Origin of the sequence: Amycolatopsis sp. cmx-11-51, from assembly GCF_047608665.1 — a bacterium.
Lineage (GTDB): Bacteria > Actinomycetota > Actinomycetes > Mycobacteriales > Pseudonocardiaceae > Amycolatopsis.
Genome location: NZ_JADNQO010000019.1, coordinates 1 through 115343 on the forward strand (window position 1 = coordinate 1; position 115343 = coordinate 115343).

Here is a 115343-nt window from a genome sequence, read left to right on the forward strand (position 1 = left end):
CGTTTCGCCGGCACCTCCGACTCGGTCAGTTCACCGTCCAAACGTCCCGCGTCACGCGCTCGTGTCCATTCGATGATGTGAGACGAGTAGAGACCTTCCCTGCGCAGGATCGCGCCTTTCTCCCCATCAGGTGCGTTCTCGTACTCGGTGACCGTAGCGAGCTTGTATTCCGCGCTGAACACCCGCCGTGACGGACGCGGTGCGGGATCGGCCTCCTGCTCGCCGAAGGAACGCCGGGACTGCTTGTCAGAAGGTGTGGACACATGCATAAGGATCTCCAATCCCGCCCTCGGTCAGGAACCCCCACTCACACGGGGTGTCTCACACCAGTCTGACCAAGAGGGCAATGAGCCAGGATGCGCCTTGGCGGAGGGATCGTTGCGGGTCTTGAGCAGGCTCGCCACCGTCACCACGACGAGAATGCCGATGATCACCGCGAGGCTGATCGGCGTCGAGATCTCCGGCACGCTCTCGTCGATGTCGACGTGGGCCCAGTGCAGGATCAGCTTGATCCCGATGAATCCGAGGATCACCGCGAGCCCCGCCGACAGGTACACCAGGCGATCGAGCAGGCCCTTCACGAGGAAGTACAGCGCGCGCAGGCCCAGCAGAGCGAAGGCGTTGGCGGCGAAGACCAGGTAGGGCTCGTCGGTGACACCGAAGACCGCCGGGATCGAGTCCAGCGCGAACAGCAGGTCGATCCCGCCGATCGCGAGCAGCACGACCACCAGCGGCGTGCCCACCCGCTTCCCTTCCAGACGGGTGAACAGCTTGCCGCCGTCGTACTCCTTCGACAGCGGCAGCAGGCGGCGCGCGGTCCGCACCACCACGTTGTTCTCGACATCCGGATCCTCGTCGCGATGCCGGAACAGCTGGATCCCGGTATAGATCAGCAGCAAGCCGAAAAGCAGGAACATGAAGGAGAACAACGAAAGAAGCGTGGCACCGAGCGCGATGAAGATCGCACGCATGATCAACGCGACGACGATGCCGAACGTGAGCACCTTGTGCTGGTGTTCCTCGGGTACCGCGAAGGTGCTCATGATGATCACGAAGACGAACAGGTTGTCGACCGACAGGCTCTTCTCCACGATGTAACCCGCGAAGTACTGCTGCCCGAAGTCTCCGCCGTGCGCCAGCGTCAGCCAGACACCGAACGCCACCGCGACCAGGATGTAGCCGATCGACCAGGCCACCGCTTCCCCGAAGCCGACCTTGTGCGGCCGCGCGGCCGCGATGATGAGGTCGAGTGCCAGTAGCGCGAGCACCAGTCCGATCGTGACGGTCCAGGTGAGGCCATCGATCTGGAGCATCCTTGCCCTGTCTTTCTTTCGACGGCAGGTGCCCAGATCCTAAGGGCGGTTCTCCTCGCCCGCATGCGCGTGATCCGGCGACGCTTCGACCAGTTCCGCGAGGACGGCCTTGAGCAACGGGTGATCCGCGCTCCCCCGCCGGACCGCGGCGAACACGCGGCGCAGCGGCGGCTCGCCGCGCAGCGGGACGGCGACCGCGCCGGGCACGGCGGTGAAAGCGTTGCGCGGCACCAAGGCCACGCCCTCACCCGCGGCGACCAGCGTGGTGATCGCGTGGAAATCGTCGGAGACGTGCCGGATCCCCGGATTGGCGCAGACGATCATCAGCACGTCGCGACACGGGTTTCCCGGTTTCGGCGCGATCCAGTCGTCGGCGAGTTCGTCGATATCCACTTCGGACGATTTGGCCAGCCGGTGCGCGGTGGGCAGCACGACGTCGAACGGCTCCACGTACAACGGGAACCGGGTGAGCCTGCTTTCATCCGTTCGTGGCGAGAGCCGATACTCCTCGGTGATCGCCAGGTCGACCTCGCCGTCGAGCAGCAGCGTGATGCTCGCGTGCCCCTCGACGTCCTGCACCAGCACCGAAACGCCGGGCGAACCGGCACGCAGTGCGGCGATCGCCGGCGCGACCACCATGGTGATCGCCGAAGCGAAGCTCGCCAGCCGCACCTGCCCCTGGACGCCGGAATCGAGGGCGGCCAGCGTTGCCTGCGCCCGTTCCAGTTCGGCGGCGACGGCGTTCGCGTGCACCACCATCAATTCACCCGCGGGGGTCAGCGAAACCCGCCTGCCCCACCGCCTCAACAGCTGCTGGCCGCACTCGGCTTCGAGGGCGGCCAGCTGCTGGGAGACGGCGGACGGCGTCAGGTGCAGCGCCAGGCCCGCCGCCGTCACGGTGCCGTGGTCGGCGAGAGCGCGCAGTACCCGCAGCCGTCGCGGATCGATCATTCGTCCATCATGGACCTCGCTGTCACGAACGCGTCCACCGCACGGTTGACGTCGTCGGCCGAATGCGCCGCCGACATCTGCGTCCGGATCCGGGCCTTACCGTGCGGAACCACCGGGTACGAGAAACCGACCACGTAGATACCCTGGTCGAGCAGTAGATCGGCCAGCTTGCCCGCCTTGGCGGCGTCGCCGATCATCACCGGGATGATCGGGTGCTCACCAGGGAGCAGGTCGAACCCCGCCTCGGTCATCCGCCGCCGGAACAGCTCGGTGTTGGCGCGCAGCTTGCCCAGCAGCTCGCTCGACTGGTCCAGCAGCTCCAGCGTGGCGAGCGCGGCGGCGGTGATCGATGGCGCGAGCGAGTTCGAGAACAGGTACGGCCGGGAACGCTGCCGCAGTATCTCGACGATCTCCGCGCGACCCGAGGTGTAGCCGCCGCTCGCCCCGCCGAGTGCCTTGCCGAGGGTGCCGGTCAGCACGTCGACCTTGTCCTGCACGCCGAACAGTTCCGGCGTGCCGCGACCGGTCGGGCCGGTGAAGCCGACGGCGTGCGAGTCGTCGACCATCACCAGCGCGTCGTACCGTTCGGCCAGCGCGCAAATCTCGTCGAGCGGCGCGAGGTAGCCGTCCATCGAGAACACGCCGTCGGTGGCGATCATCCGGTAACGCGCGCCGGACGCCTCCTTGAGCCGCGCCTCCAGGTCCGCGACGTCGCGGTTGCGGTAGCGCATCCGCTTCGCCTTGCACAGCCGGACGCCGTCGATGATCGACGCGTGGTTGAGCTCGTCGGAGATGATGACGTCCTGGTCGGTCAACAGCGTCTCGAACAGCCCGGCGTTGGCGTCGAAGCAGGAGCTGTAGAGGATCGTGTCCTCGGTGCCGAGGAACTCCGAGAGCTTCGCCTCGAGTTCCTTGTGCGGCTGCTGGGTCCCGCAGATGAACCGCACCGACGCCATGCCGAAGCCCCAGCGGTCCAGCGCCTCTTGCGCGGCCTTGACCAGCGTGGGGTGATCGGCGAGGCCGAGGTAGTTGTTGGCGCAGAAGTTCAGGACTTCGCCGTCGGCGACGCTGACCGAAGCCCGCTGCGGCCCCTGGATCACCCGCTCACCCTTGTACAGCCCGGCTTCCCGGATCTCGGCGAGCCCGGCCTTGAGGTCGTCGCGCATCGCGCCGTACATCAGTTCTCCGTCCAATCCAGAATGACCTTGCCGCAACGACCTTCCCTGGCCGTCGCGAACGCCTTCGCGTGCTCCTGGTACCCGAACCGGTGCGTGATCACCGGCGAGATGTCCAGCCCGGCCTGCAGCAGCACCGACATCGAATACCAGGTCTCGAACATCTCGCGGCCGTAGATTCCCTTGAGCTGGATCATCTTCAGCACGACGGCGGCGATGTCCACCGAGACCTCGGAGGCGGGCAGGCCGAGCAGCGCGACGCGGCCGCCGTGGGACATGTTCGCGATCATGTCGCGCAGCGCCTCGGGCCGTCCGCTCATCTCCATGCCGACATCGAAGCCCTCGGCCATGCCGAGCAGTTCCTGCGCGTCGGCGATGGTCGCCGACGCGACGTCCAGCGCGAGGTCGACGCCGACCTTGCGGGCCAGTTCCAGTCGGTGCTCGCTGACGTCGGTGACGACGACGTTGCGCGCGCCGGCGTGGCGCGCGATCGCGGCGGCCATGATGCCGATCGGCCCGGCGCCGGTGACCAGCACGTCCTCGCCGATGACGGGGAACGACAGCGCGGTGTGCACGGCGTTGCCGAGCGGGTCGAAGATCGCCGCGATGTCGAGGTCGACCTTGGTGCGGTGCACCCAGGCGTTCATCTCCGGCAGCACGGCGTACTGCGCGAACGCGCCGTCGGTGTGCACCCCGAGGCCCTTGGTCCTGGCGCACAGGTGCCGTCGCCCGGCCTTGCAGTTGCGGCAGCTTCCGCAGACCAGGTGCCCCTCGCCGCTGACCAGGTCACCCACCTTGACGGTGGTCACCGACTTGCCGATCTCGACCACTTCACCGACGAACTCGTGCCCGATGACCAGCGGCGCGGCGATGGTGCGCGCCGCCCAGTCGTCCCACGTGTCGATGTGCAGATCGGTGCCGCAGATACCCGCGCGCAGCACGCGGACGGCGACGTCACCGGGTCCGACGGCCGGGTCCGGCACGTCGGTGAGTTCAAGCCCTGGTGCTCGGTCGGCTTTGACCAATGCCTTCATGGCGCGAAGTCTGGTCCCCGGGGCCTGTGCGGTCCATCGCGAGTTTCTGAAATCCCTCGTTAGCGTGTCTTCACAAGCGCGGCCACGCCTTCGAGTAAGCGCGCCAGGCCGAAGTCGTAGGCGTGCTCGGGATTGTGGGCCCCGCGGTTCTCCTCACCCGCCGACTGGCCGACGCGCGCCGCGAGCGGGAAGCGGGCCGGATCGAAGACCTCCTCCAGCAACGGCCCGACCTTCGCCCACCACTGTTCGTCGTCCATTCCGGTGCGGCGGACCGCGCGGTCGGCTTCGATCCGACGGCGGGCCACCCCCTCGACGTGGTCGTGCACCAGCGTGATCACCGAGTCCATCTCGACGTCGGTGAGCCCGAGGCCGTCGATGACGGCGAGTTCGCGTTCGTATCTGGCGATCGTCTGCGGCCCGAGCGACGGTCGCCCGGTGAACACTTGAAGGACCCACGGATGCCTCAAACAGAGGTTCCAATCGACCCGCGCGACCTCACGCAGGCCGTCCGCCCAGCCCTGGTCGCCGCGCTCGCCGAGTTCTCGCACCGCTTCGCCGTAGACGCGGTCGAGCATCGCTTCGACGAGTTCCTCACGCGAGGCGATGTAGGTGTAGAGCGACATCGTGCCGACGCCCAGCGATTCGGCGACCCGGCGCATCGACAACGTGGCGAGATCCTGGTCGCCGTCGGCGAGTCCGACCGCCGCGACGACGACCTGCTCGGTGGTCAAGGTGTGTTTCGGCCCGCGCCGCGGGAGCTTCCGGGTGCCCCACAACGTGGCGATCGTGCGCGCCGGATCGCCGCCGTTGATCTCCGTCATGGCGCCATCATAGAAGACCTACTCCGTAACCCGTACGAAGTACGTGCTACTCTATTCCGTATGCCATACGAAGAAGCGGCGCTTGAAGCCGTCGACCTGCGGAAACGGTACCGGGATAAGGTGGCGCTGGACGGGTTCAGCCTTCGCGTCGAAGCGGGCACGGTCTGCGGTCTGCTCGGCCCCAACGGGGCGGGGAAGACCACCGCCGTCCGAATACTGAGCACCCTGCTCCTCCCCGACGGTGGCCGGGCGTGGGTGGCGGGCCACGACGTGCTCGCGGACCCCAAGGCGGTGCGCTACCGGATCGGCCTCGTCGGGCAGAACGCCTCGGTGGACGAGATACTGACCGGCCGGCAGAACCTCGTGCTGTTCGGCAGACTCCACCACCTGAAGGGCGCCGCGGCGAAACGCCGGGCGGACGAACTCCTCGAACGGTTCGACCTCACCGAAGCGGCGGGCAAACCCGTCGCCGCGTACTCGGGCGGGATGCGACGACGGCTGGACCTGGCCGCCGGCCTGATCCTCTCGCCACCGGTACTGTTCCTCGACGAGCCGACCACCGGGCTGGATCCGCGCGCCCGCATCGAGGTCTGGGCCTCGATCAAGGATCTGGTCGGCTCCGGCACGACGGTGCTGCTGACCACCCAGTACCTCGAGGAAGCCGATCAACTGGCCGACCGGATCGCCGTCATCGACGCGGGCCGCGTCGTCGCCGCCGGGACACCCGACGAACTCAAGGCGAAGGTGGGCCCGGATCGGATCGAGACCGTCACCCGCAAACCCACACTCGACGAGGTCTTCCTGCACCTCACCGGGCACGCCACCACCGAGGAGCCGTCTTGACCGCGATTTCCGACGCCACCGCGCTCACCGGCCGGATCCTGCTGCACTGGCGGCAGCGGCCCGGCTCGATACTGGTCGGGTTGCTCTTCCCCGTCCTGATGGTGCTGATGTTCGGCTATCTCTTCGGCGGCGCGATGGCCGTCCCCGACGGGGATTACCTGGACTTCCTCATCCCCGGCATGCTCGCGATGACCATGCTGTTCGGACTGGAGGCCATGGTCGTGGCCGTCACGACGGACGCCGCGAAGGGCGTCACCGAACGGATCCGCGCCATGCCGGTCGCCACGACGGGGATCCTCGCCGGACGCAGCGCGGCCGATCTGCTCAACGCCGTCGCCGGTCTCGCCGTCATGGTCTTGACCGGGCTGCTGGTGGGCTGGGCGCCGGAACGCGGCCCGCTCCCGTCGCTCGCCGCGTTCGGCCTGCTGCTCTGGCTGCGGTTCGCCTTCACCTGGGTGGGCATCTACCTCGGCCTGCTACTGAAGACGCCGGAGTCGGCGGTCGCCGTGCAGATCCTGGTCTGGCCGGTGGGTTTCCTCTCGAGCGCGTTCGTCTCGCCGGTGACGATGCCGGGCTGGCTCGGCGCGATCGGCACGTGGAACCCCCTGTCCGCCACCGCGACCGCGATCCGGGATCTGTTCGGCAACCCCACTTGGGGCGCGACCGACTGGGCGAGCACACATTCGGTCACGTTGGCGTTGCTATGGCCAGCCGTACTCACCGCGATCTTCCTGCCGCTGGCGGCCAGGCGGTACCGCGCGTTGGGCCGGTGAGCGTGAGCACGGCGGACCACCAGCGCTCCGCCACCCGCTGGGTTACGGTGACCGGTGATGAGGGAAGACGTCGAGCAGGGCGCAGCGGACGCGACGCTGCTCGACGCCTTCCGTGCCGGTGACATCGCCGCCGGCGAAGCGCTGTTCCGGCGGCACGCCGAACCGCTACGCCGTCTCGCGGCGGGCTGGGTCACCGAGCCCGCCGAACGGGACGACCTCGTGGCCGAGGCCTTCGTGCGCGTCCTGGGCGTCATCCGCGCCGGGGGCGGCCCCCGGGAGAACCTCCGCCCTTATCTCGCGGTCACCATGCGGAACCTGGTGGCCAGATGGAGTCACCACCGCAAGCGGGTCGAGCTGTACGGCACGGCTCCGGCGACCGAAGTGGCCGCCGGAGCCGCGGGCGCGGAGGAACTCCTCATCCTCCGCTCGAACGCCCGCCTGGCCTGGACCGCCTACTGCGCGCTGCCCGGCCGATGGCGGACCGTGTTGTGGCGGACCGAGGCCGAAGGTGACTCGCCGAAGGTGGTGGCCCCGCTGCTGGGGGTGTCCCCCAACGGCGCCTCCGTCCTCGCCCTGCGGGCCCGCGAAGGGCTGCGTCAAGCCTTCCTGCAGGCGCAGGTCCCCGAAACGGGAACGCCGTGCTGCCAGGAAGCGCGGCGCCGGATGGGCGCGTGGCTCCGCGGCGGGGTGCCCGGCCGCCAGGCGAACCTGATCACCGCGCATCTGGCGGGCTGCGAACCCTGCCGGACCGTCGCCTCCCGGCTCGACGAGGTCAACCGCGAGATGCCGCCGGGAGTACGCGCCATCCCCGCTTGACCGGATCAGCCGGGGACCGGGGCACCCTCCCCCGCGATCCGCAGCGCCTCCACCAGTTCCCGGTACAGCGTGTCGGTGGCGAGCAGCTGCTCGTGGCTGCCACTGGCCCGGACCCGGCCGTCCTCCATCACCACGATGGTGTCCGCGTCGATGACGGTCGACAGCCGGTGCGCCACGGTGACCACGGCGCCCTCACGGGCCCGCCGCCGGATGCAGTCGTGGATCGCGCTCTCGGTCCGGCCGTCCACCTGCGCGGTCGCCTCGTCCAGCAGCACCACGTCCGGCGTACGCAGGATCGCCCTCGCCAGCGCGATCCGCTGGCGTTCCCCGCCGGACACCGACGTCGACGACAGCGGCGTGTCCAGGCCGTCTTCGAGCGCGGCGATCTTGTCGCTCAGCCGGACTTCGCCGAGTGCTCGCAGCACCTCCTCCTCGGTCGCCTCCGGATGGGTGAACAGCAGGTTCTCCCGGATCGTGCCGGGCACGATCGGCGTCTCCTGCTCGACGTAGGCCAGCCGCGTCCGCACCGAGGCATACGGCAGGTCCGCGTACTCCCGCCCGTCCAGCAGCAGTGAACCCGACTGCGGCTGAACGAACCGCATGATCAGCGACAGCATCGTGGTCTTGCCCGCGCCGGACGGCCCGACGATCGCGGTGTGCCCGCGTCTCGGGATCTTCAGCGAAACGTCACGCAGTGCCGGATCGCCGCCGTAGCCCGCGGTCACCCCGCGCAGTTCGAGCACCGGCCCGTCCTGATCACCCGCCGGTTCCGGTGTCGCGGACGCCTTGTCCTCTTCGACCTCCAGCGCGTCCATCTCCCGGATCCGCCCGGCGGCGGCGATCCCCGCCTGCAACGCGGTCATGTTCTGGCTCAGTTCGGTGATCGGCTCCATCAACGCGAACGCGTACAGGAGGAACGCGATCATGCTCGACACCTCGAGCAGGCCGGCGTCGACCCGCCAGGCGCCGAGACCGAGGATGACCAGGATCGCGCCCTGGATGCCCGACCACGCCACCACCCACGCGATGGCCTGCCGCCGTACCGCGCGGACGCCGTGGACGGCGGCCGCCTCCGCGTCGACCAGGATCCGGTCGGATTGACGGCCTTCCGCACGGCTGGCCTTCACCGTGCGGATCGCCCGCAGCGCGCCTTCCAGCACGCCGCCGAGCTTGCCGACCCGGTCCTGCGCCTTCTCCTGCTCCTTCGCGATGGCTGGCATGAGCCACGCGAACAGCGCGACCACCACGACCACGGCCGCGACCGTGGTCGCCAGCAGCACCGGATCGAGCACGCTCATCAGCACCAAGGTGCCGATGAGCATCACCACACCGTTGATCAGGCCGATCACGCTGGACGACGCCGCCTCACGCAGCAGCACCGTGTCCGAGGTGACGCGAGTGACCAGTTCCCCCGTCGGTCGTTTCGTGATGGCCGGGATCGTCGCGCGGAAGAACCGCCGCACCATCGATTCCCGCGCCTTCAGCACCACCCGCTCGCCGACCGTGCCGAGCAGAATCCACTGCGTCAGCCAGATCACCGAGCCCACCAGCATCAGGCCGAGCAGCGCCAGCACGGGTCCGGCCAGCGACGCCGACGACCCGAGCGAGTCGAGCACCCATTTCGTGACCATGGGCGTGGCGAGACCGGTCGCGGAGCCGAGCAGGGCGAGTACCAGGCCGATCGCGAGTGCCCCCTTGTGTGGACGCGCGAACGACCACAGCACCTTCAATCGTGGAGTATCCATGGTTCCCAATGGAACACGCGTGTTCTAAAATCGTCAAGCGAGTTCCATATCGGAGGGCGAGGTACGGTACCGACCATGAGTGAGGGTGTGGCCACCGAGACGGGTGTCCGGGCGAGGACCCGGCGCGCGATCCTGGACGCGGCCATCGAGAAGCTGACTAAGCAACCGAGCGCGACACTGGCCGACATCGCGGCGGCCGCGAACGTCGGGCGCACCACGGTCCACCGCTACTTCCCGGAGCGCTCGGACCTCATCGACGCCATCAGCCTCGACGCCCTCGACAAGATCTCCCAGAGCACCGACCGGGCCCGGATCGCCGACGGACCGGTCCCGGCGGCACTGGCGAGGCTGTGTCAGGAGTACTTCGAGCACGCCGACGTCTTCCAGCTGCTGTTCACGATGCCGGACCTGATGACCCGCCCCGAGTGGAAAGAAGAGAGCGAAGACGACCGCGTCCTGCTCGGGCTCATCGAACGCGGGCATCGCGAAGGGTCGGTCGACCCGGCGATGACGAAGGAATGGGTGCAGCAACTGCTGTGGAGCCTGCTCTACACCGCCTGGGAGATGGTCCAGGAGAAAACCCCGAAGCACGAAGCCCTCACGTTGTGCATGCGCAGCCTGGAAAAGGTCATCGCGGTCGGCTGAAATCCGGCAGGCCCAAGAGCTCCGGCCGTAGGCCCACCGATCACCGTTCGAACAAGCGACGAAGACGTGGAAGTCCTCTCCTGAGCGGGAAATCGCGTAACCCGATTCGGAAAGACGCGCTCGCCCCGACCACCGCAACCTGTTCGGGACAAGAGCCGGAAGGGCTGTGCGGAAGGGAAGACCCAGGCCGGCTGATCTCGTCCGAAAGGATGACGCGGGCACGCGCCGCTTCGATGATCCTTTCCCTGTGATGGAAAAAACCGGCTCCCGCTCCGGTGCCGCCCGGGGAATTTTTGTCGTCGGGGTCGCGGTGTTCGCCGCCGCCCCCGCACTGCTGCTGGCGACCGGGCACGACACGATCAAGCCGTCCGCGGATTCGGACAAGGGGCTTTCCCTCGCGGGTGCCCTGATTCCCGCACTGGCCGGGATCCTGCTGATCCGCGGGATCCCGCTCCACGCACCCCGGCTGCTCCCCCACGTGACCGACCGGCGCGGACTGAGCAGACAGGCGATGGCCTTGGCGCTCATCGCCTTCTTGTGGCCCCTTGCGCTGTTCCTGGTGTCCACGGCGGGACAGCACTCGCTGGTACGCGACATCTGGGCGCTCGCCAAACCGCTCGTGTTCCTGGTGCTGCCACTGGTTCTCTTGCGAATCCTGCGGCCCTCCGGGGAACCGGATCCGTTCCGGCTCACGTGGCGACCTCGCCGAACTTGGCAATGGCTCGCACCGATTCCGGCGGTGCTCGTTTTCGGCTGGCTGTCCGTGCTGGGACCGCTCGCGCCGCCGCTGCCCACCGCCGAGGACTATCCCGACCCGGTAATTCTCGCGGTGGGCGCGACACTGACCTTCTTCACCGCGAATGTGCTCGAAGAGGTCTTCTTCCGCGGCATGCTGCAGACCCGTCTGGAGGCGCTTTTCGGTCGCTGGCCCGGAATTCTGCTGGCTTCGCTGCTGTTCGCGTGGCTGCACCTGCCGACACACGGCCAGGGAGCGCTCCCCCTGACCTTGGGCGCGATCGTCGCCTTCCAAGGGTTCTTCGGCCTGTTCACCGGCTACCTGTGGTCCCGCTACCGCAACCTGTGGGCCCCGATCGCCGCGCACACCGCGATGAACACGGTGCCGCTACTACTGATGTGACGCGGCAAGAGTCGGGCTCGTGAGTTGCAGGACTGTTTAATCGAGGGGAAGGGCAAAGTGTCGTATCCAGGGGTCGCCGCTCCCAATGCCACATTGGAGACGCTCAGTGTCCCCAATGCCGCAGTGGGGACATCAGTCCCGCGGTGTCGTGCCGCGTGGAGCAACACCCTTTTGCCCTGCCCCTCCGAGAGGACAACGGTGGCGTGGTCACCTCGCACGCGTTCCCCTGGTCGTGAAGGCCTCCTTGCCTAAAGTCAGGTCCCGACAAAGTCGAGGTCTTGCAGGTCAGGCGGCTATCCGTCGCTGCGCGAGGCTGACGATGCAGGGATGGGGACGTTGAGTGTCCCCACTCCTGCATCGTCGCGGGTTCACACCGGTTGGGAAAGTAGATCGACAAAGGTTCAGCGACATGCCCCCTCCGGCACACCCGAGTGTGGAGGTTCAAGACGTTCAACGCCCAGCAGCGCTGCGACTTTGCCGGGACCCTGACCCTGAAAGTAGCGAAGAAGGCTTCTATTACGCGCCGATGGTCGCCGCGTCGATGACGAACCGGTAGCGCACGTCGCTGTTTTCGACCCGGTCGTAGGCCACGTTCACCTGGTCGGCCGAGATCGTCTCGATCTCCGCGCCGATCCCGTGCTCGGCGCAGAAGTCGAGCATCTCCTGGGTCTCGGCGATACCGCCGATCATCGAACCGGCGAGTACCTTGTTCCCGCCGAGCAGCGAGAAAGCGTTGTAGGACAGCGGGTCGCCGGGCGCGCCGACGTTCACCATCGCCCCGCCGACGCGCAGCATGCCGAGGTAGGAGTCGATGGGCAGCGTCGCCGAAACGGTGTTGAGGATCAGGTCGAAGCGGCCGCGAAGCGTCTGGAACGTCGACTCGTCACCGGTCGCGTAGTAGTCCTTCGCGCCCAGCTTCAGGCCGTCCTCTCGCTTCTTCAAGCTCTGACTGAGCACGGTGACGTCGGCGCCCATGGCGACCGCGATCTTGACCGCCATGTGCCCGAGTCCGCCGAGGCCGACGACGGCGACCTTCTTGCCAGGTCCGGCACCCCAGCGGTTCAGCGGGGAGTAGGTGGTGATGCCCGCGCACAGCAGCGGGGCGGCGACGTCGAGGCCGATCCCTTCCGGGATCCCGCAGACGAAGGCGTCCTTCACGACGACCTGACGACTGTAGCCGCCATAGGTGTTCTCGCCGTCGAAACCGACGCCGTTGTAAGTTTGGACGTTGCCCTTGACGCAGAACTGCTCGGTGCCCGCGAGGCAGTACTCGCACTCACCACAGGAGTCGACCATGCAGCCGACCCCGACGCGGTCGCCGACCTGGTACTTCGTGACACCGGACCCGACCGCGGCGACGACGCCGGCGATCTCGTGTCCTGGCACCATCGGGAAGATCGCGCTGCCCCAGTCCTCCTTGACCTGATGGATGTCGCTGTGGCAGATCCCCGCGTACGCGATGTCGATCAGCACGTCGTCCGGACGCAGGTCGCGGCGCTCGATCGTCGTCGGCGACAGAGCGGCGCCCGGGGACGGCGCGGCGATGGCGTGCGTGGTCGTCGTCATTAAACCCTCCGAGATACTGTGAACCATGTAAGAGGTCACTTACGACTAGCGTAAGAGGCCTCTTACCTATTCCGCGACCGGGAGGTGTGATCCACGACATGGGCGGCAAGTACCACCACGGCGACCTCCGCGCCGAACTCGTGCGGGTCTCGCTCGACCTGATCGCCGAACGGGGACTCGCCGGGTTCTCCGTCGCCGAGGTCGCCCGCCGGGCGAAGGTCAGCCCCGGCGCGCCCTACCGGCACTTCGCGGACAAAGAGAGCCTGATGGCGGCCATCGCCGCCACCGTGGCCTGCCAGTTGGCGGACCGGGTGCGCGACGCCATCGAAGCGGAGAGCGACCCGGTCGCCGCGCTCGCCGCGGCCTCCGGCGCGTACACGGAATACCTGATCGAACGCCGCGCCGGGATGAACATCATCTACGCCGACGGCCTGCAAGGCCCGGAGTACGCGGCCCTGCACGAACAGACCCGCCGCCTGACCGACCAGTTCGTCATGCTCTGCCTGACCGTGGCCGACCGGCCACAGGACGGGCTCGAACTGATGGAACAGTTGTTCACCCAGGCACACGGTTACGGCACGTTCTATCTCGACGGCGTCTTCACCAAACAAGGCTATTCCAAGGAAGTCGTCGTCCGGAAGTCGACGGAGGCCGCCCACACCGCCATTGAGGGCCGCACCAGAATGTGACGTGATCCACGTCTGATTTATCCGATTACCGGGCCTCCCCGCGCCGACAGGATGCGAAGCGCAATCCCATCGACAGCGAGGAGAAGCGCGTGAGCGTCGAGCAAGACATCGGAATGTGGCGGGAACTGGGCCGCCGCACGAGTACCGCCTCGCCGCGGGGTTCGCCCTGCTCGGTGTGCCGCAGAGCGAACATCCGCCGCCGCTGGTCGTTCTCCTTTGGCTGCCCGTGCTTTTCTTCGGTGGCACGGGAATCGGCATCGCGATGCCGCATCTGGCCGTGGCGGCGATGACCTCCGCCCCGGACGGTGATGGCGGGAAGGCCGCCGTCGCGATCGCCACGATCCTGACGATGTCGACCGCTTTCGGTGCGGCGGTCGCCGGGCTCCTGGTCAACCTGGGCGCATGGTCGGTGGTCTCTTCGGCGAGGTGGTTGTTGCTCGGCTTCGCGGCCATCGCCGCCCTCGGTGTCTTTACGGCGCGACGACGGTGAACTCGATCTCGCCGGGGATCGGCGTACCCTTGCACTTCAGGGTGGCCGTATAGGTTCCGGGCGTGGTGACGACGGTGGTCGTACCGCTGAACCGGCCGAAGTTGCCACCCACGGTCCATGCCAAGGGCGCGGCGAACCCCGGCGAGGTCGCGGGCCCTTCAGGTCCGCCAGGGCAGCCGTAAAGCACATCCGAACCACCGGAGATTTCGCCGCCGGGCGCCACTTCGCTCGGGCCGAGCCCCCAAGACGGCGCCACGTAGTCGAGCACGGTGAACTGTGTGGTCAGGGTCTCCCCGTCACACGTGGCGGTCGCGGTGTAAGTCCCCGGCACGCCGGAGGCATACCCATTGCCCCACAGGTTTTCCCGGTCGCCGCCGACCGCGACCAGCTCGACAGGCCCGGTGAAGCCGGGCGAAGTCACCGCGGAATAGCTGTCACAGCCTCCACCGATGCCCGTGCCGAAGAGTTCGTTGGGCCGGACCTCGAGGGGGTAAACCCGCAGCGACGGTTCGGTTTGCGCTGAAGCCGCCGGTGCGACGGCCGCCCCCAGCGCCGCCACCGCCAACGCCACCAAAGTCTTCGTTCCCCGCATTTTCGGGCCCTCCCCTGGATTTCCCTGCCTGGTCGAGGACCACCTTGGCAGCATCGGGTGAGGGCTGTCTGCGTCATCTGACACAGTTACCCGGTTCGGTGCCGCCGACGAGCACGCGGGGCCCGGACGGCGATCGGGCAACCGCCGTCGCAACGGATGTGCGCCCAGACAGTCTTCCCGCCGCGCACCGGCTCACGACGGACACCCCACTGCACCGCCACCCCGTCGACGACGAGCAGTCCGCGTCCCCGCGGATCCTCGATCTGGGAAAGACGTGCCCGGGGTTGTTCGACGCTGACGTCCGCGACCTCGATACGGACCGCGCACGGCGAGACGCCGCGCCACAGCTGGATGTGGCGTGCGCCCCCACCGTGCACGTAGGCGTTGGCGACGAGTTCCGTCGCCGCCAGCAGGACGTCGTCACGATGGCCTCCCCCGAGGTCGGGTAGGCATCTGACTACCCAGGCGCGCATGTCAGGCAACGCTCGTGGCGTCGTGGCTCGCAGGTCGAACACCCAGGTTCCCGGCACCGGATGCTCCGCGATACTGATCATGGAGCCACCCTTCCCGTCACGCGGCCTCGCTGCTGAAGTCGCACGATCGGGTTACCCAGAACGTCCGCCGATCAACCCGGGGCGTACGGGACACCCGGGTCAGCGGGCCGCACCTGTAAGTCCGTGAAGGACTCCTTGAGGGACTCTGGGTCCCTCAAGGAGTCCTTCACGGACTTGTGGCGCCGCGCGCGGGACGATGCAGTTTCGAGGCACCGTAAGCGTTTCATCTGGATTTCATGGCGTCGCCCTACGGTTCCGGGCACGGATCCGCATCGGCGGACCGGTGGTCCACGAGGAGACGTTCATGAGCCCGGCGAGCCGGACCCCGTACAACATGGTGCTGCCCCGGGACGACCGGCCGAGTCCCGGGGAACGGGACGGGGTCGTCGGACCGGGCTGGAGCTGGGCGGCGTTCTTCATGCCGTGGGCCGACGGCCGCCCGTCGCCCCGGTACCGGTGGACGCTGTTCGAGACCGCGGGCCAGGCCGTCGACGACCTCCGTCGCTGCCTCGACGACGGCAACGTCAGCAAACGCGGTGCCCTGTGCTCGTCCGTACTCCGGAAGCGCGGGGCCCCGCGGGAGCTGGTGCTGTGCGACGCCGCGGACTGGGCGTGCGTCGTCCACGAGGTCCGTGCCGGGGTGCACCTGACCGACGCCGGTGACGCCTACTTCGCGCGCTGGCGGGCGAGTATGGACGGGCACCGCTTCACGATTGTCAACGCCGGTGTACCGACTGTCTGGTGAGGTCCAGGCCTTCCAGGGCGAGGGCGCGCTGCTGGGAATCGCCGTCGGGTCCGATGGTGGTGAGCACCCATTCGAAGTGCTCCCTGGCGGCCGCCGGGTCGCCCGCGGCGAGATGGGTGCGGCCGAGCCGGTTGCGGATCTCGGACTCCATCCCGATGATGGTCTCCTCGGTGACCGCCGTCAGCGCCCGGCGCTGCAGTTCGAACGCCTCGCCGAGATTCCCGAGTTCCAGTTCCGCCGCGCCGAGCCGGGCGAGGCTGGTCGCGATCAGCAGGCCGTCCGTGGTCTCCTCCGCGAGCTGGACGGAACGCCGGAGGTCCAGAGCGGCCTCGGCGAAGCTGCCGATTTCGAGCCGGACGGTGCCGCTGTGGCACAGCACCCTCGCCAGCATCCCGGGACTGCCGATCTCCTCGCTCAGGTCTCGGGCGCGGCCGAGGTGGACGAGCGCCTCCTCGTGCTCGCCGTTCAGGTAGGCGAGATAGCCGAGCGCGGACAGCGCCCGTTCGGCGAGCCACCGGTCCCCCACCTCGTCGGCCATGATCATCACCCGCCGCATCCCGGGGATCGCGAGGTCGTGCCGCCCCGCGATCAGGTCCGCCATGGTGAGCCCGCCCAGCGCCCGCGCCTCCACCCCGCGGTCGCCGCAGGCCTGGCCAGCCCGCAGCGCGTCGTCGAACCAGCCGCGCGCCCGGTCCAGCTGACCCTGCATGGCGTAGGCGTAGCCGAGGCAGAACCGGAGCGACGAGACCAAACGCTCGTCTTCGGCCCGTTCGGCCAGTGGCAGCGCGACCTGCAACGCCGTCCGGGATTCGTGGTATCGCTGCTGGCGCGCGAGGTAGTCGACCAGCCCCTCGGCGATCGAGCACGCGATGTCGTCCAGCCCTGCTTCGGCCGCTTGGGTGACCACTTCCGGCAGGTCGCCGACGGCGTCCAGCCAGGCGGAAGCGTCCCGTTGCCCGGTGAACGGTCCGCCGCCGGACTCCAGCGGGAAGCGCGCGACGCCCCATTCGCTCGCCCGGCGGGCGGCGCCGAGGTACAGCCCGTACACCCGTTTCCGCGCCGCCTCGACGACGTCGCCGGGCATATGCCCGGCCAGCCGTCGCGCGTAGACCGCCACCAGGTCGTGCAGCCGATAGCGGCCGCTCGCCGGTTCCTGCACGAGGCTCGCGTCGACCAGGCTTTCCAGCTGACGCTCGGCCTCGGCTGGCGAGCAGTCCAGCAGCGCGGCGAGCGAGAGCCGGTCGAATTCGGGGGTCGGTGACAGGCCGAGCGCACCGAACGCGCGTTGCCCGGCGGGCCGCAGCTGCTTGTACGAAAGGCGCAACGCCACCTCGACACTGCGGTCCTCGGCGGTCAGTTCGCCGAGCCGCCGCTCGTCGTCCGACATCCGGTCCACCAGGTCCTTGAACGTCCACATAGGACGATTCTGCAACCGGGCACCCGCGATCCGCAGCGCGAGCGGCAGGCGTCCGCACAAGCCGGCCAACGCGCGTACGGCGAACCGCTCGCCTTCGGCCCTCGGCACCCCCACGATGTGGCTGAGCAGCCGTTCCGCGGCTTCAAGACCTAGCGCGCCAAGGGAAACACGGCGGTCGGCGTCCAAACCGGACAGACGGCGACGGCTGGTCACCAGCACCCGGCTGCCCGGCCCGGACGGCAGCAGGGGACGCACCTGCCCGGCGGACTCGGCGTTGTCGAGCACCAGCAGCAACTTCAGGTGCGCGGTCGCCGCCCGCCACGACGCGGCCAGTTCGTCGAGATCGTCCGGCATCGTCCCGTCTTCGACGCCGACCGCGCGCAGCAACCGCCGCAGTGCGCGTTCCGGTGTCACCGGCTCGCGGCCTTCGGTGTACCCGTGCAGGTCCACGAACAACGCACCGTCCGGATAGGACTCACGGAGCCGGTGGGCCGCGCGCACCGCGAGGGTGGTCTTCCCCGCACCGGGAACGCCGTCGACGGCGTCGACCGTGACCGCCTCCGGATCGCCGTCCTCGACGAGCAACGCGAGTTCCCGGTCCCGGCCGACGAGTTCGCCGTTCGTGGCGGGCAGTTCGTTGCGGACCCGGCGCGGCGCCTCCCGGCGCTGAGCGACGCCGAGCAGCGCGTCGTCCCCGCGCAGCACCGCTTCCTGCACCTGCCGCAGTTCCTCACCCGGCTCGACACCGAGTTGCTCCACCAGCCTCTCGCGGACGTCGGTGAACACCTCCAGCGCCTCCGCCTGCCGCCCGCCGCCGTAGAGCGCCCGCATCAGCAGCGCGGCCAGCGGCTCGCTCGGCGGGTCGGCGGACACCAGCGCCGACAGCTCGCCGATCACCTCGTCGAACCGGCCGAGTTTCAGCTGTGCTCGCAGTTTCCGGCCCAGCAGCAGGAGTTTGCGTTCCTCCAGCCGTCGCCGCTCGCCATGGACGAACGCGCCGGGCAGCCCCGTCAACGGCTCACCGTGGAACAGCCGGAGCGCGTCGGCGAAGGTGTCCACCGCGGTGATGAGATCCCCGGCCTCCTCGGCGGCGGCCGCGGCGACCGCGACCTCCTCCAGCCGCGCCACGTCCAGCCGCACGCCGCCGCTGGCGAACCGGTAGCCGCCCCGGTCGGACACGATCACCGAGTCCTTCGGCTTCCGCCCCGACGTGTCCAGGCATTGCCGCAGCCGCCGGACGTATACCGGCAGCACGTTCGATTCCGGTGGCCGTTCCCAGAGCCCGTCGGTGAGTTCGTAGTGGCTGACGGTCACGTCCGGGCGGAGCAGCAGCGCGGCCAGCACGGCCTGTTGCCGGACCGGACCGAGGTCCAGTCGTGTCTCCCCCCGCCAGGCCCGCAACGGGCCGAGCACCTCGAAGCGAAGCCGCGAGTCCGCGGACACCCCATCCCCCTTCATCATCCCCCCTTCGTTTCGCATGACTAACCCGGCACCACGATCCCGTGGTCGAACGCGTAGACGATCGCCGCCGCACGATCCCGCAGCTGGAGTTTCGTGAAGATCCGGCCGATGTGGCTTTTCACGGTCACCTCCGAAATCACGAGGGCGGTGGCGATCTCCGCGTTGGTCAGCCCGCGGCCGATCGCCCGGAGGACGTCTTGTTCCCTAGGTGTCAGCAGGTCGGGCGAACGCCCGCCACTGCCGTTCCCGGCTGCCTGCCGGTACGCGGCGAGCACGCGGCCGGTGACCCCTGGGTCGAGCCAGGCGTCGCCGTCGGCGACCGCGCGCACGGCGCGGATCAGGTCTTCGGCGGGGGAATCCTTGAGGACGTAGCCCGCGGCACCCGCCCGCAGCGCGTCGGCCAGCAGGCTGTCGTCGTCGAAGGTGGTCAGCGCGAGCACCGCCGGATGACCGCCGGTCCGCCGCAGCCGCCTGGTCGCCTCGACCCCGCCGACGTTCTTCATCCGCAGGTCCATCACGATGACGTCGACCTCATGCGCGGCCAGTGCGGCGGGCACTTCCGAACCGTCGCCGCATTCTCCCGCGATGACGAACCCGTCGCGGCGCCGCAGGATGCGCCGCAGCCCGGACCTGGCCAGCTCCTGGTCGTCGACCAGGAGCACCCGGATCTCCACGGCGGCGGTCACGGCTTGACTCCCGGCACGGTGACTTCCACGACCCACTGCTTTCCGCTGGGCCCGGCGCTGAGGTCGGCGCCGAGCTGAGCCGCGCGAACGGCCATCCCCGCCAGTCCCGATCCGTCCTCGGACGAACGCCGGACGGTCGCGGGGAGGGTGTTGCTGACGATGAGCTTCGCGCCCGACCGGCCGGCGTTCAGCCGGACCTCCGCGGTCGCGCCGGGGGCGTGCTTGACGACGTTGACAAGTGATTCCTGCACGATCCGGTAGAGACCCAATCCGTCCGAGGCGCCTACCCGGCCGAGGTCGCCTTCCTGTGTATAGCGCACCGCCAGTCCGGCGACCCTGGTGCGTTCCACCAGCGTCGCGATGTCCTCCACGCCCGGCAGCGGGGTGCTGCCCGACGGGGTGTCGGCGAGCAAGCCGACCGTGCGGCGGATGTCGGCCATCGCGGCACGCCCCACCTGCTCGGCTTCGGTGAGCGCTTCGATCGCCTCATCGACGTCGCGGTCCTGCTGCAGGGCACGCCTGGCACCGGTCAAGTGCAGCAGCGTGATGCTGAGCGAATGGCCGACGACGTCGTGCACCTCACGCGCGATCCGCTGGCGCTCGGCCAGCAGCGCCTTGTCACGGGACGCGTCACGGTTGACTCGTTCGGCGTCCAGCACCCGGGTGTACCAGCGGACCATGAGACCGCCGCTGAGGCCGAGCAGGATCGCGACCATGTACACCGGGCCGCCGACCAGTCCGCCCCAGATCCCCGCCACGACCAGTACCAGCTCACCCGCGACGGTGACGATGGTGATCCCCGTCTTCGTCCGCAGGACACTGGCCGCTTCGGTGGCCGCGACCAGCAGCAGCAACGGCGCGAAATCCGGGAGCACCGGCTCGAGGAGCAGGACCGAGGCCGCGACGATCAGTGCGGTCATCCGCACCCACGGCATGATCCAGTGGGTGATCGTCCAGATCACCGAAGGCGCGATCACCAGCAGCCCGGCCAGCGCGATCGGCTCCGGCGGCAGCAGGGCGTCCCGTTGCACCAGCGCGACCGCGGTGAACACGAAGCTCACCGCGCTCGCGCACAACGCCCCCCACCACGGCAGGGTCAGTCCGGCCCGGGTGAGACTGACCTGTACCCGTGCCCGGAATCGGTCCCGCAAGATCACCAGCACGGGCATCAGCCTAGGAAGTGCCGGGAGGCGCGTCATCGTGCGGCGGGCGGCACCCGTCTCCGCCCACGGTAGGAGGCGGGGCGAGCACGAGCCGATGAAATCCGGATGAAACGCGGGGCGCTCACTCCTGGCCGAAGCCGACCCACCGCAGCTTCTCCCGCTCCCGTTTCGGCAAGCCCGCGACAACGAGGTCGTAGGAGTCCTCGAGCATCTCCCGGACGAAGTCGTCGGTCAGCGAACCGTCCAGTTCGACGGTGTTCCAGTGCTGCTTGTTCAGGTGGTAGCCGGGAATGATCGCCGGATGCTCGGCTCGCAACCGGACCGCCAGATCAGGCTCGCATTTGAGGCTGATCCGCAGGGGCTTCGCCTTGAGCGCGCTGAGCGCGAACATCTTTCCCGCGACCTTGAACACACTGGAATGCTCGTCGAACGGGAACTCGGCGCGGGCACCGGGGAAGCCGAGGCAGAGCTTCTCGAGAGCGGCAGGCGTCATACGGTCACCTTAGGTCGTGCCCCCGACAGAAACCTGTCCTGTCCTGCGCATTGACCGGCCGTCGGTGATTCCCCGACGATGAAGGGAGCCAACTGGGTGGAGCGTGACCGACATGCGACCGAACCGCGGAAAACGCTTGCTGGTGGCGGCGATCCTGCTGCTGGGTGTCGTACCGGGAGCCGCCGCGGCGGCTCCCGCGAGTCCAGCGGAGAGCGCCACCACGAGCGAGTGGGTGGGCACCTGGGCGGCCGCGCCCGCGGCCGGGGTCGCCGGGACCGACAACGGCTACCCGAACTTCTCGATCCGCAACATCGTGCACACCAGCGCCGGCGGGCGCGAGGCACGCGTGCGGCTGTCCAACGCCTTCGGCCGGACGCCGGTGCTGTTCGGCAAGGTGACCGTCGCGGTCGCCGCGGGCCCGGACACCGCGCAGGCGGTCCCCGGCACGATGCGCACGCTGACCTTCGGCGGCGATCGCGAGATCACCGTGCCGCCGGGCGCCGACGTCCTCAGCGACGGCGCGGCACTGACCGTGCCGAGGGACGGCGACCTCCTGGTGACCACGTACACCCCGACGCCGTCCGGGCCGGTCACCTACCACCCGCTCACGATGCAGAACTCGTACTTCACCCGTGACGGCGACAAAGCCGCCGACGAGTCCGCGGCGGCGTTCCCGGAGAAGACCACGGTGTGGCACTACGTGTCCGGAGTGGACGTCCGGGGGCCGGGGCTGCGGGGCAGCGTCGTCGCGATCGGCGACTCGATCACCGACGGCGCCGTCTCGACCTGGGGCGCCAACCTGCGCTGGCCCGACCAGCTCGCCGACAAGATCAACGCGCGCATGGGGGTGCTCAACGCCGGGATCAGCGGGAACCGGCTCCTGCTCGACGGCGGCAACTACGGCGTCAACGCGCTGGCACGGCTCGACCGGGACGTGCTGAGCCAGTCCGGCGCGCGGACGGCGATCGTGTTCGAGGGCATCAACGACATCCAGCAGACGCCGCACCAGGCCGACCCTGGCAAGATCATCTCGGCACTGAAACAGATCGCGACGAGGGCGCACGACCGCGGCCTGCGGGTGCTCGGTGCGACGATCACACCGTGGAAAGGCTGGGGTTCGTACACGCCTCAGCTCGAGGAGACCCGGCAGGCGGTCAACCGGTTCATCCGGACCAGCAGGCTGTTCGACTCCTACATCGACTTCGACGCGGTGATCCGCGATCCCGCCGATCCGCGGCGGATCGAACCCGAGTACGACTCCGGCGATCACCTCCACCCCGGAGACAAGGGCTTCACCGCCATGGCGGACGCTGTCCCACTGCAGCGGCTGAGGTAGGGAATAAAGGCTGCGCGCGGCGGTTTCGTCGGGCACGATGTGCTGATGGCGATCAGAAATGACTAGCGGCGAGGGCGGTATCCGAGCGACGGCGCGGCTGGTGCGGTTCGCCGAACACGAAGCACGCGCGGAAGCGCTCCGGGCGCAGCTGGCCGGGCTGCACGGCACGATCCGGCTCGCGAAACGGACGTCGAACCTCTTCCGGGCGCGGACGGCGACCAGCACGCCGGGGTTGGACGTCTCGGGGTTCACGCACGTGCTCGACGTCGATCCGCTGGCGCGCACGGCCGACGTCGAAGGCATGGTCACCTACGAGCAACTCGTGGACGCGACCCTTCCCCACGGACTGATGCCGCTGGTCGTACCGCAGCTCAAGACGATCACGCTCGGCGGCGCGGTCACCGGCCTCGGCATCGAGTCGTCGTCGTTCCGCAACGGCCTCGTGCACGAGTCGGTGCTGGAGATGGAGTTGCTCACCGGCGACGGCCGGATCGTGGTCGCCCGGCCGGACAACGAGCACAGCGACCTGTTCCACGGCTTCCCGAACTCGTACGGGACGCTCGGCTACGCGCTGCGGCTGAAGATCGAACTGGAGCCGGTGAAGCCGTACGTGCGGCTCGACCACGTCCGTTACGACGACACCGAGGAGTACTTCGCGGCGCTCGGCGAGGCCTGTCGCGACGGGTCGGCCGACTTCGTCGACGGAACGGTCTTCGGTCCGGGTGAGCAGTACCTGACACTGGGCACGTTCACCACCTCCGCGCCCGCGACCAGTGACTACACCTGGCTCGACATCTACTACAAGTCGATCCGCGAACGCGAGACCGACCACCTGAGCGTCCGGGACTACCTGTGGCGCTGGGACACGGACTGGTTCTGGTGCTCGCGCGCGTTCGGCGTCCAGAGCAGGCTCCCCCGGCTGCTGCTGGGCAGGAAACTGCTGCGGTCCTCGGTCTACTGGAAGCTGGTGGCGCTCGACCGCCGCTTCGGGGTCGCCGCGAAACTCCTCAAGCTGCGCCGGCTCCCACCGGAAGAGACCATCGTCCAGGACATCGAGGTGCCGCTGTCGCGCGCCGCGGAGTTCCTGGACTTCTTCCGCCGCGAGATCCCGATCAGCCCGGTGTGGATCTGCCCGCTGAAGCAGCGGCCGGGTGGCGTGAACTCGCCGCTGTACGAAATGGACCCCGAAACGCTGTACGTCAACTTCGGGTTCTGGTCCGCGGTCCCGCTGGACCCCGGCGAGGGACCGGACACCCACAATCGGCTGATCGAGGCCGAAGTCACCCGACTCGGCGGGCGGAAATCGCTGTACTCCGACAGTTTCTATGCCGAAGATGAGTTCTGGCGGCTGTACAACGGTGATGCCTACCGGAAACTGAAGACGACCTACGACCCGGACGGCCGCTTGCTCGACCTGTACGCGAAATGCGTGCGGCGGCGGTGACCCGGGCTGGGAAGAAGAGAGACGAACATGGCTGAGACGACGACCGTCGGGAAGATCTTCGAGCGTTTGCTCGGCCCGAGCGCCGACGTGTCCATCACCGCCTACGACGGCAGTACGAGCGGCCCGGCCGACGCACCGGTGTCGATCCAGGTGCGGTCGCCGCTGGCGCTGACGTACCTGATGTCGTCCCCGGGCGACCTCGGGCTCGCGCGTGCCTACGTCGCCGGCGCGCTCGACGTGGACGGCGACCTCTACTCGGCGCTGCGCGCGCTGGTGGCCCAGGTCGACCAGCTCAGCTCCGCGGACCGCTTGTGGCTGCTGCGCAAACTCGGCCGCACCCACCTGCGTCGCGTCCCGCCGCCCACCGAAGAACTGCCGAGCCGTCTCAAGCGCGGCCTCGACGGATTGCGGCACTCCAAGGCGCGGGACAGCAACGCGATCGCGAACCACTACGACGTCTCGAACCGGTTCTACGAACTGGTGCTGGGTCCTTCGATGGCCTACACCTGCGCCGCCTATCTGTCCGCCGAATCGTCACTGGAAGAGGCACAGGCGCACAAGTTCGACCTGGTGTGCCGGAAACTGGACCTCAAACCGGGGATGCGGCTGCTGGACGTCGGCTGTGGCTGGGGCGGGATGGTCGAGCACGCCGTCGCGCACTACGGCGTCGAGGCGCTGGGCGTCACCCTCTCCCGCGAGCAGGCGCAATGGGCGCAGAAGGACATCGTCACCAAGGGGCTCGCGGACCGCGCCGAGGTGCGGCACCTCGACTACCGCGACGTCACCGAAACGGACTTCGACGCGGTGTCGTCGATCGGGCTCACCGAACACATCGGCGCACGGAACCTGCCGTCGTACTTCCGTTTCCTCGCCGGGAAGCTGAAGCCGCACGGACGCCTGCTGAACCACTGCATCACCAACCCGGACACCTCCGTGCCGCACCGTTCGCGCGGGTTCATCGACCGGTACGTGTTCCCCGACGGCGAACTGGAGTCCGTCGGGGAGATCGCCACCGCGATGCACGACAGCGGGCTCGAGGTGCGGCACTCGGAGAACCTCCGCGAGCACTACGCCACCACCCTCGGCGCGTGGTGCGCCAACCTCGACGCGAACTGGGACGAGGCCGTCGCCGAAGCGGGCGCCGGGCGGAGCCGGGTCTGGGCACTGTACATGGCCGCGTGCCGCCTCGCGTTCGAGCGGCGGGAGATCGAACTGCACCAGGTGCTCGGGGTGAAGGTCGGTCCGGACGGGGACTCGGGGATGCCGTTGCGGCCGGACTGGGGCGTCTAGCTCCGGGGTGCAGGACACTCAGTGGCGGAAGGCTTCGGCGAGCCACCACGAGCCGCCGTCGTCGGCGATCTTGGCGTCGATGACGAGCGGCGCGTCCCGTGGCCCGCCGAGCCATTCCGTGACTCCGGCGAGGTCCTCGACCGACCGCACGGTGACGCCGTCGCAGCCGAAACCGCGTCCGATCGCCGCGATGTCGGTATCGGGGAACCTGACCGTGGTCATGTCCGCGTTGCCGAAGTGGTGGATTTCCGCGCCGTACGCGGCGTCGTTGTAAACAATGACCACGAGCGGGACCCCCAGCCGTACGGCGGTTTCCAGTTCGGAGATGGCCATGAGGAACCCGCCGTCGCCGACGCCGAGCACCGGTAACCTGTCCGGCCTGGCGAGCGCCGCGCCGATCGCCGTCCCGAGGCCGAGCCCGACGCATTGGAACGCTTGGGTGAAACAGAAGCCGTTCTCATCGGGGACGGACAGGTACGCGCTCGGGTAGCCCATGAAGTTGCCGGAGTCGATCGAGAGCACGCGTTCGGCGGGCAGGATCTCGTCGAGGCGGCGGCTGAGTGTGCGCGGGTCGATCCGTCCGTCGCCGGATAGGTCGTCATACGGCACGTCGTTCCATCGTATTCCCGCGGGGACTCGCTGTCTCCCGGCGCTGTGGCCACGCTTTTCGAGTTCCGCGTGGACGTCGGTGGCGGTGCTGCCGACGTCACCGACGACACCGAGGTCGATCCGCCGGTGGGCGCCGAGCGCGGCCTGCTCGACGTCGACCTGGACCAGGCGGGCTTTCGGGCCGAGGAGCGTGCCGTGCCGGGTGGTCCACATGTTCAGCGCGCAGCCCCAGCCGATCACGAGATCGGCGTCACCGATGAGGTCCGCCGCCTGCGGTGACGAAAAGCCGCCCGCGATCCCGATCGAGAAGGGATCGTCAGGGAAAAGGCCGTGTGCCACCGCCGAAGTCGCCAGCAGCGCACCGGAGACCTCCGCGAGCTGCCGGAGCGGTGCCGCGCCCGCCCGCGCACCACGACCGGCGATGAACACCGGTCGCCGCGCTTCGGCGAGAAGGTCGGCCAGTTTCGCGACCGCCTCGAAGTTCGGCCGGATCGGCGCCGGGCCGGCGATTCCCGGTACCGGGAGGACCGCTTCGGGTGCTTCCTGGGCCTGGACGTCGAGCGGGAGGTTGAGCAGGACGGTCCGGCGTTGCTGCCAGGCCGTCCGGTAAGCGCGGACGGTGTCGGCGACCGCGGTCGCCGCGCTGTGAACGCGTTCCGATACGGCGCCGACGGCGGTTCCGAGCGCGTCCTGGTCGATCCGGAAGTTCGACAGCACCGCCGACGCCGCGGTGTCGGCGGTCAGGACGATCATCGGTGTCCGGCTCTTGGCCGCCTCGGTGATCCCGGTGAGCGCGTTGGTCAGCCCGACACCCTGGTGGAGACTCAGCACCGGCATCCGGCCGCTCATCCGCGCGTAGGCGTCGGCCATACTCGCCGCGCCGCCCTCGTGCCGCGCGGCGACGAACCGCACTCCGCCGGACCGCAACCCGTTGGTGGCCTCGAAGTTACCGCTGCCCACGACCCCGAACGCGGCTCCCACCCCGAGTTCCGCGAGGGTGCGGCCGACCAGTTCCGCGACGTTCACGCCCGTTCCACCAGCGCGTAGACCCTGGCAGGACTCCCAGAACCGCCGACGATCGGCAGCGGACTGACGACCAGCAAGGACCCGGTGGGCGGCAGGCTCGCCAGGTTCCGCAGCTGGGTCAAGCCGTGTTTTCCCGCGCCCAGAAGGAGTTCATGGCAAGGAAAGGCCGGTTCGAGTGCCAGCGACTGCCCCGCGTCGGTGCCCACCGTCTCCACGCCGAACCCGGTGATCGGCGCCTCTTCCGCGAGCCAGCGGGCACACTCCGCCGAGACGCCCGGCGAATGCGGGCCGTTCTCGTCGTTGTTGAGGAAGGCCTCCTGATCGTGCGATCGGGCGTCCCACCCCGTGCGGTAAAGCAGCCAGCCGCCGTCGGGAAGCGGCCCGTTCTCGCGCTCCCACGCGAGGATGTCGTCGACGGACAACAGGTAGTCCGGATCTTCGGCCGCACGCGCCGACGCGTCGAGCACCACCGCCGGGGCGACCAGCGTCCGCAACGGCACCTCGGAGACGTCGTGGCCGTCCTTTCCCGACACCCAGTGCACCGGGACGTCGAGATGGGTTCCGGTGTGCTCGCCGGTGTGGATGTTGTTCCAGTACCAGCGCGGCCCGCGTTCGTCGTACCGGCTGATCTCCTCCAGGCCGAACGGGATCGTGTTCGCGAACGGCTCCGGCAACCGGAGGATCGGCGTGCTCGCGCTCAACGGGGCGGTGAGGTCGACGACCTCGATCGCGCCCGTGGTGATCGAGGTGCTCAGCTGGGCCAACAACGACATGCGTGCCTCCCGGGTGACTGCGGTGTCCGGATCACCTTAGGCCTTTTCGAAGGCTAAGTCGTTAGTGATTCGGGGTCGAGTTCGCGGGACTTCAAGAAGTACTTCCGAACCCCTGAGATCTCGACGTCGTGAAGGCCTCCTTCCCTACCCTGAGAGTAGCGAAGGAGGCCTTCACCAACTCTCGCCCGAGAGCCGCGCAGCAGAATAGAAAAGATCCAGTCCACCATCGACACAGCTTTCGTTGGTCGAATATATGTTCGACAAATGGTATTCTTGAGGGGTGTCCAGCAGACGAACCCTCGAACCGCCACAGGAGTTGTGGCGTGCCGGTGCGCAGGAACTCGCGCACGGTGTGGTCGAGCGGATGTCGTTGGCACGGCAGGCCTTCGCGGAGGTCGGGCAGTTCCTGGTGGAGATCGAAGCCCGGGGCCCGATGGAGTTGTTCGGGTACGGCTCCACCGCGGGCTGGTTCGCCGAAACCGCCCGCATCACGCCCGAGGAAGCGCGGAAGACGGTGGCGCGGGCGATCGCGGTGAACGACGGCCGGAACCTGGATGGCACCCCCGCGCCCGCGTTCGCGCCGATCGCGGGCGCCGCCGCGGCCGAGGGCGACCTCGGCCACCAGCAACTGGACCCACTCCTCGCAGTCCTGAAAAAGATCCCCGCCGAGATCCCGGCGAAGGGTCGCTCCGGCGCGGAACAGATCTTGGTAGACCTTGCCCGGAGAGCCGGACCACAGGAAATCACCAGCGCCGGCGCGGATCTTTTGGCCCACCTCGACCCCGACGGGAACGAACCGAAAGACGAAGACCTCAAACCACCCTCGCGCGAAGTGTTCCTCCGCAAACGTGACGACGGCTGGTGGCGATTGAATGGCCTGCTGGACCCCGAGTTCGGGGCGCGAGCGAACGCCCTGTTCGAAACCTGGGGACAGCGAAGACCCGTCGACGACGACGGCAACCGCGACCCGCGCACCCCCGCCGAACGCCACGGCGACGCCCTTTTCGACGCCATCCACTACGCCATGACCAACGACAAAGCCCCCACCCTCTCCGGGGACCGCACCACCGCCGTCGTCACCATCCCACTGGAGACGCTGTCATCATTGCTCGGAGCAGCCTGCGTGGACGGAGTCACCCGGATCACCGCCCGCCACGCCCGCATGCTCGCCTGCGACGCCAAAATCATCCCCGCCGTCCTCGGCTCCGAAAGCGAACCCCTCGACATCGGCCGCGCCACCCGCACCGTCACTCCCGGACAACGCCGAGCACTCAACCTCCGCGACCACGGCTGCATTTTCCCTGGATGTCGGCGACAACCGAAACACTGCGAAGCCCACCACATCTTGCCGTGGGGCCAACTCGGCGACACCGACCTGAACAACCTGTGCCTGCTCTGCCGCTACCACCACATGGTCATCCACGGACAATCCGGCTGGAAAGTCCGCATGGCAGCCAATGGCCGACCGGAGTTCGTTCCGCCGCAGTACCTGGATCCACTACAGAAGCCCAGGCGCAACACGCATCACAGCTGAACCCGAGGAGCCCGCCACCACACCGGCGACGGGCCCTTCGGCGTGCCCGGAGGGCGGCACCGACAGCGCGATGCCTGAACCAGGTACCGAACATCGAACTCTGCGACCGCCCCGCCAGCCGCTTCCCGAGATCGACGGCCTGCGCCTCGGCGAGCAGGCAGACGTAGTCGGTGACGGCCCGAGCGCATCGGGCCTCTTTGTTCTTCTCGAAGCTGAAGGGAGGTCTCCGGGCTGTTTGGCGACTTCCCCAGGCACGTGATCAACCGATCGAAGTCTGAGCCGATGATCCCGGCGGTGGCCTTTCGATCACGTAGAACCACGTGAGCTCTTTCAGCGCCGCGACCCGGCATTGACTTTCCAGATCAATTTTCACGTAGGGGCTTCGTCGATGACCCGGGCCGCCTGCACGAACCTGGCGAGATGATCACTGGTGATCATGTTCATCCGAACACGATTTCTGCGGTGCCCCAGCACTGCGACTGAAGACGGTCACCGAACTCGTCGAAACCGTTGTGATTCTTCAATCTGCGGATCCCGTGCTTGACTATGCGCTTCCGATCGACAGACAAGCCACGCAACGGGGCCAACCCTGCCCGGAAGCAGTCTTCGGGGTCATCCCGCCCCCACTTGTCGCCGTAACCACGGTCGGTCCACAAGGCCGTGGTCTTGCACGAGTCGCAGGGCTTGAGACGCGGAAGCTCGAGGACCGCGTTCAACGCGATGTGACCAAACGGCGGATGCCCGATATCGCGCAAGTGCTGCACGAGTCCTCGGCCCATCTGCGCGACACCGGCGAGCCGCCGGAACGCGGAAGAACAAAGGACCCGGTCCCGCTGATAAGCCTCCCGATAAGACGGCGGCTCCTTCACAGCATGGCGCCGGACATTTCCGAACGTCCCCTCGGGCAAGTAACCGTCAACACCTCACCGGAGCGACAGATTCGTCGATACCCGTCGCGATCGAACCGCAACCGGGGCCGAGGTCAGCTTTCCAGGATCACCAAATCCAGCCCCTGCAACCGTTCCCGGTCCGCGATGACGTCGATCTCGGTGATCTTCCCGTCCATGAACGAGAACGCGAGCACCACCGAAGGACGTCCCTCGTCGGCCATCACGAGGCCGACGCCACCGTTCACCAGCGCGAGTTGCGTGGTCCGCGCCCGCACCGAGGCGGCCGCGGCGCCGCGGGCCACGACAGAAGCGCCTTGCAGGAAGACCGGTGTGCGCGAGGGGCCTGCCGCTCTGTCGGCGCGGAGGACGACGTCGGGGTGGAGCAGTTCGAGGAGCGCTTCGAAGTCCCCGCCCCGGGCGGCGGCCAGGTAGGCGTCGACGACCTGGCGCCGTCGCGCGAGGTCTGGTTCCGCGGCGGTGGAGCGGCCCTGGACGCGGCGCCGGGCGCGGCTCGCGAGTTGCCGGGCGGCGGCCGGGGTGCGGTCGATCAGCGGGGCGATCTCGTCGAACGGGACCGCGAACATGTCGTGCAGCACGAACGCGAGCCGTTCGGCGGGGGCCAAGGTGTCCAGGACCACGAGCATCGCCAGTCCGATCGAGTCGGCGAGCACGGCGTCGGCGGCGGGATCGACCGAAGGGTCGACGGGCTCGGACGACGCGGCGTCGAGCGGCTCTTCCCGCCGGTGGTCGCGTGAGCGCAACACGTTCAAGCACACCCGCGCCACCACCGTGGTCAGCCAGCCGCCGAGGTTCTCGATCTCCCCGGCGTCAGTGCGGTTGAGCCGCAGCCAGGTGTCCTGGACGGCGTCTTCGGCCTCACTGGCCGAGCCCAGCATCCGGTAGGCCACCGCACGCAGCCTCGTCCGGTGCTCCTCGAACCGTTCCGCCAGCCGATTCTGCTCGTCCACCGCACTCCTCGCTCCCGCAGCACCCCGGCTCACATCTAACAGCCACTGAGATCGTCGGCGAACCGCACACCCGAAGATCGGTACGACGCGGCGCGTTCGGCGGCCGACTGAGGCGTGAGGACCTCGTTTTTCGCGTAGTAGACCCAGTCCACCTGCTCGAGATAGGTGCTCGTGCCGCCGCTGTGCCGGGTGAGGTCGATGAACCACTGGTTGAAGTTCAGGGACATGTCCTGCCGCGGGTACACGTCGAACGGCCCACCGCGATCGTGGTCGGCGACCAGCGTGCCGTCGATGTAGTACCGGACGTGCCCGTCGGACACGGTCGCGGCGACGGAATGCCAGCCGTCGATGCTGCGTCGCTGAGCGCTGCTCTTGTTCTCGGCGTACCAGGGGTCCGGCGTGTAGGTGTGCCAGCTGGTCTGGAAGTTGACCGGCCCCGCCTCGCCCCATCCGCCGTTCGGCAGGTATTCCGAGAAGTCCAGCTCGCTGTAGATCGGGTCGTTGTCGTAGCGCAGCGGGCTGATCGTGAAGAAGGTCTGGTTGATCCGGTCGCCGTCGGGGCCGGACGCCGGCGCGTCCGAGAACCGGATCCGTGCCGCGTAGGTTCCTTCGAAGAACCGTCGGCCGGGCTGCAGGATCTCGGTCTGCGTGGTGCCAGCGGGCGTGCCGTCGGTGGCCGAGGCCAGCTGCAGGACCTTGTCCCCGCCGGACGTCGGGAAGGTGATGCCTTCGGGAGCCCACCGCGCACCCGCGACGCCGGGGCCGCCACCACCGGAGCGCACCTGCCAGCCGTGCTGCGAGAGGAGCCCGTCGGTGTGCGACGCGTAGTGGAAGTCGTCGAACAGGGCCCCACACGCGGCCGCCCCGCTCGCGGTACCCGGTGCGAGCCCGAGTGCGGCGACCGACAACGCGGCGACGGCGGCGAAACGGAACTTCCCTGAGTTCGACATCGCGCTCTCCTTTACCAGTGGTCAGCTTCTCTCAAGGTCCCGCCGGTCAGCGGTAAAGTCAATAGGTCTAGACAACTTGTCCACCAGCCAATTCGTGACGACCACTGGGTAGGCTGTGGTCATGCGGCGGACAGAGGTCAAGGAGCGGCTGCGCAAGCTCATCGAGCGGTGGCAACCGGGCGAAGTCCTGCCTTCGGAACGCACGCTGAGCACCCAGATCGGTGTCTCGCGCCCCACCCTGCGAGCCGCGATCGACGAACTCGCGCGAGACGGCCTCGTCGTCCGCGAGCACGGCCGCGGCACGTTCACCGCGCCACGCAAGATCTCCCAGGATCTCTTGCCCACCACCGGCGGCGACCAGTTCGCCCCGCCGGCCGAGGGCCACTGGACGAGCAAGGTCGTCGACTTCCAGATCACGCCCGCGGGGGCGCGGCTCGGCAAACGGCTCGAGGTCTCCCCCAGCCGCCCGCTGGTGGCCGTCACCCGCCTCCGGATCGTCGAAGAGGCGCCGATGGCGATCGAGCGGATCCTCGTGCCGCGCGAGATCGTGCCGGACATCACGCGCGCCGACTTCGAGTCGGGCTCGTTCTACGAACTGCTCCGGACGCGGTACGAGGTCCGGCCGTCGACGGCCGTGCAGATCACCGAACCGACCGTCACCGACGCCGACGAATCCGGCCTGCTCGGCGTTCCGCAGCACTCCCCCGCACTGCTGTTCGAACGCACCACCCGCGACCCCGGTGGCCGCGTGATCGAGTACACCCGCTCGATCTACCGGGGCGACCGCTACCGGATCACCACGCACCTGAAGTTCGACCACACCTCCGGCTGACTCCGGCGTGCCGGGGCCGTCCGCGCGGGAGTCCATGTCAGACTCCCGGGCGATGTACACCCCGTCCGATCTCGCCGACCTGCTCGAATGCGAGCACCGCAGCGTCCTGAACCAGGCGCTGGCCGCCGACCTCCCCGGGGCGCCGCGGCCGGGCTCCGGGCCGGACCAGCTGGCGGTCACCCACGGGCGCGCGCACGAGGCCGCGACGTTGGACAAGCTGCGCGGCGAGAAGAGCGCGGTCGTCGAGATCGACGAACGAGACCCGGTCGTCGCCGCGAAGGCCACTGAAGAGGCGTTACGAGCCGGCGCTCCGGTGATTTACCAAGCCGTTTTCCACGACGGCGAGTTCTCCGGCCGGGCCGACTTCCTGATGCGGGACGACGAAGGCCGCTACGAGGTGTACGACACGAAGCTGGCCAGGCACGCGAAGCCCGCGGCGGTGGTCCAGCTGACCGCGTACGCCGACGCCCTGCGCCGGGCGGGCTGGCCCGCTGGTCCGCAGATGCACCTGCTGCTCGGCGATCACAGCACCCGTTCGTTCCGCGTCGACGACTTCCTCCCGCTGGTGGACCGGCTCCGCGCCCGGCTGCGGAACCGGCCGCCCGCCCTGCCGGCCCCGCTGTGGGCCGACGAACGGCCCGCTTGCGGCGGCTGCTCCTACGCCGCGCATTGCGCGAGCGCCCGCGAGGCCGATCGCGATCTTTCGCTGGTGGCGGGGATGCGCGGTGACCAGCGGCGCAAACTCGTCGCCGCCGGACTGGACACCATCGACAATCTCGCGAAGGCGACACCGGAAGACCGGCCTCGCGACATCTCGGTGACGTCGTTCACCACCTTGCGCGCGCAGGCCGCGATCCAGGTCCGCCAGGACGCCACCGGCGAGATCGCCTACGAGATCATCGATCCCGGCGCGCTGGCGGAGCTACCGCCACCGGCGCCCGGCGACGTCTTCTTCGACATGGAAGGCGATCCGTACGCGCTGGCAGGCGAGGGGCTCGAATACCTCTTCGGCGCGGTGACCGCCGAAGACACCATGAAGTTCACGCCGTTCTGGGCGCACAACCGGTCGCAGGAAAAGCGGGCCTTCGAAGAGTTCGTCGACTTCGCGTCCGCGAGGCTCACGGAACATCCCGGTTCACACGTCTACCACTACGCCCCGTACGAGGTCACCGCGATCAAGCGGCTCGCCGCGGTGCACGGGACCCGCGAGGACGCCGTCGACCACCTGCTGCGCAGCGGCGGACTCGTAGACCTGTATGCCGTGGTGCGTAAGGCACTCCGGGTCTCGCAGCGGTCGTACTCCATCAAGTACCTCGAACCGCTCTACATGCCCGGGGCCCGCGACGGCGACGTGAAGACGGCGGTTTCGAGCATCGAGGCCTACGAGGAATACCTGACGCTCACCGCCTCCGGCGAGACCGAGCACGCGGACGAAGTGCTGCGCGGGATCAGCGACTACAACGAATACGACTGCGTCTCCACCCTGCGGCTGTTCGAGTTCCTCCACCAGATCCGCGCGGAGAAAGGGATCGCGCTCGCCGAGCCGCCGGAGGAGTCCGATGTGGACGCTCTGCTCCGCGAGACAGAAGAGGACGTCGCCGCGCAGAAGCGCGCGGAACGCGCCGCGCAACTGGCCGCCCTGGTCGATCCACTGTTGGACGGTCTTCCCGACGATCCGGCCGAGTTCACCGGCGAGGACCGCGCTCGCGCGCTGCTGGCCGCGTCCGTCGGCTATCACCGCCGCGAGACGAATCCGGCGTGGTGGGAGTACTTCCGCCAGCTCGCCGCCCCGCTCGGTGATCTGGAGACCGACAACGCCTGCACCGTCCCGGTGGCCATGGAAGCCGGGGAATGGGTGCCGCCTTCGGGCCGGGTCCGCAAGGCGAAGCGGTCACTGACGCTTCGCTGCGACCCGGACCGGCCGCATCCCTTCGCTCCCGGCGACGACGTCCGCCTGCGCTACGGCGCAGCCGCACGGGACGCCAAGGTCGTCTCGGCCACCGCCGTCGAACTGACCCTCGAGGAAAGCTGCCCGCCCGATGAGACCACCGCCGACCGGCCGGTGGCGGTGCTGCCCGGCAGCCCGGTCCGGCCCTCCCCCAAGGACGACGCGGTCGCGGACCTCGCCCGCCTCGTCGTCGACGCACTGCCGGTACTGCCCGCTCACCCCGGCGTCGACCTGCTCCGGCGCACGACGCCCCGGCTGCGCGACGACCAGACCCTGCCCGAACCGGGCTCCGACCTGGTGACCACCGTGATCGACGCGGTCGAGAAGCTGGACGGCTCCGCCCTTGCCGTCCAAGGGCCGCCCGGAGCGGGCAAGACCTACCTGGCCGGCAGGCTGATCGCGAAGCTCGTGCGCGCGGGCAAGACGGTCGCTGTCACCTCGACCAGCCACAAGGCCGTGGAGAACGTGCTGTCCGCCGCACTGAAGAACGCGCCGGACCTGCCGTGCGCCAAACGTGCCAAACGGACCCCGGATCCGGCCGCGCCGTGGGAACAGCCGAAGACCAATCCCGCGCTGGTGAAATGGCGCGAGGAGCACGACACCGGCCATCTGGTCGGCGGGACCGCTTGGACGTTCGCGAACGCCGCGATCCGCGAAGAACCGTTCGACCTGCTGATCATCGACGAGGCGGGCCAGTTCGCCCTCGCCGACGCGCTCGCGGTGTCGATGTGCGCCAAGAACCTCCTGCTGCTGGGCGATCCGCAGCAGTTGCCACAGGTCGTGCAAGGCACGCATCCCGCGGGCGCCGAGGCGTCCGCGCTGGGACATCTGATCGGCGAGGCCGACATCATCCCGGCCGAACTCGGCTACTTCCTCGACGAGACCCGCCGGATGCACCCGGCCGTCTGCGCGCCGGTCTCGCGGCTGTCCTACGCGGGCCGCCTGCACTCGCACCCCACGGCGGCCGAACGGGCGATCGAAGGCGTCGAGGCGGGCCTGTACCTGGCCGAAGTCGACCACCACGGGAACACGACGCGTTCGGTCGAGGAGGCCGAGGCGGTCACCACTCTCGTCGCCGATCTCCACGGCCGTTCCTGGACCGATCACGGTGAGCCCCGGCCGCTCGGTGACGAGGACATCCTGGTCGTGGCGCCGTACAACCTGCAGGCCCGCGTCGTGGCCCGCGCACTGGACCAGGCCGGGCATCCCGGCGTGCGGGTGGGCACGGTGGACCGGTTCCAGGGGCAGGAAGCGCCGGTGGTGATCACCACGATGACCTCCTCCTCGGCGATCGACCTGCCGCGCGGACTGGACTTCCTGCTCTCCCGCAACCGGCTCAACGTGGCTCTCTCGCGGGCGCAGGCGCTCGCGATCGTGGTCTGCTCTCCGCGGCTGGTCGAGGCCGACATCCGCACGGTCGAGCAGATGCGCCTGGTTTCGGGCATGCTCGGTTTGATGACCGAAGCCGTGCCCTGGCGGCAAGGACGGAGTGACCATGAGTGAGAACAGTCCGGAGAAGAAGCCGGAAATCCTCGACGCCGAAATCGTCGAAGAGTCCCCGACCCCTCCGGTCGAGGTTCCGGACCCGGACTACAGCGAATCGGGGGTGCCGTCGTTCGACCACGTGCGGGACCGGATCGAGCAGCGGTACACGACCTCGCTGGGTTCGACCGAACTCGCCGGCCTCGGCGGCAAGGAAGACGTGGCCTCGCTGGACAAGAAGATCGCCGACCGCGACAAGGCCGCCAAGGACAAGCTTGCCGAGATCCGCCGCGCGATGCGGGAGTGAGCTAGTGCGGGGGTGTGGGTCCGGGGTGTCGCGAAAGCCACTTTCGCGACACAACCGCCCCTGAGCTAACCCCAGTGCGGTGAACCGGCCTTCATCGCGATGGCGTGCGCCTGCCGGTAGTGCGCGGCGGCCGCTTCGTAACGGCCCAGAGCGGTGGCGAGATCACCGAGGTAGCGGGCGACCGGGCGAAGGGTGACCATCCCGCTCCCGGCCCCGGCGATCTCGCCGTCGGCGGGCAGGAGTTCGGTGTAGAGCCGTTCCATCACCGGCCGGTCGCCGAATTCGATCGCGACGACGGCGTGCAGGCAGGTGCGGGCCTCGTACAGCAGATCCCGGGGCGAGTCCGGAATCGGGAGAACCGGGCGGCACCAGCTTTCGTAAGCGCCGTAACGCGTTTCACCCGCGTCGGGCGGCAAGCCTCGCTGGATCCGGTCACAGTGCGAGGCGAGGGCGAGGATTCCCTTGTCCACTCCGGACATGGCCGTGCCGGCGAGCCCCGACGCCGCGGTGCGATAGGCGGCTTCCCCGCCTGGGCCGGTCATCGCGGTCCGCGTCGCGCGGTACCACTGGGTGAAGACGCCGACCAGCGGAGCGTCGTACTTCTTCCCGAGTTCGTCCGCCGACGCGGCGTGCCGGTCCGCGGCCGCGAAGTCCGCGAGCGCGCTCTTCGCCTGCATGAGCACGAGGTGCCCGAGGATCTCGAACGTCACCAGCCGGTGCCGCGACGCGAGGTCGACCAGTTCCGCGCCGATCTCGGCCCGCCGGGGTGCCAGCCCCGCCCGGTCGAAGGACTGCAGGAACCGGGCGTTGAGCGCGAACGCCAGCAACGCGGGGTCGTCGAGCCGTCGTGCGAGCGCCTCGGCTTCCCGCGCCGCGTCGCGAGCCCGTTGCCCGCCCGCGTTCCGCAGTTCGACGGCGAGCGTGGCCAGCAGGCGGCATCGCTCGGCCGTCCGTTCGGCGGGCAACGCGGCGAGGGTCCGTTCGACGGCGTCCGCGATCCGGGAAGCCAGCTCCGGGTCGTCGCTTTCGGTCCAGACGGCGGGGACGTCGAAGGCGCCGATCACTCGCGCGGTCACGAGCGGATCGTCCAGCCTTTCCGCCAGCTCCAGCGCTTCGGCCCGATGCCGCCGGGCATGGCCGAGGCCGCCGGACACAGCTGACGCGCGGGCCTTGCCCATGATCAGCTCCAGCCTCTTCTCCGCGTCTCCGTCGCCGGATCGGTCGTACGCGGTGAGCGCGGCGTCCCAGAGTCTCGCTGCTTCCGCCTGCGCGAAACGGCTTTCCGCCCTTTCCGCGGCCGCCTGCGCATAGTGCGCGGCTCGGTCGGAGTGCTCCTCGGACAGCACGAAATGGTGCGCCAGCGCGTCGACGTCGTCCGGGCGCAGGCTTTCCAGCGCTTCAGCGATCGCGCCGTGCTCGCGGGCACGGCGCGAACGAGAGAGATCGTGGTAGAGCGTGTCCCGCACGAGAGCGTGCGCGAACCGGAACCGGCGCGGTGCCCGCTCGGTCAGGAATCCGTGCCGGACCGCGCTTTCGGCCGCGTCGAGCGCCGTTTCCCCCGCCAGGGCTTCGAGCAGGCCCAGATCGACGTCCGTGCCGATCACCGCGGCCCGGCGCACGACGCCGCGAACCTCGTCCGGGAGTACCTCCACCCGATGCCGGACGACGTCGCGGACTCCCGGCGGCACCGTGTCCAGCGCGGCCGGGCCCTCGGCGGCCAGCAGCCGGGCGAGTTCGCGGACGAAGAAGGCGTTCCCGCCGCTGCGCCGGTGGATGACCGCGGCGGTTTCCGGGTCGACGTCCTGCCCGGTCGTGACGCGGACCAGGTCGGCGACCGCGGTCTCGGGCAGGCCACCGAGGTGGACGCGCACCGGTTCGGCGCGAGCGGCCCGGCCGAGGAAGTCCGTCAGGCGCGCGGACGGGTCGGTGCCGCGATAGGTCGCGACGATCACCACCGGTTCGGCGAGCACCGAGGTGAGCAATGCCAACGTCTCCTCACCCGCCCAGTGCAGGTCGTCGAGGACGAGCAGGAGAGGCGCGGCACCGGTCAGGTAGGACGCGACAGCCCGATGCCATCGCCAGCGCGCGGCCATCGGGTCTTCGGTGACCGGGTCCGCCGCCGGCGGGGCGCCGTATCCGGCGTCGGCGAGCGAGGCCAGGATCCGGCTCCACGCGTAGGCGGGCGGCAGGCCCTCGTCGTCGGGGTCGCTCCCCCAGGCCGTGGTCCAGCCCTGCGCGGCGAGGCGGGCGGACAACGCCTCGGCGAGCGCGGTCTTCCCCACCCCGGCGTCGCCCGAGACGAGCACCAGCCGCGACCTCCCGCTGGAAGCGGCCTCCGTCAGCCGGGTCAGCTCCGGGTCGCGGCCGACCAGTGGCCGCTCGACGGTCTCGGGCACGGACGGTTCCAGCCGGGGTGCCTGCGCCAGGATGTCGGCTTCCAGGTCACGCAGGGCCACGCCCGGATCGACGCCGAGTTCGTCGGCGAGCAGCTCGCGCGTGGTCCGCAACACCGCCAGCGCGTCACCCTGCCGTCCGGAGCGGTAGAGCGCCAAGGCCAGCAGCCGGGAACCGTTCTCCCGCGACGGATGTTCGCGCACTCGCGATTCCAGCTCAGGGATCGCCTCGGCCGCCCGCCCGAGCGCGAGGAGGGCTTCAGCACGGAGTTCCCACGCCAGCAGCCGGAGTTCGGCCAGCCGGAAGACCTCGCCCCGCGCCCAGCCCTCCTCGGCGAACTCGGCATACGCGGGCCCGCGCCACAGCGCGAGCGCGGTGTCCACTCGCGACAGTGCGGTCCTCGCCTGCCGACTATCGACGAGTTCGCGGGCCGATGTGACGGCGGCCTCGAAATCCCAGGCATCGACGGAGTCCGCGCGCAGGGCATAGCCCCGGGCGACCGTGACGAGCAGCCGCGCGGGCTCACGGGGCGCGCGATCCGGCTCCAAGGCCCGGCGCAGGGCACCGACGAACGTCTGGACGGCGCCGACAGCGCCCTCCGGCGGACGCTCCCACAGGTCGTCGATTAGGCGTTCCACCGGTACGACCCGGCCTCGCGCGATCAGCAGCCTGGCCAGCACCGCGCGGTGGCGTGGTCCCTTGAGCCCGACGTCACCCCGCGTGTCCTCGGCCACGAGCGGACCGAGCACCCCGAACCGCATCGCCACCTCCTGGCTCACCGACGGTGATCATCGTGCCCCGGCCGCCCGGTCGTCGCTGACCGGGTGCTGATTCGGGCCGGGGACGCTGGCCGTGACAGCGAACGACCAGGAAGGTACCCATGCGCATCACCGGATTCGACTACCAGCGCGTGCCCGTGGCGGACGGCGTCTCACTCGACGTCGCCGTCACCGGGACCGGCAGCCCGATCGTGCTGCTGCACGGTTTCCCCGAGACCCACCTCATGTGGCGGCACGTGGCGGCCGAGCTGGCGGCGGACCACACCGTCCTTTGCCCTGACCTGCGAGGATACGGCGAAAGCGACAAGCCCGTGGACACCGGCGAGACCTACTCGAAGCGCACGATGGCGGCCGACGTCGTCGCCGTCGCGAAGGCGTTCGGCCACGACCGGTTCGCCCTCGCCGGGCACGACCGGGGCGCGCTGGTGGCCCTGCGGGCCGGGCTCGACCACCCGGACCACGTGAGCCACCTCGCGATCCTCGACGTGCTGCCGACCCTCGACATGTGGGATGTGCTGCACGGCACCCGCGCCGCGGTCGGCTTCCACCTCTTCCTGATGGCCCAACCGCCCGGACTGCCCGAACAGCTGATCGGCGCCGCGCCCGACGCGTTCTTCGGGCACTTCCTCGACGCCTGGACGCAGCGTGGCGACGCGATCCCCGCCGACGTCCGTGCCGCGTACCTGGAGGCGTCACGGAGGGCGGTGACCTCGATCGTCGCCGACTATCGCGCGTCGGCGGGCATCGACGTCGAACACGACACAGCGGATCGTGAAGCGGGTAACCGGCTCGCGATGCCGCTCACCGTGCTCCAGCAGGACTGGGGTGCCGCGCTCGGCTACGACGCCGTCGCACTCTGGCGGGCGTGGGCGACGGATCTGGACCATCGGACGGTCACGTCGGGCCACTTCATGGCCGAGGAATCGCCGTCGGAGGTGGTGAAGGCGCTGCGAGAACTGCTGGCGCGCTAGGCCGAAGGGGCCCTTCGCCGCATGTGACGCGGTGAAGGGCCCTTTTCCCGCGTGACATGCGGGGAAAGGGCCCTTCAGCTCTGAGCCGAATGACATGACCAGTACCGCCATCCGCCCCAATCCGGCATCCATTTGTGTTTAGCTCTCCCCCTGCGGGGTATTGGTTGTCGGCACGACCAAGCGAGGGGCCCGACATGAAAGCCAGTCCCAGACACGCGCACACCGTGGCCCGCGATCTCCTGTCACTCACGAGATCCGGTGAAGCCGACCGACTCGCCGCCGCACTCGTGTCCATCGCCTCCTCCGGACGGCGGGGACCAGCGCTCGACGACGTCGTCGGACGGCTCGTCGACACCTTCTCCTTGGCCGCCAAGGATCGCCGTCGTTCACTGCGAATCCGTGAACCGTTCACGCTGCGCTTGCGGGACCCCGCGGGCGCGACGGTCCGGCCCGACAAACTCGACCCGGGGGTGGCCGCGATCGTCCGAGCCATCGCCGCCAGCGTCCGCGACGACCGGGCCACCTGCGCCGACCAGATCGGCGCGGCCTGCGAGAACGCCGACCTCGACCAGCGGATCCGGGTACTCGCGCACTGCCTGGTCTGGACCTCGGATTTCCTCAGCACCGACACCACCGCCTATCCTCCGGTGCTCTCCTGCCTCGAAGGCTCGCAGCCTCAACGTCCACAGTAGACATTGAGCGGTTCGGATGACTTCCCGCCGAACGTGTGGACATCCCTTGCGCGGCACGGCAAGCTGGACAACCGCGCACGAAGTCCCAGTCCCCGATGACGGGCGCACCTTGGCGGAAAGTTTCCCGAACCAGGAGTGCTGACTTGGACGAGGTAACGCCATCGACGGTACCCGCGGACTCCCGTGCCGCCGCGACGGCGGGGCGGCTGCCCAACCCGGACAGCAGACTGGTCCGGGCGGCCGTCGCCGGTGATCCGGACGCGGTCCGGGAACTGGCCCGTTTCCTTTCCCCGCACGTGTTCCGCTACTGCGCCGCGAGGCTCGGGAGCACCGGAACGGGTGCCTGCGACGCCGAGGACTGCGCGCAGGAGGTGTTGCAGGCGGTCCTGATCGCCTTGCCACGCTACCGGTACCGCCCGGACCGGTTCCTCGCGTTCGTCCTCGGTATCGCCGGGCACAAGGTGGCCGACCTCTACCGGCGCCGCGCCCGCGAACCGGTCGCCTGCGTCCCGGAGATCGGCGACGGCCTGACCCTCTGGGCCCGCCGCGACCCGGACGACATCGAACGGCTGGAGCACCGGATGCAGGCCGGGATCCTGCTGGCCAGGTTGCCGATGCCGCACCGGCAGGTGCTCGCCCTCCGGTTCGTGTTCGGCCTTTCGGCCGAGGAGACGGCCGAACGACTCGGCCTGCCGAGCGCCGGAGCGGTCCGCGCGGCCCAGTTTCGCGCGCTGGCGCGGTTACGTGTCCTGCTCACCGAACGGAACGCCCGGTACACGACCGATGTCCCGATCATCGGAAGGGTCGCCGAACCGGCGCTCGTCCCGGCATAGAACCGTCCACTTCGGACGATCGCTTCTTGTACGCCGCTTGTACGAGCGTCCTGCATCCTGTCCGTCTATCTGGGGAAACCACTGGAGGACAGAGATGAAGATCCGATCGAGGATCGCCAGAGGCTCCATGGCGACGATCGCGCTGGCCGGGGCGATCATGCTCGGTGGCGCGAACGAGGCGCTGGCGGCGACGGGCACGGTGAACACCGACTCCGGCGTGGCGGTGACCGTCCGGTCGACCCCGAGCACGGGCGGGAGTGCGGTCGGCACGGTCGCGAGCGGCTCCGCCGTCACGATCGACTGCCAGACGAACGGCTCGACGGTGACCGGGAAGTACGGCACCACCGACATCTGGGACTACGTGCCGTCGAAGGGCGGCTACATCAGCGACGCCTACGTCCACACCGGTTCGGACGGCCGGGTCGCCCCGGACTGCGCCGGCAGCACCCTCTCCTGCTCCACCGCCGGTACCGGCAACCCGAGGACCTGCGCCGAAGCCGTCGCGTGGGCGAAGGCGCACGTGCACACCCACAACGACCCCGACTACTACCGCTGGTGCGACCGGATCAACTCGTGGGCCTACGGCTGGACCGCGAGCGGTTCGGAAACGGCCTACGTGCACTGGACGCAGCTCCCGGGTTCGTACAAGCACCCCGGTGACACCCAGGTTCCCGCGGGCGGGCTCGCCTTCTTCAGCAACGGCGGCACCGGGCACACGATGATCTCCATCGGGGGCGGCAAGTTCTTGTCGAACGACATCAACGGCCCCGGCAGCTTCACCGAGACCACGATCGCGCAGATCAAGAGCAAGTGGAACTACACCTATCTCGGCTGGTCGCAGCCGTGGTTCAAGATCAACCACTGATCATTCGAACCGGGGGAAAGCGCCGCCGGACGACGGGGTCTCCGTCCGGCGGCGTTCCTTCTTGTCAGACGCGCTCAGCACCGGAAACCGCCCTTTCGTCGCATCGTGATAAAAAGCGGCCACGCGCACGGGTTAGAGTTGACGGATGGGCACCGACGCTCTCGCTACTCCCGCACCCCGGGAGCAGCGTGTGCTCATGCAGGCGATGCTCACCCGGCTGCCCGAGTTCAGCGACCGCCTTGCCCAGTTGCTCAGCGACGAGGACGAGTTCTATCACCAGGTCGACAGCACCGCGCCGGACGAGTTGCGCCAGGTCTGCCGGGCGAATCTCGAACGAGCGCTGACCGCGCTGGTCGAGGGGCGGGGTCTCCCGCTCGACGCGGCCCGCAAGACCGGGCTGGCGCAGGCCCGGCAGGGTATCCCCCTGCCGTCGGTGCTCCGCGCGTTCCGGATCGGTGGGATCTTCGTCTACGAGCGCCTGCTGGAACTGGCGGGGCCCGGCTTCATCAACCCCGCGCGCACGGTGGAGATCAACGCAGGAGTATGGAAGACCATCGACCTCTACTCCGACGCGCTGACCACCGCGTACAGCGAGGTCGCCGCCGAACTCTCCCACGAGAAGCTCGCGCTGCTCGACGGCCTGCTGCAGGGCCGGTTCGCCACCCAGGCGGAACTCGAGAACGCCGCGAAGGAACTCGATCTCCCGGCGGCGGGCACGTTCGTCGCCGTCGTGACCGAAGCCGTCGCGCCGAAGGAACGTCCCGGCGTCGAAGCGCTGCTGCGGGCGCGGCGCTGGAAGTCGGCCTGGCGGCCGGGCGCCGAGATCGGACTGGTCGTGATCGACCGGGTCGAGGACGTCCGGCGGCTGCGCGACGTACTGGGCACCCTGCCACTCGCGGTGGGGATGAGCAGGCCCTTCAACGGATTCCTCGAGCTACCGGACGCGGTGCACCGGGCCAGGGTCGCCCGCCGTTCGCTGGCCACCGGCACCGCCGGTGTCGCCGTCTTCGGCGACTCCCCCGTCACCACCCTGGTCGCGAGCGCTCCCGCGATGTCACGGGACGTCGTGCGCTCGGTGCTCACCGGCATCCTGGTGCTGCCCAAGGCCGAACGGCAGGTCCTTCTCGACACGCTCGTCGCGTGGTTCGCCGGGCACGGCTCGGCCAAGGAGGCCGCGGACCGGCTGATCGTCCACCCGAACACGGTCCGGTACCGGCTCCGCCGGGTGCAGGAGCTGACCAGGCGCGACCTGTCCGACCCGGTCGACATCGGCGAACTCTACGTCGCACTGGAGGCGGTCCGCCTGGCGGACGGCAAACCCTAGCTTCGCGCGATCTCGCGTGTTCCGCGTCGAATCACGGGGTCATGTCGGCGTCGATGATCCTCGCGAGGTCCAGCAACGTGTGCCCCAGACCGGGCCGCGCGGTGAGCCGCACGGCGAGCGTCCGGCCGCGCGAGGTCGTGGCGACCGGCAGGGTCACCTCGGGCTTCGCGGATCTCATCCACTGTGGACGGCGTCCGGCGGCGGACAGGACGATGTCCGGATGCGGAGAGCGCCGTCCGGGACGCCACCGTGATCTCCTGGCGTCAAGATCGCGGATCACGTTGCCGTGCAACGAAAGTAATGCGGCGACGTCGGCGACAGCGTCGCGGAGTTCGACGTCGGTGATGGAGTCCGAGTACGCGCCGATGTCCAGCGCGCGGGGATCGTTCGGGTCCTGCGGCACAAAAGTCCTTTCCACGCACCGGAAGTCGTCCGATGGTGGTCCGGCTCACGTTGTTCCCGGGAATAAACATATTTGGCTGCTTACGCCGAATGGTGGTATCCATACCGCCTTTCGGCCCTACGGCGTACCTATGACCATCGGTCACACCTTTGACGCTGGCCGGTCCGCGAGCCACTATCTGGCGACTGATTACCGATGGGTAATGTAGCTGGCTTCACCAGGAGGACCGTTGCGACGTGCGTTGAGCCTGATCTTCTTGGCACTAGGGGTTTTCGCCGTCGCCGGCGCGGTGTTGCTGCCGACCTATGTGAAACCCGAACTCGCCAAAGTGCCACTGAACCAGGAATCGACGTCGGTCCTCGAAGGCACCGCGTCCAAGGTTCTCGCGGTGAAGACCGAGAACGGCAAGACCGTCACCGAGATCCGCGACGACGCCAAGCTGAAGGCGACCGCACACGTGGTGGCGAACTTCGCGCCGCCGGAGATGCAGGAGGGCACGGACGTCGCCGTCTGGCTCCTGGCCGTCTCGGTCGTCGACACCAGTGACGAGACCGTGGTCAACGCGAGCAAACGGCAGGTCTGCTTCGACCGCCGCACCGCGGAGGGTTACGTGCCGCCGGGCGGCGACCAGGAGGCGAAGTGCTCGGACAAGAGCAGCTTCGTCACCAAGCTCGAGGAGAAGCCCGAGAAGGAGGGCGAGAAGCCCAAGGAGATCCAGGAGTACAGGCCGCAGCCCGGCCTGAACTTCAAGTTCCCCTTCGACACCGAGCAGAAGGACTACCAGGTCTACGACGACAACACCGGCCGCGCGGTCCAGGCCCGGTTCAAGGGCGTCGAAGACATCAAGGGCGTCGAGGTCTACAAGTTCGTCCAGGAGATCCCCGACACGAAGATCGCGACGAAGAAGGTGCCGGGCTCGCTCATCGGCGCCGCCGGCGACTCCGTCGAGGCAGGCCAGTTCTACCAGGGCACCATCACCAGCTGGATCGAGCCGGTGACCGGGATCCAGGTCAAACAGGAGCAGCGATCACACCAGGAACTGCGCTCCGCCGCGAACCCCACGCCCACGGTCGTCTTCGACGGCAAGCTGACCTTCACCGACGCGACCGTCGACACGATGGTCAAGCAGGTCGGCGAGAACAAGGGCAAACTGGACTTCATCGGGAGCACCGGGCCGATCGTGTTCGGGATCGGCGGCGCGGCCTTCCTCGCGCTCGGCGTCTTCCTGCTGGCGAAGCGGCGCCCCACGCCCTCACGGCACTAGCACTGGCAATCAGCGCTTGCGCAGCACCATAACCAGGTTCCAGGACGCGACCTCCCGGACGCCGGGAACACGCGCGATCCAGGTGGCCCAGGAGGGATGGTAGCGCGGATAGACCTCCTGGAGATCGGCGAGCGGCGTGGCCTTCCCCCACCGGATGGCCGCGCCGACCGAGAAGGCGAAAAGACTCTCACCGAATTTGTTCTTCGGCTCCTTCCCGTTCTTTTCGAGATAACGCCGCCGAGCGTAGGAACCACCGAGGTAATGCCACGGCGCCGTCTCGTGACCTCCCCACGGCGAATACCACGGCGTGAACGAGGCGAAAACCGTTCCGCCGGGTTTGGTCACCCGGCACATCTCGGCCAGCATGACCTCGGGTTCGGAAACGTGTTCGAGGACGTTCGACGAATAGCAGACATCCACGGATCCGGTGCGTACCGGTAGTTTCGTCCCGCTGCCGCGGACCATGTTCTCACCGGCCTCGCCCCGCGCCGTCAGCTCGCCGACATCGGGATCTATGCCGAGGTAGGTGGCACCGGCGGCACGGAACGCGTCGGAGAAATAGCCGGGTCCACCGCCGACGTCGACGACGATCCGGCCGTTCAACGGAGTGTGCCGCGCCAATTGACGGACGGAGTCCTCGGCGAGCACCGAGTAGAACCCGTCCGGATCCGTCTGTTCGGTGAGAAAAGTACGGAACAACGTCACCGATCTGCGCAAAGTGGCGCGATGCGGCATCGTCGCAGGAGTCACCGACCGATTACCGACCATCGAACCATCGCTTTCCGGGAATGATTCATCTACCGTGTACGCACCGGTAACCTAGCATTGTCGCTAACAGGTTGGGAGAACCACGATGGATCGGCCACGTGTGCTGCTCGTCAACTGGCGCGACACCGGGCATCCGGAAGGCGGTGGCTCGGAGCGCTACGTCGAGCGGATGGCCGAGGGGCTCGCCAAGGCGGGGTACCGGGTCGAAATCCAGTGCGCCGCCTATCCGGGCGCGAACGCCGGGGAATGGCGCGACGGTGTCCGCTACCGCCGCCGGGGCAACAAGTTCGGCGTCTACGTCCACGCGCTCCGGGCGATCCGGAAGGCACACGCCGACCTCGTCGTCGACGTGCAGAACGGGATGCCGTTCTTCGCCAGGCTGGTGGCGGGCTGCCCGGTTCTCGTGCTGGTGCACCACGTCCACCGTGAACAGTGGATCAGCGCGCTCGGCGAGACCTTGGGCCGGATCGGCTGGTGGATCGAGTCCAGGCTGGCGCCGTGGCTGTTCCGGCACTGCCGCTACGTCACGGTTTCCGAGATCACCAAGGGCGAACTCGCCGGCCTCGGCATCGAAGGGTCACGGATCACCGTGGTACCCAACGGTTTGGACACTCCCCCGCGCGGCAAGGCCGTCCGGGCGGCCGAGCCGACGCTGGTCGCGGTCAGCAGGCTGGTGCCGCACAAGCGGATCGAGCACGCCATCGACGTCGTCGCCGAACTGGCGCGGCGCTGGCCGACCCTGCGGCTCGAAGTGGTCGGACAGGGGCCGTGGGAGGAAGTCCTGCGCGAACACGCCCGTGACCGTGGCGTCGAAGACCGTGTCCACTTGCACGGCTGGGTGAACGAGGGCGAGAAACACGAGATCCTGGAACGGTCCTGGCTGCACCTGTGCCCGTCGGTCAAGGAGGGCTGGGGAATCGTCATCATGGAAGCCGCCGCGCACGGCGTGCCGTCGGTGGCCTACCGGGCGGCGGGTGGGGTGGCCGAATCCATTGTGGAGGGCAAGACCGGGCTGCTCGCCGAGGACTTCCACGATTTCACCACGCAGGTGGAAGGCCTGCTCGCCGACCTGTCGCGCCGGAGCGAGATGGGCGAGGCGGGCGTCACCTGGGCGGGACTGTTCGACTGGGACCACAGCGTGGGCCGCTTCGAATCACTCGTGCGCGACGTGGCCGGGGTGGCCATCCCCCATCCCAGGGTCCTGACGCCGCAAGGCTTCCACGATCCCGTCGGCCAGCCCGGCCGCGGCGGCGTCGTCGAAGTCCTTGCGGCGTGCGCGCACGGTGACGGTGCTCGTACCCCCGACGGTCACCGCGCCGAACGCCACGCCTGAGCGGCCGCTGGCGGCGGGATAGAACGCGATCGAGGCGACCGCGTCCGCCGCCGACACGACGCCGAGGTTGGAAACCAGGTAGGTGGACCCGAGCCTGCTCGCGAGCAGGCGGGTTCCCAGCCGGGCGATCCTGCTGCTGCGCGCGGGAAAGTCGGGTTCCGGCGGTTGCGTGGCCAGTAGCGCGCCGACGTCGGCCGCGACCGGATTCCGGCCGAGCCGCAAGCGGAAGAACGCGCTGTCGTGCTCGGGTTCCGGCACGGCGCCGCCTCGCCAGGATGCGCCAACCGCCGCCACCACTCGCGCGGTTTTCTTGCCGCGCCGGGCGTTCCATGTCTCGGTCAGGTTGGCGGCGGCCGCCGCGAGAGCCGAGGACCCGAGCCGTGCGCGAGGGAGATTCCTGGCGCTGAACACGTCCCCTACCCCACTTCCAGCCCGTTCCGGCGTGATCCTTGCCGGAGGAGTGAAAAGCGCTTCGGCGAGCCGCTGGAAGGCCGAGGTGAGAAAGGAACGATCCGCCGTCCGCGTGCCGATCCCTTTGGCGGCGGACGAGATCGGGACGTCGAGGAGGAGGCCGAGGACGGCGAGCAGGCCGAGACCATCGAGCGCGCCGTGGTGCGCGGCGATCAGCACGACGGGTTCGTCAGTGCCGGCCGCGACGCGGAGCAACGGCGCGCCGCGTTCGTACGGCGCCTCGGCGAAGCGATCGCGAGTCGCCGGAAGTTCGTTCCCGGGAACGGCTTCGACCTCGGGGGCGGCTCCGAGCCACGGCCGCTCCTCGGCCGCGACCGCCAGCCGCATCCGGGCTTTTTCCGGTGTCAGTACCGAAGACAGCTTCGCTTCCAGGAGAATGCTCCAGGAAACGGTGGGGTCGCCGTAAAGCCCGACGACGCGCTGCGCGTGGTCGGAGGCGAGCTGGGACACCGGCTCAGCGTTTGCCGTAAATAACGTTCTCGGGGCCCGTGTTCGGGTTGAACTGCTCCTTGATCTTCGCCTGCACCTGGGGTGCGGCGTCCGGATCGGCGGAGTTCGTCAGCGCGTAACTCCCCCCTGCGGCCGTTGCGAGCCCGATGATGACGGCGGCGGCCGCGCCGATGAGGGTGCCCAAGACCTACTCCTTCCGCAGCAGGGAATTCCTGCGTCGGCTCAATGTACGCACCGGTAACTTAAGGCACAACAGTGCGGCGACGATCGATAGCAGCGCTACTCCGTTTGCCAGCACCACGGGGAACGGTGATCTCGTCTCGGTCACGACGGGTTCACCGGGAGTGCGGTAAAGCGTGAGCCAGTCACCGGACCACACCGGTTCCGCGCCGATCAGCAACCGCGGGTCGAGCTGCCCCGGCGTCCCGTGTTCGACCAGGATCCAGCCGATTCCCGCCGATGACAGATCCTCGGGCGACTTCGCGGCGCGGACACGGTCCATTCTGGAGTCTTCGCCGGAGATCTCCTCGGCGCCGACTCGTAATGTGTCGTCGACGAGGACGGTTTCCGGCAGCGCCCGAGGCGCCGGGTCCAGCTGTGTCCGATGGCCGTTCCAGGCGAAGCTGCGGAACGTGGACAGCGGCAGCGCGACGACGTCGCCGGGCCGGTCATCGTCCGCGAGCACGCGGTGGACGGCGTTCCAGTCCTCCGGGTAGCGCACGGCTTCGATCTTTCCCCAGCCGCCCCAGGCGAGGTCGGGCATGGTGAGCAAAGGAAAGAGCGCGGCGGCCGCGACGAGCGCCACCCTGGCAGGCTCGGTCCGCAGACGCGCGGTGGCCGCTTCGACCGCGAGCGCGAACCCGAGCGCGACGGGCAGTGCCCACCACACGACCCATTTCTGCGCGTCCCGCAGCAATCCCGCACCGGGAACGTGTCCCATCGCCCAGGACAGCACGGGTTCGCCGAACGGCAGCGTCGCCAGCGCGGCGAGCACGACACCGAGAACTCCCAGCGACAGCAACGCTCTCGCCGGCGGTGTCCCCCACCTTCGTGCCAAGGGGCGGAGCCCGGCCAAGGCCACGGCGACCGTGACGAGGATCAGCACCGGGGCCATCGGCGCACCCCGGCTGCCGGGGACGACGTCGCCGTTCCAGATACCGCCGAGGCCGAGCACACTCAGGATCGCCGGGCCCCAGCTTTCCGCACGGGCGCTGAACGCGGCCACCCCGGCGGGGTCGGACAGCGAGCCGCCATCGCGGGTGAGCGTCGGCACGAGCCACGGCAGGTCGAGCACGACGGCGAGACCGAGGGTGCGGCCGAGTTTTCGAGGTCCGGCCAGTACGATCGCGGTGACTGCGGCCAGTACTCCACCAGGCGGCGTGAGCACCGCGGGGACGCAGGCGAGCACCAGGCGCGCGAGCGCTTTCGGTTCGCTTTCGCGCAGGGAAAGCGCGGCGCGCGCGATCCACGGGAGGCAGGCGTAGGTGAGCAGGAGCGGCCAATGCCCGATGAACAGCCGCTCCGCGAAGTAGGCTGTCCACGCATAACCGGTGGCGGCGACGATCCGCGTACCGAGTTGCTCCGTCGGCACCAACCGCGCCGCACCGTACGCCGCGAGGAAGAGCGACAGCAGGAGCATGGCCTGCTGAACGAGGTCACCGGGAACGACCGCGGTCGCGAGCGCGATCACCGTGTCGGCAGGGACCGAGCGCGGGAGCGAGGACCCGAGGCCCAGCGCGTCCGGGACCAGGGACTGACGCGGCGCGAACACCATGTCGTAGCTCAGGACGAAGCCGCGTCCGAGTACCGGCAGGAACACCAGCAACGCCAGCCCCGCCGACACCGCGGCCAGGACCAGACGTTCGCCACGTGCGCCCAACGGCCTTTCCTTTCCGCCTCGATCGCGGTTATGGTCGCTCGATTACTCGCCGGTAATAGGAGCGCTCTTGAGCGTAGACGTCGAGGGCGACCATGCCCCCACCGACAAGCGTGTCGCGGCGATCCTCGTCTCGCTCGCGCTGGCCGGTAACAACGCCGGTGCCTACGCCTTGAGCATCGTCGCCGCCCGTCTGCTGGCGCCGAGCGCGTTCGGTGAGCTGAGTTCGCTGCTGGCGGTACTGGTGATCGGCGTCGTACCCGCGATGGGCCTGCAGACCGTCGTAGCGCTGCGCGTCGCCCGCAAACCGCAAGACAGCGGGACGCTCCTGGCGCTCGGCCTCACCACGAGCGCCATCGTCGCGGCCATCGGCCTGCTCCTGGCGCCGGTGCTGGTCTTCGTGCTGCACCTGGATTCCGTGGTGCCCGCGCTGCTGCTCGCCGTCACCCTCGGCCCGCTGACCCTGCTCGGCCTCTTCCACGGTCTGTTGCAGGGCAGCGGCCGGTTCGCGCGGCTGGCCGGGCTCATGTCACTCGAAGGCGCGGGCAAGGTCGGCGGATCGCTGATCGGACTCGTGATCGGCGGCGACGCCACCGGGGCGCTGGCCGGGACGGCGATCGGCTCGTACCTGGTGATCTTCTGCGGCTGGCTCCTCTGTGGACGGCAGCGGCCGCGGAAAGCGGGCTGGCACGCGGGCGACGTCCTGCACGCGGCGCAGGCGATGCTGGCACTGGTCCTGCTGGTGAACCTCGACCTGGTACTGGCCCGCCACACCCTCCCCGCGAACGAGGCGGGCGAATACGCGCTCGGCGCGATCGTCACGAAAATCGCCTACTGGCTCCCTCAAGCCGTCGGTGTCCTGGTCCTCCCCCGGTTCGCGAACGTCGACGACCGGCGCCGCATCCTGCCCGCCGCCCTCGCCGTCTGCGCCGCCCTCGACGCCGTCGTCCTTTTCGTGTCCTTCGGCTTCGGACCACGCCTGCTGTCGTTCATCGGCGGCCCCGGCTACGCCGCCAGCACCATGCCGGTCTGGCCGTTCGCCCTCGCCGGCTCGATGCTCGCGCTGGTGCAGATCCTGCTGTTCTCCCGCCTCGCCGCCGGCGACCGGCGGGTGACCGTGCTGATGTGGACGACCGTGCTGGTGGAGACGGTTCTGGTGACCACTTGGCCGCACTCGTCAGCTACTCAGGTGGTGACGGTCGCCGCTTGCTGTGCTGGGGCTCTGGCGCTTTCCGGTGCTGTACTGGAGTGGCGGTCGCGGCGTGCTTGATTGGTGACACTCGACTCACCCGAGGTGCACCTCGGGTCGCGGCCGTCGCTGGGCACTGCTGTGCGCCGCCACGAGTTCGGCCAGGACCGCGTCCGGTTCGGTCCGAAGCCGCGACGGCAATGTCTGGAGCACGACGATCCCAGCCGCGGCGTAGCGAGCGTTACGCGCGAGAGTCGCACGGAAGTGGTCGCCCTCGGAGTGACAACCGCGGGAATCGATTTCCCAGGCGAGTCCCACTTCATCGCACCAACCGTCCGGCTTCGCCACGAACCGGCCCTCTGCGTCCAAGACCTTCACATTCCACTGGAACTCGGGCACCCCTGAACGCGCCCACAGCTTCCATGCGTCGGCCTCGGCGACCGAATGCGCGCCGCCCAAGATCGGCTCGAGGCTGGGACGCAAGGCCCTCGTTTCCGCACGGTGTTGCCGGTCGAGTTCTTCGGCCAACGCCCACGGCGGACAGAACTGTCGCTGGACGGCTTCGGCCGCCATCGCCACGGCCACGTCCTGATCAGCTGCTCGGCGTGCCGCGTCGATCACCGCGCGGAAGACCGGAGCGGTCGGGACACCGGCCCTGATCCGAGGCGAGGGCAGTCGCCGGGTTCGTTCGATGTGGACGAACCCGGTACTGGCGATCGCGCGTTCAGCCGGAACGAGAACGTGGACCTCTTCGATCACCGGAAGGTTACACAGACCGTATCGTCTGAGCGCGTGCACGCCGGTGAGCACCGAACCTTCATGCGCATGAAGCAGGGCGGCCTCGATGCGCTGCTCGTCGGTCGGCTCGCCGTTTCCGAGCAGCACCACCCCAGGCAGCAACATCCGCCAGACGCCGCCGCGCTCGCACCGGCGCCAGATCGTTCTTCTGGGCACGCCCAATTGCTCGAGCGACTTGACTCCGACCACGGCCGGGCCGCCCGTCAACAGTGGCTGCTGTGCCCATTCCCCTCTTCGCACCCACTCAGCATCGGGCGGGCCACCGACAGAAACCCGATGCTCTCGATCGTGACCGGTCCTCTCACGTCAGGCTGTGTGGAAAAAGGGACGTTGAGTGTCCCTATTTCCACACAGCTCCTTCCACACGCTCGCCTTCCCGCCCCGCGAACCAAGGCACACACATCGCCACCGTCGCCGCGGCCGCCAGCAGCAGCGCGGCCTGGGTCACCGGCCCGTACGCCCACTCCTGCCCGTGCCCCAGCAGCCGCCCCACCACCGCGGCGAGCGTTCCCACGACCATCCCGCCGAAAGCGAGATACCGCGGAGCCCGTTCACTGAACTGACGTGCCAGCAAGACGGCGATCAGCAGCACGATCGGCAGCATGCCGCCGAGGACGGCCAGCAGGCCGATGAGCACCACCGGGACGGCCACACCGGTTCCCGCCTCGACAGAGACGCGTCGGCGGCGGACCGGCCACAGCACGCCTGCCAGCACGGCCAGGATCGCGATGGCGCCGATCAGCAGGCCGGAGCGGTATTTCCAGTCCGGGGTGAATTCGAGCCGCACGACACCGCCGGAGCCGGCGGGCAGGATCCACGCCTGCTGCCAGCCGTCGACGCGCGTCTTCACCAGCGGAGTCCCGTTCAGAGACGCGGTCCAGCCCGCGTTGGCGTTCTCCGGAACGGCCAAAATGGACTCATCGCCGCCTGCCACGGTGACCGTCCGGGAGGTCGCGTCCCAGGTGTCCACGGAGACGGCCCGGTGCCCGACGGCTCCAGAAGCCTGTCCGACGGGTTTGAGCCACAGGTCCTGGACCACAAAGGACTCGGACCGTTCGGTCCGCAGTTCGTGTCCGCCCGAGGCCAGCTCCACGCCGCCCGCCGAATCAGGACACGCGGAAAGGGTCAGTGGCCGGTGCGCGGCGAAATCGGCGAGGGTGCCGCGCACGGACGTGTCGTAGTCGAGGCCGTCCAGGTGGACGTTCGGGCCCGACCCGCAAGGCAGGGAAAACTCGGCGGAGGGCGCGGGAAGCTCCACACCGGTCAGGGACAAACTCCCGATCCCCAGCGAGTTCCGGGTCCGCTGGTCGTCGTCCAGGCCGGCGAACGCGATCTTCAGCTGTGAAGTGTCCAAGGGTGGGAACGTCGCCGCGCCGGAAGCGTCGAGTTCGACGGAGCGGCTCGACGTCGGCGTCGTCAGCTCCAGCCGCGCGGGCGCCCGAGCCGTCCCACCAGGATCGGCGGCGACGCGGATTCCGGAGATCGTCTTCGACTCAGGCCAGTCCAGTGTCAACGTCGGCCGCAGGTCGGTGACGTCGGGCTGCCACGCGGTCGCGGGATTCCCGTCCAGCGCGGCGAACGCGCCCGCCGCGGGATCGCCACCCAGCTGCGAGGTTCCGCTCACCTGAACGCCGGGCAAGGCCACCGGAACCCGGCCGCCACCGGCGGGCAGCACGGTGCCGCCGAACTCGTAGGCACTCTGCGACGTCGTCGAGAACAGCCGCCGGATCCCGTCCGGTTCTTCACCGTCGCGGCCCGCGTTGGCGTCACAGCGGGCGTGCCCGTCGTCCGGCACACACGCGTACCTCGGTTGCTGGCCCCGCGTGAACGCGAAGCCCGGTGCCGTGCCTGCGGGGAGGTCGGCGGGGACTTCGAGCGCGCGTTGTGGTTCGGCACCGGGGATCTTCAGGTCCGAGATGCCGACGTTGCCGTCCTGCCTGCCGACCACGAGCGACAGCAACGTGATCCGCACCTTGCGCGTCACCCCCGCCGGAGCGGGATAAGTGTGCGTCCCTTCGCCGCGGACGACCTGGTGATCGACGGAACCGTTGTCCGTGGTGATCCGGATCCGGGTCGGCGGCCAGCCGACGCGGATGTCGTCGACCATCGCGAGCTCGACCGTGTTCACCAGCCTCGGGGTGTCCAGTTCCACTTCGAGCCATTCCCCGATCGGACCGGTGAAGGTCGAGGAATGCCAAGCGGTCCGCGGATCCCCGTCCAGCGCGGCGAACGGCTGATGGCTCGGATCCGAGCCGCCGAAAGCGTCCGCGAACGACGCCGCCGTCGACGCGCTGACCGAACGGATCCCCCGGTACGCGGCCACGGTCTGGTGCTGCTCCCCCGGAAACGGCAGGACGTCCAGCGCGGCTCGTTGCTGTCGCGGCGATTCCCCGGCCGTGAGTGTCTGGCTCAGATTGTCCCGCACGCCGCCGACATTGCGTTCGGCGCGACGCAGCCCGTCGGTGACCAGCCTCGGTCCGGTCGGCGAACCGCCGTCCCCGGTCAGGACCGTCGGCGTGCCGGGATCGAGCTGCCCGGAGTTCATCAGCGGCAGCAGGTTCTCCGGTCCGCCGCTCACCGTCGGAACGTCCTTCGCGGACGTCGCGGTGACGAGCGGCACCGGCCGTTGCACTTCGTAGATCTCCAGCGGTCCGAAGCCGGCCGCCTTCCCGATCCCCGGCGACCCCGCCAGCCCGGCGCGCAGTGTCGTGAAGTCGGGGGCGCCGACCTTGGCGCGGTCGATGTCCCCGCGCAGCATCAGGAACCGGTAGCCCGACCGCGCGAGCAAAGCGGCGAGCCCGGGATCCCCTCTGCCGTCGGTGAGGGCCGCGTCGACCGAGTCCATCAGGCGGGTGTTGCCCTCCGAGCCCAGCGGGACCTGGTTGCGCACGGCCCACGGACTGTCCGCGATGGCCTGCGCCGGTTCGTCCACGGTGCGACCCCAGTCGTACTCGCCGAAACCGGTCGCGGGCAGCAGCAACGTCCGCGCGTTCGGGTCGGTCTTGGCGACGTAGCCCATCGCTTCGTACCAGTACCCCGGCACCTCGTCCCAGCCCGGACCGGGCCGCAAGGTCAGCAGCCATACCGGCGCGGCCATCACCACGACCAGTAACGCGCCGAGCGCGGGCCGCAGATTCCGCCGCAGCGAAGGCACGGCGCTCGTGATGCCTTGACTTGTGATGCCGTAAACGAACGCCAGCATCAACGGCAGTCGCAGCACCGGCTCGAATTTGTGCACGTTGCGCAGCGGCGCGAGCGGACCGTCGAGCAGATGACGCACGGGCTCCGCGAGCGGACTGTCGAGCGTGCCGACGTAGCCGACGGTCAGCAGCGTCAACCCGGTCAAGACGCCGAGCATCAGGAACCGCCGTTCGGGCAACCCACGCCGCGCGAGGCCGAACAGCCCGACCGCGGCCACCAGCCCGGTGGCCGCCATCAGCACGGGATTGTCGATCAGCGCCCAGCCCGACGGCCACCACGGCGTGCCCTGCACGACGTAGGCCACCCACTGGTTCGTCCCGCGAAGCACCTCGAACAACGACATCGGCGCCGTGGTGTTCGTCGCGGATTCGATGTAGTCCAGGAACGGCAGGCTGTACTGGCCGAGCAGTACCAGCGGCAGGATCCACCACAGCACCACGCCGACGACGAAGACGAACCACCAGATGACCAGCGCGACGTGCGTGCTCCGCCATTTCCGGGTCAGCAGCCACAACCCTGGCAGCACGAGCGCCATCACGACCATCGCGCCGTTGACCCCACCCATGCACAGCACGGCGAGCGCGGACAATCCGGCGGCGCGGCGCGGCGAACCGATCCGGTCGGCGAGGATCAGCGGCAGCAGTACCCATGGCAGCAGGACGGCTGGCAGCATTTCCGAGGACAGCGAACCGATTTCGGTGACCATCCGGGGCGCCAGGGCGTACCCGACCGCTCCGATCAGCCGAGTCCGTTCGTTGCCGATTTTCAGCGCACGAGCGACCAGCAGGGCGCCCCCGAACGCGACCGAGAGCAGGATCGCGCACCACAGCCGCTGCGCGATCCACACCGGCATCCCGACGGCTTGGCACACCGCGAAGAACGGCCCCATCGGGAACAGGTAGCCGTACGCCTGGTTCTGCAGTTCCCCCGCCGTCGCCTGGGGATTCCACAGGTGCAGCGCGCGGCCGAGGAAGGCCAGCGGATCCACGGCGAGGTCGAGCTTGGTGTCGAACGTCGTCCTGCCCGGACGCTGCAAAAAGGACAGCACGGTCAGCGCCAGCACGATCCACGTGCTCGGCTTCTTCACCAGCGTGCCGGGGGTTACCATCCGGTAGATACTAGGCGGAAACGTGGCTACTATGCGCCTATGACAGACGGTTTCGAAGAGTCGTGGTCGCTCGCCGAGCCCGTCAAAGGCTGGATGACGCGGGATCAAGGCCTCGTCTTGTGGAACGCGGCCCGCCGCCTGGACAAGGGCGATCTGATCGTCGAAATCGGCAGCCACCAGGGCCGTTCGACGATCGTGCTCGCCACCGCGGCCCGCACGGTCGGTGCCAGGGTGGTCGCCGTCGATCCGTTCGTCGACGGACGGCTCTTCGGCGGATCGCCGACCCGCCAACGGTTCGAGGCGAACCTCCGCAAAGCGGGCGTCGAAGACGTCGTGGAACTGGTGGCGGAGTACAGCACGAAATTCCGGCCGCGCTGGGACCGGCCGATCCAGTTGCTCTACATCGACGGCAAGCACGACTACTGGACCTACACCGACGACCTGCGCTGGTCGACGAACCTGTCCGACGGTGGGGAAATCCTGGTCCACGACTGCTTCTCCTCGATCGGTGTCACCCTGGGCACGATCGCGAAAGTCCTTTTCGGACGGCGCTACACCTACCTCGACCGCGCGACGTCGATGGCCAGGCTCCGGCTCACGCCGCCGTCGATGAAGGACCGCCTGCGCGTGGTCGCCCAGTTGCCGTGGTTCGTGCGCAATGTCGGGATCAAGATCCTGTTGCGGCTGCGTTTGACGCCCGTGGCGAAGATCTTCGGCCACGACAGCCCGTACGACCCTTATTGAGTGGTTGCCATCGGAATTTTTTCGGGAGTATTCGGCGGATCCAGGTTTCCGCTGGGCGGTCGAGCCCCCCGGAAGACTTCCGATGGCAACCGCTAAGTCAGCGGCCCGCCGACGTCGACCTTCGCGAGGCAGACGGGAGCGCCCTTGGCGGACAACTGGAAACCGACCTTGTCGAACAGGCCCTCGATCGGCAGGTACATCGTGTGCAGGCCGGGCTGGAACCACACCGGGACGCGCACTCCGTCGCGGTCCACGAATCCTTCGCCCCCATCGGAGGTGAAGTAGTCAATCCGCAGCAGGTAGCGGCCGAGAACGGGTGTGTCCAACGGAACCCGGACCAGGTGCTCGCCGACGGTGTACCCACAGCCCGCCACCGGGCCGGGCAGGCCACGGGAAACGGGTTTCACGCCGGTGATCGCCCGCGCGATACCCAAGTCGTCCAAAAGGGACATCCGGCTAGTCGGCTGGTCGAACAGGACGCCCGGGATCAGGCCCACGACCCGGGAAGTGCGGGCGTTCTCGCCGAACCAGGCGTGCAAGATGTCGTTCGGCACCGTCGTGTCGTACAGGACGAGATCGGGGTCCCGTTCGATCGAGACCCGCGCGTTGGCGAGGAACTCCCGTGAGTGCTCGAACCGCAATCCCGGTGCCAGCCGGGAGAAACCCACGGCGGAACTCGCGATCAAGGCGAGGCACAACACCAAGGCGAGCGGGCGTTTCGCTGTCGACGGCGCGGGATCCGGCCCGCGATCGAAAGGTTTCGGTTCCAGGAAGGCGAAAGCGGCACACAGCGCGACGACGAGCGCCAGGTCGGCGACATAGCGGGGATCGCTGCCCAGTTCCGGGCCGACCTCGGTGAGCCGGGTGGCCGCGGAAAGCCCGATGTCCGCCACGAACACCAGGCCCAGCAAGAGCCACGCCTTCTTCGCCCGAAGGCCACCGGTGCGCACCCCCACGACGAGGACGGCGACCGCCAAGAGCAGCAGCAGAATTCTCACCACGAAAGGGGAAGCGGCGAACGTCGCACCGGGGCCGGGTCCCGACCAAGGCCCGCCCGCCATCCCCGGCACCAGGGTGTCGCCGAGCATCCGCCCCGTCATGTCCGCGACCGTGCCGACGGTGACCGGACCACCGCCGTGCCCGACCTGGCTCGTGGTCAGGGCCAGGAAAACGGCGGCGTAGCCGGCGAGCAGAGCGGCGAAAGAACCCCACAGCACGAGGTGCCGTCGCAGGGAAACCCCGAGCAGCACGGTGAGGCCGGCGACCAGCACCGGGATGAACACCGCCTTTTCGTAGAAGGCGAGCCCGAAGACGGTCCAGGCCACGGTGGCGATCGCCCAGCGTCCGCCGTCGGCGAGATACCGGACGTGCGCGTGCAGGGCGGCCGTGGCAGCCAGCAGCACCGGCGCGAGCTGGATCGCGTACGCCCACCACAACGTCGGAACGAGCAGCAAGGTCGACGTCGTGAACATCGTGAACGGGACGAGAATTCCCCAGCGGCGCCCGAAACAGCGCACCAGGACCGTCCACAACAGAACCGAGGAGGCCGCCTGCATCATCAGGACCGGCGCCATCAGCACGGCGAAGTCCAACGGTGCCCAAGCGGTCAGCAGGTCGGCGAGCAGGAAGCCGCCTGGCGCGAGATGGCCATGGTAGTCCTGGAAGAAGTAGCCGAACTCGAAGGGTCCTGCCTTCGCGGCGTGGTAAGTGATGACGAAGTCGTCTTGCGCGAGGCTGCCGCGCAGCGCGGCCCACGCGTGCAAAACGAACGGGACGACACCGGCGACGAACGCCGCGAGCGTGACCAGCGAAGGTCTTACCCCCCGGACAACCACGTCTTGCCTCAATTCTTGCAGGTCGGCGGCTGGCACATGATCTTGCTCAGCGCCTGGTAGAAGACGTCGGAGATCTTCCGCGGATCGGGGGTGGTGAACGATTCCCCGCCGGTGGCGGTGGAAACCTGCCGCAGCTCGGCCGCGTCGATGTCCGGTCCGATGCCGATCCCGATGACGGGCAACGGTTTCCGTGGGTCCTGGAGCTTGCCCAGCTCTTCCAGCAACCTTGGCAGCCCGATCGTGTCGCTGTCCTCGTTGCGCCCGTCGGTGAGGACGACGACGAGGTTGATCCGGCCGGGTTTCCAGTTCTGCCTGGCGTTCTGGTACGCGGCGAGGATCGAGTCGTAGAGACCGGTCGCCCCACCGGGTTTCGGTCGCACCGCCTGCAGTTGCTCGACACCACCGGAGGTCTTCTGCTCGGCGATCGTCCGCATCGGCAGCAGGACACGGTGGTCCTTGTCACCGTCCATTTTGGTCGAGAACAACCACAGACCCAGTTCCGTGGTCTGCTTGAACAGCCCGAGTCCCTGCGTCGCGGCCTGCAGGGTGAGTTCCATCCGGCTCTTCCCCGCACCCGGCACGGCGGCGGCCATCGAACCGGAGACGTCGAGCAGCACCTGGACCCGGGCGCTCAGGTTCGTCCCCGCCCAGGCCTGCAACGCGGCGTACAAATCCGCCGACGGCGGGGCGCCCGGTGGATGCGGTGCCGGATCGGTTCGGCTGTCCTGTGCCCGCGGGACGGCGAACTGCCCGGTGGGCGCACGGAATCCCGCGTCGGCGAAGGTCGCGGCGGCGAGCGGGTCGAGCAACAGCCGCAGAAAGCGTTCCGCCGCGGTCCTCGACGCCTCCGAAGCCTTGGGCAGCACGACATACGGATAGTCGAACCCCTGCACCGGGACTCCCGGATACGCCGCCACCGAATTCCGGGCGAGCACGGACTGTTCGGTCGATGGGAAGGCGGCCGGGAACTGGCCGGGGGCCGGATTCAGCTTCCGCATGACGGCGGTGAAGGCCGCGGCCGGATCGGGCGCCTTCTCGGTCAGCTTCCGCAGGCCGAGCAGCGTGGCGATGCCCAGCGGATCGCGGGCCGGATCCGGCATCCCGACCGGGGAACCGTCGAGAATCTCTTGCCAGGTGAGGGTTTTCCCCGGCCAGCCGAAACTTCGCGCGGTCTCGTCGGGAAGCCCCAGCACCACCGGGGAATTCGCCACCGACTGACCGGATTCCGGCAGGTTCCACGCGCCGGCGTCCCTGGCCTGCGACAACATCGTGCTCGACTCGGGAACCCAGACGTCGGGCCCGCCGGAGGTGGTGGTCCCGAGCAGGTCGGCGGTCTTGGCCGACTCGCTCGCGGTCACGTCGACACTGAAGCATTCGTCTTGCGGCACGGTCGCCGCGAGCCGCGTGAGCACCGGCGCCACGTCGGGCGCGGCGGTGATCTCGACCGGCGTCAGCGTGTCACAACCGTTGCCGGCCAACCGGGCCCGCAGATAGTCGACACCCCACCAGGCGCCGAGCGCGATCACCAGCAACAGGCTCAAGACGACGACGGGCGCGTCGAAACGCCGTCCACGCCTCGGGCCTACCTGCATGTGCATGCCTCCGAGGTGCGGTGTGAGGACCTGGGATGTTGCCCAATCCGCCCGCGCACGTCAACCCTCCGGTAACTTACGCCCGGGCCGCTGCGGCAGATGGCCTAACCGAAGTACCGGCCTGCTCCGATGTGGGCACCGGCGTTCTGCCACCACCCGGCGTCGCCGGTCGAGTCGATCCCGTCCGCGATCACCGTCACGCCCGCGATGGTCGCGGTCTCGATGAGGTTCCGCAGCGAGCGTTCGGCCAAGGGTTCCGTCCGCCGCTCGGCCAGCCGGGGAGCGATCCTGACCGTCTGCACGGGCACGTCCACGAGACAGACGACGTCACCGGAGACGCCGAAGTCCTGCAGTTCCGCGTCCACCCCGATCTCGGCGAGGAGGTGCAGGTTGTCGACGGTCTCCCCGAGTTCGGCGAGCACGGCGCCTGCCGGGAAACCCAGCCGCAGTCGTGACGGCCCGAGACCGGTCGCGGTGAGCACCTGCCGTACCGAGCCGACGAGATCCGGATCCGCGGCCTGGTGCGGGGTCAGTCCCACGACCATCGGGAGCCTGTCGTCCGCCTCCTCGCACGCGGTGCGGATGAGCCATTCGCCGAGCGGCACGATGAGACCGGTCTCGTCGGCGAAGCGGACGCAGGTGTCATGACCGATCCGGCCGTGACGGGGATGGTTCCACTCGAGTCTCGCCTCGATACCCGCGGGCGTGCTGTCCGCCAGCCAGGTCAGCGGCCGGAAGTGGATCTCGATCTCGCCGATCTCCCAGGCACCCGCCATGGAGACGGCCAGGCTGAACTCGTGCCGTTCCCTGATGTCGAGGGCCGAATCGGACAGCGTCCACTGCCGGTAGCCGTTGGACTGCGCCCGGCGCAGTGTCATGTCGGAGACGCGCAGCAGCTCGTTCGGCGCGATGTCCCTCGGTGGCCGGTGCACGACCCCGACACAGGCGGAGACCGCGACCCCGATCCCGCCTTCGAGGTAGACCGGTTCGGCCAGTTCCTGGTTGATCATGCCGACGACGGTGGCGACGTCCGGGCTGGTGGCGGTGTTCTGGATGAGGATGCCGAACTCGTCTCCGCCGATCCTGGCGACGAGCGCGTCCTCGCCGCCCACGACTGCCCGCAGCTTCGCGGCGACGTTCTTCAGCAGCTCGTCGCTCTGTTTCTGGCCTAGCCCGCCCGCGATCAGGGAGAATCCGTCGAGATCGAGGTGGTAGACCGTGACACCGAAGGCCGGGTCGGCGTGCCGCAGCGCCCGCTCCAGGCGGGTACCGAAGAACTGCCGGTTCGGCAGGCCGGTCAGCGGATCATGCAGGGCTTGGCGGCTCAACTGCCGCTGGAGCAAGGAGACGTCGGTGTCTCCGTCGACGAGTGTGATCAGCTGCTGGGCCTCACCCGCCGGGTCGCGGATCACCGCACCGGTGAAACCGGCCCATGCCGGTTCCTCGTCTTCGGCGACGAGTCTTCGCGACAGTTCGAGCCGCTGGGTCTTGCCTTCCAGCAGCTTCCGGTAGCCCTCACGCAGGCCGTCGGCGTCTTCCCGGTGGACCAGGTCGTAGAGGTTGAGCCCGGTCAGGTCCGAGACGGGCCGGTGCAGCATTTCGGCGAACGCCGGGTTCACTCGCTGGACGCGGCCGTCCACCCTGGTGACGGCCACCCCGGTCTTCGAACCGGTGAACAACTGCTCGAAGCGCGCCTGGGTGAGCACCAGTTCACGCCGGGTCTCGCGTTCGAGGGTGACCAGCGTGCGGCTCAAGTCTTCCTGCTGCGTCTGGATGCTCTCACGCAAGGCCTCGCCGTAGCCGGAAGCGAGCGCACCCAGCACCTGCAACGCCCGTTCGGGGAGCGACTTCACGCTCCGCAACTCCGGTTCGTTCAAGAGCCCCTTGCCGAGTACCTCCATCGTGCGACGCAGGCTGTCCGGCCCGACGCACCTGAGCGCGACGAGCCGCGCGCCGGCCTCGGTGGCCTGCGCGGGCTCGGCGTCGTCACTCAGCACCGCCGCGAACACCTCGTCCAGCAGAGCGGCGAAATGCTCTTCGATCTGAGCGTGGGTATATGGAAGATACGCCGTACCGGTGACCAGGTAGGCCCACTTGCGGGCCAGCGTGGCCCGCGTCGGCGCGGCATTCTTCCTCTTCGGTGAGGAGGAGGACGCAGTTCTCTTCTGGGCGTCCGGCGATGCCGGGTACTCGTCGCCGTCCGGAAATGGGGCGGTCACGTCTGCCGGTCCTGGGGTCGTTTTCGCATTCCGTGGTGGAGAAACATCCTCCACGATTCTCTGTCGGTACTCACGGTTTATCGGCCACCCGATCGGGTGGTAACCCTACGGTACTGCAACACCGACCTGATCCCTCAGCCAACCGCGGGTGGCGTCCCGGTACTGGGACGCGTTGCGGTGCAGCGCCAACGAATGTCCGGCACCGGGCAGAACATACGTGGAAAGTTCGGCCTCGGGACGATAGTACGGCGCTTCCGCCGGGCGCAGCGTCGCTCCGCTCGAACAGTTCCGGAGCGCGAACAGGCCGCAGAACAGGATGTCCTTCTCCCCGACCGCCTGGAAAACCGGCACGCGGATCGCTTTTGTCGCGGGCAGTACGATGCCGAACACGGCGACGGTTCCCATTCCCGGGACCGAAACCTGATCCTTGGTCGCTTCATCGGCCGCGATGACACCCGGGTCGGTGTTTTCCGTCGCGTAGAACAGTCCGGCGCGCGCTCCCGGTTTCGTCGTGAAATAGAGCGGATCGCTGCCGAGCGAACCAAGCCGGTCGTCCGCGAAAGCGGGCTGCAGGCCGAACAGCACACCGAGGGTCAAGGCGGGCGCCGACGGCAAGTGCGTCATGCCGGAGAGGATCACGCCGTCGACGTCCTGGTACGTCGACGCCTCGGCCGCGACGATGCCCGAGCCGATCGAATGCCCGACGATCACGACCTTCTGGAACGGCGTGCCGCCGACCCGTCCCGCCCGCAGGTGGCCGACCACCTGATGCATCGATCGCGCCAGTACCGGCAGCAGGAGCGGAAGGCTGAACGGCTTGCTGCTCCCGCCCGAACCGAGCTGATCCGCGGCGAAGGTCGCGTAGCCGTGCTTGGCCATGTCGCGCTGGTACGAGTAACGATCCGGGTCATGGGGCAGGTCCCAGTAGGCACTGGTGTAGGTGCCGCCGTGCACCAGCAGCTGGACCGCTGTGGGCGCCGGGCCGTCAGGCAGGCAGAACCGGCCGTGCACCGTGGCGGGTTCGCCGAGCGGGCCGGTGACCGGCAGGTCCAGGTCGGAACAGTGGATCTCGACGGCCGCGGCCGGGGCGGCGACCAGGAAACCACCGAGGAGCGCGCAGCAGGCGGCCACCGCCGTGGCCAGTTTGAGCGGCATTCTCACAGAACCCTCTCCGGAATCGGAACGCGCGGAAGGAGCACGAACCCTACACCTGGTAGTCGGATGCTCACCGTCAGCCCGCTGTTCTCGGCAGCGCGGTCATCGGCAACCGATTGGGCTGCATCGTCGCTTTGAGCTTGGGATAGACCTTGACCCCCGGTACCGGCACCAGCCGCCAGCGCGCGCCGATCGTCGCCGCGACCAAGGCGATCTCCGTGGGAGCGAACTGGTGGCCAGGGCACAGCCGGGGCCCGGCGCCGAACGGGATGAACGCGCCCTTCGGCACCGCGGCGGCCCGCTCCGGCTCCCAGCGGTCCGGGTCGAAACGGCCGGGTTCGGGGAACCAGCGCGGATCGCGGTGCAGCGTGTGCTGACTGACCGCGACCTCGGTACCGGCTGGAATGCGCACCCCGCCGAGTTCGACGTCTTCCCGCGCGCGTCGCATGAGGATCACCGGCGGGGTCCGGCGGACGACCTCGTTGATGATCCGCTGCGTGTAGACCAGGCGCGGCAGGTGTTCGAACCGCGCGGGACCGCCCGCCAGCACGTCGTCGACCTCGGCGTGGAACCGGCGCTCGATGTCCGGCCGCTGCCCGATCTCGTGGAAGAACCACGCCAGTGCGACGGCGGTGGTCTCCGCGCCGGTGGTGAGGATCGTGATGACCTCGTCCTCCACCTGCCGGTCGGTCATCGACTCGCCGGTCTCGTCGTCCTTGGCCAGCAACAACATCGACAACAGGTCTCCCTGATCGCCGCCCTTCTCACGGGCCTTGAGGACGGCGTCGCCGATGACCCGCCTCAGGCGTGCGGCCGCGGCGTCGAACTCCCGGTTCGCCGGGATCGGCAGCCGTTCCACGAACTTCGGCGAGAAGGCCCTGACCATGACGTACTTCAGCATGATCGGGATCGACCGCTGGATTTCGGCGAGCGCGTCGCCGCCGAGTTCGGTGGAGAACAACGTGCGCCCGGAGATGGTCAGCGCGAGATTCTGCGTCCGTTGGTCGAATTCCACCACCTCGCCCGGTTTCCACGAGTCGGCAAGCTCTACAGCGAGCTTCGTCATCGTCGTCTCGGCGTAGAGCGCGATACGGCTTCGCTGGAAAGCGGGCAGCATCATCCGCCGTTGCCGCTGGTTGAATACGCCGTTGGAAGTCGCGAGCCCATCGCCGAACAACGGCCGCATTTTGTCGAACACAATGCCTTTGTCGAACTTCCCCGCGTCGACGGCGAGCAGCCGCCAGGCCAATTCCGGCGTGGTGACCAGGTAAACCGGCATCGGGCCGAAGTCGAGGCGGACGACGTCGCCGTGCGATCCCAACTCCGACAACAGTTTCAGCGGGTCACGGAGCATCGGCACGGTGTGGCCGAGCAGCGGCCACCGGCCTGGCGCGACGGGGACGTCCGGAGGTGGTGCCATCGTGCTCGTCTCCCGGTGCCTGGACGGTGAACCCGGTCACTTTAGGACCGCCGGGCGGCGGATGGGGTTCCGCCACCGCACATCCACACGATCGGACGATGGCGACCCCGGCCGTGGCTCCCGCTAGACTCCTGTGCCCCAACGGAATCCCAACCGAACGGTGGCGACGACGGTGACTTCCAACCTGAGCTGGGTGCCCCCCGAGGTCGACACGAGCGTGCCGAATCCCGCACGGGTCTACGATTACTGGCTCGACGGCGACCACAACTTCCAGGCCGACCGCGACCTGGGTGATCAGGTATTGAAGATCATGCCCGGGGTCCGTGACGCGGCCCGGCTCAACCGCGCGTTCCTTCGCCGTGCCGCCCTGTACATGGTCGAAGCCGGCGTGCGGCAGTTCCTCGACATCGGCTCCGGCATCCCGACCGTCGGCAACCTGCACGAGATCGTCCAGCAGGCCGACCCGTCCTGCCGGGTGGTCTACGTCGACCGTGAATCGGTCGCGGTGGCACACGCGAAACTCCTGCTGCGCGACAACGACCGGTGCGCGGCGATCCAGGCCGACCTGCGCGACGCCAACGACATCCTCACTAGTCCGGAGGTGCAGGAGCTGCTGGACCTCGACCAGCCGGTCGGCTTGTTCATGTTGCTGCTGCTGCATTTCGTGCCGGATTCGTGGGAGCCGCACGCGATTCTGTCCCGCTACCGGGAACGGATCGCCCCCGGCAGCTTCCTCGCCCTCTCGCACGTCGCCGCCGACGCGGACTCGAGCAGGCTCGACGAGGCCATCGAGGCGTACAAGGGCACACGGAACGACCCCATTCCCCGGACCCACGACCAGGTGCTGTCGTTCTTCGACGGCTTCGACGTCGTCGAACCCGGCGTCGTCGGCTGCGCGATGTGGAAACCCCAGGGCGCCGGGGACATGTCCGAGGACCCGGCGATCAACGCACTCCCGTACGCCGGGGTCGGCCGCAAACCGTAGGACCCGCCTCGTGCGTGGTAAGTCGCGTTAGCGCCGAGGACGTCTTAGGTACCTGCCGGTTTCCGGGTGCGGTTGATCGCGGTTTCGGTCCGTGGCCGTGTCGCGAAAGCCACTTTCGGGACATCAGAGGTCGCGAAAGTGGCTTTCGCGACACCCGGGATGGCGGCCCGCGCCCCGTGTGAGCTGTTGCTGGCCATGGCGGCCAACAGCCTGGGCACCGCCTGCCTAGCGCTCGGCGAGACGTCGTCGACGGGGCTCGGGCAGCATCACCTCGCGCTCGAAACGGCGAGGCGGATCGGCTACCGGCTCCAGGAGGCCCGCGCACTGGCCGGGATCGGGCAAGCCCGCGCCGCACGGGACCTCTATGCCGCGATGGGCCCGCCAGCCGAGCCGCTGAAAGTCGTCACCTGAGGAACTCGGTGAGCAGCCCGCGCAGGACGTCCGGCTGGCGAAGGACGCCGTGATCCTGGCCCTCGACGGTGACGTGCCGGGCACCGGGGATCGTTTCGGCGACGGCGCGGGCACCGGCCCGCATCCAGGCGTCGCTCTCCCCGCCGTCCATGACCAGCGTCGGCACGGAGATCTTGGCCAGCTTGTCGGCGGGCAGCCCGTTGCCGGGGCCGCACAGGGCGAGGTCATAAGGCAGCGTGTGCGCGAGGCCGGTGAACCAGGCCCAGAACGGTTCGTCCCGCATACCTTTGACGATCTCGGCCGGGGTGGCCGTCCCCTCGACCAGGAAGAGTTCCACCGCGGCGCCGCGGTCGCCGTCGGCGATCAGCGTCCGGACCCGGTCGAAGAGGTCAGCGGCGGGCTTCGGACGGCTGTCGTCGACGACGTACGGCGGCTCGTACACGGCGAGGCTGGTCATCGTGACACCCCTGGCTGCGGCTTCCAGCCCCAGCACGGCACCCGACGAATGCCCGAACACCGCCGCCGAGCCGCCCACGTGGTCGATCACCGCGGCGAGATCCTCGACCTCGCGTTCCACCGAATAGACCGCCCCCGCCCCGCTGCCGCCCCGCCCACGCCGGTCGTAGACCAGCACGGTGAAGTCCGGGGCCAGCGTCGCGGCGAGCCCGGCGACGGTCGTCCGGTCGTTGAACGCGCCGCCGACCAGGACCACCGGCGTGCCTTCCCCGGTACGGTCGAGGGCGATCGAGGTGCCGTCGGCCGAGGTCACGGTCTCGAACGAGGTGGTCATCAGGTCCTCCACAGGGTCACTTCGACTCTAAGCTTTGTCCCCGAGTCGGAGCCGATGACCACCCCTCGACATCACCGCCGGAGTTCCCCGAAGAATTCCCGGAGCTCGGTGACCACGTCGTCCGGGACGGCCATCGCGACCATGTGACTGGGACTCTCGTGATCCGCCCAGCGCACGATGTCGTTCTTGCGGGAGGCGATCTTGCGCAGGACGGACGGTCCGCCGTGCGAGACGCCGGTCGGCACCACCGTCTGATCGATCGGCATCGCGGCCGCGCCCTCGTAGTACGGCCACAGCGCGGTGCCGCCGGTCGCGGTCAGCCAGTACAAAGTCGCGTTGGTGAGCAGGAGGTCGCGGTCGATCGGTTCGGCAGGCCCGGCACCGTCGGGCCAGCCGTCGAACTCCTTGAACCGTTCGACCAGGTAAGCCAGTTGCGCGACCGGCGAATCGAGGAAACCGAAGCTCAGCGTCTGCGGCCTGTTCGTCAGGTACGGTGCGTACCCGCTGCCGCCCGCGAAGCGCGCCGCGAGATCCTGCAGGGTCGCCAGCTCTTGATCGCTGAGGCCCTCGAAGTCGGCCGGATCGCCCATCGGGATCCCGAGTCCGGACGTGATGTGCGAGCCGATGACGTGCTCGGGCGCGTGTACCGCCAGACACGGCGTCACCAACGCGCCGGCGTCGTTCCCGTGTGCGCCATAACGTTCATAGCCGAGACGGCTCATCAAATCCGCCCAGGTCCGCGCCACCCGCGCGATGTCCCACGGCCGCTCGTCGGCTGGTTCAGGGAACGTCGAAAACCCGAAGCCGGGTAACGACGGCGCGACGACGTGGAACGCCCGCGAAGGGTCGAGGCCGTGGGCTCGCGGGTCGGTCAGCGGGCCGACGACGTTCAGGAATTCGGCGATCGAGTTCGGCCAGCTGTGCGTCATGATCAGCGGGATCGCGTCCGGTTCGGGCGAGCGGACGTGCAGGAAATGCACGCGCTGGCCGTCGATTTCGGTGGTGTACTGCGGGAACTCGTTGAGCCGCTTCTCCAACCCGCGCCAGTCGTAGCCGTCTCGCCAGTACTCGGCCAGATCCTTGAGGTAGGAGACGGGGACGCCTCGGCTCCACTCGGCACCGGGCAGCGCCGACGGCCAGCGGGTGCGGGCCAGCCTGTCGGCCAGGTCGTCCAGATCGGACTGCGGGATGTCGATGCGGAACTGCTCGATGTCAGTCATGGGGCAACCGTATGGACCCTTTAGGACAGATCGTGTCCTAAAGGGTCCGATTCGAGCGTCGCGAAAGCCACTTTCGGGACATCTGACGTCCCGAAATGGCTTTCGCGACATGCTCAGCAGGGTCAGCGGGCTAGTGAGACCACCTGCGTAGCCCCGAAGGTGCCCTTCACCGGCACCTCGACGGTCTTGCGCCGCACCGTCACCTTGATGACGTCCTGCCGCTGCGTCGGGTCCGTAACGGCCAGCTGCCGGCCGTTGCTCCCCCGTCCCAGCGCCACCGACGCCGGACCGGACACCGACACCTCGTCGACCGAGCCCGCGGCGAAGAAGTTCGCCAGCAGCGTCGCGTCCCAGAGCCGGATGGCCTGCACGGTCACGGTGTTGGACCGCACCCGCCACGCCCAAGCCGAGGCGATCGTCTCCAGCACCGACGCGGTGAGCAGGACGGCGTAGGCGTAGCTCGCCCCTGAAGGCTTGGCCCCGTGCTCGATCACCAGCTTCTGGTAACGCCGGGTGTAGGGCACCGTGGTGCCCTTGGTGTTGGCGCCCTTGTCGACGTCGCGCCAGGTCCCTGTCCGGTCCTCGCGCAGCGCGGTCACGTCGGAGGCGTCGAGCAGGACGTACCCACCGACCTTCTCCAGGTGCAGCCATCGCTTGCGCCGCAACGACTCCGACCCGGTGACCAAGCGGCCGTCGGCGAGCAGGGCACCCGAGCCGTGCTCGCCGAGGTTGCGATTTTCAATCGTGGTGCGGATCCGCTCGCCCGACGCGTCGGTGATCCCGGCGCCGAGGCAGACCACCCCCGACGGCGTGAAGAACCACGACTTCTTCGCCGTCAGCGTGCCGTCTTGCGAGACGAAGTCGAGGGCGTGCGCGCCGTGCCTCGCGTCCCAGCGGACGCCGCCGCAATGATCCTTGGTGGTGAGCGGTACTTGCTCCAGTGCCGGGGTCGGACCGGCCTTGGTGGTCGTGCCCGGCAGCAGCAGCGGATCCACGGTCGGCCAGTAGGCGTCGGTGAAGTGCCCCTTGGCCTTGGGCAGGAACAGGTACAGCGAACCGTCGCCGGTGTACCAGCCGTGCAGGTTCATCGCGTTGACCGACTCGTACCGCGAGATCCGTGTCGAGGCGACGCCGAGCGAGGCCGACCAGCCCTCGGTGATGTGCACCATCCGGTCCTGCTGGCCGAACACGCGATGCGTCGCGACGGTGGGCGTCGGCCGGATCTTGGTCGCCAGCAACTCCTGCGCGAACTCGATGCCGGGGACGGCGACGAGGTCCGGGCCCGGCGCGAACCGCTCGGGGTCGGGGATTTCGAGATATGGCGCGAAGGTGTCCTCGGTGATCCACTTCGCGGCGAGCCCGCCGAGTTCCTCCTTGCGTTTCCCGCTCGCCGACCGCGCCAGCAGGACGACCGCGCCGGTGACCTGATGCCCGATGTCGTGCGCGGATTCCCCTTGCCGGGAAAGGAACCGGCCGCGGACCGACTCCATCAGCGCGCCCGCGTGGACGAACGGCGCGAACGTGTCCGAAACCAGTGCGTACGCCGCCTCGCGAACATCGACGGGCAGTTCGAACTCGGTGCCCTTGGTGACGTGGATGGCGGACGCGACGGCGGTGAGCAGGACGATCCCGTAGTGCCCGGGATACGGCACCGAATCGTGCTGGATGAACGAGCCGTCGGTGTGGAATCCGTCGCCCGCCGCGCGATGCAGCTTGGCGATGACACTCGCCACTCCCCCGCCTTCGACGTCGGTGAACGCCCCGACACCGCGTCTGATCCGTTCGGTGTCGCCGAGCATCGCGCCGGAGACGATGGAGATCGTCGACTTGTCCGCGCGGTTGGCGCCGGTCTCGACGACCGTCGGGTTGTTCGTGCGCAGGTTCGGATCACCGGAGAACTTCAGCACCGGCTTCAGGTACTTGGCGAGTTCGTCCTTGGTCAGCTCACCGGCCACCGTGGACAGAATGTGCAGCAGGTAGAGCGGGATGCCGATTTCGTAGGTGTACCAGTTGCCGATCTCGGCGGTCTTCTCGCTGTACTGATCGCTGATGTACAAAAGTTCCAGCGCCGCTTCGATCCGGCCGAGCACGGCCGCGTCACCCGCCAGCGCGCCGCCAGGGGTGCCCCAGTTGACCGCGATCGCGCGAAGCCGGGCGTACATCGACGTCGTGAACTCACTGCCCGGGCCGAGAGGGAGGTCCTTCCACAAAGGACCATCGCCGACCGTCATGCTGTCGTAGTAGGCCTTCGCGACCCTGTCGAGGTTCGCCAGCGCGGTGGCGCGTTCCGCCGACGGCCGGTTGATCCCGGTCTGCAGTTCGCGGTAGCCGGTGACGATGGCCGCGGCCTCCGCCGGAACCGCGGACTGGGCGAACGAGGGCCGGGCGATCGCGGTCGTGAGCGCGACCGAAGCGGCCGCGGCCGCGCCTCCACGCAGGGCGGTTCTCCGGTCGACATAACCGAATCCGGGCATGACGGGGCCTCCCAAGGGGTCGAATGACAGCAACTAGGGGCGGCGGCGTGAGGTGGGGCCTCGTGAGTGACCTGCTCGCGCATCAAGGGTTCCCGATGTCGGTGAAACCTGGCTCCGGGTACGCGTTGACGAAGCGATTGGGACGTCGAGCGCCCAATTCCTTCATCAACAAGCCTGAGACCAGACTCGCCACCTTTGCCTTACCCCCCATAGAACGACCCAAATCACTCACGAGCTTCTAGCGTTTCCCGTCGGTCCTGCGTGGCAAGCCCCACGGGTTGTTCTCCCGCAACGGTTCCGGCAGCAGCGCGTCGGGGAAGCCCTGCCAGGCGATCGGCCGCAGGAACCGCTCGATCGCGGCGGTGCCGACCGAAGTGCTGGTCGGCGCGGTGGTCGCCGGGTAAGGGCCACCGTGTTCCTGCGCCCAGGTGACCGTGACACCGGTCGGCCAGTCGTTCCACAGCAGACGGCCCGCGACCCGGGTCAGCGACGGGAGGACCGGGCGGATCCAGTCCACATCGGACTCTTCGCCCTGGATGGTCGCGGTGAGCCCGGGTTCCATCACCTGGAGCAGGCTGATCAGCTCGGCCCGGTTGGTGTAGGTGACGATCAGCGACGCCGGGCCGAAGCACTCCTCGCGGACCGTGCCGGCGTCGGCCAGGAAGTCCTTGGCGGTGGTGGCGAGCAGGGTCGCGCCGTGCGAGATCCCCTCCGTACCACCGGACTCGGACAGCACCTCGACACCCGCCACGTCCCGCAGCTTCGCCAGCCCGTCGGCGAATCCGGCCGCGATGCGCTCGTTGAGCATCGGCTGCGCCGCGATCGTCGAGACGGCCTCGCGCAGGGTGTCTTCGAGCCCGTGGCCGTCGGGGAGGAACAGCAGCCCCGGCTTGGTGCAGAACTGCCCGGCACCGAGGGTGAACGACCCCGCGTAACCCTTCGCGATCGCCTCGCCACGCGCCTCGATCGCCGAGGGCGTGACGACGACGGGGTTGACGCTGCCGAGTTCGCCGTAGAACGGGATGGGCGACGGCCGCGAGGTCGCGATGTCGAACAGCGCGCGCCCACCCGGCACCGAACCGGTGAACGACGCCGCCTGGATCCGCGGGTCCTTCAACGCGGCCACCCCGTTCTGCTGGCCGTAGATGACCGCGAAGATCCCGTCCGGCGCACCGGCCTTGACCAGCGCCTCACGCAGGACCTCACCGGTGCGGGCGGACAACTCCGGGTGCCCGGAGTGCGCCTTGAGCACGACCGGGCATCCGGCGGCGAGTGCCGACGCGGTGTCACCGCCCGCGACGCTGAAGGCGAACGGGAAGTTACTGGCGGCGAAAACCAGCACCGGCCCGATCGGCGTGAGCAGACGGCGGATGTCCGGACGCGGCCCCATCGGCCACGCGGCGTCCGCGTGGTCGACGGTGGCGCCGAGGAACGCACCGTCGGCCAGCACCTCGCCGAACAGGCGCAGCTGGAACGTGGTGCGCTTCAGTTCGCCCTGCAGTCGCGGGGAAACCGGGAGGTGCGTCTCCTGGTTGGCCAGCGCGATCAGCTCGTCGGCGGAGGCGTCGAGGGCGGCCGCGGCCGCGTTCAGCCATTCGGCTCGCTGGGCTGGGGTCGCGGCCGCCGCCGTGCCTGCCGCCGCGGTGGCGGCCGCGAGGATCTGTTCGAGCGTGGCGGGATCTGTTGCCTGGCTCATGATTTCCTACTTCTCCTAGAGTTCTTGTGCGGCGCTGACGGCGGCGATGAGATCCGCCCAGCGCCCCGGGCCTGCGAGGCCGAGGTGGTACAGGTGCAGTTCGGTGGCGCCTGCCTTGCGGAGTTCGGTGGTGTAGGCCTCGATGTCGGGCACCGGGCTCGCCGCCACCGCGGTGACGTAGCTGCCGACGGCGACCTTGCGCGGCAGTTTCGCCCGCGCCGTCGCGACGGACTCCCGGCTGGCTTGCCCGGGTACCCAGTTCTGCAGCACCACCGCGTCGACGTCTTCGGGGACCGACGGCGTCAGCCCCGGCAGCGCGCCGGTGACCCACGGGTCCATCGCGCCGTGGAGCACGATCCGCGGCCCGGCCGGGATCTTCGCGAGCACATCACGCCGGAGCGCGTCCGTCGCCTTTTGCCGCGTGTCGAGCAGGACCTGCCGCAGGGTGGGCAGGATCTTGTCCTCGGTGGCACGGAGGTCACCGCCGTCGATCAGCCGCCGGACCTCGGCACGCAGCTTGTCCAGCGCCTTCGCCGGATCCTTGCCTGCCGCGGCCCAGGACTCCAGGCAGGCGTCGCAGCAGCAGACCGACAGCAGTCGCGCCACCGCGGGCGACCAGACACCGTCGGTCTTCTCGTGCTGATGCTGGTGGATGGCACCGAGCGGGCCACACGCCTCCAGGATGACCGAAGCGAAGTCGAGCCCCGCGAGACTCTCGGCGGTCATGTTCGCCGCGTACTCGCGGACCTCCGGCTGCCCCGGGCACAGCGCCCATGGGTACCGCTCGCCGAAGCAGTTGCGCACGGTGAAATCGGGGAACTCCGTGCCCAGCTGGGAATTGTGGGTCAGCACGATCCACGCCGCCGCCGGGATACCCGCTTCGTTCAACGACCGGACGGCGTCGCCCGCGCTGTCGCGGCTTTCGACCCAGTCCGGTTCGGCGGGCCGCAGCTCACCCCAGGCCTCCTCGCGCACCGGCCGGTACAGCGCCGCGTGGCGAGCGACGACCGAGGTGCGCTCGGCCGACCAGGGCGTCGCCGCGCGGGCGCTGTGGTACGACACGGCGACGGCGACCTCGTCGACGCCGAGTTCCCGTACGCGCTCGACGAACCCCGGGTCGTCGACGACGTCCCAGGGGTAGGCGTATCCGGTGACCTTCACCCCGTCACCACCGCGCCGTGTTCGGTTCGAAGTTTCCGACGAACTTCCGCATATAGGTCACGTCATCCCGTTTGGTCTGTCCACTTCGGACATAGGCTTCATGGGCCCGCGCCAGCGCGTCGGGGTCGAGTTCGACTCCGAGCCCCGGTTCGCCGGGCACCGCGACCGCACCGTCGACGAACTCCAGCGCACCCGGGGCGATGACGTCGGCCGTCTTCCACGGCCAGTGGGTGTCGCAAGCGTAGGTCAGGTGCGGCGTCGCCGCGGCCACATGCACCATAGCGGCCAGACTGATCCCGAGATGACTGTTCGAATGCATGGAAAGCCCCACGTCGAAGCATTCCGCCGTGGTCGAGAGGGCTTGCGTGTCCCGCAGCCCACCCCAGTAATGATGGTCCGAAAGTATTACGCTGACCGCTCGCTGTCGGAAGGCGGGCTCGATGTCCGCGAAGCGCACGACGCACATGTTCGTGGCCAGCGGCATGTTCGCCTTCTCGGCGACCCGCGCCATGCCCTCGATGCCCGGCGTCGGGTCTTCGAGGTACTCCAGGACACCGTCGAGCTCTTCGGCGACCCGGATCCCGGTCTCAGGAGTCCAGGCCGCGTTCGGGTCGATGCGCAGCGGGTGGTCCGGGAACGCCCCGGCGAGCGCGCGGATGCCGTCCATCTCCTGATCCGGGTCGAAGGCACCGCCCTTGAGCTTGATGGAGGAGAAGCCGTACTCCTCGACCATGCGCCGCGCCTCGCCGACCAGTGCTTCCGGCGTGGTCACCTCGCCCCACGAGTCCTCTTCGGCCCCGATGTGGGCGCCGAACTTGTAGAACAGGTAGGCGGAGAAGTCGACGGCGTCACGCGCCTTGCCGCCGAGCAGGTCCACCACCGGCCTGCCGAGGTAGTGGCCCTGCGCGTCGAGAGCGGCCACTTCGAACAGCGAGTACACGCTGGCGACCGTCTTGCTGACGGAGAATCCGCCGGTGAGCCCGTGCGCGTCGGCGAAGACGACCTCGCCCAGCGTGGTGGCGACCTTCCGGCGGAGGCCGGGCAGGTCGAACACGTCCTGTCCCTTGAGTTCCGGCAGTACCTTCCGGACCTGTTCGAGGAACGCGAGGTCACCGTAGGACTCGCCGAGACCGACCACACCGTCTTCGCAGATCAGCTGGACGACGCCGCGCAGCGCGAAGGGCTCGTGCACTCCCATCGCGTTGAGCAGGGGCGGGTCGGCGAAGGCGACCGGGGTCAGGACGACTTCGAGAACCTTCATCTTCAGGCACCGGCCCCGACGGACTTGAGGACGGCGAACCCGTCGTCGACGATCTTCTCCAGCCGGGCGATCTGGTCGGCGGTGGGCTCGACCAGCGGCGGCCGGACCGTGCCGACCTTGTCACCGCGCGACCGCGCCGCGGCCTTGACCAGCGACACGGCGAAGCCCTGTCCCTCGTCCCGCAGCGCCACCAGCGGCAGGTAGAACCCGGCGAGCAACGCCTCCATGACGGCGTCGTCGTTCTCCACGAGGGCGCGGTGGAAGCGGGCCGCGATCTCGGGGGCGAAGCAGTGCACTGCGCTGGAGTACCGCGCCACACCGATGGCGGCGTACGCGCGCGCGGAGACCTCGGCTGTGGGAAGACCGTTGAAGAACAGGAAATCCCGGGCCCGATCGCTGTCGACGGAGCGGATCGTGGTGATAATCCGGCTCATCAGTTCGACGTCGCCGAAGCCGTCCTTGAGACCGACCACCGACGGGATGTCGAGCAGTTCCACCGCGGAGTTCGGGGTGAACACCCCGGTGGAACGGTGGTAGACGATCACCGGGATCGAGGAATCCCCGGCGGCGTACCGGACGTGGTCGACCAGCCCGGACGGCGGGCCGGTGACCAGGTAGGGCGGCAGGAGGAGGACGCCGTCCGCGCCGCCCGCCTCCGCCGCCGCGATCCCGGCACGGGCCGACGCCGCACCGCCGCCTGCCCCGACCCATACGGGCACGCGCCCGGCGACGACCTCGCGAGCCTTACGCAGGATCGCTGCGTGCTCGTCCGGGGACAGCGAGCTGAATTCGCCCGTACCGCAGGCGACGAACAGCGCGCCGGCTCCGGCGACCACGTGGCTCTCGACGTTTTCAGCGAACGCGTCGAGGTTCAGTTCCAGCCCCTCGGTGAAGGGGGTCAGCGGGAACGCCAAGAGGCCGTCGAGTTCGATCTGTGCTGATGAGTTCTCGGCGGGAAAGCGTGCCTCGAACTTGGGCTGTGCCATGGATTTCTCTTTCGTCTTTGTGGTTGGTCCCGGGTACGGGCCCGGTCAGGCGGGCACGGTGGTGCCGTCCTGCGACTTGCTGGGTGTGACGTCGTCGTCACGGTCGATCGTGTCGATGATCTCGTCGGTGGTGGCCTTGCGCTCGGGCATCAGGTGGCCGAGTCCGATGAACAGCGCCAGCGAGACCAGGATCGGGGTGGACACGGTGACCGCGAGGGTGGCGTTGTAGCCGTAGTAAGCGATCGCGTAGGCGATGAGACCGCCCGCCCACGAGATCAGCGCCGCGCGGGAGCCGGAGCGGCGGAACGCCGGGAGCATGCCCAGCAGCAACGGTACCGAGATCGGGCCCATCAGCGCCGCGACCCACAGCACGACGATACCGAGCACACCGCCGAGTTTCTCGGCCTGCGTGGCGACCGCCATGGTCAGCACGACGAAGACCACCGTCGAAACGCGCGCGGCGAGCAGCCCCTGTGCTTCGGTGAAGCTACGGGCCTTCTTCCACAGCACCGGCATCATGTCGCGGGTGATCACCGCGGAGATCGCGTTGGCGTCCGAGGAGACCATCGCCATCGTGTGCGAGAAGATCCCGGCCAGCACCAGCCCGACCAGCCCCGGCGGGAGGAACGTCGTGGTCATGATCGCGTAGGCGTTGTTGGGGTTCGCGATGTCCGGGATCAGCAGCGGGGCGGCGAACATCGGGAACATCATCACCAGTGGCCACACCAGGTACAGGATCGAAGACAGCCGCGCGCTGCGCCGGGCTTCGAACGTGTTCGGCGCGGCCATGTAGCGCTGCGCCAGGTTCCACATACCGCCGTTGTACTCCAGCGTCTTCACCAGGACGTAGACGAGCAACACGACGGTGGTGAACTTCGAGGTGGTCGGGTTCAGGTGGGCAGGCGGGAGGTCTCCCCACACGGTCCACAGGCCGGAGACGCCGCCGAGTTTGTCCAGCACGACCCACAGCATCACGATCGCCGCGATGGCCTGGATGACGAACTGGCCGAAGTCGGTGAGCGCGTCGGCCCAGAGACCGCCGACGGTGCAGTAGATCAGCGTGATCGAACCGGTGATGATGATGCCCCAGGTGTAGGGCACACCCGCGAAGACGTTGAGGATCGTCGCGACCGCGAACCATTTGGCCGCGATGTCGAAGATCTTCAGGAGGCTGCCGCTCCAGGCCAGCGCCTGCTGGGTGGGCACGTTGAAGCGCTTCGCCAGGTACTCCAGCGGTGAGGAGACGCCCAGCTTCGAGCGCAGGCGGTTCCACCGCGCGGCGAACAGCCAGCTGCCGATGCCGACGCCGATGCTGGCCATGCCCCAGAAGTAGACCGTGATGCCGTCGGTGTACGCGACGCCCGCGTACGCGACGAAGAGCACCGCGCTGTAGCCGGACATGTGGTGGGAGATCCCGGCCAGCCACCACGGCATCTTCCCGCCGGCGGTGAAGAAGTCACTGACCGTGTTGACCCGGCTGTGCGACCACAGGCCGATCACCACCATCAGCACGAAATACGCGGACACCATGATCCAGTCCAGCAAATGCACCGCTGACTCCTCTCCGCGTCCACGGTGATGTGATCCAGCCCGACATGTTCACATCCATGAACGGATTCTGTTATAGTGATTATGTTCATCCATAAGAACGCTGTTCGGGACGCTAATATGGCCGAGGTCACTAGTCAACGGCCGGATGGAGGAGCGCGGATGCCACAGCAGGAAGCCGCTGTCACGGTGGCGAACGGTGCGTCCGAGCCCGCCGGGGTCAAGTCGGCACGGCGGGCGATCGACCTTATCGAGACCTTCGCCGCGAACGACGTCTGGCTTTCCCTGTCGGATCTCCACGCGCGGACCGGTTTTCCCAGGTCGAGCCTGCACGGACTGCTCCGCACCCTGCTCGAAGCAGGCTGGCTGGAAGTGGACACCAACACCGCCCGCTACCGCCTCGGCGTACGCGCGCTGATCTGCGGCACGGCCTACCTCGACCGCGACCCGGTCGTCCCGTTCGCGACCGAGGCGCTGGAGCGGATCCGGGAGAAGACCGGTTTCACCGCGCATTTCGCGCGCCGCGAGGGCACCGACGTCGTCTACCTGGAAACACGGGAGTCACGGCACTCGACGCACCTCGTCTCCCGCGTCGGCCGCACCCTGCCCACCCACGCGACCGCGCTGGGGAAGGCTTTACTGGCCGAACTGACGCACGACGAGATCGACGGACTCCTCACCGGGGAGTTGTCGGCGCTGACCCCGAACACCATCACCTCGGCCGAGTCGCTGCACGCCGAATGCGCGAAGACCCGCGAGCGCGGCTACGCGTCGGAAATCGAGGAAGGCAGCCTCGGCGTCCGGTGCGTCGCGGCCGTGATCCCGTACCGCATCCCTGGCACGGACGCGATCAGTTGCTCCATGCCGGTCACCGAAGTCACCGACGCGGACGCCACACGCGTCGGCGAACTCCTCGCCGAAATCACCGCGGAACTCGGCCAGCAACTGCGCCGCGCCGGTATCCGTTGATCATTCCCGTTTCTTCACTGACAAGGGGTACTCATGGCAGACCAGCGCGTCCTGATCACCGGCTCGGCGGGCATCGTCGGCACCCTGATGCGGCCGCGGCTGCGCCGCTCCGGGCGGGTGCTGCGGCTGCTCGACCTGGCCGCGCAGCCCGAAGCCGCGGGAGGTGAGGACGTCGAGCTGATCGTCGCGTCGGTGACCGACCCGGAGGCGATGGCCAAGGCGTGCGCCGGTGTCGACGCGGTGATCCACCTGGGCGGGCACAGCCGGGAGCACTCGTGGGAAGCCACGCTCGACGTCAACATCAACGGCACCCACACCGTCCTCGAAGCCGCGCGGGCGGCCGGTGTGCCGCGGGTGATCCTGGCTTCCAGCAACCATTCCGTCGGTTTCCGTCGCAACGACGAGGCAGGCGAGAACGGCCTCCCCGCCGATTCCACCCCCCGCCCCGACACCTACTACGGCGTCAGCAAAGCGGCCATCGAAGCACTCGGCAGCCTGTACCACTCGCGGTTCGGCATGGACGTGATCGTCATCCGGATCGGCTCGTGCTTCGAAGACCCGCTCGTCCTTGGTCCGCGCGGCCTGATGACCTGGCTCTCCCCCGACGACGGCGCCCGCCTGTTCGAGGCGTGCCTGAGCTACCCCTCCCCCGGCTACCGGCTGATCTGGGGCGTCTCCGACAACACGCGCCGGATCTACTCGCTCGCCGAAGCCGAGGAACTGGGCTACAAGTCGCTCGACAACGCGGAGACCTACGCCGATCAGCTGGCGGACAAGCCGGCGCCGACCGGCGTGGCGGCGGAGTACGTCGGCGGGCCGTTCTGCACCGCTCCGCTGGGCGCTTACAACCCGCTCTGACCCAAGCCTCGTGAGTGGTAGGGACGGTTGAAGCGGACCGGTATGTGCCTACCCACGTGTGACCAGGATCGGCACGAGGTTTCACCGGTCTCGGACCTGATCAACGGAGGATCGGGGACGTTGAGTGTCCCCGATCCTCCCCACTCAGTCCCTCCTGTATCACCTTCCTGGCTCGAGACTCAGTATGAGTCCGGTGGCAGTGTTTCGATGACTGTCAGGGTTGACGATGGGAGGAATCGGGACCCGTGCGCCCGCCCACACTCACGAGGGCCACCCGATCAGGGCCTCGAGCGCGGTGATCGAAGTCAGTAGGTAGGCAAACCGGTCCAACAGAACCGTCCTTACCACTCACGAGGTGGCCACTCAGCCGACCGCGATGGACTGGAACGTCACCGGGGTCTTCGGCGGCCCCGTCCCGTCGCCGGGTCCCTTCGCTTCGTCCACGCCACCGCGCGCGACCTCGTCCAGCACCTGCAGTCCCGCGTCCGAGATGCTCCCGAACACCGTGTACTCCGCAGGCAGTTCCGCTTGACCGAAGACCATGAAGAACTGGCTGCCGCCCGAGTTCGGCGCCTGTGTCTTCGCCATGGCGAGGAGCCCGCGGCCGTACTTGAGTTCCGGGAAGACCTCGTCCGGGATGGTGTACCCCGGCCCGCCCATGCCGGTGGCTGCCGGGTCGCCGCACTGGAGCATCTGGAGCCCCGACGTGCCGAGCCGGTGGCACGAGGTGCCGTCGTAGTAACCCTGCTGCGCCAGCGAAAGGAAGTTCGCCACGGTGCACGGCGCGAGCCCGCGGTCCAGTGTCAGTCCGATCTCACCCGCGGTCGTCTTGACCGTGGCCGCCGTCGTGCCGGACGCCGGGGTCGGGCCCGCCGCGGGCGGGGTGGCCTTCTTCGGCACCTCGCCGCTGGAGCTCGCCGGATACGCGCAGTCGGTCGGATCCGCCAACGGCGTGGAGCGCTTCGGCAGCGGAATCCGGCCCGCGGGGATCTGCACCGGGCTCCGCGTCGTCGTGTCCTGGGCGCTCGACGTCGGAGCCTGCGACGAGGACGCGACCGCGCTCTCGCCCTTCGAGTCCGACAGGAAGAACCCCGGCGCCACGAATCCGGTGATGGCCACGACGGCCACCACCACGACCAGTCCCAGCACACCCAGCCCGACCCAGAGCGCCGTCTTGTTCGACGACGGCGGCGGCGGCTGTTGCGGCGCGCCGTACCAGCCCTGCTGCTGGTACGGCTGCTGCGGATAGGGTTGCTGCTGGTACGGCTGCCCCTGCGGGGGCCCGGAATCGGGAACCTGGCCTTCGGGCTCGCCCGACTGCGGCGGCTGGGACATCTGTGCTCCTGTCATCCGGCGGAGGAAGTGCAGAAACACTCTCACGTACCACATGCGGAAGTCAGGGCATCCCCCGCGGCGCGCCGTCCCCGTTCGCCGGGACGGGCCGGATCTCGAGGTCGGGCCCGTCGCCCCGCGCGGTGCACGACGGCCCCCTCCCCGCGCCTCAGGTCGATCTGGACGTCTCCGCCTGCCCCATCGGTCGCGGACGGTGTCGTACGCAGTCACGAGTTCAGCGGCGACCTCCTGCGGCTCCGATCTCAAGCGGCTCGGCAAAGTCTGCAGGACAAGGATTCCCTCGGCGGTGTATCGACCGTTCCTCTCGAGCGTGCCGGCGTACTGCCTCCGCGCGAAATGGAAGTCATACGAGTCGATTTCCCACGCAAGACGGACTTTCCTGAAGTAGCCATCGGGAGTCCCGACGTAGCGACCACCGGAATCCCTCAGTTCGTGATTCCACAGCGGTTCCGGGAGACCGGTCCGGCGCCAGACAGCCATCGCGTCGATTTCCGCGACCGAACGCCCCCCTCTGAGGACGTCACGCAGGACCTCACGGGGCATTGCGCTACCTCGATCACTGCCTGCTTCGAGTTCCCGGATGAGGGCCTCGGGATTCAGCCCGCCTCGGTGAACGGCCTCGATCAACAACGCTCGAACCGGGTCGTGCGCGGCAAACCTACGACATTCATCGAGAACCGCCCGGACGAGTGGAGCCATGGCCACTCCGTCGACGATCACTGGGCGAGGCATTCGAGTAGTCCGCTCTACGAGCACATACCTTGCGCTGCTGACCTGGCAAGAAGCGGGCACCAGCAGATGAACCCGGTCAGCCGTGCTCCGCGGCCCCCTCAAACCTTGACGGCGGCAAGCTTCGAGACCGGTGACGATCGCTTCCGACCCGCCACAGAGCAGAGCTGCGTCGACCATCTGGCGGCGAGTCGGCCGCCCCGAGCCGAGCAGCAACACTCCGGGCAACAACCGCTGCCAGGGCTGCCCAGGTCGGCAACGCCGGTAGCAGGTTCTCTTCGAAACGCCGAACTCCACCAGCCGCGCGACAGTGATCACGCCGTCGCGGCTCAGCTTGTAAAGGCCCTCGTGATCGCGAGCCCATTCCCCAGATCGCACCCCAAGATCATCGTCAGCGACACGTACCCCTCACCAGCACTGATTCGTTCCCTGTGGACAACTCGCCACACCAGCCCCATTGTGGACAACTCAAGACATGCCCCCAATGTGGCATTGGGGGCATCCGGACCTTTAGACCAGCGGAGGCAGCGCTGGAGCGTCAGGGGCGGGAAGCGGAGGCAGCGCCGGAGCGTCCAGCCAAGCTTCGAAGAAGGCGTCCAGCGAGCGACCAGCGAAGCGTTCAGCCAGCGCGACAAAAGCAGCAGTGGTCACCAAACCGTGCCGGTTCTCCACCGCCCAGGCCTTCACCAGCGGGAAGAACACCGCACCGCCGACGGTACAACGCAAAGCGTGCAACAACAGGCCGCCGCGTTTGTACACCCGCTCGTCGAACATCCGCGAGACGCCGGGGTCGGCGAGACGCAGATCCGCGGGCTTCGCCTTCATCCGCGCGTGCCACGTCTTCGCCAAGGTGTGGGCGCTCTGCTCGCCGGATTCCTCGGACCAGAGCCATTCCGCGTACGTCGCGAAGCCCTCGTTCAGCCAGATGTGCCGCCAGTCGGCGACGGTCAGGCTGTTGCCGAACCACTGGTGCGCCAGTTCGTGCACGACGAGCCGTTCGTGGGTGCGCCGTCCGTCGACGTGGTTGGCGCCGAAGATCGACATGCCTTGGGCTTCGATCGGGTCGTCGAGGTCGTCGTCGGTGACGACGATGACGTATTCACCGAAGGGATACGGCCCGAAAAGCCGTTGCAGCGAGTCCATGATCCGGCCCTGCCGCCCGAAATCGTGCTCGAAGGGCCGGCGCAGTCGCGGCGGCACGGCGGCCCGTTGCGGGACCGAAGTGACCACGGAGCCGCCGTCGAGGTTGATCCGATACGCGGCGGCTTCGGGGTGCGAGAGCCAGCCGGGTTGGGGGCCGGAGACCAGTTCGACGTCGTCGTACCGTCCTGTTTGGACGCTCATCAGGTAGGTCGCCGTCGGCTCTGGCCGTTCGAAGACCCACGTCGTGGTGCTCGCGCGCTCGTGCCGCGACACCAGGTCCCCGGTGATGGCCACGAGATACGGCGACGATGTCGTCAGCGCGACGCGGTAGGTCGCCTTGTCCGCCGGATGGTCGTTGCACGGGAACCAGGACGGGGCCCCGACCGGCTGGCTCGCGACGAGCGAGCCGTCGGTCAGTTCGTCCCAGCCGATGTCGCCCCACAGCCCGGAAAGCGGGCGCGGGTTGCCGACGTAGAAGACTTCCGTCAGGAACTCGGCCCCGTCGGGCACCGACTTCGCGGGTTTCACCTGCAGCTTGTGCCCACGCCGCAGGTACTTCGCGGGTTTGCCGTTGACCAGCACCCGGTTGATCCGGAAGTCGCCGAAGTCGAGTGTGAACCGCGACAGCGCCTGCGTCGCCTCCGCCGTGATGGCGGCGGAGGCCGACAGCCGGTTGGGACCGATCTTGTAGTCCAGCTCCAGATCGTAGTGCCGGACCCGGTAACCGCCGTTACCGTGATGGGGCAGATAGGAGTCGCCGGAGGTGTCCGCGCCGGGCGAGGGCTGCGCGGAGGCCTTCGAAATCACCCGCGAAGAACCCCGCTTCCCATCTTGTCTGTTGATGAACCCGCGGCCGTGATCGACGGCGGGTTCACCCGCACGGTCACCATTCCGAACACACCTCAGCTCCGCCGACAGTCCCCTACTTCGTCCAGGCCGAGATGGGATTTCCCAGCCAGCGCGAGTCGGCGGGAACCGCGTCGCCCCGGGTCACCAGTGACCCCGGTCCGACGGTCGTCCGCGCGCCGATGCTCGCGCCAGGCAGCACGATACCGTGCGACCCGAGCGTCGCTCCCTCGTCCAGGGTCACCGGCGACATCGTCATGATCCGATCGTGGAAAAGGTGCGTCTGCACGACACAACCGCGGTTGATCGTCGCGCCGTCACCCAAGCTCACGAGGTCCGACTCGGGCAGCCAGTACGTCTCCAGCCACACACCGCGACCGATCTTGACGCCCATGGTGCGCAGCCACGCGGGAAGCAGCGGCGTGCCGCCTAGCGAACCGATCAGCCAAGGCACGGCGAGCGCCTCGACGAAGGTGTCGGCGAGTTCGTTGCGCCAGACGAACGAACTCCACAGCGGGTGGTCGACCGCGCGGAACCGGCCGACCAGCAGCCACTTCATCGCGGTGGCGGTCAGCGCGGCGACGGCACCGGCGGCGAGCAGCAGCGGCCCACCTAGCAGCAGCGCGACCAAGAAGCCGTAGGACCCGGCCAGCGCGAGGATCCCGGCCGCGACCAGCACGGTCAGCGCGACGCCACACATCACCGGCACGATCCGGCACAACTCGACGAGCGCGCGGGCCGCCTTCAGCCGCAGCGGCGGCGTGTAGGTGCGGCTCGTGTCGGATTCGCCGACCGACCGGCGGACCGGCAGCGGCGGCATCCCGAGGTACGACGAGCCCTTTTTGGCCTTCAGCGGAGCCGACGACAGCACGCCGACCAGACCGCGTTTCGGCACTGAATGACCGGGCGCGGCCATCCCCGAGTTGCCGAGGAACGCCTGCTTGCCGATCCGGGCGGGCGCGACGTGCAGCCAGCCGTGGCCGAGTTCGTAGGTGGCGACCATGGTGTCGTCCGCCAGGAACGCGCCGCTGTCGACCTGGGTCATCTTCGGCAGCGCGAGGACGGTGGACGCCTCGACGTTGCGGCCGACCTTCGCCCCGAGCAGCCGGAGCCACACCGGGGTGAACAGGCTGGCGTACAAGGGGAACAGCCCGTCGCGCGCCATGCCCATCAGCCGTTCGGTCGCCCAGACCTGCCACGCGACGCTGCCGTGGACGGGGTGGTAACCCTCGACCATGCCGATGCTCAGCGAACGGACGCCGACGAGCACGAGCACGGCGTAGCTCAGGAAGTACGCGACGGTGGCCAGCGGCGTGAACAGCAGCGCCTGGCCGAGCGCGGCGCCCAGCGAAGGAGTGCCTGCGATCGCGTAACCCAGCACCGCGACGGCGGGCAGGGCGGCGACGGCGGGCAGGAGGCCCAGTGCGACCGAGGTCGCGCCGTAGACCGAAGACCAGAACCGCGAACGCGGCGGGCGGCTCGGCGGCCACTTCAGCGCGTCCTTGGCGGCGCGGGCGGCGGGAGCACCGGCCCAGCGCTGCCCGGCGGGCACGTTGCCGCGGACGGTCGACCCGGCCGCGATCTCCGCGCCCTTGCCGATCCGCGCGCCGGGGAACAGCGTGCTGCGCGCGCCGATCCGCGCGTCGGCGCCGATCCGGATCTTGCCGATGTGCACGAGGTCGCCGTCCACCCAGTGCCCGGTCAGGTCGACCTCGGGTTCGATGGCGGCACCGCGGCCGAGCTTCAGCATGCCGGTGACCGGCGGCGGCGAATGCAGGTCGACGTCCTTGGCGATCCGCGCGCCGAGAGCCCTGGCGTACGTCGTCATCCAGGAAGCACCCGCGACACTGTCCGCGCCGCTGAACTCGGCGATCTTCTCGGCCGTCCACAGTCGCAAGTGGACACTCCCGCCACGCGGGTAGCTGCCGGGACGGACCCCGCGCAGCAGCAGCCGCGCACCGGTCGCGGAGATCGCGATCCGGCCGGCCGGGCTGAACAGCGCGACCCACGCGACGGCGATCCACGCCCAGTGCAGCGTCGGCGCCCAGGTGAAACCGGCCAGCGACAGGATGTTCGACAGCGTCGCGGCGATCGTCGTCCAGCGCAGGCCGACCAGGCCCATCAGCGGGATCATCAGCAGCGACTGGATGATCCCGGCCTTGCGCGGGGTCGGCGCGATGTCGCGGCGTTCGGTCTTCTCGCCGCTCAGCGCGTCCAGCAGCGTGGCCAGCGCGCCGAGCTTCGGGTTGGCATAGATGTCGTTCACCGACACCTGCGGGTGGCGGGTACGGATCCGCGCGATCAGCTGCGCGGCGGTCAGGCTGCCGCCGCCGTTGGTGAAGAAGTCGGCCTTCGGATTGCCGACCGAGACGCCGAGGATCTCCGCCCAGCCTTCGGCGAGCCAGCTCTCCGTCGGCGACAGGCCCGATTTGGCGGCGTCCACAGTGGACAGCGGCCAGGGCAGCGCGTTGCGGTCGACCTTGCCGGAGGTACGCGTCGGCAGGTCATCGACCAGCGCCAGCAGCGGGACGAGCGCCGCGGGCAGCTGCTCGCGCAGCCTGGTCGCGGCCTCGTCGTGATCGAACTTCGTGCCTTCGGCGGGCACGACGTACCCGACGAGCACCTGGTTACCGGCCTTGGTGCGGCGGATCGCGGCGGCGGCGCCCTGCACTCCGGGCAGCGCCTGGAGCGCGGCGTCGACCTCGCCGAGTTCGATGCGGCGGCCGCCGAGCTTGACCTGCTCGTCGAGGCGGCCGAGGAACAGCAATCCTTCAGCCTCGGCGCGGACCATGTCACCGCTGCGGTAGGCGCGGCGCCAGCCCAGCGACGGCAGCGGCGCGAACTTCTCGGCGTCCTTCTCCGGGTCCAGGTAGCGGGCAAGGCCGACACCGCCGATGACCAGCTCGCCGGTCTCCCCCATCGCGACCGGCTCACCGGCCTCGTTGACGACGGCCAGCTGCCAGCCTGCCAGCGGCAGGCCGATGCGGACGGGTCCTTCGCCGATCATCTGCGCGGCGCAGGCGACGACGGTGGCCTCGGTCGGGCCGTAGGTGTTCCAGACCTCGCGACCCTCGACGGCGACGCGCTCGGCCAGTTCGGGCGGGCACGCTTCGCCGCCGAAGATCAGCAGACGGACGTCTTCGAGCGCGTCGGCGGGCCACAGCGCGGCCAGCGTCGGGACGGTCGAGACGACGGTGATGCCCTGCGCGACCAGCCACGGGCCGAGGTCGACACCGGTCCGCACCAGCGAACGCGGCGCCGGGACCAGGCAAGCGCCGTGACGCCAGGCGAGCCACATCTCTTCACAGGACGCGTCGAAGGCGACGGACAGGCCCGCGAGCACGCGGTCACCGGGGCCGATCGGCTCCTCGGTGAGGAAAAGCCGCGCCTCGGCGTCGACGAACGCGGCGGCCGAGGCGTGCGAGACCGCCACGCCCTTCGGCTTACCGGTCGAACCCGAGGTGAAGATGATCCACGCGTCGTCGGTCGGCGCGGGAGAGCCCTCGATGCCGTTGGGTGAGCCGAGCACGGTGATCACACCGCCATCGGAGACGACGGCGGCGACCTCGGCCTCACCGAAGACCAGGTCGGCGCGCTCGTCCGGGTCGTCCGCGTCGACCGGCACATAGGCGGCGCCGACGGACAGGACGGCGAGGATGGCGATGTACAGCTCCGCGGTGCCGGAGGAGATCCGGACGCCAACCCGGTCACCGACGCCGACGCCGTTGGCGGTCAGCTTGCGGCCGTAGGCGTCGATCTCCTCGACGAGCTTGCGGTAGGACAGCGTGGTCTCGCCGTCGTCGATCGCGCCCGCGTTGGGATGGCGGGCGGCGGTCTCGGCGAGGAGGTCGGTCAGGGTGCGCTCGCCGGCACCGAGGCCGGACCAGAACAGGGCGCGGTCGGCGATGGGGGCGGGTGACGGGGCGACGGTGATGTCGGCGACACAGGCGATCGGCCGGGAATCGGCGGTCAGCGTCATCGGGACATCACCACGGGCAAACCAGAACCATGGGCGCGCAAGCCCATCACACCTTTCACGAAGTGCGTCATTCGGGCTCGCTCTTCGAATGAGGCGCCCGCTAGTCAGACCATTCAGTTTACCGCAGTTGCCCGACATATCTCGGCGAGGTCTCGGCAGAGTGTCGAAACTCACCGGGGACACGCCGAAGACCGAGGTCATCGACGTGTCCGCCTGGTGAACTATTCACCTACATGGTGAGAAATCAGCGGGTCTTCGGTTTTCCTGCCGCTTTTCCGCCGACCTTAGGCCTCTGCTTCTTTTCGCGTACTCGGACATTCACCCGGACGGGGCTGCCTTCGAAGCCGAAACGCTCACGGAACTTGCGTTCGATGAATCGCCGATAGCCGGCCTCGAGGAAGCCCGTGGTGAACAGGACCAGCGTCGGCGGCCGAATGCCGGCCTGGGTCGCGAAGAGCACCTTCGGCTGCTTGCCACCTCGGACCGGCGGCGGGGTCGCGGCGATGAGGTCGGCGAGCCAGCCGTTCAGCTGACCGGTGGGGACCCGCTGGTCCCAAGACTTCAGCGCGGTCCGCAGCGCGGGCGCGAGCTTGCGCACGGAACGCCCGGTGAGCGCGGAGATGTTGACCTTGTCCGCCCACGGCACCCGGACCAGGCCGCGGTCCAGTTCCCGCACCATGGCGTGACGACGGTCCTCGTCGACGAGATCCCACTTGTTGAAGGCGAGGACGCAGGCGCGGCCCGCCTCGACGACCATGGTCAGCACCCGCAGGTCCTGCTCCGAAAGGGGTTCGGCGGCGTCCAGCAGCACGATCGCGACCTCGGCCGCGTCGATCGCGGTCTTGGTCCGCAGCGACGCGTAGTACTCCGCGCCATTGGCCGAGTTCACGCGCTTGCGCAGGCCCGCGGTGTCGACGAACCGCCAGATGTCGCCATCCAGCTCGACCAGCGAGTCGACCGGGTCGACCGTGGTACCGGCGACCGAGTCCACGACGGACCGCTCTTCGCCGGAGATCTTGTTCAGCAGGCTGGACTTGCCCACGTTCGGCTTGCCCACCAGCGCGACCCGGCGCGGGCCGGCGGTGGCGCGGTCGCCGTCACGCGGCATCGTCGGCAGTGCCTTGACGATGGCGTCGAGCAAGTCACCCGAACTACGGCCGTGCAACGCGCTGACCGGATGCGGTTCGCCGAGGCCGAGTGACCACAGCGACGCGGTGTCGGCGAGCAGGCGGTCGTCGTCGACCTTGTTGGCGACGAGCAGCACCGGCTTCTTCGAGCGGCGCAGCACCTTCGAGGCGGCCTCGTCGGTCGCGGTCGCGCCGACGCTGGCGTCGATGACCAGCAGCACCGCGTCGGCGGTGGCCATCGCGATCTCGGCCTGCGCGGCGACGGAGGCCTGCAGCCCGGTCGCGTCCGGCTCCCAGCCGCCCGTGTCGACAAGGGTGAACCGGCGGCCCGCCCAGAAGGCGTCGTAGGCGACGCGGTCCCTGGTCACGCCGGGGACGTCCTGTACGACCGCCTCGCGACGGCCGAGGATGCGGTTGACCAGGGTCGACTTGCCGACGTTCGGCCTGCCGACGACGGCGAGGACCGGCTGCGCGAGTTGCGCCTCCTCCTCGGCCTCGCCGGCGGCGATCTGCGCGTCGAGCGCGGTGAATTCGGACTCGTCGGACCAGGAGCCGTCGATCTCGCCGACTCCGTCAAGCTCAGACATTCGTTACTTCACATTCTGTCGCGTGTCTTGGAGCCCGTGCTCCAAGCGCCATTCGTCCAGTGCCTTCACGAGATCCGCGAGCGCGATGCGAAGCCGCTCGGTTCCCTCCTCCAGCCCTGTCCTTCCCTTCCCGATCGCGGGAGTGAAAGGTTCGCCGACCATGATGTCGACGCGGGGCCGCCAGCGCCTCTTGGCACCAGCGGGTCTGTATGTCCCCCGAGTGGCGACCGGAACCACGGTCGCGTTCCCGGCGCGGACCAGGAAGGCCGCGCCGCGCTCGAAGTTTTCGGCGTCACCGAGGCCGCGGGTGCCTTCGGGAAAGATCCCGACCGCACCGCCGTCCTCGAGCACCTTGACCGCCATCATCAGCGGTTTGCGGTCCACCGCCCCCCGTTTCACCGGGATCTGGCCCAGTTTCGGGAAGAACCAGCCGACGAAACCCGTGAAGAGTTCCGCTTTGACCAGGAACGCGGTGCGCCGCGAGAACATTCCGAACAGCAGCTGCGGTTCCACCATCGAACTGTGGTTGGCGACGAACACCACCGGACCGGACGACGGCACGCGGTCGCGGCCGTGCACCCTGACCCGGAACGCGGGCCGGACGATGAACTTCGAGATCCCCCGGCCGAAGGCGTGCAGCGGGCCGCTCGCGCCCTCGGGCAGGCCTTTCGCGCTCACCTGGCGGCCTCCGCGGGGCAGCCTTCGAGCAGACCGCGGTGCAGCGCCAGCTCCGCCAGCGCGACGATCACCTGGTCGATGTTGAGCTGTGAGGTGTCGACCTCGACGGCGTCTTCGGCCGTGCGCAACGGTGACGCGGCCCGCGTGGAGTCCAGGTGGTCACGCCGCTCCACCGCCGCCTTCGCGACGGCGTGGGTGGACTCGCGACCGGCGGCCGAGTCCTGCGCGCTGCGGCGCGCGGCACGGACCTCGGCCGAGGCGGTGAGGAAGATCTTGAGCGGGGCGTCCGGTGAGACGACGGTGCCGATGTCGCGGCCTTCGACCACGATGCCGCCGACGCGGCCGAGCACCTCGTCGATGATCTCACGCTGCCGGGCGACCAGCAGTTCGCGGACGGCGGGAACGGCCGAAACCGGCGACACGGCGGTGGTGACGTCCGCGCCGCGGATCTCGGCGGCGACGTCCTCGCCGGACAGGGTCACGGTCGCTTCGTCAGGGCTGGTCCCGATGCCGAGTTCAGCCTTCCGGGCGACGTCGGAGACCGCGTCCGCGTCGGCAAGGTCTGCCCCGGCGCGCAGAACGGCGAGGGTCACCACGCGGTACATCGCGCCCGTGTCGAGGTAGCCGGCGCCGAGCTTCGTCGCGAGCTTCCGCGAAACCGTCGACTTCCCGGTACCGGATGGGCCGTCCATCGCGACCACACCACGCAGGGCTCCCGCCACCGGAACACTCCTCTGACTCATCGTCGTCGCTCACCTGATCGACGACCATTCTGCCTGGTGGCGAACGGCCCGCCTCAGCCGCCCACGGCGAACCGGTCGACGAGCATGCCGATGCGTTCCGCGCGCGCGTGCGGCGGCAGCCGTCGGCTGCGCTCGAGGGTGACCAGGCCGTGCAGGGCGGCCCAGAAGGTCTCGGTGTAGAGGGCGGGATCGTGCTCACCCGCCGCGGGGCCTGCGCATTCGAGCAGGGCGCCGAACGCGTCCCGCAAGGGGGCGGGGCTGTCCGCGCTGGCGAACGTCAGTTCACTGGCGAGGGTGAATATCGCGTCGTAGAGCGCGGGTTTACGGTCGGCGAAGTCGAAGTAGTTCTCGGCCAGCCGCAGAAGGGCGCTACGCGAGTCCTCCGCCATCCCGGCACCCTTCCGCAAGTCCACGGCCATTTCGGCGCACCCTTCGAGGGCCGCGGCCGCCATGATCGCCCCTTTGCCGGAGAAGTGGCTGTAGAGCACCGGCTGGCTGTACTCGATCTTCGCCGCCAGCCGCCGGGTGGTGACCGCGTCCCAGCCCTCGTCTTCGGCGATCTCGCGGGCGGTCGTGACGATCAGCTGTTCGCGTTGCGAGCGGTCCCGCTCACGCCGGGGGTTCGTGACCATACGTAAACACTAGCATCGCTAGACAATCTAGCATCGCTAGCGCTAACGTCCACCGTGTTCCTAGCGCTGCTAGCTTCTGGAGTCGGAGACCATGACCAGGATCAAGATCGCTTACACCCTGTCCGCCGCTCTCGTGCTCTTCGTCCTTTACTTCGGTACCGGTTACGTGTTCTTCCCGCAGACCCAGACGGGCGGCTTCGGGCTGCCCGTGATGCCCTCCGTCGGCGACCCGATCCTCGCGGTCAAGGGTGTCCGCGACATCGGCACCGCGCTCGTGCTGCTCGCGCTGCTCCTGTTCCGGAACGCCCGCGCGGTGGGCTGGGCGCTCCTCGCGCTGGCGTTCATCCCGGTCGGCGACATGCTGATCGTGTTGACCCACAACGGGGCCGTCGGCGCCGCGTTCGGCATCCACGGCGCGACGGCGGCGGTGATGGTGCTGATCTCGGCGCTGTTCCTCGTCCGCCCCGCCCAAAACGGACAGTGAGTTACTGTTGACAGCGTGAACGTCGAAGTGACCCCGCTCCCCGGCATAGGCGTCCGCAAGGACTTCGCCACTCGCAACGGACGCCGCGTAGGCGTCGTGACCCATCGCGACGGGCATGTCGAGCTGATCGTGTCCAAAACGGACGATCCCGACGCCTGCCTGGCCTCACTTCCGCTCAGCACCGACGAGGCCGGCGCGCTGGCGAATCTGCTCGGCGCGCCCCAGCTCGTCGCCCAGCTCACCGAGGAACACCGGGACCTGCCAGGGATCAACACCAAGCAGCTCCCGATCAAGTCGTCGTCGCCGTTCGACGGCCGGACGCTGGGCGACACCGCCATGCGGAGCCGGACGAGCGTCTCGGTCGTCGCGGTGATGCGGGCCGGTCAGGTTCACCCCTCCCCCAACCCGGACTTCAACCTCACCGCGGGCGACGTGCTCGTCGCGGTCGGGACGTCCGAGGGACTCGAAGCCGCCGTCAAGATCCTGAAGTACGGCTGATCGCGGATGGATCACACCGCACTGTCCTTGATCGAACTCGGGGCGGTCTTCTTCGGGCTGGGCGTGTTGGGGCGCCTCGCGGGGAAGATCGGAATGTCCCCGATCCCGCTGTACCTGATCGGTGGCCTGTGTTTCGGACAGGGCGGGCTGATCCCGCTCGGCGACATCGGTGACTTCACCCACCTCGCCAGCGAGATCGGCGTCGTCCTCCTGCTTCTGCTGCTGGGCCTGGAGTACTCGGCGGCCGAACTGTTCACCGGGCTGAAACGCTCGTGGATGGCGGGGCTCGTCGACATCGTGCTCAACGCCGCGCCGGGTGCGATCGTGGCACTCATCCTCGGCTGGGGGCCGATCGGCGCGATCGTGCTGGCGGGCGTCACCTACATCTCGTCGTCCGGGATCATCGCGAAGGTGCTCGGCGACCTCGGGCGGCTCGGTAACCGGGAAACGCCGGTGGTGTTGTCGATCCTGGTGTTCGAAGACCTGGTGATGGCGCTTTACCTGCCGATCCTCACCGCGGTGCTCGGCGGTGTGAGCTTCCTCGGCGGCATGAAGGCGGTCGGGATCTCGCTGATGGTGATCACGGTCGTCCTGGTGATCGCGCTGAAGTTCGGCCGGTACGTCTCCGCGGCGGTGGACAGCCCGGACCGCGAGGTGTTCCTGCTCAAGGTCCTCGGCGCGGCACTGCTGGTCGCGGGACTCGCCTCGGCGATGCAGGTGTCGGCCGCGGTCGGCGCGTTCCTGCTCGGCATCGCGATCTCGGGTTCCACGGCGGAGAACGCGACGCATATGCTGGAACCACTGCGGGATCTCTTCGCCGCCGTGTTCTTCGTCGTGTTCGGCCTCAACACGAACCCCGCGTCGATCCCGCCCGTGCTCGGCTGGGCGGTCGTGCTGGCGGTGGCGACCACGCTCACGAAGGTGGGCACCGGCTGGTGGGCCGCGTGGAGGCAGGGCATCGGGAAGATGGGCCGGGCGAGAGCCGGGGCCGCGCTGGTCGCCCGAGGCGAGTTCTCGATCGTCATCGCCGGGCTGGCGGTGGCGGCGGGAGCGGTGACCGCCGAACTGGCGGCCCTCGCGACGGCCTACGTGCTCCTGATGGCGATCCTCGGCCCGACAGCCGCGCGGATCGTCGAACCGGTGGCCCGCGCTCTGCAGCGCCGTCCCTTCGGCTCGAAGAGCCCCGCCTCCCAGACGAGCTGAATCTCTCTCACGTGTTCCCTAGTGTCGCGTGATCCTGCAGGTCTTACCCGTGATCAGACGGCGATCTCCGGAGATCGCCGCCCAATCACGCGTAATAGCCGTCTGATCACGCGAGATCGCCGTCCGAGGAACGAAACCCAACGTCAAGCAAGCAGGATCACGCGACACTAGCCGCGCTCAAGCCCCGAAAGGGTGGCCGGAGCGATCTGGACCGGAGCCGCCGGAAGCGCGGCCGGAACAGCCGACGGACCCGAGCCCGCGACCGGCAGAGCGAGCGACGTCTTACCCAGGTCCACCGTGATCTTCGGGTACCGTGACGGCCCGCCGATGAACGATCCGTCCGTCCCGCCGATGATCAGCGCGAGCTGATGTCCTTGCGGGACAACGTGATCCGTACTCGCCAGCCGGAACGTCATGGTGTACGGCTGCCCCGGCGTCAGCGGTGATTCCTGGCTCAGCGAACGGTGGTTGGCCAGGTCGGCCCAGCCGCGGCTGATGATGTTCAACCCGACCGAAACCGCGTCGGTGCTCGTGTTCAGGTAGCAGGCGTCGTTGCCGGAAGCGCTCGATCCCCAGCACGACTGCGTCATCTCGTTCTTGATGCCTTCCTTCGGCCCGGTGTAGTTCCGGATGGTCGCCGGGCCGTAGTCCACCAGGATCGCCGAGAGCCGCGCGGTGGACGTCGACGGCGTCGCGGTCACGGTCACCTTCGCCGTCCCGGAGACGTGGAAATCCTTCGCGAGAGCGCCGGTGCTGAACAGCACGCGCCCGCCGGAGGTCTCCGTCGGTCGTGCCGCCCAGCCGTTCGACGTCTGGCCGGAGGAGTCCGTGAACGAAGCTGTGCCCGTCCCGGCGGTCGTGCCGAGCGTGCCGACGCCCGGAGTGCCGCCGGACGCGGGGCGCAGGGTCACCGCGCTGCCCGCCGGCCAAGCCGCCTGGTCCACCCAGACGTCCGGAGCCCGTTCCACGCTCGCACCCGGCGTCTTCTCGATGCCGTTGTCGACGCCGAGCAGGTAGTGGTCGAACCACTTGTGCAGGGTGTCGACCCACGCCGAGCGCCGGTAGTCGAACGGGTCGACGTGACCGGCCTGCGTCAGCCACACCTTGCGCTCGACCTTCAGCGCTTCCCACCACTGCCCGAAGTTGATCGTCTTGACGTTGAGGTCGCCCAGGCCGTGCGAAGCGAGCACGCTGGCCTTCACCTTCGAGGCGCTCTGCATGTGGTCGCGGTCGAGCCAGAACGAGTTGTAGTCGCCGTTCGCCGTCGCGCCCTCGGTGAGCTTCCGGTTCGCGGCGCTGCAGTTCTGGCCGCCGTTGCGCTGGGAGACCGTCTGCGCCAGCCCGGCCGGGCTGCCCTGGCGCAGGCTCGCGCCGTCGGAACGGTAGTAGTCGTACCAGGAGCTGATCGCGCCGATCGGCACGATGGTCTTGAGCCCGTCGACGCCGGTCGCGGCGACACCGTTGGCGATCGTGCCGTCGTAGGACTTCCCGATCATGCCGACCGCGCCGGTCGACCACGTCGCGTGCGTCTTGGCGGATCCGGTCGCCGTCAGGTAGCCGTTGGCACGGCCGTTCAGCCAGTCGACGACCTTGCGCGCCGAGTTGACGTCCGAAGGCCCGCCGACGTCGGTGCAACCGCGGGATTTGTTGGTACCGGCCAGATCCACCAGGACCACGGCATACCCGCGAGGGACGAAGAAGTTGTCGTAGTAGAGCGGGAACCCGACCGGCCTGCCCGCCGGGTCGTAGGTCTTGAGTTCGCTCTCGTTGCCCCGCCCGCAGCACGAGTAGTACGGGCTCGCGTCCATGATGACCGGGACCTTCTTGCCCTGCGCCGCCGGTTCCTTCGGGCGGATGATGTCGGCGGCCACCCGGTCCGAGCGGCCGTCTCCGTCACCGTCGAGCCCGATGTCCACCCAGGCCGTCTCGCGGACGGCCTGGGCGAAATCGTAGACCGGTTCGCTGCCCCGCGGTTTGGCGGCGGCCTGCGGCGCCACGACCACGGCCGCGGCGACCGCCAAAATCCCTGCCAGCACAACTGTTTTCACGGTTGAGCCCTTCCCCGTCGGCTGAAAGCCCGTCAGGAAGAGCTAAACGCGATGCTTACCCGCGCAGTAGAGCGGAAAGTCTTACAGTCAGGCGCAGCCTGTCCGTTGAGGGTGGTGGCGGGGCGGGGTCCGGGCTTACAGATCGACGGCGCGGTAGAGCGAACCGACCTCGCCGCGGTTGAGCCGCCGGACCGAACCCGACCGCTGAGCACCGAGCTGGACGTCGCCGAGCGCGGTCCGGACCAGTTTGCGCACCGGGTGCCCGGTGGCCGCCATCAGCCGCCGCACGATGTGCTTGCGACCCTCGTGAATGACCAGTTCGATCTGGGTCCGCCCGGCCAGCATGTCCTTGACCCGGAACTGGTCGACCTTGACGATGCCGTCCGGCAGCTCGAAGCCCGCCCGCAGTTCCTTGCCGAGCCCACGCGGGACGATGCCCTCGACCTCGGCGAAGTAGGTCTTCAGCACCTGGAACGACGGGTGCATCAGCCGGTGGCCGAGGTCGCCGTCGTTGGTCATCAGCAGGAGGCCTTCGGTGTTCTCGTCGAGCCTGCCGACGTGCACGATGCCGGGTGTCTCCTCGAACCGGCCGCGCAGGTAGTCGCCGACGCACGGGCGGCCGCGGTCGTCGCTCATCGTGCTGTGCACGCCCTTGGGCTTGTTCAGTACGAGATAGACGAGATCATCACGGACCTGGACGCGGGTGCCGTCGACGTGGATCACGGAGTTGTCCGGATCGACCCGGCGGCCGAGTTCGGTGACCACCTTGCCGTCCACGCTCACGCGACCGCGCACGATCAGGTCCTCGGCCGCGCGCCGCGAGGCGACGCCTGCCTGCGAAAGGACCTTCTGCAGCCGAATGCCGTCGGGATGCGGGTCAGATGTCATCGATGGTGTCCACTTCGGGTAGCAAAGGAGCGATCGGGGGAAGGTCGGCCAGGGACGACAGCCCCAGTCGCTCCAGGAACAGCTCGGTCGTCACGTACAGCGTGCCAGTGGTTTCGGGGTCGGTCCCCATCTCCTCGATCAGGCCGCGTGCCAGCAGCGTCCTGATCACCCCGTCCACGTTCACACCTCGGACGGCGGCGACCCTGGCCCTGGTCACCGGCTGCCGGTAGGCGATCACGGCGAGGCTCTCCAGTGCGGCTCGCGTCAGCTTGGAACGCTGGCCGTCGAGCAGAAGCTTCTCCACGAACGGGGCATAGACGTCCCTAGTGTAGAACCGCCACCCTTCACCCACTCGGCGCAGGTCGATTCCGCTGGCCCGGTCGGTGAACTTCTGCGCCATCGTGCGCAGCGCGACGGTCACCCGTGACTCGGGCTGCCCGACGGTGTCGGCAAGCGATTCCTCGTTGATCGGCGAGTCCACGACCAGCAGCAGCGCCTCGAGCGAGGCTTCGAGCGCTTCGTCGGAGGTGACGTCGGGGTAGTCCCCGTCGCCTGCCGCGACGAGCCGTTCGTCGGCGGGCGGCTCCGGCGTGGCCCCGGTCTCCGCCTCAAGCTCCGGGGAGCTGAAGGGGACTTTCCCCTCATCAGATGCGACGAAAGCGTCCTTCACCTCATCAGACTCGGCGATGGGAGCCTTCGGCCCGTCACTGGTCTCGGCCGGGGTCTCTTCGGTCTTCTCGGTCTCTTCGGTGTTCTCCGGGCTCACCCGTACTCCTCGTCCTCGACGACGGCCAGATCCTGTTCGGCCGCCACCGACGCCTCCGCCACGGACCCGCCGGTCCAGCGCACGTGCAGTTCTGCGAGCGCCTCCAGCTGCTCGAACTGGACCGTCGCTTCGCGGTACAGCTCCAGCAGCGCGAGGAACCGCGCCACGATCTCGACGGTGTGCTCGCAATCCTCGATGAGCTCGCTGAAGGTCGCTTCGCCCCGTTCCGCGAGTTTGAGCCGCAGCAGCGCGGCGTGTTCGCGCACCGAAACCCGGCCCATGTGGATGTGCGCGATCGACACCGTCGGCGGCGGCTTCGGTTTGAAGACCGCGACCGCGATCTCGGCGAACTTCGCCGGGTCGACGCCGAGCATCACCTCGGGCAGCAGACCCATGAACCGGTCTTCGAGCGCGACCGACCGCGGGTACCGGCGCAGCGCGCCGGCCTCCAGCTCGCCGAACAGTGCCGCGACCTGCTTGTACGCCCGGTACTGCAGCACGCGCGCGAACAGCAGGTCCCGTGCTTCGAGCAGGGCGAGGTCGTCTTCGCTCTCCACCTCGGCGGCGGGCAGCAGTCGCGCGGCCTTGAGGTCGAGCAGGGTGGCCGCGATGACCAGGAACTCGGTCGTCTCGTCGAGGTTCCATTCCGTGCCGAGCGCGCGGGTGTAGGCGATGAAATCGTCCGTGACCCGGTGCAGCGCGACTTCGGTGACGTCGAGCTGGTGCTGCGAGATCAGCTGGAGCAGCAGATCGAAGGGGCCCTGGAAGTTCGCCAGGTTCACCTTGAACCTGGACGTGCTCAGCTCTTCATTGGCCAGTCCTTCGGGGACCATCCCGCCGTGCACGGTTTCGTGCACGGCGGGGGTCTCGTCTGCCTCTGTCCGCTCGACCGGCTCTGGGCCGCTTGGAGCAGCCTCGGCCGGGTCGTCCATCAGTTCTCGGTCTCTTTCCCGTCCTCGGTGCCCGCCCGCAATCGCTGGACGAGTACCGACTCTTCACCGCCCGCGTCGAAATCGGCCAGCAGGACGGCCACCGCCTCGCGGACCAGCCTGCCGCGGTCGAGCACGAGCCCGTGCTTCGCCCGGAGGTTCAGCCTGGCCTGCTCCATCGCCAGCAGTTCGTCGCCGGAGACGTAGACGGTGATCTTCGCGTCGTGTTTGGTCCGCCCGGAACCACTGCGCGCGGCACGGGTCAGCTGTTCCTTGTGCCCCTGTCCCGCCTCGTTCTCCGTGTCGTGCCCGTTGCCGTTCCCCGTCGAGGGGGCGGGCTGCTCGGGCGCGGGCGGGAGATCGAGGGCCGGGCTGGAGGTGATCCTGAACAGCTCGGACGCTCCGGGCAGGGAAGCTCGCCTGCTCACCGGGCTATCACCTCACGGGCCAGCGCGCGGTAGGCCGCCGCGCCGGCTGATTTGGGGGCCCAGGTCGTGATCGGCTCGCCCGCGACAGTCGTCTCGGGGAACCGCACGGTGCGGTTGATCACCGTGTCGAACACGATGTCGCCGAATGCCTCCACCACTCTCGCCATGACCTCCTTCGAGTGCAGGGTTCTCGGGTCGTACATGGTGGCGAGAATCCCGGTGATGTCCAGTTTGGGGTTGAGGCGTTCCTGCACCTTCTCGATGGTGTCGATCAGGAGCGCTACGCCTCGCAGACTGAAGAACTCGCACTCCAGCGGGATGATCACACCGTCCGCGGCGGTCAGTGCGTTCACCGTAAGCAGGCCTAGCGAGGGCTGGCAGTCGACAAGAACATAGTCGTAGTCGTTCATGACCGGACGAAGGACCCGTAACAAAGTGTGTTCGCGCCCTACCTCTGCGACCAACTGGACCTCGGCCGCGGACAGGTCGATGTTGCTCGGCAGCAGGTCGACGCCGTCCACCCGGGTCTTCCGGATGACGTCGGTGATGCTGACCGAGCGCTCCATGATGACGTTGTAGACCGTCTGGTCCAGCTCGTGCGGCTGGATGCCGAGGCCTACCGAAAGCGCGCCCTGTGGATCGAAGTCGACCAGCAGCACGCGGCGGCCGCATTCGGCGAGCGCCGCACCGAGGTTGATGGTCGAGGTGGTCTTGCCGACGCCGCCCTTCTGGTTGCACATGGCCATCACCAGTGCCGGGCCGTGCCGTTCCAGCGGCGGCGGTTCGGGGATCTCGCGGTACGGACGGCCGGTCGGGCCGATGCCGTCCTTCTCGCGTTCTTGCTGTTTGGTTTCTTTGGCGCGCTTGGCCTTGCGGCCGCGGGAAGAGATCGTGTCCTCCGACGGTTCGTCGCCGTCGTGTTCGGCGGGGGTTGCGATGGTCACCTGGCTGAGGCTCGCCGCGGCCGAACCGGCGGACGCGGACGGCTTCGCCGGCTCGTTCGGTGTCGACATAACGCGAAAGCTCCTCTTCGGCAGGATCCTCGGCAGCCTATGCGCGATTCGCGAATCGAGCCAAAGAGGCTCGCCGTGCCGACAGGGTCGATTAGCCGAGCGCGCGGGGGTGTGCTGTCGCGTAGACCTCGCGGAGCGTGTTGACCGTGACCAGGGTGTACACCTGGGTGGTGGTCACCGAAGCGTGGCCGAGCAGTTCCTGCACGACGCGGACGTCGGCGCCGCCTTCGAGCAGATGCGTGGCGAAGGAATGGCGCAGCGTGTGCGGGGAGACGCCCGCCTTGATGCCCGCGGATTCCGCCGTGTCCTTGAGAACCTGCCACGCGCTCTGCCGGGAAAGCCTGGAGCCGCGGGCGTTCAGGAACATCGCCGGTGTCCCCCTGCCGTGTGTGGCGAGCGCCGGCCGCGCGCGGACGAGGTAACCGTGCACCGCTTCGAGTGCGGGACGGCCGATCGGAACGATCCGCTGTTTGCCGCCCTTCCCGTCGAGCAGCACGGTCCGTTCGGTGTCGTCGATGTCGTCGACATCGAGCCCGACGGCTTCGGAAATCCGCGCGCCGGTGGAGTACAGCAGTTCCAGCAGCGCCCGGTCCCGCAGCGGCCGTTCCCCTTCCGGTGGCGGGGTTTCCAGGAGTCTCAGCACATCGTGCACCGGCAACGCCTTGGGCAGCCGCTTCGCCGCGGCGGGCGGCCGAACCTCGCGGGCCGGGTTGTTTTCGGTGATGCCGTCGGCGTGCGCGAACTTGTGCAGCCCCCGCACCGCGACAAGCGCACGAGCCGCCGAGGACGCGGCCAGTGGCCGATGCTCTTCGTCGCCTTCGCGCAGCGCCGCGCCGAACGAGGTCACGTGCGCGGGGGTGACGTCGGCGAATCGCTCGACCTCGGCGCCGCCGAGGTACGCGGTGTACCGGCGCAGATCTCGGGAGTAGCTGTCGAGGGTGTTCCTCGCGGTTCCGCGCTCGACCACCAGATGGTCGAGGTAAGCGGCGACCACCTGGGCGACTCCGGCGGCCCGTGACACACGGACACTCTAGGACGACCGCGGCCCGTTCGGGGGTTCGCCGCGCGTACCGCGTCGCAGGTGTGAAACGGGATACGTTGTGGGCAGGTCTTCGGAGGACCTCCGCTCTTCCGGGGCCTGCCCGCGCGCAGCCGAGATACCCAGCTGTTGGTCGACAGGACTACTGCCTCGTGAGTGGTAAGGACGGATAGAGCCAAGGGTGTCTTGGATACCTACTGTCGGCCGTCTCCGGTGTCGCGAAAGTGGCTTTCGCGACACCGGAGACGGCCGCGCTTCGGTCGGGGTGATCGTGAGTGGTAGGGACGGTTACAACCGTCCCTACCACTCACGAGTTTCAGAGACCGCGCGAAGCGAACTTCGTCGGCCGATCCTCCCAAGGCGCGTCCGACGGCCGCGTCGCGGCAGCGCCCGTGAGCACCGCGTGCGCGGCCAGCACGCCGCCGACGGTCGCCCCGTTCACCAGCTCTCCGGCCAGCGCCATCCGGACCGCCTCGGCGAGCGGGAACTTCGCCGTGACGAGGTCGGCCTCCTCCTCGCCGAGGATCTCCCTGTCCACTTCGGACAGTTCCCTGGCGAGGTAGACGCGCACGACCTCGTCGGTGAACCCTGGCGACGCCGCGACGTCGACGAGGGTCTCCCAGCGCTCGGCGCTGAGCCCGACCTCCTCGACCAGCTCGCGTTTCGCCGCGCCGACGGGGTCCTCCCCCGCCTTGTCGATCAGGCCGGCGGGCAGTTCCCACAGCCGCCGCCCGACCGGGTGGCGGTACTGGTGGATGAGCGTGACCGCCCCGTCGGCGTCCAGTGCGACGACGGCGACCGCGCCGAGGTGCTCCACGACCTCGCGGCGCGCGGTGCCACCGCCGGGCATCACGACCTCGTCGACCCGCAGACCGACGACCCGTCCGATGTGGACGTCCCTTGTGGACGCCACGGTGAACTCGTGCTTGCCTGGCTCGGTCACCGGGTGGCCGCGGGGGTCTCGGCCAGCTCGACCGGGAGCCGCTCGGCGACCTTGCGGTCCACGACGGCCTTCACGAACGCGCTGAACAGCGGATGCGGGCGGGTCGGGCGGCTCTTGAGCTCCGGGTGCGCCTGGGTGCCGACGAAGAACGGGTGCTTGTCGGCCGGCAGCTCCACGAACTCGACGAGGTGGTCGTCGGGCGACGTGCCCGAGAACACCAGACCGGCTTCGGAAAGGCGCTTGCGGTAGGCGTTGTTGACCTCGTAGCGGTGACGATGCCGCTCGGAGACCTCGGTGCTGCCGTACGCCTTCGCGACCTGCGAGCCCGGCTTGAGCTTGGCGATGTAGGCGCCGAGCCGCATCGTGCCGCCCATGTCGCGCTCGCCCGCGACGACGTCGCGCTGGTCGGCCATCGTCGAGATGACCGGGTTCGCGCTCGCGTCGTCGAACTCGGCCGAGTTCGCGTCCTCGATCCCGGCCAGGTTCCTCGCCGCGTCGATCACCATGCACTGCAGGCCGAGGCACAGGCCCAGCAGCGGCAGCCCGTGGGTGCGGGCGTAGGCGATCGCGCCGACCTTGCCCTCGATCCCGCGCACGCCGAACCCGCCCGGCACCAGCACACCGTCCACATCGGACAGCGCGGCCGCGGCACCGGCCGGGGTCTCGCAGGAGTCCGAGGGGACCCACGAGATCTGGACCTTGGCGCGATGAGCGAACCCGCCCGCGCGCAGCGCCTCGGTCACCGACAGATAGGCGTCCGGCAGGTCGATGTACTTGCCGACGAGCGCGACCCGCACCGTCTCCGACGGGTTGTGGACGCGGTCGAGCAGGTCGCCCCACACCGTCCAGTCGACGTCGCGGAACGGCAGCCCGAGACGACGCACCACGTAGGCGTCGAGCGCCTCACGGTGCAGCACCTTCGGGATGTCGTAGATCGACGGGGCGTCGGGGCAGGCGATGACGGCCTCGGTGTCGACGTCGCACATCAAGCCGATCTTGCGCTTGAGGTCCTCCGGCAGCTCCCGGTCGGCGCGGCAGACGAGCGCGTCGGGCTGGATGCCGATGTTGCGCAGCGCGGCGACCGAGTGCTGGGTCGGCTTGGTCTTCAACTCGCCCGACGGCGCGAGGTAAGGCACCAGCGAGACGTGGAGGAAGAAGCACTGATCACGGCCGACGTCGTGGCGGACCTGACGGCAGGCCTCCAGGAACGGCAGCGACTCGATGTCGCCGACGGTGCCCCCGACCTCGGTGATCACGACGTCCGGGCTGTTCCCGTCCTCGTCCGCGGCCGCCGCGGCGGTGATCCTGGACTTGATCTCGTCGGTGATGTGCGGGATGACCTGCACGGTGTCGCCGAGGTACTCACCACGGCGCTCCTTGGCGATGACCTCGGAGTAGACCTGCCCGGTGGTGACGTTGGCCTTGCCGTCGAGAGCCCGGTCGAGAAAACGCTCGTAGTGCCCGATGTCCAGATCGGTTTCGGCGCCGTCGTCGGTGACGAACACCTCACCGTGCTGGAACGGGTTCATCGTGCCTGGATCGACGTTGAGGTACGGATCCAGCTTCTGCATCGTGACCCGGAGCCCACGTGCGGTAAGGAGCTGACCCAGGCTGGAAGCCGTGAGTCCCTTACCCAGAGAGGAGGCAACGCCTCCGGTGACAAAGACATACTTGGTAGCCCGCGACTGAAGTCCCACGGGCTTCCACCTTATCCCACGCCCGCCGGAGCGCTCACCGGCCACGCCGCAAGCGTCCGATGGAGTGGAAAACCGCTACCCTCGCGACGTGACAGACGCGCACGACACCTGGACCGCACCGGTCGCGGAAGGCCCGCTCGACGCGGACATCCGCGTTCCCGGCTCGAAGTCGATCACCAACCGGGCCTATGTCCTCGCCGCGCTCGCCAGCGCGCCGACGCGGGTGCGGGCCCCGCTCGACTCGCGGGACGCGCGGCTGATGCTCGGCGCGATCTACGCACTGGGCGCCCACTCGCAGGGCAGCATCGGCGGCTATCTCGTGCATCCGCTCGGCCCCGGCCGCGTCCATCCCGACGAGACCGTCCGGGTGGAACTCGGCAACGCGGGAACGGTCGCCCGGTTCACCCCCGCGCTCGCCGCGCTGGGCACCGGCCCGGCGCTGTTCGACGGGGACGAGGCTCTCCGGCGCCGTCCCATCGGGCCGCTGTTGAAGGCGTTGCGTGGCCTCGGCGCCCGCATCGACGACGACCGTCGTGACGCGCCGCCGTTCACCGTCCACGGCGAAGGTGGCTTGCGGGGCGGCAAGGTCGATCTGGACGCCTCGGCGTCGAGCCAGTTCCTGTCCGCGCTGCTGCTCGCGGGACCGTCGTTCCAGCAGGGCGTCACCGTGCGCCTGGTCGGCGGCGCGGTGCCCAGCGAACCGCATATCGCGATGACCGTGGAGATGCTGCGCCGCTTCGGCGCCACTGTGGACCGTGAGGGAGCCGAATTCCACGTCGCCCCGACACGGCTTTCCTGCCCCGAGTACATCGTCGAGCCGGATCTCTCGACGGCCGCCCCGTTCGTCGCCGCGGCGCTCGCGACCGGCGGCACGGCGCGGATCGCGGGCTGGCCGCGGCAGACGACCCAGCCCGGCGACTGGCTTCGCAGCCTGGTGCCCGTCCTCGGCGGGACCGCCGAACTCGACACGGGCGGCCTGACGGTCACCGGCGACGGCACGATCCCCGGCGTCGAACTGGACCTGCACGAGGTCGGCGAACTCACGCCGGTGATCGCCGCGCTGCTGTGCTTCGCCGAAGGCCCGTCGGTCATCTCCGGGGTGGCGCATCTGCGCGGCCACGAGACCGACCGGCTGACCGCGCTCGCCACCGAACTGTCGTCGCTCGGCGCCGACGTCCGCGAGACCGAAGACGGGCTGCGGATCACGCCGGCGCCGCTGCACGGCGGGAAGTTCCACACCTACGACGACCACCGGCTCGTGATGGCGGCCGCGGTGCTGGGGCTGAAGGTCGAAGGCGTCGAGGTGGAGAACCCGGGGACGGTCGGGAAGACCTACCCCGGATTCGCCGAAGCCTGGACCGCAATGCTCGGCTAACCGGGGAACGGCGTCTCGCGCCACTGGTCGATCATCGGCTTGAGGCCGTCGACGAGCATCGGCAGCTCCGGTGCCATCGCCAGGCAGGCGACCACCTGCAGCAGGCCCACGGCCTCCAGCGTCCGCAATACGCCTTCGTCGACCTTGCGCAGCCCTGCTTCTTCGGCGGCGGCGTTGTACGCCTCGATGCCCTCGGGGCCGTTGAAGGTGAGGTCGCGCTCGATCGGGCCGCGGTTGACGAGTTCGAAGTCGGCGTAAAGGTCGCCTTCGGTGGTGACGATCAGGTTGTAGCCCGGCGAGTCGCCGTGGATCGGCTGGACGGTGACACCGGGGAAAGCCTCGGCGAACGCCTCCTCCGATTCGAGCATCGGCCGGAACACGTCCCATTCGCGACGGGCGCGGTCGAGGTCGGCGGGGGCGAGCAGATCCGGCCGGTCTTCGAGCTGGGCGAGAGCGTCGGGGACGAACGGATCGAGTCCGTTCAGGAACTCCAGCTCACCCGGGTATTCACGGAGCGCCGCGTGCAGCTTCGCCACGAGCTTGGCCGAGTGCTCCACACTGAGGTTCGCGTCCTCGACGAACTCGATGTACTCCCAGAACGTCATCGAGAAACCGTCGTGCTGCACGGGTTCCGCCGGCACGAGCGGACTTGGCGCGACGACCGGGAGCCCCTGCCCGGCGAGCCAGCTCGCGACGGCGAGTTCGCGCCGCTGGTCAGCTTGTTGTGTCTCCAGGGTGGTCGTGCGCGGCAGCACGGTCGGCACGCGCACGACCACGGGCGAAGGCGCCAGCCGCACGATGACGGAGAAAACGTCGTAGAGGACCTCGGGTTCGGTGACGGTGATGCCGAGGTCTCGTCCCGCGGCGACCGCGGCGGCCACCGCCCGCGCGGTGCGGGCGGCCCGTTGTTCGTCGGTGATCATGTCGCGAGTCTGACATGTCCGGTTCACCCGGCGGAGCGTTCTCCGTCATCTTCGGGGAACAGCGCCTTCAGCGTGACCTCCCGGTTCACCTGCACATGCTCGACGGCGTGGGTCCGCGCTTGGTCCGCGTCGCCCGAAGCGATCGCGTCGTAGAGGCGACGGTGCTCGTCGAGCAGCTCGCCCCAGTGCTCGTTCTGGCTGGTGAGCCAGCGCAGCCTGCCCTCGAGCGGGCGGAGGATCTCGTGCAGGAGCCCGTTGCCCGCCAGCGCGACGATCTCGTCGTGGAAGCGGGTGTTGAGCAGGGTGATCCGGGCCGGATCACCGCTTTCGGTGGCACGCGCGGCTTCCGCGAGCAGGCGTTCGAGCGCACGGAGTCCCGGTTTGTCCGCCCTCTCGGCGGCCAGCCCCGCGGCGAGGCCTTCCAGGGCTTCCCGGACGTCGAACAGCTCCTCGACGTCGGCCCTGGCCAGCTGCCGCACGACGATGCGCCGAGGCGACTGGACGGTGAGGAAACCTTCGGCCTCCAGGCTGCGGATGGCCTCGCGCACCGGGACCCGTGAGACACCGAGGTCCTCGGCGAGTTCGCGTTCGACGAGCCGGTCTCCCGGCTTCAACCGCCCGGTGAGGATCCGTTCACGCAGCTCGTCCCGGACCCGTTGCCGGGTCGCGGCCAGCGGCTGGCGCGGTCCGTCCTCGGCCACCCGACCTCCTTCTCGACACAGCCGTAACAGCTCGTAACCGAGTCTATCGGCAGAACCTTGACGACGGGTCACCTCGTGATGATATTTGGGATACCAAATCGCCCATCGCTTGTCAGCGGTCGGTTTCCTGGGCCTGCACGCACTCGGCTCTATCTGTTTCATCGCGCTGTGGCTCGCGCAGGCACCGGTGCTCGCGGCCCCGCAATTAGTCCTCTGGTTGCGGTAGATGCGCGTGCAAGTACCGCAACTAGAGGACTAATCGCGAGGGGGGGTCAGTTGCCCGCGGCGGCGATACCGGGGGCGGGAGCCTGGGCGTTGCCCGCGATGCCGTAGCGTCCGGCGCCGCCTTCGAGCTGCTCGCGCAGCGCCATGATCGTGGTGACCCGGCCCGCCGAGGTCTCCGCGTTGTCCACAGTGGACAAGATCGAGGTCGCCGAGGTGTCGGCGCGGACGACGCCGATCGCGCCGGTGCCGTCGGCGGACCCCGCGTCGCCTGCCAGCACCGTACCCGCGCCGGAGCGGTCGAGCTGTGCGGCGAAACGCGCGACGGTCGAAGCACGGTCACCGGCGCCGTCGCCGGTGTACTTGGAGCCGGTGAGCACGATCGCGAGCTGTGCGGGCTTGACGTCCTGGCCCGCCTTGAGAAAACCGCCGTCGGTGAGCCCGCCGAGCGCGGCCGCCAGTTCCACCGGTGTGGACTGCGGCTGTGCGTTGTCCTTGTTCAGCAACGCCACGGAGCCGAGCAAAGCACCGGCGAGGGTGCCAGGGTCGCCCGCGGTCGGGAACTGGACACCGGCGGGCTGCAGGCGTGTCACGACGTCGCGCAGCTGATCGGACCGCATCGGGTCGGAGAACGCCTCGGTCAGCTGGATCTCACCGGTGACGGCGGCACCGGACTGCCCCACAAGCTGCTTGAGCGCGTCGCGGTCCGCGGGCTTCGCGTCCTCCGTGGTCACCAGCACCACCGAACGCTTGTCCAGCTGACCGGCGACGACTTTCGGTCCCATCGCCCCGGCGAACGAGTCCGCGTCACTGAGCCGGGCGTTCAGCGAATTGCGCTGTGCCTCGAGATCCGCGACCTGGGAGCCCAGGTCCTCCTTCTGCCCGGCGAGACCGGACAGCAGCGAACCGTTCAGCGCCGTGGACCCGAGCACCACCCCGATGGCGAGCGCCAGGAAGCAGGCGGCGATGGAAACGATGTGGTACCGCAGTGAAATCACGTGAAAAGTCCCTTGCCCCAGGCGATGAACGAGTTCCAGGTGTCGCGGATCCAGTCGAGATAGACCGAACCCACGTCGGAGACGAGCAGCGCGGCCGCGACGGCAACCAGAGTCGCCAGTACCAGCAGGACAATGGCGCCGATCGACACACGACTGCGGTGCAGGGTCGCGACCGCCTTGCCGTCGACCAGTTTCGTGCCGAGCTTGAGCCTGGTGAGGAATGTCGACGGGTTCGACCCGGACCGCCCGTGGTCGAGGAATTCCCGCAGCGTCGCCTGGAAACCGACGGTGACCACGAGGCTGGCCTCGTGCGCGTCCGCCAGCAGCAGCGCCAGATCCTCGGCGTTACCCGTGGCGGGGAAGGTCACCGCGCCGATCCCGAGGTCCTGGATCCGCTCGACGCCCGGCGCGTGCCCGTCCGGCTGCGCCGGGACCACGACCTCGCCGCCGCTGCGCAGCGTTTCCGCGCCGATCCCGTGCGGGTCGCCGACGATGACGTCCGGCTGGTACCCCTGCGCTCGCAGGGTGTCGGCCCCGGCGTCGACGCCGATCAGCACCGGACGGTGCTCGGAAATGTACTTCTTCAACTTCTTGAGGTCTTCGGCGTGCCCGTTGCCGCCCGCGACCACGAGGGCGTGCCGGTCCTTCAACGGAACCCGGATCTCCGGTACCCCGACGCCGTCGAGAATGAGACTGCGTTCCCGTCGGAGGAATTCGATCGTGTTCGCGGAGAACGCCTCCAGCTGGGTGGACATCCCGGCCTTGGCCTCGATCATCTGGTCCGCGACGCTTTCGCGCGTCTGCTGGATCCCCGATCCGAGCTGCCGCTCACCGATGTAGACGATGCCCTCGTGCAGGCGGAGTTTGGTGCCGTCCTTCACCTTGCGCAGCAGTTCGCCGCCGATCGAATCGACAAGGGGGATCCCGGCCTCGAGCAGGATCTCCGGGCCCAAGTTGGGGAACCGGCCGGAGATCGACGGCGAAGCGTTCACCACCGCCGCGACGTCGGCCTCCACCAAGGCATCGGCCGTCGACCGGTCGAGATCGAGCTGGTCGAGGACGACGATGTCGCCCGGGCTCAGCCGGCGAAGAAGTTCACGCGTACGCCTGTCGACCCTGGCGACGCCGGTGATCCCGGGGAGGGTTTCTTGGTTACGAGTGAGCAAGCCGGTGAGCTTCATGCGACCGATAGTGACAAATCCGCGCGGCCTTCTGCGTCCGCCACGCCGAAGAAAACACGCCGATTAACCCACACCCGGTCGCGCCACGTCGGCTGTCCCACGAAGGGGTTGACCTGGTTTCGGAACGTAATTCAGGCTGGCGGCAGGCCCGGTGGGCGGCCACTCCCTGTGACTACTCGGTCCGAGCGCTCCCCTGGTCCGGATGAGATGAACGGGACTTTCATCGCAAATTTTGCGATGAAAGTCCCGTTCATCTCACGCTGTCGGCGGCGACCTGACCGTGGCAGGAGCGGAGCCGTTACTTCGCCTTCTTGCGCTTTCCGCCGCGGCGGGCCTTGGGCTTGTCCGGCGCGCTCTTGTCGGCCTCGGCGACGGCGAGCAATTCCTCCGCGTGCGCCCGGCCGGTCTCGGTGCTCTCCATTCCGGCGAGCATCCGCGCGAGTTCGACGACGCGCTCGGATTGTTCGAGCACGCGTACGCCACTGCGGGTCACTCCGCCGCTGGTGCCCTTGTCCACCACCAGATGCTGATCGGCGAACGCGGCCACCTGCGGCAGGTGGGTGACCACCAGGACCTGGTGACTGCGCGCCAGCCGCGCGAGGCGCCTGCCGATCTCGACCGCCGCGCGGCCGCCGACCCCGGCGTCGACCTCGTCGAACACCAGCGTCTGCACGGTGTCGGCGTGCGCGAGAACGACCTCGATCGCCAGCATCACGCGGGAAAGCTCACCGCCGGAAGCGGCCTTGTGCACCGGGAGCGGCGGCGCGCCGTTGTGCGCGCGCAGCAGCAGTTCGACGTCGTCGACGCCGTCCGGCCCGGCGTGCACGAGCCTGCCTTCGACCTTCACCGCGTGGGTGTCGCTCTCGTCGACGGTGCGCCGCTCGACGGTGATCTCGATCTCCGCCTGTCCCATGGCGAGCCCGGACATCTCGGCGGTGATCGCCTCGGCCAGTTCGGCGGCGGCCTCGACCCGCGCCTCCGACAGGCGGAAAGCGTGTTCCGCGAGCGACACCGCGAGTGCGTCACGGCGGGTGGCCAGTTCGGACAGAGCCTCCTCGGAGGTGTCCATCGTGGACATCCGGCGACGGGCGTCGTCGGCCCAGGCGAGCACACCGTCCACATCGGCCGCGTACTTGCGGGTGAGCCGCTTCAAGTCGGACTGGCGCGCGAGGACCTTCTCCAGCAGCGCGGGGTCGGCGTCGAGCGTTTCGAGGTAGCTGCCCAGCTCGGTGCCTACTTCGGACAACAGCACCGAGGCTTCGTCCAGCCGTGGCCCGAGTTCACGCAGCACGGCGTCCTCGGACCCGGTCAGGTGGCGTGTCGCCTCCCCGATGAGCCCCAGCGCACCGGGAGCGTCCGGGTCACCGTCCGCCGAACCGGCGACGGCGGCATGCGCCGCACTCGACGCGGCACGCAGTTCGTCGACGGCGGCGAGCCGTTTGATCTGCTCGGTGAGCTCGGTGTCCTCGCCGGGTTCCGGAGCGATGGCGTCGATCTCGGCGAGACCGTGCCGCAACAGGTCGGCCTGCTGGGCCATCTCTCGGGAGCGCGTGGACCGTTCGGTCAGTTCGGCGACGACGGCGAGCCAATCGCCGCGGACCGCGCGGTACTGCTCCAGCGGTTCGGTGACGGCCTCGCCGGCGAACCGGTCGATCACCGCACGCTGCTCGGCGGGCCGCAGCAGGCGCAGCTGATCGTTCTGCCCGTGCACCGCGATCAGCTGCTCGGACAGGTCGGCCAGCACACCGACCGGCACCGAACGGCCACCGAGGTGGGCCCGTGACCGGCCGTCGACCGAGACCGCGCGCAGCGCGATGACGCTGCCGTCCTCGTCGACCTCCGCCCCGGCGTCGGTGACGATCCGGGTGGCGCCCTCGGCGCCGCCCAGCTCGAATCGGCCTTCCACGAAGGCCTTCAGCATTCCTGTTCGCACCTTGGACACTTCGGCTCGGCCGCCGGAGAGCAGGTGCAACCCGCTGACGACCATCGTCTTGCCCGCACCCGTCTCACCAGTGACCACGGTGAAGCCCGCGTGCAGTTCCAGCAGGGCGTCCTCGATGACTCCGAGGCCCTGGATGCGCATCTCGGCCAGCACGACGCCCACCGTAGCGGCCCACCCCGACGGTTCCCGCACCCGCCATGAGATGAACGGGACTTTCATGGCGAATTTTGAGATGAAAGCCCCGTTCATCTCATCCGTCAGCGGGCGTGTCGCTCCCGCCAGCCCTTGATCGGCAACGAGAACTTGTGCACCAGCCGGTCGGTGAACGGGCCTTCCCACAGCCGGATCAGGCGCACCGGCACCTTGCCGCAGGTGACCCGCACGGCCGCGCCGGCTGGAAGATCGAAGGTCCGCGATCCGTCGCAGGTCAGGACGGCAGGCGAGCCGTCCGGATCGATGACGACGGTGATCTCCGAGTCGCGGGAGACGACCAGCGGCCGGGAGAACATCGCGTGCGCGTTGCTCGGCACCACCAGCAGCGCCTGGACGTCCGGCCAGATGATCGGTCCGCCCGCGGAGAACGCGTAAGCCGTCGAGCCGGTCGGAGTGGCGCACAGGACACCGTCGCAGCCGAAGGACGACACGGGCCTGCCGTCGACCTCGATGAGCGCGTCCAGCACCCGCTCCCGCGAGCTCTTCTCGACACTCGCCTCGTTGAGCGCCCAGGTGTGGACGGTCTCCTCACCGTCGACGGTGACCGCCACGTCGACGGTCATCCGCTCTTCGACCTGGTAGTCGCCGTCGACGGCGCGCTGGACGGTGTCGGCCAGCTTGTCGGAATCGGCCTCGGCGAGGAACCCGACCCGGCCGAGGTTCACGCCGAGCACCGGGACACCGTTCGGCCTCGCCAGTTCGGTGGCCCGCAGCAGCGTGCCGTCGCCGCCGAGCACGAACACCAACTCGGTCCCGGCGGCCGGATCCTGCTCCGGTGCCATGACCGTGCAGGGCGCGCCGATCCCGCCGTCCGCCTCGAGCATCTCCCGGACGTCCTCGTCGAGTACCCGCAGCCGCACACCGGCCTTGGCGAAACGGGCCGAAACCTCGCGTGCCGCGTCCCGGGTCGCGTCCCGGTCCGGGTGCACGACGAGCAGCACCTCGCGATCGCTCATTGGGGTCCCTCCAGGACTGCGGTCCGGACGAGCCGTTCGGCGTCGGTGCCGACGGTCTCCCCCGCCCCGCGGGTAAGCCAGACGAAATATTCGACGTTCCCGGCAGGCCCGGGAAGCGGGCTCGCCACGACACCGCGCAGGCTCAGGTCCAGCTTCTCGGCCTCGGCGAGCACGCCCAGCACCGTTTCGACGCGCAGCTCCGGGTCACGGACGACGCCACCGCTGCCGAGCCGGTCCTTGCCGACCTCGAACTGGGGTTTCACCATCGGCACCAGGTCGGCGCCGTCCCGCACGCAGGTGGACAGCGCGGGCAGGACGAGTTTGAGCGAGATGAACGAGAGGTCCCCGACCACGAGATCGACCGGTCCGCCGAGGTCTTCCGGGGTCAGGTTTCGGACGTTCGTCTTGTCGAGGACGACCACGCGGTCGTCGGTGCGCAGGCGCCAGTCCAGCAGGCCACGGCCGACGTCGGCGGCGATCACCGTGGTGGCGCCGTTGCGCAGCAGGACGTCGGTGAAGCCACCGGTCGAGGCACCCGCGTCGAGGCAGCGCTTTCCTTCGGTGGAAAGACCTTGCGGGGTGAAGGCTTCGAGCGCGCCGAGCAATTTGTGCGCGCCGCGCGAGGCCCAGCCCGGATCGTCGCCGTCGCGCACCACGATCGGCGCACCGGACTCGACGCCGGTCGCGGGTTTGGTGGCCACCATGCCGCGCACGCTGACCTTGCCCTCGGCGATCAGCGCGGACGCCTGCTCGCGGGAGCGGGCCAGACCCCGCCGGACTAGCTCCGCGTCCAGGCGGGCGCGTTTGGGCACGCGGTCAGACCTTGTCGATGGTGGACAGTGCCACCGTCAGCTCGGTGTGCACGGCTTCGAAGCGTTCGACGTGCTCCGAGAGCGGAAGCGAAGCGAGGTCATCGAGACCGGCGACGGCCTCGTCGACCCCGGCACGGGGGTCCGTGTCCTGCTGGGCGAACTGGTCAGCCTGTACCGGCGGCGGGCCGGGCACCGGGGGCCGCGGAACGGGATGGAAGTGGTCTTGCACCCCACCAAGTTAGCAGCGCTGGTCAGGCGAGGCGCAGCTCGCCGAGCGCGGCGCGGGCGGTGTCGCCCACACCACGGACCTCGGTGATCCCCGACTCCCAGGCCACCGCGCACAACGCGCGCAACAGGTCCAACGAGTCACCTTCACCCTCGGCCTCGAGCACGTCACCCTGTGCGGTGACACGCCAGCCGTCCTTCGGGCCGACCTCGAGCAGATCCGCACGGTCACTCAGACCGGACAGGTCGTACGCGAGGTAGCGCGGACGCTCCTCCGGCCTCGCCTTGAGCAGGGAGGCCGCGTCGGCGACACCGGTCAGGACGCAGAGCGCGTCGATCCCGGCCGCGACCGCGCCTTCGATGTCGGTGTCCAGCCGGTCACCGACGACCAGGGCGCGTTCCGCGCCGGCGTCCTTCGCCGCCGTCGTGAACAGCAGCGGTGCCGGTTTGCCCGCCACCAGCGGTTCGGCGCCGGTCGCGTGGCGCAGGGCGGCGGCCATCGACCCGTTGCCCGGCAGCAGACCACGTTCGGTCGGCAGGGTCGCGTCGACGTTGGTCGCCACCCACAAGGCGCCCGCGCGGATGGCGAGACACGCCTCCGCGAGGGCGGCCCAAGTGTTCTCCGGAGAGTGACCCTGCACCACTGCCGCCACGTCCGGACCGGCTTCCCGGACCGTGCGCAGCCCCACCGATTCGATCTGGGCGGACAGGGACTCCGTGCCCACGACGAGCACGACGGCGCCCTGGGGCAGCCGCTCACCCAGCAGGGCGGCGGCGGCCTGAGAGCTCGTGTGAACCTCGTCCGGGGTGGCGGGGAGTCCGAGTGCCTCCAGATGCGCGCAGACCTCCGCGGGTGCCTTGGAGGCGTTGTTCGTGACCCACCGGACGGCGGTGCCGTGGTCCCGGAGCGCCCGGAGTGCTTCCGGAGCACCCGGGACCACTTTGCTGCCGTGATAGACCGTGCCGTCGAGGTCGAACAGGACCGCGTCGTACCCGGCCGACAGGGCGTCAGCCATTCGTGAGCTCCGCGGCGCGCTCGGCGGCGTCGGTCTCGTCCTCCTCGTCGGCCTCTGCCGCGTTCAGGAACCAGCGGATCGCTTCGTCCTTGCGGTCGGCGGCGGCGAGGTTGTCGGCGTAGGCGTAGAACAGCCGGGCGCTCCACGGGTCGCGCTTCTCCGCCTTGAGGTCGTCGCCCTGCAGGGAGACGACGGCCGCGTCCAGCTGACCGAGGTCACGGCGCGCGCCGGCGGCGACGATCGAGAGTTCGACCTGGGTCGCCTTGCCGAGACGCTCCTTGTCGACCTCCTTCGCGAGGTCGAGCGCCCGCTCCGGGCGGCCGATGGCGCGCTCGGCGTCCGCGATGATGGCGATGTGCTCGTCGGACCGGGTCATCCGGCGGACGGCCCGCAGCTCGGACAGGGCTTCCGACCAGTTGCCCGCGTGGTAGGCCACCAGGCCGAGCGCCTCACGGACGATCGGGACACGCGACGCCTTGGCCTT

Annotated in this window: 96 protein-coding genes and 1 pseudogene (1 of these 97 running past the window's edge); 32 read left to right on the forward strand and 65 right to left on the reverse strand. The window is 68.9% G+C overall.

Features of this window, described 5'->3' with window-relative positions:
- From ACM6LU_RS35070 to ACM6LU_RS35095, 6 genes and pseudogenes are all read right to left on the reverse strand, one after another.
- Positions 1-263: pseudogene (locus ACM6LU_RS35070) on the reverse strand (hypothetical protein); the annotation flags it as partial.
- 30 nt (positions 264-293) lie between these two features.
- Positions 294-1313 carry a TerC/Alx family metal homeostasis membrane protein gene (locus ACM6LU_RS35075; RefSeq protein WP_414942153.1) on the reverse strand — a complete coding sequence of 340 codons (1020 nt, stop codon included), beginning with the start codon at positions 1311-1313 and terminating at the stop codon, positions 294-296.
- A gap of 39 nt (positions 1314-1352) precedes the next feature.
- On the reverse strand, positions 1353-2264 hold the full coding sequence (locus tag ACM6LU_RS35080) for a LysR family transcriptional regulator (protein ID WP_414942154.1): 912 nt from the start codon (positions 2262-2264) through the stop codon (positions 1353-1355).
- Positions 2261-3442 carry a glycine C-acetyltransferase gene (locus ACM6LU_RS35085; protein WP_414942239.1) on the reverse strand — a complete coding sequence of 394 codons (1182 nt, stop codon included), beginning with the start codon at positions 3440-3442 and terminating at the stop codon, positions 2261-2263. Before ACM6LU_RS35085 ends, ACM6LU_RS35080 begins: the two co-directional genes overlap by 4 nt.
- Positions 3442-4473, reverse strand: coding sequence for an L-threonine 3-dehydrogenase (gene tdh, locus ACM6LU_RS35090; RefSeq protein WP_414942155.1), 1032 nt, complete (start codon positions 4471-4473; stop codon positions 3442-3444). The genes ACM6LU_RS35085 and tdh overlap by 1 nt, the downstream gene beginning before the upstream one ends.
- Before the next feature lie 59 nt (positions 4474-4532).
- Positions 4533-5294 carry a TetR/AcrR family transcriptional regulator gene (locus ACM6LU_RS35095; RefSeq protein ID WP_414942156.1) on the reverse strand — a complete coding sequence of 254 codons (762 nt, stop codon included), beginning with the start codon at positions 5292-5294 and terminating at the stop codon, positions 4533-4535.
- 60 nt (positions 5295-5354) lie between these two features.
- Between ACM6LU_RS35095 and ACM6LU_RS35100 the strand changes: the two genes are divergently transcribed.
- The 3 genes from ACM6LU_RS35100 to ACM6LU_RS35110 are packed head-to-tail and all read left to right on the forward strand — an operon-like array spanning position 5355 to position 7726.
- Positions 5355-6137: an ABC transporter ATP-binding protein gene (locus tag ACM6LU_RS35100; protein WP_414942157.1), complete on the forward strand. Its 783-nt coding sequence runs from the start codon at positions 5355-5357 to the stop codon at positions 6135-6137.
- A complete protein-coding gene (locus tag ACM6LU_RS35105; RefSeq protein WP_414942158.1) occupies positions 6134-6910 on the forward strand; it encodes an ABC transporter permease in 777 nt (258 codons plus the stop codon). Before ACM6LU_RS35100 ends, ACM6LU_RS35105 begins: the two co-directional genes overlap by 4 nt.
- Positions 6911-6967: 57 nt before the next feature.
- Positions 6968-7726 carry a zf-HC2 domain-containing protein gene (locus ACM6LU_RS35110; RefSeq protein WP_414942159.1) on the forward strand — a complete coding sequence of 253 codons (759 nt, stop codon included), beginning with the start codon at positions 6968-6970 and terminating at the stop codon, positions 7724-7726.
- Between the two features lie 5 nt (positions 7727-7731).
- Here the strand turns inward: ACM6LU_RS35110 and ACM6LU_RS35115 are convergent, their stop codons facing one another.
- A complete protein-coding gene (locus ACM6LU_RS35115; protein WP_414942160.1) occupies positions 7732-9471 on the reverse strand; it encodes an ABC transporter ATP-binding protein in 1740 nt (579 codons plus the stop codon).
- Between the two features lie 75 nt (positions 9472-9546).
- Between ACM6LU_RS35115 and ACM6LU_RS35120 the strand changes: the two genes are divergently transcribed.
- A complete protein-coding gene (locus ACM6LU_RS35120; RefSeq protein ID WP_414942161.1) occupies positions 9547-10116 on the forward strand; it encodes a TetR/AcrR family transcriptional regulator in 570 nt (189 codons plus the stop codon).
- 250 nt (positions 10117-10366) lie between these two features.
- Complete coding sequence (locus tag ACM6LU_RS35125; protein ID WP_414942162.1) at positions 10367-11254, forward strand: lysostaphin resistance A-like protein; 888 nt, start codon at positions 10367-10369, stop codon at positions 11252-11254.
- 516 nt (positions 11255-11770) lie between these two features.
- Here ACM6LU_RS35125 and ACM6LU_RS35130 read toward each other — a convergent pair.
- The gene (locus ACM6LU_RS35130; RefSeq protein WP_414942163.1) at positions 11771-12820 is read right to left on the reverse strand and encodes an NAD(P)-dependent alcohol dehydrogenase; all 1050 of its coding nucleotides are present in this window, start codon (positions 12818-12820) and stop codon (positions 11771-11773) included.
- 86 nt (positions 12821-12906) lie between these two features.
- Here ACM6LU_RS35130 and ACM6LU_RS35135 point away from each other — a divergent pair, with 86 nt between their 5' ends.
- The gene (locus tag ACM6LU_RS35135; protein ID WP_414942164.1) at positions 12907-13509 is read left to right on the forward strand and encodes a TetR/AcrR family transcriptional regulator; all 603 of its coding nucleotides are present in this window, start codon (positions 12907-12909) and stop codon (positions 13507-13509) included.
- A gap of 115 nt (positions 13510-13624) precedes the next feature.
- Positions 13625-13999, forward strand: a complete 375-nt coding sequence (locus ACM6LU_RS35140; protein WP_414942165.1) for a hypothetical protein — start codon at positions 13625-13627, stop codon at positions 13997-13999.
- Here the strand turns inward: ACM6LU_RS35140 and ACM6LU_RS35145 are convergent.
- Together ACM6LU_RS35145 and ACM6LU_RS35150 are read right to left on the reverse strand one after the other, a co-directional pair.
- The gene (locus ACM6LU_RS35145; protein WP_414942166.1) at positions 13980-14591 is read right to left on the reverse strand and encodes a hypothetical protein; all 612 of its coding nucleotides are present in this window, start codon (positions 14589-14591) and stop codon (positions 13980-13982) included. The two genes, ACM6LU_RS35140 and ACM6LU_RS35145, sit on opposite strands and share 20 nt — an antisense overlap.
- An 86-nt stretch (positions 14592-14677) precedes the next feature.
- Complete coding sequence (locus ACM6LU_RS35150) at positions 14678-15145, reverse strand: ATP-binding protein (protein WP_414942167.1); 468 nt, start codon at positions 15143-15145, stop codon at positions 14678-14680.
- A gap of 304 nt (positions 15146-15449) precedes the next feature.
- Between ACM6LU_RS35150 and ACM6LU_RS35155 the strand changes: the two genes are divergently transcribed.
- Positions 15450-15890, forward strand: a complete 441-nt coding sequence (locus ACM6LU_RS35155) for a hypothetical protein (RefSeq protein ID WP_414942168.1) — start codon at positions 15450-15452, stop codon at positions 15888-15890.
- On the opposite strand, the gene ACM6LU_RS35160 is transcribed toward ACM6LU_RS35155, so the two are convergent.
- From ACM6LU_RS35160 to ACM6LU_RS35175, 4 genes are all read right to left on the reverse strand, one after another.
- Positions 15862-18750, reverse strand: a complete 2889-nt coding sequence (locus ACM6LU_RS35160; protein WP_414942169.1) for an AfsR/SARP family transcriptional regulator — start codon at positions 18748-18750, stop codon at positions 15862-15864. The genes ACM6LU_RS35155 and ACM6LU_RS35160 overlap by 29 nt on opposite strands.
- Positions 18751-18788: 38 nt before the next feature.
- The gene (locus tag ACM6LU_RS35165; protein ID WP_414942170.1) at positions 18789-19454 is read right to left on the reverse strand and encodes a response regulator; all 666 of its coding nucleotides are present in this window, start codon (positions 19452-19454) and stop codon (positions 18789-18791) included.
- Entirely contained in the window at positions 19451-20617 is a 1167-nt protein-coding gene (locus ACM6LU_RS35170; RefSeq protein WP_414942171.1) for a sensor histidine kinase, read from the reverse strand. Before ACM6LU_RS35170 ends, ACM6LU_RS35165 begins: the two co-directional genes overlap by 4 nt.
- A gap of 121 nt (positions 20618-20738) precedes the next feature.
- Positions 20739-21110 carry an MmcQ/YjbR family DNA-binding protein gene (locus tag ACM6LU_RS35175; protein ID WP_414942172.1) on the reverse strand — a complete coding sequence of 124 codons (372 nt, stop codon included), beginning with the start codon at positions 21108-21110 and terminating at the stop codon, positions 20739-20741.
- Between the two features lie 112 nt (positions 21111-21222).
- On the opposite strand from ACM6LU_RS35175, the gene ACM6LU_RS35180 reads away from it, so the two are divergent.
- The 3 genes from ACM6LU_RS35180 to ACM6LU_RS35190 are packed head-to-tail and all read left to right on the forward strand — an operon-like array spanning position 21223 to position 25180.
- Positions 21223-22446, forward strand: a complete 1224-nt coding sequence (locus ACM6LU_RS35180) for an SGNH/GDSL hydrolase family protein (protein ID WP_414942173.1) — start codon at positions 21223-21225, stop codon at positions 22444-22446.
- Between the two features lie 58 nt (positions 22447-22504).
- A complete protein-coding gene (locus tag ACM6LU_RS35185; protein ID WP_414942174.1) occupies positions 22505-23890 on the forward strand; it encodes an FAD-binding oxidoreductase in 1386 nt (461 codons plus the stop codon).
- A gap of 27 nt (positions 23891-23917) precedes the next feature.
- On the forward strand, positions 23918-25180 hold the full coding sequence (locus ACM6LU_RS35190) for a class I SAM-dependent methyltransferase (RefSeq protein WP_414942175.1): 1263 nt from the start codon (positions 23918-23920) through the stop codon (positions 25178-25180).
- An 18-nt stretch (positions 25181-25198) separates the two neighbouring features.
- On the opposite strand, the gene ACM6LU_RS35195 is transcribed toward ACM6LU_RS35190, so the two are convergent.
- A complete protein-coding gene (locus tag ACM6LU_RS35195; RefSeq protein WP_414942176.1) occupies positions 25199-26815 on the reverse strand; it encodes a thiamine pyrophosphate-binding protein in 1617 nt (538 codons plus the stop codon).
- On the reverse strand, positions 26812-27588 hold the full coding sequence (locus tag ACM6LU_RS35200) for a cyclase family protein (protein WP_414942177.1): 777 nt from the start codon (positions 27586-27588) through the stop codon (positions 26812-26814). The genes ACM6LU_RS35195 and ACM6LU_RS35200 overlap by 4 nt, the downstream gene beginning before the upstream one ends.
- Positions 27589-27868: 280 nt before the next feature.
- On the opposite strand from ACM6LU_RS35200, the gene ACM6LU_RS35205 reads away from it, so the two are divergent.
- Positions 27869-29122, forward strand: coding sequence for a DUF222 domain-containing protein (locus ACM6LU_RS35205; protein WP_414942178.1), 1254 nt, complete (start codon positions 27869-27871; stop codon positions 29120-29122).
- A gap of 440 nt (positions 29123-29562) precedes the next feature.
- Here ACM6LU_RS35205 and ACM6LU_RS35210 read toward each other — a convergent pair whose 3' ends face one another.
- The 3 genes from ACM6LU_RS35210 to ACM6LU_RS35220 all read right to left on the reverse strand — a co-directional run bounded on the left by ACM6LU_RS35210 (position 29563) and on the right by ACM6LU_RS35220 (position 31930).
- A complete protein-coding gene (locus ACM6LU_RS35210) occupies positions 29563-30030 on the reverse strand; it encodes a hypothetical protein (RefSeq protein WP_414942179.1) in 468 nt (155 codons plus the stop codon).
- 74 nt (positions 30031-30104) lie between these two features.
- Complete coding sequence (locus ACM6LU_RS35215; RefSeq protein WP_414942180.1) at positions 30105-30980, reverse strand: sigma-70 family RNA polymerase sigma factor; 876 nt, start codon at positions 30978-30980, stop codon at positions 30105-30107.
- Positions 30981-31015: 35 nt separating this feature from the next.
- Complete coding sequence (locus tag ACM6LU_RS35220) at positions 31016-31930, reverse strand: glycoside hydrolase family 16 protein (RefSeq protein ID WP_414942181.1); 915 nt, start codon at positions 31928-31930, stop codon at positions 31016-31018.
- Positions 31931-32051: 121 nt separating this feature from the next.
- On the opposite strand from ACM6LU_RS35220, the gene ACM6LU_RS35225 reads away from it, so the two are divergent.
- The 3 genes from ACM6LU_RS35225 to ACM6LU_RS35235 are packed head-to-tail and all read left to right on the forward strand — an operon-like array spanning position 32052 to position 36499.
- The gene (locus ACM6LU_RS35225; protein ID WP_414942182.1) at positions 32052-32762 is read left to right on the forward strand and encodes a GntR family transcriptional regulator; all 711 of its coding nucleotides are present in this window, start codon (positions 32052-32054) and stop codon (positions 32760-32762) included.
- Between the two features lie 52 nt (positions 32763-32814).
- On the forward strand, positions 32815-36213 hold the full coding sequence (locus ACM6LU_RS35230) for a TM0106 family RecB-like putative nuclease (RefSeq protein WP_414942240.1): 3399 nt from the start codon (positions 32815-32817) through the stop codon (positions 36211-36213).
- Positions 36206-36499, forward strand: a complete 294-nt coding sequence (locus ACM6LU_RS35235; RefSeq protein ID WP_414942183.1) for a hypothetical protein — start codon at positions 36206-36208, stop codon at positions 36497-36499. Before ACM6LU_RS35230 ends, ACM6LU_RS35235 begins: the two co-directional genes overlap by 8 nt.
- Positions 36500-36564: 65 nt before the next feature.
- Here the strand turns inward: ACM6LU_RS35235 and ACM6LU_RS35240 are convergent, their stop codons facing one another.
- Positions 36565-39654: a BTAD domain-containing putative transcriptional regulator gene (locus ACM6LU_RS35240; protein WP_414942241.1), complete on the reverse strand. Its 3090-nt coding sequence runs from the start codon at positions 39652-39654 to the stop codon at positions 36565-36567.
- 119 nt (positions 39655-39773) lie between these two features.
- Here ACM6LU_RS35240 and ACM6LU_RS35245 point away from each other — a divergent pair, with 119 nt between their 5' ends.
- The 5 genes from ACM6LU_RS35245 to ACM6LU_RS35265 all read left to right on the forward strand — a co-directional run bounded on the left by ACM6LU_RS35245 (position 39774) and on the right by ACM6LU_RS35265 (position 44357).
- Positions 39774-40643 (forward strand): alpha/beta fold hydrolase, encoded by an 870-nt coding sequence (locus ACM6LU_RS35245; protein ID WP_414942184.1) that lies wholly within the window; start codon positions 39774-39776, stop codon positions 40641-40643.
- A 194-nt stretch (positions 40644-40837) separates the two neighbouring features.
- Positions 40838-41335: a hypothetical protein gene (locus ACM6LU_RS35250; protein WP_414942185.1), complete on the forward strand. Its 498-nt coding sequence runs from the start codon at positions 40838-40840 to the stop codon at positions 41333-41335.
- Positions 41336-41478: 143 nt separating this feature from the next.
- A complete protein-coding gene (locus ACM6LU_RS35255) occupies positions 41479-42168 on the forward strand; it encodes a sigma-70 family RNA polymerase sigma factor (RefSeq protein WP_414942186.1) in 690 nt (229 codons plus the stop codon).
- Positions 42169-42262: 94 nt separating this feature from the next.
- Positions 42263-43033, forward strand: a complete 771-nt coding sequence (locus ACM6LU_RS35260) for a hypothetical protein (RefSeq protein WP_414942187.1) — start codon at positions 42263-42265, stop codon at positions 43031-43033.
- A 145-nt stretch (positions 43034-43178) separates the two neighbouring features.
- Positions 43179-44357, forward strand: coding sequence for a PucR family transcriptional regulator (locus ACM6LU_RS35265; protein ID WP_414942188.1), 1179 nt, complete (start codon positions 43179-43181; stop codon positions 44355-44357).
- 31 nt (positions 44358-44388) lie between these two features.
- Here ACM6LU_RS35265 and ACM6LU_RS35270 read toward each other — a convergent pair whose 3' ends face one another.
- A complete protein-coding gene (locus ACM6LU_RS35270; RefSeq protein ID WP_414942189.1) occupies positions 44389-44760 on the reverse strand; it encodes a hypothetical protein in 372 nt (123 codons plus the stop codon).
- Between the two features lie 229 nt (positions 44761-44989).
- Here ACM6LU_RS35270 and ACM6LU_RS35275 point away from each other — a divergent pair, with 229 nt between their 5' ends.
- Positions 44990-46024, forward strand: a complete 1035-nt coding sequence (locus tag ACM6LU_RS35275; RefSeq protein ID WP_414942190.1) for a DUF3068 domain-containing protein — start codon at positions 44990-44992, stop codon at positions 46022-46024.
- 9 nt (positions 46025-46033) lie between these two features.
- On the opposite strand, the gene ACM6LU_RS35280 is transcribed toward ACM6LU_RS35275, so the two are convergent.
- Positions 46034-46729, reverse strand: coding sequence for a methyltransferase domain-containing protein (locus ACM6LU_RS35280; RefSeq protein ID WP_414942242.1), 696 nt, complete (start codon positions 46727-46729; stop codon positions 46034-46036).
- 148 nt (positions 46730-46877) lie between these two features.
- Here ACM6LU_RS35280 and ACM6LU_RS35285 point away from each other — a divergent pair, with 148 nt between their 5' ends.
- The gene (locus ACM6LU_RS35285; protein ID WP_414942191.1) at positions 46878-48125 is read left to right on the forward strand and encodes a glycosyltransferase family 4 protein; all 1248 of its coding nucleotides are present in this window, start codon (positions 46878-46880) and stop codon (positions 48123-48125) included.
- 925 nt (positions 48126-49050) lie between these two features.
- Here the strand turns inward: ACM6LU_RS35285 and ACM6LU_RS35290 are convergent.
- Together ACM6LU_RS35290 and ACM6LU_RS35295 are read right to left on the reverse strand one after the other, a co-directional pair.
- On the reverse strand, positions 49051-49230 hold the full coding sequence (locus tag ACM6LU_RS35290) for a hypothetical protein (RefSeq protein WP_414942192.1): 180 nt from the start codon (positions 49228-49230) through the stop codon (positions 49051-49053).
- Between the two features lie 3 nt (positions 49231-49233).
- Entirely contained in the window at positions 49234-50925 is a 1692-nt protein-coding gene (locus ACM6LU_RS35295; RefSeq protein ID WP_414942193.1) for a hypothetical protein, read from the reverse strand.
- Between the two features lie 67 nt (positions 50926-50992).
- On the opposite strand from ACM6LU_RS35295, the gene ACM6LU_RS35300 reads away from it, so the two are divergent.
- Complete coding sequence (locus tag ACM6LU_RS35300) at positions 50993-52192, forward strand: lipopolysaccharide biosynthesis protein (protein ID WP_414942194.1); 1200 nt, start codon at positions 50993-50995, stop codon at positions 52190-52192.
- A gap of 15 nt (positions 52193-52207) precedes the next feature.
- On the opposite strand, the gene ACM6LU_RS35305 is transcribed toward ACM6LU_RS35300, so the two are convergent.
- On the reverse strand, positions 52208-53065 hold the full coding sequence (locus ACM6LU_RS35305) for a hypothetical protein (protein ID WP_414942195.1): 858 nt from the start codon (positions 53063-53065) through the stop codon (positions 52208-52210).
- A 184-nt stretch (positions 53066-53249) separates the two neighbouring features.
- A complete protein-coding gene (locus tag ACM6LU_RS35310) occupies positions 53250-57218 on the reverse strand; it encodes an alpha-(1->3)-arabinofuranosyltransferase (protein WP_414942196.1) in 3969 nt (1322 codons plus the stop codon).
- Positions 57219-57257: 39 nt separating this feature from the next.
- Between ACM6LU_RS35310 and ACM6LU_RS35315 the strand changes: the two genes are divergently transcribed.
- Positions 57258-57962 (forward strand): class I SAM-dependent methyltransferase, encoded by a 705-nt coding sequence (locus ACM6LU_RS35315; RefSeq protein WP_414942197.1) that lies wholly within the window; start codon positions 57258-57260, stop codon positions 57960-57962.
- A 92-nt stretch (positions 57963-58054) separates the two neighbouring features.
- Here the strand turns inward: ACM6LU_RS35315 and ACM6LU_RS35320 are convergent, their stop codons facing one another.
- The 5 genes from ACM6LU_RS35320 to ACM6LU_RS35340 form a co-directional block, all read right to left on the reverse strand.
- Positions 58055-59797, reverse strand: coding sequence for a hypothetical protein (locus ACM6LU_RS35320; protein ID WP_414942198.1), 1743 nt, complete (start codon positions 59795-59797; stop codon positions 58055-58057).
- Positions 59798-59805: 8 nt separating this feature from the next.
- Entirely contained in the window at positions 59806-61395 is a 1590-nt protein-coding gene (locus ACM6LU_RS35325) for a substrate-binding and VWA domain-containing protein (protein ID WP_414942199.1), read from the reverse strand.
- Between the two features lie 98 nt (positions 61396-61493).
- Positions 61494-63608, reverse strand: a complete 2115-nt coding sequence (locus tag ACM6LU_RS35330) for a putative bifunctional diguanylate cyclase/phosphodiesterase (RefSeq protein ID WP_414942200.1) — start codon at positions 63606-63608, stop codon at positions 61494-61496.
- 105 nt (positions 63609-63713) lie between these two features.
- On the reverse strand, positions 63714-64763 hold the full coding sequence (locus ACM6LU_RS35335; RefSeq protein WP_414942201.1) for an alpha/beta hydrolase: 1050 nt from the start codon (positions 64761-64763) through the stop codon (positions 63714-63716).
- Between the two features lie 76 nt (positions 64764-64839).
- Positions 64840-66183 carry a cytochrome P450 gene (locus ACM6LU_RS35340; protein WP_414942202.1) on the reverse strand — a complete coding sequence of 448 codons (1344 nt, stop codon included), beginning with the start codon at positions 66181-66183 and terminating at the stop codon, positions 64840-64842.
- A 172-nt stretch (positions 66184-66355) separates the two neighbouring features.
- On the opposite strand from ACM6LU_RS35340, the gene ACM6LU_RS35345 reads away from it, so the two are divergent.
- Both ACM6LU_RS35345 and ACM6LU_RS35350 read left to right on the forward strand, forming a co-directional pair.
- On the forward strand, positions 66356-67168 hold the full coding sequence (locus tag ACM6LU_RS35345; protein ID WP_414942203.1) for an SAM-dependent methyltransferase: 813 nt from the start codon (positions 66356-66358) through the stop codon (positions 67166-67168).
- 138 nt (positions 67169-67306) lie between these two features.
- Complete coding sequence (locus ACM6LU_RS35350; RefSeq protein WP_414942204.1) at positions 67307-67579, forward strand: hypothetical protein; 273 nt, start codon at positions 67307-67309, stop codon at positions 67577-67579.
- On the opposite strand, the gene ACM6LU_RS35355 is transcribed toward ACM6LU_RS35350, so the two are convergent.
- From ACM6LU_RS35355 to ACM6LU_RS35390, 8 genes are all read right to left on the reverse strand, one after another.
- Positions 67572-68369 carry an alpha/beta fold hydrolase gene (locus tag ACM6LU_RS35355; protein WP_414942205.1) on the reverse strand — a complete coding sequence of 266 codons (798 nt, stop codon included), beginning with the start codon at positions 68367-68369 and terminating at the stop codon, positions 67572-67574. The two genes, ACM6LU_RS35350 and ACM6LU_RS35355, sit on opposite strands and share 8 nt — an antisense overlap.
- A 71-nt stretch (positions 68370-68440) precedes the next feature.
- Entirely contained in the window at positions 68441-69589 is a 1149-nt protein-coding gene (locus ACM6LU_RS35360; RefSeq protein WP_414942206.1) for an epoxide hydrolase family protein, read from the reverse strand.
- A gap of 122 nt (positions 69590-69711) precedes the next feature.
- A complete protein-coding gene (locus ACM6LU_RS35365; protein ID WP_414942207.1) occupies positions 69712-72063 on the reverse strand; it encodes a polysaccharide lyase 8 family protein in 2352 nt (783 codons plus the stop codon).
- 238 nt (positions 72064-72301) lie between these two features.
- The gene (locus ACM6LU_RS35370; protein ID WP_414942208.1) at positions 72302-73759 is read right to left on the reverse strand and encodes an aldehyde dehydrogenase (NADP(+)); all 1458 of its coding nucleotides are present in this window, start codon (positions 73757-73759) and stop codon (positions 72302-72304) included.
- Positions 73760-73774: 15 nt separating this feature from the next.
- Positions 73775-74920, reverse strand: coding sequence for a hypothetical protein (locus tag ACM6LU_RS35375; protein WP_414942209.1), 1146 nt, complete (start codon positions 74918-74920; stop codon positions 73775-73777).
- A gap of 4 nt (positions 74921-74924) precedes the next feature.
- A complete protein-coding gene (locus tag ACM6LU_RS35380; protein WP_414942210.1) occupies positions 74925-76181 on the reverse strand; it encodes a glucarate dehydratase family protein in 1257 nt (418 codons plus the stop codon).
- Positions 76182-76183: 2 nt separating this feature from the next.
- The gene (locus ACM6LU_RS35385) at positions 76184-77167 is read right to left on the reverse strand and encodes a 5-dehydro-4-deoxyglucarate dehydratase (protein WP_414942211.1); all 984 of its coding nucleotides are present in this window, start codon (positions 77165-77167) and stop codon (positions 76184-76186) included.
- A 45-nt stretch (positions 77168-77212) separates the two neighbouring features.
- Positions 77213-78718 (reverse strand): sodium:solute symporter family protein, encoded by a 1506-nt coding sequence (locus ACM6LU_RS35390; RefSeq protein ID WP_414942212.1) that lies wholly within the window; start codon positions 78716-78718, stop codon positions 77213-77215.
- A gap of 159 nt (positions 78719-78877) precedes the next feature.
- Between ACM6LU_RS35390 and ACM6LU_RS35395 the strand changes: the two genes are divergently transcribed.
- Both ACM6LU_RS35395 and ACM6LU_RS35400 read left to right on the forward strand, forming a co-directional pair.
- Complete coding sequence (locus ACM6LU_RS35395; protein ID WP_414942213.1) at positions 78878-79684, forward strand: IclR family transcriptional regulator; 807 nt, start codon at positions 78878-78880, stop codon at positions 79682-79684.
- A 33-nt stretch (positions 79685-79717) separates the two neighbouring features.
- Positions 79718-80542, forward strand: a complete 825-nt coding sequence (locus ACM6LU_RS35400; protein ID WP_414942214.1) for an NAD-dependent epimerase/dehydratase family protein — start codon at positions 79718-79720, stop codon at positions 80540-80542.
- Positions 80543-80905: 363 nt separating this feature from the next.
- On the opposite strand, the gene ACM6LU_RS35405 is transcribed toward ACM6LU_RS35400, so the two are convergent.
- From ACM6LU_RS35405 to ACM6LU_RS35435, 7 genes are all read right to left on the reverse strand, one after another.
- Positions 80906-81877 carry a peptidylprolyl isomerase gene (locus ACM6LU_RS35405; protein WP_414942215.1) on the reverse strand — a complete coding sequence of 324 codons (972 nt, stop codon included), beginning with the start codon at positions 81875-81877 and terminating at the stop codon, positions 80906-80908.
- Positions 81878-83134: 1257 nt separating this feature from the next.
- Positions 83135-84574: a M1 family metallopeptidase gene (locus tag ACM6LU_RS35410; protein WP_414942216.1), complete on the reverse strand. Its 1440-nt coding sequence runs from the start codon at positions 84572-84574 to the stop codon at positions 83135-83137.
- Between the two features lie 115 nt (positions 84575-84689).
- Positions 84690-88592: a Pls/PosA family non-ribosomal peptide synthetase gene (locus ACM6LU_RS35415; protein ID WP_414942217.1), complete on the reverse strand. Its 3903-nt coding sequence runs from the start codon at positions 88590-88592 to the stop codon at positions 84690-84692.
- A gap of 244 nt (positions 88593-88836) precedes the next feature.
- The gene (der, locus tag ACM6LU_RS35420; protein WP_076167974.1) at positions 88837-90306 is read right to left on the reverse strand and encodes a ribosome biogenesis GTPase Der; all 1470 of its coding nucleotides are present in this window, start codon (positions 90304-90306) and stop codon (positions 88837-88839) included.
- A 3-nt stretch (positions 90307-90309) separates the two neighbouring features.
- Positions 90310-90984, reverse strand: a complete 675-nt coding sequence (locus ACM6LU_RS35425; RefSeq protein ID WP_414942218.1) for a lysophospholipid acyltransferase family protein — start codon at positions 90982-90984, stop codon at positions 90310-90312.
- Positions 90981-91685 carry a (d)CMP kinase gene (cmk, locus tag ACM6LU_RS35430; RefSeq protein WP_414942243.1) on the reverse strand — a complete coding sequence of 235 codons (705 nt, stop codon included), beginning with the start codon at positions 91683-91685 and terminating at the stop codon, positions 90981-90983. The genes ACM6LU_RS35425 and cmk overlap by 4 nt, the downstream gene beginning before the upstream one ends.
- 95 nt (positions 91686-91780) lie before the next feature.
- The gene (locus ACM6LU_RS35435) at positions 91781-92359 is read right to left on the reverse strand and encodes a TetR/AcrR family transcriptional regulator (RefSeq protein ID WP_414942219.1); all 579 of its coding nucleotides are present in this window, start codon (positions 92357-92359) and stop codon (positions 91781-91783) included.
- 91 nt (positions 92360-92450) lie between these two features.
- On the opposite strand from ACM6LU_RS35435, the gene ACM6LU_RS35440 reads away from it, so the two are divergent.
- The 3 genes from ACM6LU_RS35440 to ACM6LU_RS35450 are packed head-to-tail and all read left to right on the forward strand — an operon-like array spanning position 92451 to position 94544.
- Positions 92451-92843 (forward strand): DUF4267 domain-containing protein, encoded by a 393-nt coding sequence (locus tag ACM6LU_RS35440; RefSeq protein WP_414942220.1) that lies wholly within the window; start codon positions 92451-92453, stop codon positions 92841-92843.
- Between the two features lie 15 nt (positions 92844-92858).
- Positions 92859-93341, forward strand: a complete 483-nt coding sequence (locus ACM6LU_RS35445) for a cation:proton antiporter regulatory subunit (RefSeq protein ID WP_409495087.1) — start codon at positions 92859-92861, stop codon at positions 93339-93341.
- Positions 93342-93347: 6 nt separating this feature from the next.
- Entirely contained in the window at positions 93348-94544 is a 1197-nt protein-coding gene (locus tag ACM6LU_RS35450) for a cation:proton antiporter (protein WP_414942221.1), read from the forward strand.
- A gap of 167 nt (positions 94545-94711) precedes the next feature.
- Here the strand turns inward: ACM6LU_RS35450 and ACM6LU_RS35455 are convergent, their stop codons facing one another.
- The 9 genes from ACM6LU_RS35455 to ACM6LU_RS35495 all read right to left on the reverse strand — a co-directional run bounded on the left by ACM6LU_RS35455 (position 94712) and on the right by ACM6LU_RS35495 (position 104295).
- Entirely contained in the window at positions 94712-96580 is a 1869-nt protein-coding gene (locus ACM6LU_RS35455; protein WP_414942244.1) for a Xaa-Pro dipeptidyl-peptidase, read from the reverse strand.
- 147 nt (positions 96581-96727) lie between these two features.
- On the reverse strand, positions 96728-97480 hold the full coding sequence (locus tag ACM6LU_RS35460; protein ID WP_414942222.1) for a pseudouridine synthase: 753 nt from the start codon (positions 97478-97480) through the stop codon (positions 96728-96730).
- A complete protein-coding gene (gene scpB / locus ACM6LU_RS35465) occupies positions 97470-98246 on the reverse strand; it encodes an SMC-Scp complex subunit ScpB (protein WP_414942223.1) in 777 nt (258 codons plus the stop codon). The genes ACM6LU_RS35460 and scpB overlap by 11 nt, the downstream gene beginning before the upstream one ends.
- Positions 98243-99178, reverse strand: coding sequence for a segregation and condensation protein A (locus ACM6LU_RS35470; RefSeq protein ID WP_414942224.1), 936 nt, complete (start codon positions 99176-99178; stop codon positions 98243-98245). Before ACM6LU_RS35470 ends, scpB begins: the two co-directional genes overlap by 4 nt.
- Positions 99178-99603, reverse strand: coding sequence for a cobyrinic acid a,c-diamide synthase (locus ACM6LU_RS35475; RefSeq protein WP_414942225.1), 426 nt, complete (start codon positions 99601-99603; stop codon positions 99178-99180). Before ACM6LU_RS35475 ends, ACM6LU_RS35470 begins: the two co-directional genes overlap by 1 nt.
- Positions 99600-100616, reverse strand: coding sequence for a ParA family protein (locus ACM6LU_RS35480; RefSeq protein ID WP_414942226.1), 1017 nt, complete (start codon positions 100614-100616; stop codon positions 99600-99602). Before ACM6LU_RS35480 ends, ACM6LU_RS35475 begins: the two co-directional genes overlap by 4 nt.
- Before the next feature lie 91 nt (positions 100617-100707).
- Positions 100708-101610 carry a site-specific tyrosine recombinase XerD gene (xerD, locus tag ACM6LU_RS35485; RefSeq protein ID WP_414942245.1) on the reverse strand — a complete coding sequence of 301 codons (903 nt, stop codon included), beginning with the start codon at positions 101608-101610 and terminating at the stop codon, positions 100708-100710.
- A gap of 361 nt (positions 101611-101971) precedes the next feature.
- Entirely contained in the window at positions 101972-102598 is a 627-nt protein-coding gene (locus ACM6LU_RS35490; RefSeq protein WP_414942227.1) for an NUDIX domain-containing protein, read from the reverse strand.
- On the reverse strand, positions 102595-104295 hold the full coding sequence (locus tag ACM6LU_RS35495) for a CTP synthase (protein WP_414942228.1): 1701 nt from the start codon (positions 104293-104295) through the stop codon (positions 102595-102597). The genes ACM6LU_RS35490 and ACM6LU_RS35495 overlap by 4 nt, the downstream gene beginning before the upstream one ends.
- Before the next feature lie 88 nt (positions 104296-104383).
- Here ACM6LU_RS35495 and aroA point away from each other — a divergent pair, with 88 nt between their 5' ends.
- Positions 104384-105670: a 3-phosphoshikimate 1-carboxyvinyltransferase gene (aroA, locus tag ACM6LU_RS35500; protein ID WP_414942229.1), complete on the forward strand. Its 1287-nt coding sequence runs from the start codon at positions 104384-104386 to the stop codon at positions 105668-105670.
- On the opposite strand, the gene ACM6LU_RS35505 is transcribed toward aroA, so the two are convergent.
- The 10 genes from ACM6LU_RS35505 to ACM6LU_RS35550 all read right to left on the reverse strand — a co-directional run.
- Positions 105667-106593, reverse strand: coding sequence for an aminoglycoside phosphotransferase family protein (locus ACM6LU_RS35505; protein WP_414942230.1), 927 nt, complete (start codon positions 106591-106593; stop codon positions 105667-105669). The two genes, aroA and ACM6LU_RS35505, sit on opposite strands and share 4 nt — an antisense overlap.
- 23 nt (positions 106594-106616) lie before the next feature.
- Positions 106617-107294 (reverse strand): GntR family transcriptional regulator, encoded by a 678-nt coding sequence (locus ACM6LU_RS35510; RefSeq protein WP_414942231.1) that lies wholly within the window; start codon positions 107292-107294, stop codon positions 106617-106619.
- A gap of 272 nt (positions 107295-107566) precedes the next feature.
- A complete protein-coding gene (locus ACM6LU_RS35515) occupies positions 107567-108514 on the reverse strand; it encodes a copper transporter (protein WP_414942232.1) in 948 nt (315 codons plus the stop codon).
- Complete coding sequence (steA, locus tag ACM6LU_RS35520; RefSeq protein WP_414942233.1) at positions 108511-109695, reverse strand: putative cytokinetic ring protein SteA; 1185 nt, start codon at positions 109693-109695, stop codon at positions 108511-108513. Before steA ends, ACM6LU_RS35515 begins: the two co-directional genes overlap by 4 nt.
- 298 nt (positions 109696-109993) lie before the next feature.
- Positions 109994-111790, reverse strand: coding sequence for a DNA repair protein RecN (gene recN / locus ACM6LU_RS35525; protein ID WP_414942246.1), 1797 nt, complete (start codon positions 111788-111790; stop codon positions 109994-109996).
- A 104-nt stretch (positions 111791-111894) separates the two neighbouring features.
- Entirely contained in the window at positions 111895-112806 is a 912-nt protein-coding gene (locus tag ACM6LU_RS35530) for an NAD kinase (protein WP_414942234.1), read from the reverse strand.
- Positions 112803-113618 (reverse strand): TlyA family RNA methyltransferase, encoded by an 816-nt coding sequence (locus ACM6LU_RS35535; protein WP_414942235.1) that lies wholly within the window; start codon positions 113616-113618, stop codon positions 112803-112805. Before ACM6LU_RS35535 ends, ACM6LU_RS35530 begins: the two co-directional genes overlap by 4 nt.
- Before the next feature lie 4 nt (positions 113619-113622).
- Complete coding sequence (locus tag ACM6LU_RS35540) at positions 113623-113847, reverse strand: hypothetical protein (RefSeq protein ID WP_414942236.1); 225 nt, start codon at positions 113845-113847, stop codon at positions 113623-113625.
- A gap of 22 nt (positions 113848-113869) precedes the next feature.
- On the reverse strand, positions 113870-114859 hold the full coding sequence (locus tag ACM6LU_RS35545; RefSeq protein ID WP_414942237.1) for an HAD-IIA family hydrolase: 990 nt from the start codon (positions 114857-114859) through the stop codon (positions 113870-113872).
- Positions 114852-115343, reverse strand: partial view of a hypothetical protein gene (locus ACM6LU_RS35550; RefSeq protein ID WP_414942238.1) — the 3' portion only. It continues 1479 nt past the right edge of the window; 492 of the gene's 1971 nt are visible here — the last part of the coding sequence; its start codon lies beyond the right edge, outside the window; the stop codon is at positions 114852-114854. Before ACM6LU_RS35550 ends, ACM6LU_RS35545 begins: the two co-directional genes overlap by 8 nt.

Coding starts and splice junctions, on each gene's coding strand:
- ACM6LU_RS35440 (WP_414942220.1), top strand. CDS start 92,451: ATGACCAGGATCAAGATCGCTTACACCCTGTCCGCCGCTCTCGTGCTC.
- ACM6LU_RS35115 (WP_414942160.1), bottom strand. CDS start 9,471: ATGGATACTCCACGATTGAAGGTGCTGTGGTCGTTCGCGCGTCCACAC.
- ACM6LU_RS35150 (WP_414942167.1), bottom strand. CDS start 15,145: ATGATCAGTATCGCGGAGCATCCGGTGCCGGGAACCTGGGTGTTCGAC.
- ACM6LU_RS35190 (WP_414942175.1), top strand. CDS start 23,918: ATGGCTGAGACGACGACCGTCGGGAAGATCTTCGAGCGTTTGCTCGGC.
- ACM6LU_RS35130 (WP_414942163.1), bottom strand. CDS start 12,820: ATGACGACGACCACGCACGCCATCGCCGCGCCGTCCCCGGGCGCCGCT.
- ACM6LU_RS35265 (WP_414942188.1), top strand. CDS start 43,179: ATGGGCACCGACGCTCTCGCTACTCCCGCACCCCGGGAGCAGCGTGTG.
- ACM6LU_RS35470 (WP_414942224.1), bottom strand. CDS start 99,178: ATGGACGACCCGGCCGAGGCTGCTCCAAGCGGCCCAGAGCCGGTCGAG.
- der (WP_076167974.1), bottom strand. CDS start 90,306: ATGTCTGAGCTTGACGGAGTCGGCGAGATCGACGGCTCCTGGTCCGAC.
- ACM6LU_RS35100 (WP_414942157.1), top strand. CDS start 5,355: ATGCCATACGAAGAAGCGGCGCTTGAAGCCGTCGACCTGCGGAAACGG.
- ACM6LU_RS35315 (WP_414942197.1), top strand. CDS start 57,258: ATGACAGACGGTTTCGAAGAGTCGTGGTCGCTCGCCGAGCCCGTCAAA.
- ACM6LU_RS35355 (WP_414942205.1), bottom strand. CDS start 68,369: ATGACCACCTCGTTCGAGACCGTGACCTCGGCCGACGGCACCTCGATC.
- ACM6LU_RS35080 (WP_414942154.1), bottom strand. CDS start 2,264: ATGATCGATCCGCGACGGCTGCGGGTACTGCGCGCTCTCGCCGACCAC.
- ACM6LU_RS35155 (WP_414942168.1), top strand. CDS start 15,450: ATGAGCCCGGCGAGCCGGACCCCGTACAACATGGTGCTGCCCCGGGAC.
- ACM6LU_RS35240 (WP_414942241.1), bottom strand. CDS start 39,654: ATGCGGTTCGGGGTGCTCGGTCCGCTCGTGGCCGAGGACACGCGGGGT.
- ACM6LU_RS35175 (WP_414942172.1), bottom strand. CDS start 21,110: ATGACGCCTGCCGCTCTCGAGAAGCTCTGCCTCGGCTTCCCCGGTGCC.
- ACM6LU_RS35285 (WP_414942191.1), top strand. CDS start 46,878: ATGGATCGGCCACGTGTGCTGCTCGTCAACTGGCGCGACACCGGGCAT.
- ACM6LU_RS35450 (WP_414942221.1), top strand. CDS start 93,348: ATGGATCACACCGCACTGTCCTTGATCGAACTCGGGGCGGTCTTCTTC.
- ACM6LU_RS35120 (WP_414942161.1), top strand. CDS start 9,547: ATGAGTGAGGGTGTGGCCACCGAGACGGGTGTCCGGGCGAGGACCCGG.
- ACM6LU_RS35220 (WP_414942181.1), bottom strand. CDS start 31,930: ATGTCGAACTCAGGGAAGTTCCGTTTCGCCGCCGTCGCCGCGTTGTCG.
- ACM6LU_RS35380 (WP_414942210.1), bottom strand. CDS start 76,181: ATGAAGGTTCTCGAAGTCGTCCTGACCCCGGTCGCCTTCGCCGACCCG.
- ACM6LU_RS35230 (WP_414942240.1), top strand. CDS start 32,815: ATGTACACCCCGTCCGATCTCGCCGACCTGCTCGAATGCGAGCACCGC.
- ACM6LU_RS35075 (WP_414942153.1), bottom strand. CDS start 1,313: ATGCTCCAGATCGATGGCCTCACCTGGACCGTCACGATCGGACTGGTG.
- ACM6LU_RS35250 (WP_414942185.1), top strand. CDS start 40,838: ATGAAAGCCAGTCCCAGACACGCGCACACCGTGGCCCGCGATCTCCTG.
- ACM6LU_RS35400 (WP_414942214.1), top strand. CDS start 79,718: ATGGCAGACCAGCGCGTCCTGATCACCGGCTCGGCGGGCATCGTCGGC.
- ACM6LU_RS35125 (WP_414942162.1), top strand. CDS start 10,367: ATGGAAAAAACCGGCTCCCGCTCCGGTGCCGCCCGGGGAATTTTTGTC.
- ACM6LU_RS35200 (WP_414942177.1), bottom strand. CDS start 27,588: ATGTCGTTGTTGGCCCAGCTGAGCACCTCGATCACCACGGGCGCGATC.
- ACM6LU_RS35340 (WP_414942202.1), bottom strand. CDS start 66,183: ATGGCACCACCTCCGGACGTCCCCGTCGCGCCAGGCCGGTGGCCGCTG.
- ACM6LU_RS35365 (WP_414942207.1), bottom strand. CDS start 72,063: ATGCCCGGATTCGGTTATGTCGACCGGAGAACCGCCCTGCGTGGAGGC.
- ACM6LU_RS35545 (WP_414942237.1), bottom strand. CDS start 114,859: ATGGCTGACGCCCTGTCGGCCGGGTACGACGCGGTCCTGTTCGACCTC.
- ACM6LU_RS35185 (WP_414942174.1), top strand. CDS start 22,505: ATGACTAGCGGCGAGGGCGGTATCCGAGCGACGGCGCGGCTGGTGCGG.
- ACM6LU_RS35085 (WP_414942239.1), bottom strand. CDS start 3,442: ATGTACGGCGCGATGCGCGACGACCTCAAGGCCGGGCTCGCCGAGATC.
- ACM6LU_RS35245 (WP_414942184.1), top strand. CDS start 39,774: ATGCGCATCACCGGATTCGACTACCAGCGCGTGCCCGTGGCGGACGGC.
- ACM6LU_RS35095 (WP_414942156.1), bottom strand. CDS start 5,294: ATGACGGAGATCAACGGCGGCGATCCGGCGCGCACGATCGCCACGTTG.
- tdh (WP_414942155.1), bottom strand. CDS start 4,473: ATGAAGGCATTGGTCAAAGCCGACCGAGCACCAGGGCTTGAACTCACC.
- ACM6LU_RS35435 (WP_414942219.1), bottom strand. CDS start 92,359: ATGGTCACGAACCCCCGGCGTGAGCGGGACCGCTCGCAACGCGAACAG.
- steA (WP_414942233.1), bottom strand. CDS start 109,695: ATGAAGCTCACCGGCTTGCTCACTCGTAACCAAGAAACCCTCCCCGGG.
- ACM6LU_RS35480 (WP_414942226.1), bottom strand. CDS start 100,616: ATGTCGACACCGAACGAGCCGGCGAAGCCGTCCGCGTCCGCCGGTTCG.
- ACM6LU_RS35370 (WP_414942208.1), bottom strand. CDS start 73,759: ATGAGCCAGGCAACAGATCCCGCCACGCTCGAACAGATCCTCGCGGCC.
- ACM6LU_RS35415 (WP_414942217.1), bottom strand. CDS start 88,592: ATGACGCTGACCGCCGATTCCCGGCCGATCGCCTGTGTCGCCGACATC.
- ACM6LU_RS35325 (WP_414942199.1), bottom strand. CDS start 61,395: ATGCACATGCAGGTAGGCCCGAGGCGTGGACGGCGTTTCGACGCGCCC.
- ACM6LU_RS35530 (WP_414942234.1), bottom strand. CDS start 112,806: ATGAGCGATCGCGAGGTGCTGCTCGTCGTGCACCCGGACCGGGACGCG.
- ACM6LU_RS35360 (WP_414942206.1), bottom strand. CDS start 69,589: ATGACTGACATCGAGCAGTTCCGCATCGACATCCCGCAGTCCGATCTG.
- ACM6LU_RS35335 (WP_414942201.1), bottom strand. CDS start 64,763: ATGCCGCTCAAACTGGCCACGGCGGTGGCCGCCTGCTGCGCGCTCCTC.
- ACM6LU_RS35310 (WP_414942196.1), bottom strand. CDS start 57,218: ATGGTAACCCCCGGCACGCTGGTGAAGAAGCCGAGCACGTGGATCGTG.
- ACM6LU_RS35145 (WP_414942166.1), bottom strand. CDS start 14,591: ATGCGGGGAACGAAGACTTTGGTGGCGTTGGCGGTGGCGGCGCTGGGG.
- ACM6LU_RS35260 (WP_414942187.1), top strand. CDS start 42,263: ATGAAGATCCGATCGAGGATCGCCAGAGGCTCCATGGCGACGATCGCG.
- ACM6LU_RS35180 (WP_414942173.1), top strand. CDS start 21,223: ATGCGACCGAACCGCGGAAAACGCTTGCTGGTGGCGGCGATCCTGCTG.
- ACM6LU_RS35225 (WP_414942182.1), top strand. CDS start 32,052: ATGCGGCGGACAGAGGTCAAGGAGCGGCTGCGCAAGCTCATCGAGCGG.
- ACM6LU_RS35235 (WP_414942183.1), top strand. CDS start 36,206: ATGAGTGAGAACAGTCCGGAGAAGAAGCCGGAAATCCTCGACGCCGAA.
- ACM6LU_RS35110 (WP_414942159.1), top strand. CDS start 6,968: ATGAGGGAAGACGTCGAGCAGGGCGCAGCGGACGCGACGCTGCTCGAC.
- ACM6LU_RS35395 (WP_414942213.1), top strand. CDS start 78,878: ATGCCACAGCAGGAAGCCGCTGTCACGGTGGCGAACGGTGCGTCCGAG.
- ACM6LU_RS35405 (WP_414942215.1), bottom strand. CDS start 81,877: ATGTCCCAGCCGCCGCAGTCGGGCGAGCCCGAAGGCCAGGTTCCCGAT.
- ACM6LU_RS35505 (WP_414942230.1), bottom strand. CDS start 106,593: ATGATCACCGACGAACAACGGGCCGCCCGCACCGCGCGGGCGGTGGCC.
- ACM6LU_RS35385 (WP_414942211.1), bottom strand. CDS start 77,167: ATGGCACAGCCCAAGTTCGAGGCACGCTTTCCCGCCGAGAACTCATCA.
- ACM6LU_RS35460 (WP_414942222.1), bottom strand. CDS start 97,480: ATGACATCTGACCCGCATCCCGACGGCATTCGGCTGCAGAAGGTCCTT.